At 51.3% G+C, this 113,506-nt stretch carries 112 protein-coding genes and 2 tRNA genes (2 of these 114 only partly in view); 61 read left to right on the top strand and 53 right to left on the bottom strand.

Features of this window, described 5'->3' with window-relative positions; translation table 11 throughout:
- Both QQL62_RS11720 and QQL62_RS11725 read right to left on the bottom strand, forming a co-directional pair.
- Positions 1 to 418, bottom strand: partial view of a GNAT family N-acetyltransferase gene (locus tag QQL62_RS11720; RefSeq protein ID WP_284379403.1) — the 5' portion only. The gene continues 356 nt to the left of window position 1, outside the view; only the first 418 of its 774 coding nucleotides appear in the window; it begins with the start codon at positions 416 to 418; its stop codon lies off the left edge, out of view.
- A gap of 74 nt (positions 419 to 492) precedes the next feature.
- A complete protein-coding gene (locus tag QQL62_RS11725) occupies positions 493 to 672 on the bottom strand; it encodes a DUF3553 domain-containing protein (protein ID WP_284379405.1) in 180 nt (59 codons plus the stop codon).
- 23 nt (positions 673 to 695) lie between these two features.
- Here QQL62_RS11725 and QQL62_RS11730 point away from each other — a divergent pair, with 23 nt between their 5' ends.
- A complete protein-coding gene (locus QQL62_RS11730) occupies positions 696 to 1,316 on the top strand; it encodes a histidine phosphotransferase family protein (RefSeq protein ID WP_284379408.1) in 621 nt (206 codons plus the stop codon).
- On the opposite strand, the gene QQL62_RS11735 is transcribed toward QQL62_RS11730, so the two are convergent.
- Together QQL62_RS11735 and gmk are read right to left on the bottom strand one after the other, a co-directional pair.
- Entirely contained in the window at positions 1,285 to 1,818 is a 534-nt protein-coding gene (locus QQL62_RS11735) for a gamma carbonic anhydrase family protein (protein ID WP_284379411.1), read from the bottom strand. The genes QQL62_RS11730 and QQL62_RS11735 overlap by 32 nt on opposite strands.
- Complete coding sequence (gene gmk / locus QQL62_RS11740; protein ID WP_284379414.1) at positions 1,815 to 2,459, bottom strand: guanylate kinase; 645 nt, start codon at positions 2,457 to 2,459, stop codon at positions 1,815 to 1,817. The genes QQL62_RS11735 and gmk overlap by 4 nt, the downstream gene beginning before the upstream one ends.
- A 265-nt stretch (positions 2,460 to 2,724) precedes the next feature.
- Here gmk and QQL62_RS11745 point away from each other — a divergent pair, with 265 nt between their 5' ends.
- Complete coding sequence (locus tag QQL62_RS11745; protein ID WP_284379417.1) at positions 2,725 to 3,408, top strand: PAS domain-containing protein; 684 nt, start codon at positions 2,725 to 2,727, stop codon at positions 3,406 to 3,408.
- Positions 3,409 to 3,412: 4 nt separating this feature from the next.
- Here the strand turns inward: QQL62_RS11745 and QQL62_RS11750 are convergent, their stop codons facing one another.
- Positions 3,413 to 4,783: a class II 3-deoxy-7-phosphoheptulonate synthase gene (locus QQL62_RS11750; RefSeq protein ID WP_284379419.1), complete on the bottom strand. Its 1,371-nt coding sequence runs from the start codon at positions 4,781 to 4,783 to the stop codon at positions 3,413 to 3,415.
- A gap of 179 nt (positions 4,784 to 4,962) precedes the next feature.
- On the opposite strand from QQL62_RS11750, the gene QQL62_RS11755 reads away from it, so the two are divergent.
- On the top strand, positions 4,963 to 5,928 hold the full coding sequence (locus QQL62_RS11755) for a GlxA family transcriptional regulator (protein ID WP_284379421.1): 966 nt from the start codon (positions 4,963 to 4,965) through the stop codon (positions 5,926 to 5,928).
- On the opposite strand, the gene QQL62_RS11760 is transcribed toward QQL62_RS11755, so the two are convergent.
- Positions 5,918 to 6,973 carry a PQQ-dependent sugar dehydrogenase gene (locus QQL62_RS11760; RefSeq protein WP_284379427.1) on the bottom strand — a complete coding sequence of 352 codons (1,056 nt, stop codon included), beginning with the start codon at positions 6,971 to 6,973 and terminating at the stop codon, positions 5,918 to 5,920. The genes QQL62_RS11755 and QQL62_RS11760 overlap by 11 nt on opposite strands.
- A gap of 71 nt (positions 6,974 to 7,044) precedes the next feature.
- Between QQL62_RS11760 and QQL62_RS11765 the strand changes: the two genes are divergently transcribed.
- From QQL62_RS11765 to QQL62_RS11775, 3 genes are all read left to right on the top strand, one after another.
- Entirely contained in the window at positions 7,045 to 7,827 is a 783-nt protein-coding gene (locus QQL62_RS11765) for a 3-hydroxybutyrate dehydrogenase (RefSeq protein ID WP_284379429.1), read from the top strand.
- 158 nt (positions 7,828 to 7,985) lie between these two features.
- Positions 7,986 to 9,692, top strand: coding sequence for a bifunctional sulfate adenylyltransferase/adenylylsulfate kinase (locus tag QQL62_RS11770; protein WP_284379432.1), 1,707 nt, complete (start codon positions 7,986 to 7,988; stop codon positions 9,690 to 9,692).
- Positions 9,693 to 9,716: 24 nt separating this feature from the next.
- A complete protein-coding gene (locus tag QQL62_RS11775) occupies positions 9,717 to 10,178 on the top strand; it encodes a DUF3592 domain-containing protein (protein WP_284379435.1) in 462 nt (153 codons plus the stop codon).
- A gap of 9 nt (positions 10,179 to 10,187) precedes the next feature.
- Here the strand turns inward: QQL62_RS11775 and QQL62_RS11780 are convergent, their stop codons facing one another.
- Positions 10,188 to 10,412: a DUF1150 family protein gene (locus QQL62_RS11780; protein ID WP_284379438.1), complete on the bottom strand. Its 225-nt coding sequence runs from the start codon at positions 10,410 to 10,412 to the stop codon at positions 10,188 to 10,190.
- Positions 10,413 to 10,420: 8 nt separating this feature from the next.
- The gene (locus QQL62_RS11785; RefSeq protein WP_284379441.1) at positions 10,421 to 10,834 is read right to left on the bottom strand and encodes an Hsp20 family protein; all 414 of its coding nucleotides are present in this window, start codon (positions 10,832 to 10,834) and stop codon (positions 10,421 to 10,423) included.
- 156 nt (positions 10,835 to 10,990) lie between these two features.
- On the opposite strand from QQL62_RS11785, the gene QQL62_RS11790 reads away from it, so the two are divergent.
- From QQL62_RS11790 to QQL62_RS11800, 3 genes are read left to right on the top strand one after another with little or no spacing between them, the layout of a single operon-like run.
- Positions 10,991 to 11,209, top strand: coding sequence for a YdcH family protein (locus QQL62_RS11790; protein ID WP_284379443.1), 219 nt, complete (start codon positions 10,991 to 10,993; stop codon positions 11,207 to 11,209).
- Between the two features lie 48 nt (positions 11,210 to 11,257).
- The gene (gene purE, locus QQL62_RS11795) at positions 11,258 to 11,746 is read left to right on the top strand and encodes a 5-(carboxyamino)imidazole ribonucleotide mutase (RefSeq protein ID WP_284379446.1); all 489 of its coding nucleotides are present in this window, start codon (positions 11,258 to 11,260) and stop codon (positions 11,744 to 11,746) included.
- Positions 11,739 to 12,815, top strand: a complete 1,077-nt coding sequence (locus QQL62_RS11800) for a 5-(carboxyamino)imidazole ribonucleotide synthase (RefSeq protein ID WP_284379449.1) — start codon at positions 11,739 to 11,741, stop codon at positions 12,813 to 12,815. The genes purE and QQL62_RS11800 overlap by 8 nt, the downstream gene beginning before the upstream one ends.
- Here QQL62_RS11800 and QQL62_RS11805 read toward each other — a convergent pair.
- The 5 genes from QQL62_RS11805 to QQL62_RS11825 form a co-directional block, all read right to left on the bottom strand.
- The gene (locus tag QQL62_RS11805) at positions 12,812 to 13,528 is read right to left on the bottom strand and encodes an esterase/lipase family protein (protein WP_284379452.1); all 717 of its coding nucleotides are present in this window, start codon (positions 13,526 to 13,528) and stop codon (positions 12,812 to 12,814) included. The two genes, QQL62_RS11800 and QQL62_RS11805, sit on opposite strands and share 4 nt — an antisense overlap.
- A gap of 43 nt (positions 13,529 to 13,571) precedes the next feature.
- Positions 13,572 to 14,405, bottom strand: coding sequence for a DMT family transporter (locus tag QQL62_RS11810; protein WP_284379456.1), 834 nt, complete (start codon positions 14,403 to 14,405; stop codon positions 13,572 to 13,574).
- Positions 14,406 to 14,585: 180 nt separating this feature from the next.
- A complete protein-coding gene (gene groL, locus QQL62_RS11815; protein WP_284379459.1) occupies positions 14,586 to 16,238 on the bottom strand; it encodes a chaperonin GroEL in 1,653 nt (550 codons plus the stop codon).
- A gap of 29 nt (positions 16,239 to 16,267) precedes the next feature.
- Positions 16,268 to 16,552 carry a co-chaperone GroES gene (locus tag QQL62_RS11820; protein ID WP_284379462.1) on the bottom strand — a complete coding sequence of 95 codons (285 nt, stop codon included), beginning with the start codon at positions 16,550 to 16,552 and terminating at the stop codon, positions 16,268 to 16,270.
- A gap of 135 nt (positions 16,553 to 16,687) precedes the next feature.
- The gene (locus QQL62_RS11825) at positions 16,688 to 17,563 is read right to left on the bottom strand and encodes a DMT family transporter (protein WP_284379464.1); all 876 of its coding nucleotides are present in this window, start codon (positions 17,561 to 17,563) and stop codon (positions 16,688 to 16,690) included.
- 124 nt (positions 17,564 to 17,687) lie between these two features.
- Between QQL62_RS11825 and QQL62_RS11830 the strand changes: the two genes are divergently transcribed.
- Entirely contained in the window at positions 17,688 to 18,572 is an 885-nt protein-coding gene (locus tag QQL62_RS11830; RefSeq protein WP_284379467.1) for a TIGR01459 family HAD-type hydrolase, read from the top strand.
- Positions 18,573 to 18,582: 10 nt separating this feature from the next.
- Positions 18,583 to 19,530: a bifunctional riboflavin kinase/FAD synthetase gene (locus QQL62_RS11835; protein WP_284379468.1), complete on the top strand. Its 948-nt coding sequence runs from the start codon at positions 18,583 to 18,585 to the stop codon at positions 19,528 to 19,530.
- Here the strand turns inward: QQL62_RS11835 and QQL62_RS11840 are convergent.
- Complete coding sequence (locus tag QQL62_RS11840; RefSeq protein ID WP_284379471.1) at positions 19,525 to 20,193, bottom strand: DUF2161 domain-containing phosphodiesterase; 669 nt, start codon at positions 20,191 to 20,193, stop codon at positions 19,525 to 19,527. The genes QQL62_RS11835 and QQL62_RS11840 overlap by 6 nt on opposite strands.
- 43 nt (positions 20,194 to 20,236) lie before the next feature.
- Between QQL62_RS11840 and QQL62_RS11845 the strand changes: the two genes are divergently transcribed.
- Both QQL62_RS11845 and QQL62_RS11850 read left to right on the top strand, forming a co-directional pair.
- Entirely contained in the window at positions 20,237 to 20,698 is a 462-nt protein-coding gene (locus QQL62_RS11845) for a YcgN family cysteine cluster protein (protein WP_284379473.1), read from the top strand.
- Positions 20,699 to 21,751, top strand: a complete 1,053-nt coding sequence (locus QQL62_RS11850) for a threonine aldolase family protein (RefSeq protein WP_284379475.1) — start codon at positions 20,699 to 20,701, stop codon at positions 21,749 to 21,751. It abuts the gene before it with no gap.
- A 2-nt stretch (positions 21,752 to 21,753) separates the two neighbouring features.
- Here QQL62_RS11850 and QQL62_RS11855 read toward each other — a convergent pair whose 3' ends face one another.
- Entirely contained in the window at positions 21,754 to 22,347 is a 594-nt protein-coding gene (locus QQL62_RS11855; protein WP_284379478.1) for a 2-hydroxychromene-2-carboxylate isomerase, read from the bottom strand.
- 133 nt (positions 22,348 to 22,480) lie between these two features.
- On the opposite strand from QQL62_RS11855, the gene QQL62_RS11860 reads away from it, so the two are divergent.
- Positions 22,481 to 23,488 (top strand): ribose-phosphate pyrophosphokinase, encoded by a 1,008-nt coding sequence (locus QQL62_RS11860; RefSeq protein WP_284379480.1) that lies wholly within the window; start codon positions 22,481 to 22,483, stop codon positions 23,486 to 23,488.
- A 49-nt stretch (positions 23,489 to 23,537) separates the two neighbouring features.
- Here the strand turns inward: QQL62_RS11860 and QQL62_RS11865 are convergent, their stop codons facing one another.
- The 6 genes from QQL62_RS11865 to QQL62_RS11890 all read right to left on the bottom strand — a co-directional run bounded on the left by QQL62_RS11865 (position 23,538) and on the right by QQL62_RS11890 (position 28,844).
- The gene (locus QQL62_RS11865) at positions 23,538 to 23,891 is read right to left on the bottom strand and encodes an H-type lectin domain-containing protein (RefSeq protein WP_284379483.1); all 354 of its coding nucleotides are present in this window, start codon (positions 23,889 to 23,891) and stop codon (positions 23,538 to 23,540) included.
- 92 nt (positions 23,892 to 23,983) lie between these two features.
- Positions 23,984 to 24,373, bottom strand: coding sequence for a F0F1 ATP synthase subunit epsilon (locus tag QQL62_RS11870; RefSeq protein ID WP_284379486.1), 390 nt, complete (start codon positions 24,371 to 24,373; stop codon positions 23,984 to 23,986).
- Between the two features lie 18 nt (positions 24,374 to 24,391).
- Positions 24,392 to 25,825, bottom strand: coding sequence for a F0F1 ATP synthase subunit beta (gene atpD / locus QQL62_RS11875; protein ID WP_284379489.1), 1,434 nt, complete (start codon positions 25,823 to 25,825; stop codon positions 24,392 to 24,394).
- An 18-nt stretch (positions 25,826 to 25,843) separates the two neighbouring features.
- Positions 25,844 to 26,716, bottom strand: a complete 873-nt coding sequence (locus QQL62_RS11880; protein WP_284379493.1) for a F0F1 ATP synthase subunit gamma — start codon at positions 26,714 to 26,716, stop codon at positions 25,844 to 25,846.
- A gap of 32 nt (positions 26,717 to 26,748) precedes the next feature.
- Positions 26,749 to 28,284 carry a F0F1 ATP synthase subunit alpha gene (gene atpA, locus QQL62_RS11885; RefSeq protein ID WP_284379496.1) on the bottom strand — a complete coding sequence of 512 codons (1,536 nt, stop codon included), beginning with the start codon at positions 28,282 to 28,284 and terminating at the stop codon, positions 26,749 to 26,751.
- Complete coding sequence (locus QQL62_RS11890) at positions 28,284 to 28,844, bottom strand: F0F1 ATP synthase subunit delta (protein WP_284379498.1); 561 nt, start codon at positions 28,842 to 28,844, stop codon at positions 28,284 to 28,286. The genes atpA and QQL62_RS11890 overlap by 1 nt, the downstream gene beginning before the upstream one ends.
- 456 nt (positions 28,845 to 29,300) lie before the next feature.
- Here QQL62_RS11890 and QQL62_RS11895 point away from each other — a divergent pair, with 456 nt between their 5' ends.
- Positions 29,301 to 30,581, top strand: a complete 1,281-nt coding sequence (locus QQL62_RS11895; RefSeq protein ID WP_284379502.1) for a M16 family metallopeptidase — start codon at positions 29,301 to 29,303, stop codon at positions 30,579 to 30,581.
- 1 nt (position 30,582) lies between these two features.
- Positions 30,583 to 31,923, top strand: a complete 1,341-nt coding sequence (locus QQL62_RS11900) for an insulinase family protein (RefSeq protein ID WP_284379505.1) — start codon at positions 30,583 to 30,585, stop codon at positions 31,921 to 31,923.
- Here QQL62_RS11900 and QQL62_RS11905 read toward each other — a convergent pair.
- Positions 31,908 to 32,693: a methyltransferase domain-containing protein gene (locus tag QQL62_RS11905; protein ID WP_284379508.1), complete on the bottom strand. Its 786-nt coding sequence runs from the start codon at positions 32,691 to 32,693 to the stop codon at positions 31,908 to 31,910. The two genes, QQL62_RS11900 and QQL62_RS11905, sit on opposite strands and share 16 nt — an antisense overlap.
- 63 nt (positions 32,694 to 32,756) lie before the next feature.
- Here QQL62_RS11905 and gloB point away from each other — a divergent pair, with 63 nt between their 5' ends.
- The 4 genes from gloB (at position 32,757) to QQL62_RS11925 (ending at position 38,105) form a co-directional block, all read left to right on the top strand.
- Entirely contained in the window at positions 32,757 to 33,524 is a 768-nt protein-coding gene (gloB, locus tag QQL62_RS11910; RefSeq protein ID WP_284379511.1) for a hydroxyacylglutathione hydrolase, read from the top strand.
- On the top strand, positions 33,524 to 34,303 hold the full coding sequence (locus tag QQL62_RS11915; RefSeq protein ID WP_284379514.1) for a hypothetical protein: 780 nt from the start codon (positions 33,524 to 33,526) through the stop codon (positions 34,301 to 34,303). Before gloB ends, QQL62_RS11915 begins: the two co-directional genes overlap by 1 nt.
- Before the next feature lie 135 nt (positions 34,304 to 34,438).
- Positions 34,439 to 36,757, top strand: a complete 2,319-nt coding sequence (clpA, locus tag QQL62_RS11920; RefSeq protein WP_284379517.1) for an ATP-dependent Clp protease ATP-binding subunit ClpA — start codon at positions 34,439 to 34,441, stop codon at positions 36,755 to 36,757.
- Between the two features lie 103 nt (positions 36,758 to 36,860).
- Positions 36,861 to 38,105 (top strand): adenylate/guanylate cyclase domain-containing protein, encoded by a 1,245-nt coding sequence (locus QQL62_RS11925; RefSeq protein ID WP_284379520.1) that lies wholly within the window; start codon positions 36,861 to 36,863, stop codon positions 38,103 to 38,105.
- 14 nt (positions 38,106 to 38,119) lie between these two features.
- Here QQL62_RS11925 and QQL62_RS11930 read toward each other — a convergent pair whose 3' ends face one another.
- On the bottom strand, positions 38,120 to 40,033 hold the full coding sequence (locus tag QQL62_RS11930; RefSeq protein WP_284379523.1) for a peptidoglycan -binding protein: 1,914 nt from the start codon (positions 40,031 to 40,033) through the stop codon (positions 38,120 to 38,122).
- A complete protein-coding gene (locus QQL62_RS11935) occupies positions 40,033 to 41,175 on the bottom strand; it encodes a biopolymer transporter ExbB (RefSeq protein WP_284379526.1) in 1,143 nt (380 codons plus the stop codon). The genes QQL62_RS11930 and QQL62_RS11935 overlap by 1 nt, the downstream gene beginning before the upstream one ends.
- 159 nt (positions 41,176 to 41,334) lie before the next feature.
- On the opposite strand from QQL62_RS11935, the gene QQL62_RS11940 reads away from it, so the two are divergent.
- Positions 41,335 to 42,270: an SPFH domain-containing protein gene (locus QQL62_RS11940; protein WP_284379529.1), complete on the top strand. Its 936-nt coding sequence runs from the start codon at positions 41,335 to 41,337 to the stop codon at positions 42,268 to 42,270.
- A 16-nt stretch (positions 42,271 to 42,286) separates the two neighbouring features.
- Entirely contained in the window at positions 42,287 to 42,751 is a 465-nt protein-coding gene (locus QQL62_RS11945; RefSeq protein WP_284379532.1) for an NfeD family protein, read from the top strand.
- Here the strand turns inward: QQL62_RS11945 and QQL62_RS11950 are convergent.
- Positions 42,744 to 43,286: a gamma-glutamylcyclotransferase gene (locus tag QQL62_RS11950; RefSeq protein WP_284379537.1), complete on the bottom strand. Its 543-nt coding sequence runs from the start codon at positions 43,284 to 43,286 to the stop codon at positions 42,744 to 42,746. The genes QQL62_RS11945 and QQL62_RS11950 overlap by 8 nt on opposite strands.
- 63 nt (positions 43,287 to 43,349) lie before the next feature.
- Between QQL62_RS11950 and QQL62_RS11955 the strand changes: the two genes are divergently transcribed.
- The gene (locus QQL62_RS11955) at positions 43,350 to 44,348 is read left to right on the top strand and encodes a DUF2125 domain-containing protein (RefSeq protein WP_284379540.1); all 999 of its coding nucleotides are present in this window, start codon (positions 43,350 to 43,352) and stop codon (positions 44,346 to 44,348) included.
- Here QQL62_RS11955 and QQL62_RS11960 read toward each other — a convergent pair.
- The 4 genes from QQL62_RS11960 to QQL62_RS11975 all read right to left on the bottom strand — a co-directional run bounded on the left by QQL62_RS11960 (position 44,345) and on the right by QQL62_RS11975 (position 49,288).
- Entirely contained in the window at positions 44,345 to 45,010 is a 666-nt protein-coding gene (locus QQL62_RS11960) for an extensin-like domain-containing protein (protein ID WP_284379542.1), read from the bottom strand. The genes QQL62_RS11955 and QQL62_RS11960 overlap by 4 nt on opposite strands.
- Entirely contained in the window at positions 45,007 to 45,930 is a 924-nt protein-coding gene (locus tag QQL62_RS11965) for a prephenate/arogenate dehydrogenase family protein (RefSeq protein WP_284379545.1), read from the bottom strand. The genes QQL62_RS11960 and QQL62_RS11965 overlap by 4 nt, the downstream gene beginning before the upstream one ends.
- A complete protein-coding gene (gene hisC / locus QQL62_RS11970; RefSeq protein ID WP_284379548.1) occupies positions 45,927 to 47,015 on the bottom strand; it encodes a histidinol-phosphate transaminase in 1,089 nt (362 codons plus the stop codon). The genes QQL62_RS11965 and hisC overlap by 4 nt, the downstream gene beginning before the upstream one ends.
- A gap of 74 nt (positions 47,016 to 47,089) precedes the next feature.
- Entirely contained in the window at positions 47,090 to 49,288 is a 2,199-nt protein-coding gene (locus tag QQL62_RS11975; RefSeq protein WP_284379551.1) for a primosomal protein N', read from the bottom strand.
- A 191-nt stretch (positions 49,289 to 49,479) separates the two neighbouring features.
- On the opposite strand from QQL62_RS11975, the gene QQL62_RS11980 reads away from it, so the two are divergent.
- The 3 genes from QQL62_RS11980 to QQL62_RS11990 are packed head-to-tail and all read left to right on the top strand — an operon-like array spanning position 49,480 to position 51,855.
- Complete coding sequence (locus tag QQL62_RS11980; RefSeq protein WP_284379556.1) at positions 49,480 to 50,199, top strand: DUF484 family protein; 720 nt, start codon at positions 49,480 to 49,482, stop codon at positions 50,197 to 50,199.
- Positions 50,192 to 51,112 (top strand): tyrosine recombinase XerC, encoded by a 921-nt coding sequence (locus tag QQL62_RS11985; protein WP_284379559.1) that lies wholly within the window; start codon positions 50,192 to 50,194, stop codon positions 51,110 to 51,112. Before QQL62_RS11980 ends, QQL62_RS11985 begins: the two co-directional genes overlap by 8 nt.
- Positions 51,113 to 51,150: 38 nt before the next feature.
- Positions 51,151 to 51,855 carry a CDP-alcohol phosphatidyltransferase family protein gene (locus QQL62_RS11990; RefSeq protein ID WP_284379564.1) on the top strand — a complete coding sequence of 235 codons (705 nt, stop codon included), beginning with the start codon at positions 51,151 to 51,153 and terminating at the stop codon, positions 51,853 to 51,855.
- Here the strand turns inward: QQL62_RS11990 and QQL62_RS11995 are convergent.
- The 3 genes from QQL62_RS11995 to ileS are packed head-to-tail and all read right to left on the bottom strand — an operon-like array spanning position 51,839 to position 56,027.
- Positions 51,839 to 52,678, bottom strand: coding sequence for an EamA family transporter (locus QQL62_RS11995; protein ID WP_284379566.1), 840 nt, complete (start codon positions 52,676 to 52,678; stop codon positions 51,839 to 51,841). The genes QQL62_RS11990 and QQL62_RS11995 overlap by 17 nt on opposite strands.
- Positions 52,675 to 53,127, bottom strand: a complete 453-nt coding sequence (locus tag QQL62_RS12000) for a methylated-DNA--[protein]-cysteine S-methyltransferase (RefSeq protein WP_284379569.1) — start codon at positions 53,125 to 53,127, stop codon at positions 52,675 to 52,677. Before QQL62_RS12000 ends, QQL62_RS11995 begins: the two co-directional genes overlap by 4 nt.
- Positions 53,124 to 56,027 carry an isoleucine--tRNA ligase gene (gene ileS / locus QQL62_RS12005; protein ID WP_284379571.1) on the bottom strand — a complete coding sequence of 968 codons (2,904 nt, stop codon included), beginning with the start codon at positions 56,025 to 56,027 and terminating at the stop codon, positions 53,124 to 53,126. Before ileS ends, QQL62_RS12000 begins: the two co-directional genes overlap by 4 nt.
- Positions 56,028 to 56,231: 204 nt before the next feature.
- Here ileS and QQL62_RS12010 point away from each other — a divergent pair, with 204 nt between their 5' ends.
- Entirely contained in the window at positions 56,232 to 57,416 is a 1,185-nt protein-coding gene (locus tag QQL62_RS12010) for an FAD-dependent oxidoreductase (protein WP_284379574.1), read from the top strand.
- Here the strand turns inward: QQL62_RS12010 and QQL62_RS12015 are convergent.
- Positions 57,413 to 57,841 carry an RrF2 family transcriptional regulator gene (locus QQL62_RS12015; RefSeq protein ID WP_284379576.1) on the bottom strand — a complete coding sequence of 143 codons (429 nt, stop codon included), beginning with the start codon at positions 57,839 to 57,841 and terminating at the stop codon, positions 57,413 to 57,415. The genes QQL62_RS12010 and QQL62_RS12015 overlap by 4 nt on opposite strands.
- Before the next feature lie 78 nt (positions 57,842 to 57,919).
- Between QQL62_RS12015 and QQL62_RS12020 the strand changes: the two genes are divergently transcribed.
- Positions 57,920 to 58,084, top strand: a complete 165-nt coding sequence (locus tag QQL62_RS12020; RefSeq protein WP_284379579.1) for a hypothetical protein — start codon at positions 57,920 to 57,922, stop codon at positions 58,082 to 58,084.
- Positions 58,077 to 58,487 carry a group III truncated hemoglobin gene (locus tag QQL62_RS12025; protein ID WP_284379582.1) on the top strand — a complete coding sequence of 137 codons (411 nt, stop codon included), beginning with the start codon at positions 58,077 to 58,079 and terminating at the stop codon, positions 58,485 to 58,487. The genes QQL62_RS12020 and QQL62_RS12025 overlap by 8 nt, the downstream gene beginning before the upstream one ends.
- Here the strand turns inward: QQL62_RS12025 and QQL62_RS12030 are convergent.
- Complete coding sequence (locus QQL62_RS12030; RefSeq protein ID WP_284379585.1) at positions 58,484 to 59,479, bottom strand: YcjF family protein; 996 nt, start codon at positions 59,477 to 59,479, stop codon at positions 58,484 to 58,486. The two genes, QQL62_RS12025 and QQL62_RS12030, sit on opposite strands and share 4 nt — an antisense overlap.
- Complete coding sequence (locus QQL62_RS12035; protein ID WP_284379588.1) at positions 59,476 to 60,852, bottom strand: YcjX family GTP-binding protein; 1,377 nt, start codon at positions 60,850 to 60,852, stop codon at positions 59,476 to 59,478. Before QQL62_RS12035 ends, QQL62_RS12030 begins: the two co-directional genes overlap by 4 nt.
- A gap of 98 nt (positions 60,853 to 60,950) precedes the next feature.
- Here QQL62_RS12035 and truA point away from each other — a divergent pair, with 98 nt between their 5' ends.
- From truA to QQL62_RS12060, 5 genes are all read left to right on the top strand, one after another.
- Positions 60,951 to 61,724, top strand: coding sequence for a tRNA pseudouridine(38-40) synthase TruA (gene truA / locus QQL62_RS12040; RefSeq protein ID WP_284379590.1), 774 nt, complete (start codon positions 60,951 to 60,953; stop codon positions 61,722 to 61,724).
- A 104-nt stretch (positions 61,725 to 61,828) separates the two neighbouring features.
- A complete protein-coding gene (locus QQL62_RS12045; protein WP_284379594.1) occupies positions 61,829 to 62,734 on the top strand; it encodes a metal ABC transporter substrate-binding protein in 906 nt (301 codons plus the stop codon).
- Positions 62,731 to 63,588 (top strand): manganese/iron ABC transporter ATP-binding protein, encoded by an 858-nt coding sequence (locus QQL62_RS12050; protein ID WP_284379597.1) that lies wholly within the window; start codon positions 62,731 to 62,733, stop codon positions 63,586 to 63,588. Before QQL62_RS12045 ends, QQL62_RS12050 begins: the two co-directional genes overlap by 4 nt.
- A complete protein-coding gene (locus tag QQL62_RS12055) occupies positions 63,585 to 64,442 on the top strand; it encodes a metal ABC transporter permease (RefSeq protein WP_284379602.1) in 858 nt (285 codons plus the stop codon). The genes QQL62_RS12050 and QQL62_RS12055 overlap by 4 nt, the downstream gene beginning before the upstream one ends.
- Positions 64,442 to 65,269 (top strand): metal ABC transporter permease, encoded by an 828-nt coding sequence (locus tag QQL62_RS12060; RefSeq protein ID WP_284379604.1) that lies wholly within the window; start codon positions 64,442 to 64,444, stop codon positions 65,267 to 65,269. Before QQL62_RS12055 ends, QQL62_RS12060 begins: the two co-directional genes overlap by 1 nt.
- On the opposite strand, the gene QQL62_RS12065 is transcribed toward QQL62_RS12060, so the two are convergent.
- Entirely contained in the window at positions 65,266 to 66,198 is a 933-nt protein-coding gene (locus tag QQL62_RS12065; RefSeq protein WP_284379606.1) for a GlxA family transcriptional regulator, read from the bottom strand. The two genes, QQL62_RS12060 and QQL62_RS12065, sit on opposite strands and share 4 nt — an antisense overlap.
- 105 nt (positions 66,199 to 66,303) lie before the next feature.
- Between QQL62_RS12065 and bcoG the strand changes: the two genes are divergently transcribed.
- Both bcoG and QQL62_RS12075 read left to right on the top strand, forming a co-directional pair.
- Positions 66,304 to 67,239 carry a 3-dehydrocarnitine:acetyl-CoA trimethylamine transferase BcoG gene (gene bcoG / locus QQL62_RS12070; RefSeq protein ID WP_284379608.1) on the top strand — a complete coding sequence of 312 codons (936 nt, stop codon included), beginning with the start codon at positions 66,304 to 66,306 and terminating at the stop codon, positions 67,237 to 67,239.
- Entirely contained in the window at positions 67,232 to 68,671 is a 1,440-nt protein-coding gene (locus tag QQL62_RS12075) for a carnitine 3-dehydrogenase (protein ID WP_284379610.1), read from the top strand. Before bcoG ends, QQL62_RS12075 begins: the two co-directional genes overlap by 8 nt.
- On the opposite strand, the gene QQL62_RS12080 is transcribed toward QQL62_RS12075, so the two are convergent.
- Entirely contained in the window at positions 68,668 to 69,624 is a 957-nt protein-coding gene (locus tag QQL62_RS12080; protein ID WP_284379612.1) for a GlxA family transcriptional regulator, read from the bottom strand. The genes QQL62_RS12075 and QQL62_RS12080 overlap by 4 nt on opposite strands.
- 74 nt (positions 69,625 to 69,698) lie before the next feature.
- Here QQL62_RS12080 and QQL62_RS12085 point away from each other — a divergent pair, with 74 nt between their 5' ends.
- Genes QQL62_RS12085 through QQL62_RS12095 form a run of 3 tightly spaced genes read left to right on the top strand, consistent with a single transcriptional unit; the run spans position 69,699 to position 73,661 of the window.
- The gene (locus QQL62_RS12085) at positions 69,699 to 70,859 is read left to right on the top strand and encodes an acyl-CoA dehydrogenase family protein (RefSeq protein WP_284379614.1); all 1,161 of its coding nucleotides are present in this window, start codon (positions 69,699 to 69,701) and stop codon (positions 70,857 to 70,859) included.
- 3 nt (positions 70,860 to 70,862) lie between these two features.
- On the top strand, positions 70,863 to 72,878 hold the full coding sequence (locus QQL62_RS12090; protein ID WP_284379616.1) for an acetate--CoA ligase family protein: 2,016 nt from the start codon (positions 70,863 to 70,865) through the stop codon (positions 72,876 to 72,878).
- A 3-nt stretch (positions 72,879 to 72,881) separates the two neighbouring features.
- Complete coding sequence (locus tag QQL62_RS12095; protein ID WP_284379618.1) at positions 72,882 to 73,661, top strand: carnitinyl-CoA dehydratase; 780 nt, start codon at positions 72,882 to 72,884, stop codon at positions 73,659 to 73,661.
- Positions 73,662 to 73,667: 6 nt separating this feature from the next.
- On the opposite strand, the gene QQL62_RS12100 is transcribed toward QQL62_RS12095, so the two are convergent.
- Positions 73,668 to 74,678: a LacI family DNA-binding transcriptional regulator gene (locus QQL62_RS12100; protein ID WP_284379619.1), complete on the bottom strand. Its 1,011-nt coding sequence runs from the start codon at positions 74,676 to 74,678 to the stop codon at positions 73,668 to 73,670.
- Between the two features lie 165 nt (positions 74,679 to 74,843).
- On the opposite strand from QQL62_RS12100, the gene QQL62_RS12105 reads away from it, so the two are divergent.
- The 3 genes from QQL62_RS12105 to QQL62_RS12115 all read left to right on the top strand — a co-directional run bounded on the left by QQL62_RS12105 (position 74,844) and on the right by QQL62_RS12115 (position 80,751).
- Positions 74,844 to 77,150 carry a DUF1989 domain-containing protein gene (locus QQL62_RS12105; RefSeq protein ID WP_284379620.1) on the top strand — a complete coding sequence of 769 codons (2,307 nt, stop codon included), beginning with the start codon at positions 74,844 to 74,846 and terminating at the stop codon, positions 77,148 to 77,150.
- A 217-nt stretch (positions 77,151 to 77,367) separates the two neighbouring features.
- Entirely contained in the window at positions 77,368 to 80,160 is a 2,793-nt protein-coding gene (locus tag QQL62_RS12110) for a bifunctional aconitate hydratase 2/2-methylisocitrate dehydratase (RefSeq protein ID WP_284379621.1), read from the top strand.
- A gap of 408 nt (positions 80,161 to 80,568) precedes the next feature.
- Complete coding sequence (locus QQL62_RS12115) at positions 80,569 to 80,751, top strand: hypothetical protein (RefSeq protein ID WP_284379623.1); 183 nt, start codon at positions 80,569 to 80,571, stop codon at positions 80,749 to 80,751.
- A 399-nt stretch (positions 80,752 to 81,150) separates the two neighbouring features.
- Here QQL62_RS12115 and QQL62_RS12120 read toward each other — a convergent pair whose 3' ends face one another.
- Entirely contained in the window at positions 81,151 to 82,416 is a 1,266-nt protein-coding gene (locus tag QQL62_RS12120; protein WP_284379625.1) for a glycerate kinase type-2 family protein, read from the bottom strand.
- A gap of 604 nt (positions 82,417 to 83,020) precedes the next feature.
- Here QQL62_RS12120 and QQL62_RS12125 point away from each other — a divergent pair.
- Entirely contained in the window at positions 83,021 to 83,533 is a 513-nt protein-coding gene (locus tag QQL62_RS12125) for a winged helix DNA-binding protein (protein ID WP_284379627.1), read from the top strand.
- Here QQL62_RS12125 and QQL62_RS12130 read toward each other — a convergent pair.
- Genes QQL62_RS12130 through QQL62_RS12145 form a run of 4 tightly spaced genes read right to left on the bottom strand, consistent with a single transcriptional unit; the run spans position 83,530 to position 87,413 of the window.
- The gene (locus QQL62_RS12130) at positions 83,530 to 84,534 is read right to left on the bottom strand and encodes a TRAP transporter substrate-binding protein (protein ID WP_284379629.1); all 1,005 of its coding nucleotides are present in this window, start codon (positions 84,532 to 84,534) and stop codon (positions 83,530 to 83,532) included. The two genes, QQL62_RS12125 and QQL62_RS12130, sit on opposite strands and share 4 nt — an antisense overlap.
- 20 nt (positions 84,535 to 84,554) lie before the next feature.
- Positions 84,555 to 85,859, bottom strand: coding sequence for a TRAP transporter large permease (locus tag QQL62_RS12135; RefSeq protein WP_284379631.1), 1,305 nt, complete (start codon positions 85,857 to 85,859; stop codon positions 84,555 to 84,557).
- A 3-nt stretch (positions 85,860 to 85,862) separates the two neighbouring features.
- The gene (locus tag QQL62_RS12140; protein ID WP_284379633.1) at positions 85,863 to 86,387 is read right to left on the bottom strand and encodes a TRAP transporter small permease; all 525 of its coding nucleotides are present in this window, start codon (positions 86,385 to 86,387) and stop codon (positions 85,863 to 85,865) included.
- Between the two features lie 60 nt (positions 86,388 to 86,447).
- Entirely contained in the window at positions 86,448 to 87,413 is a 966-nt protein-coding gene (locus tag QQL62_RS12145) for a TRAP transporter substrate-binding protein (protein WP_284379634.1), read from the bottom strand.
- Between the two features lie 114 nt (positions 87,414 to 87,527).
- Between QQL62_RS12145 and QQL62_RS12150 the strand changes: the two genes are divergently transcribed.
- Positions 87,528 to 91,142, top strand: coding sequence for a hydantoinase B/oxoprolinase family protein (locus QQL62_RS12150; protein WP_284379636.1), 3,615 nt, complete (start codon positions 87,528 to 87,530; stop codon positions 91,140 to 91,142).
- Between the two features lie 390 nt (positions 91,143 to 91,532).
- On the opposite strand, the gene QQL62_RS12155 is transcribed toward QQL62_RS12150, so the two are convergent.
- Positions 91,533 to 92,387 carry a hypothetical protein gene (locus tag QQL62_RS12155; protein ID WP_284379639.1) on the bottom strand — a complete coding sequence of 285 codons (855 nt, stop codon included), beginning with the start codon at positions 92,385 to 92,387 and terminating at the stop codon, positions 91,533 to 91,535.
- Between the two features lie 481 nt (positions 92,388 to 92,868).
- A tRNA-Thr gene (locus tag QQL62_RS12160) sits at positions 92,869 to 92,943 on the bottom strand.
- Positions 92,944 to 93,026: 83 nt separating this feature from the next.
- Here QQL62_RS12160 and QQL62_RS12165 point away from each other — a divergent pair.
- From QQL62_RS12165 to QQL62_RS12190, 6 genes are read left to right on the top strand one after another with little or no spacing between them, the layout of a single operon-like run.
- Complete coding sequence (locus QQL62_RS12165) at positions 93,027 to 93,173, top strand: hypothetical protein (RefSeq protein ID WP_284379641.1); 147 nt, start codon at positions 93,027 to 93,029, stop codon at positions 93,171 to 93,173.
- A 15-nt stretch (positions 93,174 to 93,188) separates the two neighbouring features.
- Entirely contained in the window at positions 93,189 to 94,454 is a 1,266-nt protein-coding gene (gene murA, locus QQL62_RS12170; protein WP_284379643.1) for a UDP-N-acetylglucosamine 1-carboxyvinyltransferase, read from the top strand.
- Positions 94,451 to 94,915, top strand: coding sequence for a DUF2948 family protein (locus tag QQL62_RS12175; RefSeq protein ID WP_284379646.1), 465 nt, complete (start codon positions 94,451 to 94,453; stop codon positions 94,913 to 94,915). Before murA ends, QQL62_RS12175 begins: the two co-directional genes overlap by 4 nt.
- Positions 94,916 to 94,923: 8 nt before the next feature.
- Entirely contained in the window at positions 94,924 to 96,237 is a 1,314-nt protein-coding gene (gene hisD, locus QQL62_RS12180) for a histidinol dehydrogenase (protein ID WP_284379648.1), read from the top strand.
- Positions 96,238 to 96,240: 3 nt separating this feature from the next.
- Complete coding sequence (locus QQL62_RS12185) at positions 96,241 to 96,711, top strand: UPF0262 family protein (protein WP_284379649.1); 471 nt, start codon at positions 96,241 to 96,243, stop codon at positions 96,709 to 96,711.
- Between the two features lie 2 nt (positions 96,712 to 96,713).
- Positions 96,714 to 97,157, top strand: a complete 444-nt coding sequence (locus QQL62_RS12190) for an arsenate-mycothiol transferase ArsC (protein ID WP_284379651.1) — start codon at positions 96,714 to 96,716, stop codon at positions 97,155 to 97,157.
- A gap of 2 nt (positions 97,158 to 97,159) precedes the next feature.
- Here QQL62_RS12190 and upp read toward each other — a convergent pair whose 3' ends face one another.
- Complete coding sequence (gene upp, locus QQL62_RS12195) at positions 97,160 to 97,792, bottom strand: uracil phosphoribosyltransferase (protein WP_284380060.1); 633 nt, start codon at positions 97,790 to 97,792, stop codon at positions 97,160 to 97,162.
- A 202-nt stretch (positions 97,793 to 97,994) separates the two neighbouring features.
- Between upp and infA the strand changes: the two genes are divergently transcribed.
- Genes infA through QQL62_RS12215 form a run of 4 tightly spaced genes read left to right on the top strand, consistent with a single transcriptional unit; the run spans position 97,995 to position 100,018 of the window.
- Positions 97,995 to 98,213, top strand: a complete 219-nt coding sequence (gene infA, locus QQL62_RS12200) for a translation initiation factor IF-1 (protein WP_008034741.1) — start codon at positions 97,995 to 97,997, stop codon at positions 98,211 to 98,213.
- A 4-nt stretch (positions 98,214 to 98,217) separates the two neighbouring features.
- Positions 98,218 to 98,802, top strand: coding sequence for a Maf family protein (locus QQL62_RS12205; protein WP_284380063.1), 585 nt, complete (start codon positions 98,218 to 98,220; stop codon positions 98,800 to 98,802).
- A complete protein-coding gene (locus QQL62_RS12210; protein WP_284379657.1) occupies positions 98,799 to 99,845 on the top strand; it encodes a ribonuclease E/G in 1,047 nt (348 codons plus the stop codon). The genes QQL62_RS12205 and QQL62_RS12210 overlap by 4 nt, the downstream gene beginning before the upstream one ends.
- Positions 99,842 to 100,018 carry a DNA gyrase inhibitor YacG gene (locus QQL62_RS12215; RefSeq protein WP_284379662.1) on the top strand — a complete coding sequence of 59 codons (177 nt, stop codon included), beginning with the start codon at positions 99,842 to 99,844 and terminating at the stop codon, positions 100,016 to 100,018. Before QQL62_RS12210 ends, QQL62_RS12215 begins: the two co-directional genes overlap by 4 nt.
- A gap of 80 nt (positions 100,019 to 100,098) precedes the next feature.
- On the opposite strand, the gene QQL62_RS12220 is transcribed toward QQL62_RS12215, so the two are convergent.
- A complete protein-coding gene (locus tag QQL62_RS12220) occupies positions 100,099 to 101,598 on the bottom strand; it encodes a CoA-acylating methylmalonate-semialdehyde dehydrogenase (protein WP_284379664.1) in 1,500 nt (499 codons plus the stop codon).
- Between the two features lie 98 nt (positions 101,599 to 101,696).
- On the opposite strand from QQL62_RS12220, the gene QQL62_RS12225 reads away from it, so the two are divergent.
- Positions 101,697 to 102,611, top strand: a complete 915-nt coding sequence (locus tag QQL62_RS12225) for a LysR family transcriptional regulator (protein ID WP_284379666.1) — start codon at positions 101,697 to 101,699, stop codon at positions 102,609 to 102,611.
- Here the strand turns inward: QQL62_RS12225 and QQL62_RS12230 are convergent.
- Genes QQL62_RS12230 through QQL62_RS12240 form a run of 3 tightly spaced genes read right to left on the bottom strand, consistent with a single transcriptional unit; the run spans position 102,601 to position 105,723 of the window.
- Complete coding sequence (locus QQL62_RS12230) at positions 102,601 to 103,995, bottom strand: TRAP transporter large permease (protein ID WP_284379671.1); 1,395 nt, start codon at positions 103,993 to 103,995, stop codon at positions 102,601 to 102,603. The two genes, QQL62_RS12225 and QQL62_RS12230, sit on opposite strands and share 11 nt — an antisense overlap.
- A complete protein-coding gene (locus QQL62_RS12235) occupies positions 103,996 to 104,667 on the bottom strand; it encodes a TRAP transporter small permease (protein WP_284379673.1) in 672 nt (223 codons plus the stop codon).
- 60 nt (positions 104,668 to 104,727) lie between these two features.
- Positions 104,728 to 105,723: a DctP family TRAP transporter solute-binding subunit gene (locus QQL62_RS12240; RefSeq protein ID WP_284380066.1), complete on the bottom strand. Its 996-nt coding sequence runs from the start codon at positions 105,721 to 105,723 to the stop codon at positions 104,728 to 104,730.
- A 245-nt stretch (positions 105,724 to 105,968) separates the two neighbouring features.
- On the opposite strand from QQL62_RS12240, the gene QQL62_RS12245 reads away from it, so the two are divergent.
- Together QQL62_RS12245 and QQL62_RS12250 are read left to right on the top strand one after the other, a co-directional pair.
- A complete protein-coding gene (locus QQL62_RS12245; RefSeq protein WP_284379675.1) occupies positions 105,969 to 107,660 on the top strand; it encodes a sensor histidine kinase in 1,692 nt (563 codons plus the stop codon).
- On the top strand, positions 107,657 to 108,871 hold the full coding sequence (locus tag QQL62_RS12250; RefSeq protein ID WP_284379678.1) for a sigma-54-dependent transcriptional regulator: 1,215 nt from the start codon (positions 107,657 to 107,659) through the stop codon (positions 108,869 to 108,871). The genes QQL62_RS12245 and QQL62_RS12250 overlap by 4 nt, the downstream gene beginning before the upstream one ends.
- Here the strand turns inward: QQL62_RS12250 and QQL62_RS12255 are convergent.
- From QQL62_RS12255 to QQL62_RS12265, 3 genes are read right to left on the bottom strand one after another with little or no spacing between them, the layout of a single operon-like run.
- Positions 108,863 to 109,786 (bottom strand): precorrin-2 dehydrogenase/sirohydrochlorin ferrochelatase family protein, encoded by a 924-nt coding sequence (locus QQL62_RS12255; RefSeq protein WP_284379680.1) that lies wholly within the window; start codon positions 109,784 to 109,786, stop codon positions 108,863 to 108,865. The genes QQL62_RS12250 and QQL62_RS12255 overlap by 9 nt on opposite strands.
- Positions 109,783 to 110,763 carry a glycosyl transferase family protein gene (locus QQL62_RS12260; RefSeq protein ID WP_284379681.1) on the bottom strand — a complete coding sequence of 327 codons (981 nt, stop codon included), beginning with the start codon at positions 110,761 to 110,763 and terminating at the stop codon, positions 109,783 to 109,785. Before QQL62_RS12260 ends, QQL62_RS12255 begins: the two co-directional genes overlap by 4 nt.
- A gap of 39 nt (positions 110,764 to 110,802) precedes the next feature.
- Positions 110,803 to 111,978 carry a BaiN/RdsA family NAD(P)/FAD-dependent oxidoreductase gene (locus tag QQL62_RS12265; RefSeq protein ID WP_284379684.1) on the bottom strand — a complete coding sequence of 392 codons (1,176 nt, stop codon included), beginning with the start codon at positions 111,976 to 111,978 and terminating at the stop codon, positions 110,803 to 110,805.
- Between the two features lie 95 nt (positions 111,979 to 112,073).
- On the opposite strand from QQL62_RS12265, the gene QQL62_RS12270 reads away from it, so the two are divergent.
- The 4 genes from QQL62_RS12270 to QQL62_RS12285 form a co-directional block, all read left to right on the top strand.
- Positions 112,074 to 112,148, top strand: a tRNA-Gln gene (locus tag QQL62_RS12270).
- Positions 112,149 to 112,293: 145 nt separating this feature from the next.
- Positions 112,294 to 112,725, top strand: a complete 432-nt coding sequence (locus tag QQL62_RS12275; RefSeq protein WP_284379686.1) for a YeeE/YedE family protein — start codon at positions 112,294 to 112,296, stop codon at positions 112,723 to 112,725.
- A 2-nt stretch (positions 112,726 to 112,727) separates the two neighbouring features.
- Positions 112,728 to 113,150: a DUF6691 family protein gene (locus QQL62_RS12280; protein ID WP_284379690.1), complete on the top strand. Its 423-nt coding sequence runs from the start codon at positions 112,728 to 112,730 to the stop codon at positions 113,148 to 113,150.
- Between the two features lie 101 nt (positions 113,151 to 113,251).
- Positions 113,252 to 113,506: the 5' portion of a protein tyrosine phosphatase family protein gene (locus QQL62_RS12285; RefSeq protein ID WP_284379692.1), read on the top strand. It continues 72 nt past the right edge of the window; only the first 255 of its 327 coding nucleotides appear in the window; it begins with the start codon at positions 113,252 to 113,254; the stop codon falls past the right edge of the window.

A 113,506-nucleotide genomic window follows, 5' to 3' on the forward strand; every position in this document is an offset into this window, starting at 1 on the left:
CCATAACAAATCTGGTGAGCGCCTGCCAAATAAGGAACAGCGCAATGCCCCCGCGATGTTCGCGCGCAATACACGAGCGCCCCACCTCTAGCAACCGGCGCCCAGAACCAGTTAGTTTTTGAAGATCATACTCAGATCTTCCATAAAACCCCGCACCATTTCGCGCCTGTTGGTCGGTGATCAAACGATAGGCCCCCACCACATTCTTTCGCGGATCAGGACAGGTGGAATCGATCAATATCAGGTGCTGGTAGTATTGATCGTAGGCATCAATCTCGATCTCTGCCGCATGGGCATCTTGGCCGACCTGCGCGCCTTTCTCTGCCACAAACACACGGTATCGCAGGCGCTGTGCCGCAGATATTTCCTCGACGGATTGCGCTATTTTCACACTGTACTGGGATTGTTGTAGTTTCATATTAACCGTTTATTAAAAGTCATATCCTAGCGTTCTGCTACCTTGGATGTTCGGAAAAACAATTTGTCTTCCCGCTAGGGTTGTGTATCATTTACCAAAACCAATGAGACCTCGGCCCCGACAATGACAACCTTGCCCATTTCTTCAAAGTTCACCGTTATTTTACCTGCGATAACAGATTGCACTTGGCCCAGCCCCCAGTCCTGGCGTTGAGGGTTTCGAACCAAATCGCCGGGGGTTAAAAATTCATTCACTGCTCTAGACCTTGGATTGCTTCATGACACAATCATACACTAAAAATTCTGACATTGCATCGTTAATCACCTCTCGGATTTGCCATGATTTGGTCAATCCTCTGGGCGCTATTAATAACGGTTTAGAGCTAATGGAGCTGTCTGGAACCCCTATGAGCGAAGAGTACATGTTGCTGTGCGATAGCGTCAAAAACGCCAATGCACGGGTGAACTTTTTCCGCGTGGCCTTTGGGCCTGCACATAGTCAAGCCATGAGCAGCGCCCAGGTTCACACGTTGGTAGAGGATATGTTTTTGTCTGGGCGATGCCGCGTGAAATTAAACATCACCGGCGAACACCCGCGCGAACAAATCAAGATGTTGTTTTTGATCATTCAATGCTGTGAGAATGCCCTACCGCGCGGAGGGGACATTTCAGCAGCGCACATGGATGGCAAATGGCGTGTCCGCGCTCGGGGGGCGCGTATTCAACGCGTTAACACCCTGTGGGATCATCTGGAAATGGGCGCCGATTCAGATATATCGGCGGCCGATATTCATTTTGCAATTGCCCGCGAGTACCTAGAATACACTGGCGCGCAATTGGCGGTCGAATTTCACGAAACCGAGGTTTCTATTCTCCTAACGGAGTCAATCCCTTCTTAAAGCGGCGATAATTGGCCTGATAGATCAATGCGCTTTGAGTAAGCCCGGCAATCTCCGATTCCGATAATGCGCGAGCAACCTTGCCCGGGGATCCCAAAACCAAGGATCCATCGGGGATTTCCTTGCCTTCTGTGATCATAGCACCTGCTCCAATTAGGCAATTTTTGCCGATTTTTGCACCGTTTAGAACCACAGCCCCCATGCCGATCAGAGAGTTATCCCCCACCTGAGCCCCATGCACGATCGCCCCATGCCCAACAGTACAGTTCCGTCCAAGACGCAACGGAAAACCAGGATCGGTGTGAAAGGTACAGTTTTCTTGCACATTGCTGCCAGCGCCTAGAGTAATCGGTTCGTTATCCCCGCGCAGAACGGATCCAAACCAAATCGAAACGCCTTGTTCCAGCTGTACATTCCCCAGAACCGTGGCACTGGGGGCAATCCAATAATCCTGATTTTCTGGCAACGTCGGCGCAAGCCCATCCAATGCATAAAGTGTCATTTTAAGGCCTCAAATTCGCTATCCAGTTTCTCTACATGTTGATGTAAATCATTGCGCCGCAAGCGTTTGGTGCGCTCAGCGATCAGGATCGACTTCAGTGTCTTGAATGACCGCTGTAGATCGTCATTTACAATCAGATACTCATATTCTTTCCAGTGGCTGATTTCATCTTTGGACTTTTCCATCCGATAGGCCACAACATCATTCGCATCCTGCCCACGCGCCACAAGGCGGCGTTCTAATTCCGCGATTGATGGAGGGAGGATAAAGATAGAAACCACATCCTTAGCCATGGCGGAATTCCGGATTTGCTCGCCGCCTTGCCAATCCACATCAAAAACCACATCTATCCCATGCGATACCGCCTGTTCAACCGGCTCCATCGGTGATCCATAGCTATTACCAAAAACCTGTGCGTGTTCCAGCATCCCGCCCCGATCCACTATCTCTTGGAATTCGGCCGGTGTTTTGAAATAATATTCGCGCCCCTCTATTTCGCCCGGGCGCGCGGATCGCGTGGTAGCAGATACCGAGAACCGCAAGGACGGATCCCATTCCAACAACATGCGCGACAGGGTCGATTTTCCAGCGCCCGAGGGCGAAGACAAAATGATAAGTAATCCGCGGCGACTGCTGGACATAGAGAACTCCGAGTGTAATTTGCAACTCATTTGATCGAATTACCCCGATAATTCAAGCCAAATCCCGAAAAAGCTCTGAGGCACATCGGCGGATTTCAGCTTTAACAAATTGAGAAAACTGACGAGTTTACAGATTGTTAACCAAGAACAAGTTAACCATACACTAACTCAACGGTCTCAATTTGATCTAAATTGTGGCAATAAAATGCCAGACTTCGCAATTTAGACACAACCCCGCACTTTCGAACGAGACTAGGAGTGAACAATGCAACGCCAACAGACGCGCCCCCCCCGCCCAACAGGAGATAATGTCATTTCGCTGTTCGATCAAAAACACTCTGCCCCCGAAGGGGTCTTAAATCAATTGTTCACCTATTGGGAGCAACTACGCGATGGCCGCATGGCCCCCATTAGATCCGAGATTGATCCTCGCCGCATAAAGGGAACTCTACAACATACCTTTATTCTAGAGCGCGTGACACACGGTGCACCCAAGTTTCGATTGGCGGGAATCGAGGTTTGCGATCTGTTGGGGATGGAATTACGCGGGATGCCAGGACATGCGTTGTTTGATGATATCGATAGGGCACGCTTTAACGATATCCTGGAGGGTGTTTTACAGTCCCCTCATATTGCAGAATTACGTTTGCAGGGAAAATTAGCCGCCGATCACATGGTGCGGGCCAAGATGATTTTGCTACCGCTTCAGGGCGATAAGGGCGAGTTGAATCGTGTACTAGGCGCAATCACCCTCGATCGAGAGCTAATGCGCCCGCCGGTGCGTTTTACCATCGAGCACAAAACCGTTACTCGAATTATCTCAGGCCAGAAAATTCCGGATTTCGCACGGGCAGAGCTGGCGTTCAATGAAAGTAGCACGCCCTTTAACCACCACCCTAAAAGGGCGCCCACAGCTGGTGAACGCCCGATTTTGAAACTGGTTGAATAACCGCTTAACTGGCTTTGCGTTGTGCTTCGCGGCGCGTTTCCAGTAGCTCTGCCACTAAGAATGCCAGTTCTAGAGACTGCGACGCATTCAGGCGAGGATCGCATGCAGTATGATACCGCGAGGACAGATCCTCGTCTGTTACCGCACGTACACCACCGGTACATTCGGTCACATCCTTACCAGTCATTTCAAAATGCACACCTCCAGGAACCGTTCCCTCGGCCGCATGCACAGCAAAGAACTCTTGGACTTCACGCAGGATGCTGTCGAACGGTCGCGTTTTATAGCCAGAGGCCGCCTTGATGGTATTGCCGTGCATCGCATCACAGGTCCATAGAACATTACGCCCCTCTGCCTGAACCGCCTGAACAAGTTTAGGCAGATGATCCCCTACATTACCCGCACCAAAACGCGCAATCAGGGTTAAGCGGCCCTCTTCGTTTTCCGGGTTCAGTCGATCAATCAAGCGCATCAAATCATCGGTGGAAATGCTTGGGCCACATTTCAATCCAATGGGATTTTGCACTCCACTACAGAATTCAACATGCGCACCATCAGGTTGGCGTGTGCGATCCCCAATCCAGATCATGTGACCTGATCCAGCGATTGGCACCCCTGTGGTGCTGTCAACGCGGGCCAAGGCCTCTTCGTATTCCAACAACAATGCCTCGTGAGAGGTATAGAAATCAACGGTGCGCAGGCTATCCGTGCTAGCTGAACTGATGCCAGCAGCGGTCATGAAATCCAACGCATCAGAGATACGGTTGGCCAAATCTTTGTACTTTTGAGCAGATCCTGCCGCATTGGCAAAGCCCATGTTCCATTGTTGTACATGGTGGATATCCGCATAACCACCCTGAGAGAATGCGCGCAACAAGTTCATCGATGCCGCCGATTGTGTATAGGCACGCAACATATTTGAAGGGTCTGGAATTCGAGCCTCTGGGGTGAAATCCAATTTGTTGATGATATCACCGCGGTAGCTGGGCAATTCCACGCCATCGATGGTTTCCGTTGGGGCAGAACGTGGTTTAGCAAATTGACCCGCAACGCGACCAATTTTCACCACCGGCACCTTGGCACCAAAGGTTAAAACCACAGCCATTTGTAACATTACCTTGTAGGTATCGCGCAACGTGTCCGCATCAAACTCATCAAAACTCTCGGCGCAATCGCCACCCTGTAGCAAGAACGCATCGCCACGTGCTGCAAGGGCAAGTTTGGCACGCAGAGCTCTGGCTTCGCCAGCAAAAACTAACGGTGGATAAGACGCCAGACGAGCTTCTACTGCGTTTAACGCTGCTTCGTCGGTATATTCTGGCATCTGGATCCGCTCTTTGCTGCGCCATCCTGATTTTGTCCAAGCCGTTGTCATTTTCTGACTCCATAAATTTTATAAGAACCTAAGCTGTAAAACATGATTCGTGATGAAACCAGCGCTTTTTCTAATCTATCCCCACATGAGCGTAGAACTTCGATGATTTTCTATTGAATTAGCGCCAAAGTGGCGTAAAGCTCGCCAAGTCCGATCAATAGTTCATCAAGGGTACAGCAATGTCCGAGACTAAACCTAACAAACGTTTTGTATTTTTGTTGCTCGAGGAATTTTCTCAACTGCCTTTCACCTGTGCCGTAGAGACACTGCGCCATGCAAACCGCTATACTGGGCGGCTGATTTACGATTGGATATTAGTCGGAGAGACTGGGGAAACCGCGCGTGCATCGAATACTATTTCGTTCAACCTGAACGCGGATCTTATTGAAACAAAACGCGATGATGTAATTGTGGTGTGCGGCGGGATCAACATAAAGGAGAACACCACCGCGCCCGTTATAAACTGGCTGCGCAAAGAGGCACGCAAGGGTGTTCAGATTGGCGCGATTTGCACGGCCCCTTATGTCCTGGCCAAGGCGGGATTACTGGATGGTAAGCGCTGTACCATCCACTGGGAAAACCTAGACAGCTTTCAAGAAGATTTCCCGGAGTTGGATCTGCAAAAGACCGTCTTTGCTGTGGATGGAAATCGTTTTACGGCCGCGGGCGGCGTATCTTCGATCGATCTGATGCTGTCGATCATTGGCACCGACATTAGCCAGGATGCATCGAATTGGGTTTCGGATCAGCTGATTTACAATACCGCACGCACCGAGCGCGATGGTCAGCGCCTATCGATCCCAACCCGTATTGGTGTGCGCCACCCGAAGCTTGCGAATGTTATCAAAATGATGGAAGGCAATATCGAAGAGCCGATCTCGCCTTCGATGCTGGCCCAAGAGGTTGGCATGTCGACGCGGCAATTAGAACGTCTATTTCGCCGGTACCTAGATCGCTCGCCCAAGAGATATTATATGGAATTGCGCCTGCAAAAGGCGCGCAACCTGTTGATGCAAACGGATATGACGGTGATCAATGTCGCCCTTGCCTGCGGATTTACCTCGCCTTCGCATTTTTCAAAATGCTATCGCGCGCAATATGACACCACCCCCTATCGTGAACGCGGCGGCCCGATTAGCGGCTGATCCGATAGGCCGCATTATCCCCAACGGATAAGAACCAAATAGATCCATCAGGTGCTTCGCGGATATCACGGATGCGATTGTAGTGATCCTGAAACAGGCGCTCTTTTTCTGACAACTCGTCCATCTCTAGGGCGCTGCGCGAAATCATATCAAATTTCAGCGAGCCTACAAAAATATCCCCCTGCCATTCGGGAAACATATCGCCTTGATAAATCATCATTCCCGAGGGTGCGATTGAGGGGTCCCAAAACAGCATTGGTTGCTCGTGCCCAACCTTGTGTGTGCCTTCACCCACCTTTAGACCGCTATAGTGACGCCCGTAGGAGATAACCGGCCAACCATAATCAAGACCAAACTTGGGTTGATTGATTTCATCACCTCCCTTTGGCCCATGCTCTACAATCCATATTTGCCCCAAATCATCCAGCGCCCCTCCTTGTGGATTACGGTGCCCAGATGAATGTATCTCTATGGTCCCCTCACGGGTGACGCGCATGACCTTGCCGCTATAGTGATCCATACTTTGCGCGTGTTTCGGGGTGCCGTGATCACCAATGGTTACAAACAGATCTCCGTTCTCAGCCTCTACCACGCGTGATCCGAAGTGCTTGCCCTTGGTCGATGCTCGTTTCATTCGAAACAATTCTTGCACCCTTGTCAGACTTTGGTGATCGGAGGATAGGGTCGCCACGGCCATGGCCGTTCCGGCACCTTTGCCCATAGGCGCAGCATAGGTCAGAAAAATCTCGCGGGTCTTGTCGAAATCACGTGAAATAACCACATCCAGCAACCCGCCCTGCCCCTTGGCAACCACTGTTGGTAGGCCAGAGACCTCTTTGCGCCCGTCTTTTGAAACCCATAACATTTTGCCTCCCCGCTCTGTGATCAGAACAGTGCCGTTGGGCAGGATACCAATGGCCCAAGGTTCTTTTAGACCCCCAACCATTTTCTGCACTTGAACGGTGCCTGCCATCGTGTCACGCGGCTCCGCCAAGGAAAAACCGCAACTTAACGTTAGAAAAATCAGGCATAGATATCTCAGCATAGCGTCCTCATAAAAATATCTTTCGAATTCTTGATTCATCCCTAATATACCGCTGATTGAAGGAGTTTCATATGCTTGACGGAAAAATTGCACTGATCACTGGTTCTACCAGCGGAATTGGCGCAGGTATCGCGCAACATTTGGCGCAACAAGGTGCACAGGTGATCATAAACGGGTTTGGCGAGCAATCGGTTATAGATACCCAACTGGCCGAACTATCTGAAGCATCTGGCAGAGCGGCACAATATTATGGTGCAGACATGAGCAAGCCGGCGCAAATCCGCAGGATGATTGCAGACATTCAAAATGATCATGGCCCGATAGAAATTTTGGTGAACAATGCGGGTATCCAGCACGTCGCCCCAATCGAGGATTTTCCCGATGAAAAATGGGATGCCATTATTGCCATTAATCTAAATTCTGCGTTTCACTGCACCAAAGCGGTGATCGGCCCCATGAAACAGGCCGGTTGGGGACGCATTGTAAACATCGCATCCGCCCACAGCATTTCAGCATCCCCATTTAAATCTGCCTATGTGGCCGCAAAACACGCGATTATGGGCCTAACCAAGACCGTAGCCCTAGAGGTGGCAGAGGCAGGCGTTACCGTAAATGCCGTATCGCCGGGATATGTTCTTACCCCCTTGGTCGCCGCCCAGATACCCGACACGGCCGCTGCGCGCGGCATTAGCGAAGAGGCGGTTAAGCGCGATGTTCTCTTGGCCGCGCAGCCAACGCGAGAGTTCGTAGAAATCACAGATGTCGCATGTGCGGTTGGTTTTTTATGCTCGGGCGCGGGTAAGGCGATAACCGGCACGAATATATCAATGGACGGCGGATGGACCGCAAAATAGCCAAGTACAACGCAGGGCAAATTGATCAGAATTTGGTATCTAGTTCTGAAATTACCTTGAAATACCGAAATTGGTTTTTAATTAACCCCAAATTATTGCGTTTCGCAGAACAAACTGTATGTGACGCACAGACGTGAACACTTTAATCGGAATTTATCATGACCGCAGAAAACCTCCTTCCTGTTCCTGAACTATACGCGCCATTTGATATGGCGGATCAGCTAAAGCTGGAGGCGGCCGATTTGATCTCTTGGGATTTGACCCCGCGCCAAATTTGCGATCTAGAGCTGCTGTTGAACGGCGGCTTCTACCCCCTAACCGGATTTCTGGGCGAAGAGGACTACACCAGCGTTGTTCAGGATATGCGCCTAAGCGATGGGCATCTGTGGCCAATGCCAATCACGCTTGATGTGGGCAAGGATTTTGCGCAAACGCTAAAGACCGGTCAGAAAATTGCCCTGCGCGATCAAGAAGGTGTAATTCTGGCGACCCTTGATGTAGCCGATATTTATACTCCCGATAAATCCAAAGAGGCCGAGCTGGTTTTTGGGGCTGATGATCAGGCCCATCCTGCGGTAAATTATCTGCACAACACCGCAGGCGAGGTTTACTTGGGTGGTAAGATTACTGGTATTCAACAGCCCGTTCATTATGATTTTCGCGCGCGCCGCGATGGCCCCAATGAGATGCGTTCCTATTTTCGCAAGCTGGGCTGGCGCCGCATTGTGGCTTTTCAGACCCGTAATCCCCTGCACCGCGCCCACCAAGAGCTGACCTTTCGCGCGGCCAAAGAGGCCCAGGCCAACCTGCTGATCCATCCGGTGGTCGGCATGACCAAGCCTGGCGATATCGATCATTTCACCCGCGTGCGCTGTTACGAAGCGGTGCTGGATCAGTATCCATCCTCTACCACCACGATGAGCCTGTTGAACCTTGCTATGCGCATGGCCGGCCCACGCGAAGCCGTGTGGCATGGATTAATCCGCAAGAACCACGGCTGTACCCACTTCATCGTTGGCCGCGATCACGCAGGGCCGGGCAAGAACAGCGCCGGCGAAGATTTTTATGGCCCCTATGATGCACAGGATCTGTTCCGAACACATCAAGAGGAAATGGGCATTGAAATGGTCGATTTCAAACATATGGTTTATGTTCAAGACCGCGCCCAATACGAGCCAGCGGATGAGGTAGAAGAGGGTGTGACGGTTTTGAATATTTCGGGCACCGAATTACGCCGCCGTCTTGCCGAGGGTTTGGATATCCCAGAATGGTTCTCATTCCCACAGGTGGTGAAAGAGCTGCGTAAATCGCGCCCCCCACGCGCACAGCAAGGGTTTACAGTATTCTTTACCGGGTTTTCGGGTTCTGGAAAATCCACAATTGCCAATGCGGTTATGGTCAAACTAATGGAAATGGGCGGACGCCCCGTTACCCTATTGGATGGTGATTTGGTTCGCAAAAACCTGTCTTCGGAATTAGGCTTTTCTAAGGAGCACCGAGACCTAAATATTCGCCGCATCGGCTATGTAGCGTCTGAAATCACGAAAAATGGCGGTATCGCTATCTGTGCGCCTATTGCCCCCTATGCCACTACACGGCGTGCGGTACGCGAAGATATCGAAGGTTTTGGCGCATTTGTAGAGGTGCATGTTGCAACCTCTATCGAGGAATGTGAACGCCGTGATCGCAAAGGTCTATATAAATTGGCCCGAGAAGGTAAAATCAAAGAATTTACTGGCATTTCCGACCCCTACGATGTACCCGAAAACCCAGAACTTCGTATAGAGACCGAAAACGCAGAGGTTGATAACTGTGCGCAACAAGTCATTCTAAAACTTGAAAGCATGGGGCTGATCAAGGCCTAGAAACCAAATAATTAGGGCAAGCAAATGACATTACGAAATCCGCTTTTAATTGCTGGCCCACTATTCCTAATAGTCAGCTTCGCCCTAATGGGCGTGGGATACGTCCTGTTTGGGAAAAATAACAGCTGGGAAAAACAAGGCGTTGAAGTCATCGCCTTGGTAACCAAGGTGGACACACGGCTTCAAAGCAAAAAGAAAAAGAACGGCCCTGGGCGATTAACAAAAACCCTATATAGCCCCGTTTATCGCATCCAAGATCAAGACGGCAATGTTGTTGAATACGCATCAGACGTTTGGAGCAGCGAAACAAACTTTAGCGTTGGGCAACAGGTGGATGCGCTTTACAATCCGAATTCAGGAAAGATTATTGCAAAGAGTAGCCAAGGCACTAATAGCCTGATCTCTTATGCATTAATGGCAGCAGGGGCTCTGTTTTTCGTAATCTCACTGCTGATCATTCGAGCCAGCCTGCGCCGGCGTTCTTAAAACGCCAAACTAGTGTACGGATTGCAGATTGAATTCGTGCTCTTTGGCCAATGCGAAGGCCACGTTTTGATCCTCGACCAAGGCGATCTGCGTGCCATCTTCTGAGAAAACCGCAAACAATGGCGTGTTATCGCCCAGCTCCATCTGAATATCCCGCGGCAGGTCCGCTAGCGTAATCGGACGAATGTAAACGATATTGCTGGGTAGGCCCATTTGTTCAAATACTGGTGTCATGTCTTGCTTCAATTCTTTTTAATTTCGATCGTCTGTACGATTGTGTCAGGCACTGTTCTGCTGAGGTCTACATGCAACAGTCCGTTTTCTAGATTAGCGCCTGCGACCTCGACACCGTCTGCTAAAACAAAGCTACGCTGGAATTGGCGCGCGGCGATTCCACGATGCAGGAAGACCCGCCCCTCAGAATCGTCAACTTGACGCCCCCGAATAACCAGCTGGCTATCCTCTAGGGTTATTGCCAAATCTTCGTCACGAAATCCAGCCACAGCTAAGGTGATGCGATAGCTGCTCTCGGAGCTTTGCTCAATATTATATGGGGGATAACCTTCGTTACCTGATTTTGCAGTACGTTCCACCAAGCGATCCAACTGTTCAAAACCCAGCAAAAACGGGTGGGAGGCAAAAGATATCTTTGTCATGTTTTAGCCCTTTATAAAGCGACTGTCTGTGGCCCCAATCGGCGGCCTGAAATATAATATGGTTATTAATCAAAGGATTCTCAAGCGAATTTGAGTGAAATATTCAAACATTCCCGTTATAAGCTCGATAAGAGAAGAGCAGAGCATAACTAAACCATGACAGAATCACCCAAAATGAACCGCCAAGAAGTGCTGCGCATTGAATTAGCGCAAAAACGATTGGCCCATAGGGATCTAAACGATTCTATTGATGCGCTTCATCTATCCGTAAATCCAGATTTGCTAACGTTACAGCGGCTAAAGCGCAACAAACTGGCGATAAAAGACGAAATCAAGCGGTTAGAAGACGCAATCACGCCGGACATCATTGCCTAAGGCAAGGCATCGGTTTATATCCGCCTTTTGTTGGCTTTGGGAACGCATATGGCACAGATAACAGTTGGAATCATCATGGGGTCGCAATCAGACTGGACCACCATGAAGGAAGCTGCGGATATTTTAGACACACTGAGTATCCCCTACGAGAAAAAAATCGTATCTGCCCATCGCACGCCAGATCGGCTGTGGGATTATGGAAAAACGGCCGTAGATCGCGGGCTAAAAGTGATTATCGCTGGCGCCGGCGGTGCGGCGCATTTGCCCGGTATGATGGCCAGTAAGACCCGTGTACCTGTCTTAGGTGTACCGGTTCAGACCCGCGCACTTAGTGGCGTTGACAGCCTCTATTCCATCGTTCAAATGCCCAAGGGCTTCCCTGTGGGTACCATGGCAATTGGGGCAGCGGGGGCAGCGAATGCCGGGCTAATGGCGGCCGCGATTTTGGCGAATAATGATCCCGATTTAGCCGCGCGATTGGATAAATGGCGCACTGATCTATCCGCATCGATTGCAGATGAGCCTGTCGATGAGTAATCCCCTAAAACAAGGCGCTGTAATTGGTATACTCGGCGGTGGCCAACTGGGCCGTATGCTGTCTATGGCCGCGGCGCGGCTGGGATTCAAAACCCATGTTTTTGAACCCGGCGCCAATCCACCTGCACAGGATGTATGCCACCAAGTAACCACCGCCCCCTATACGGATGTGGCGGCCTTGGAAAAATTCGCGAAATCTGTGGATCTGATAACGTTTGAATTTGAAAACGTGCCTGCGGATGCCTTGGATTTGCTGGAAACCTTGCGCCCCGTTTTACCCCAGCGCCGTGCACTGGCCACTAGCCAAGACCGCATCGTCGAAAAGGAATTTCTCTCTGACCTTGGCATTGATGTTGCTCCCTTTGCCAATGTAGAGAACAGCGACGATCTGGCGCGTGCCGTAGAACGCGTGGGCGCTCCATCCATCTTGAAAACCCGCCGCTTTGGGTATGATGGTAAGGGCCAATATCGGTTAAAATCCCGCGATCAGGCACAGCAAGCATGGTCAGAACTGGGCCAGGAACCCTGTGTACTAGAAGGTTTCGTTGATTTTTCTCACGAGGTTTCTGTCATTGGCGCGCGCAGCCAATCAGGCGAGGTAGTTTGTTACGATCCTGGTCAGAATGTACACAAGAATGGGATTTTAGACACCACGACCGCACCGGCAAAAATGGTTGGATCTCAACGCATGGATGCAGTTTTGCTAACTGGTAAGATATTGAATGCATTAGATTATGTGGGCGTAATGGGCGTAGAGCTGTTTGTAACACCCAAGGGGTTGATCGTTAATGAAATCGCACCGCGCGTACACAATTCCGGTCATTGGACTCAAGATGGCTGTGCGATTGACCAGTTCGAACAACACATTCGCGCCGTTGCCGGATGGCCCTTGGGCGACGGATCACGCCACTCTAATGTTTTGATGACCAATCTGATTGGAGAGGATATTTTCGCGCTCGAAGACGCGGCCCAAGATCCCGATGTTTGTATTCATCTATATGGCAAGGCCGAAGCAAAGGCCGGACGAAAAATGGGTCATACCAATAAGATTTCACCCCGCACGAACTAGTCGGCTGGGTGGTCAAATCGGCCATTGGCCAGAAATGCCAAAATTTGCGCAAAAACTGCGCGGTCATTCATCATGAATGTATGGGTGACCGGCAGAACAATGTGATCATCCATGCCTTCGATGATGGTGCTGCTTACAGATACTTTGCCATCATCTTCGCCGTCAATCAGACCAGAGAAGTAGGGCGAGACCGATTGATCCCCTGCGATAACACCCAGTTCAAACTCAACAGGCCCTAACTGATTAGGCAGGCTGTTGGGATCAGTTCCCAATCGCAATCCCACCTCGCCATTCAACAGCTCAAACCCAACCCAATCTCCAGTTTCATCTACGATTTCGGACCCATTGTTAGGCGGGCCTAACATCACAGTGCGCGCCCAGTTTTCAGGAATATCGCCGTTCAAACTCTCGTGATATTTCCTCAGCAAAATCCCACCCAAAGAATGGGTAATGAAATGCATCCTTTTGGCATCTTTGCACATCTCAACCCCCTTCGCAGGGCCCACTTCAATCAGATGTTCAAAGCTCTCTCTGCGGCTGGGGTAGTCGATATTCTCTACCTGATATCCCAGACGTTCTAGACGCCATTCAAGGATTGTCATCGACAAGGCACTGCGCGCCAACCCATGCAATAGCACCACACAATCCTTTGCATGCACGGGTTGCCCCAATTGGAAAACAGCAAGAGCGGTGAAGATTATGCAGCGTATCATCAGTATCTATCAAAAGGCTATCTATTGCCTTCAACCCTAAGACCTAGCTGTGCTTTCGTCCATAGAGAGAAAATATAATACCACCAATCACCACCGTACTGGCGATCAATACACGTGCCTCAATAGGTTCAAATAACAGCAGTGCGCCAGCCACTATTGCAATGATCGGCACCGACAGCTGAAAGATCGCGGCCCGCGTTGTACTTATTTTGGGCAAAACCGTATACCACACCAAATATCCCAGACCTGATGTTCCTGCACCAGATAAAGCCGCCAACAAAGCACCCCTTGCGCTAAGTGTTTCGGATGGCGCAACGAGCCATATACCCAAAACCACCGGCAGGATCATTGCAAAGCTCAGCGTTGTTGCCTGTAGCGGTTCGCGCGCGCCCTGCCCTGCGATAGAAAACAAGGCCCAGCCGATGCCAGCAGCGATCATTACAACAATCGCGCGCCCGCCACCGACTTGTAAATCAGGATACAACAGATAGACCAAACCAACGAAAGCAACCATCGCCCCAAGGTATTCAAAGACATGTGGGCGTTGCCCGCGTAGGATCGCCCCGATAAACATCGATATTTGCACAGATCCGAACAGCAACAACGCACCAAAGCCAGCATTCAGTGCCACATAGGCCAGTGAGAAGGCCACCATGTAGATCAATAGACCAACCGGCCCCATCACGCCGATATCGCGCTTGGGTAGTCTGCGATGTTTGGCCAGAAATACCAACAACAGCATCCCTGCCCCAGACAGCACGCGAATAGCGGCGAATCCAATTGGCCCGATAGCACCAGAAGACAGCGCATACCGATTTAACAGGGAGTTGCCAGCAAAAGCCGCAAGGGCTGTGAGAATAAGGATGTAAAGACGCATATGCTGTGTCTTGCAGGTGCTGAGCGCACTGTCAAATCCGGATCAGTCATTGGCAGGCATATCACGCAGACGTTAGAATTGAAAAAGGCCGCCCCTAGGGCGACCTTTCAGTATTTAGCAAATCGGCAATGCCGCATGCGTATAAATCGTATCAATGGCCAAGGCCATAGAAACCGATTATTACATCATGCCGCCCATGCCACCCATGCCGCCCATATCAGGCATGCCGCCACCAGCGGCGCCACCAGCAGGTGCAGGGATTTCGCCAACCATTGCTTCTGTTGTGATCAACAGACCAGCGATGGATGCCGCATCTTCCAATGCAGTACGCGTAACTTTTGCAGGATCGATAACACCGTAGCCGAACATGTCGCCATATTCTTCTGTTTGGGCGTTAAATCCGAAGGCTTTGTCGTCGCTGTCACGAACTTTGCCAGCAACCACAGCGCCATCAACACCAGCGTTTTCTGCGATTTGACGCAAAGGTGCCTCTAGTGCGCGGCGAACAATGCCGATACCCGCATCTTGGTCAGAATTGTCGCCTGCCAGATCAGCCAAAGATTTGGCGGCCTGAACCAATGCAACACCACCACCCACAACAACACCTTCTTGTACGGCCGCACGGGTCGCATTTAGGGCATCATCAACGCGGTCTTTGCGCTCTTTAACTTCTACTTCGGTTGCACCGCCAACGCGGATAACAGCAACACCACCAGCCAATTTAGCCAGACGCTCTTGCAGTTTTTCACGGTCGTAGTCAGAAGTTGTCTCTTCGATTTGTTGCTTGATTTGCGCAACACGTGCTTCGATTTCAGCCTTAGAGCCGTTACCGTCGATCACTGTTGTCTCGTCTTTGGTAATCGCAACACGCTTGGCGGTGCCCAGCATATCCATAGTTACTGATTCCAACTTCATGCCCAGATCTTCAGAGATCACCTGGCCACCAGTTAGAATTGCGATATCTTGCAACATAGCTTTACGACGATCGCCGAAACCAGGTGCCTTAACAGCAGCGATTTTCAGACCACCACGCAATTTATTCACAACCAATGTGGCCAATGCTTCGCCTTCAACATCTTCTGCGATGATTAGGAAAGGTTTGCCAGATTGAATAACAGCTTCCAACAATGGAACCATTGGTGCGAGGTTTGTTAGCTTTTTCTCGTGCAACAAGATCAAGCAATCTTCTAGCTCGGTTGTCATTTTGTCTGGGTTTGTCACGAAATATGGTGACAGGTAACCGCGGTCAAACTGCATGCCTTCAACAACGTCTGTTTCTGTTTCCAGACCTTTGTTTTCTTCAACAGTGATAACGCCTTCGTTGCCAACCTTTTGCATCGCATCTGCGATTTGCTCGCCAATTGCAGATTCGCCATTCGCAGAAATTGTACCAACCTGAGCAACTTCGCCGGTATCCTTAACTTCGCGAGACATAGACTTGATAGAATCAACAACTGTTGCAACCGCAGAATCGATACCGCGCTTTAGATCCATTGGATTCATTCCAGCCGCAACTGATTTCAAACCTTCGCGAACGATCGCTTGGGCCAAAACAGTAGCAGTGGTTGTGCCGTCACCGGCGGTGTCATTGGTTTTGGAAGCAACTTCCTTAACCATTTGCGCACCCATGTTTTGGAATTTGTTTTCCAATTCGATTTCTTTAGCAACAGAAACACCATCTTTGGTGATGCGTGGTGCGCCGAATGCTTTGTCCAAAATAACATTGCGACCCTTTGGGCCCAAAGTTACCTTAACAGCATCGGCCAGAACGTTCACGCCTTCTAGCATTTGGTTGCGGGCATCGGTGCCGAATTTTACGTCTTTTGCTGGCATAATACTATGCTCCTAAACTCGTGGGTTAATTAAAGCAGACCTAGAATGTCTGATTCTTTCATGATCAACAGCTCTTCGCCGTCAAGTGTCACTTCTGTGCCGGACCATTTTCCAAACAGAACTTTGTCGCCAGCTTTTACAGACATTGGGATCAATTCTCCGCTGTCTTTGCGAGCGCCTTCGCCTGCAGAAATGATTTCGCCTTCGGCTGGTTTCTCTTTTGCTGATTCTGGAATGATCAGGCCGCCTGCGGTTTTCTCTTCGCCTTCTATGCGACGAACCAGTACACGGTCGTGTAGAGGTGTAAATGCCATTGGATTGCTCCGTGTAAGTTATAACTGGAGGAAAGGGAATTATTAGCACTCTCCTCCATTGAGTGCCAACGCAGAATTTGTAGGCACTGTATTTATCCCTGTCAAGCGCTAAACCCTATGCTTTTGGGCCCAAAATCAGCGCCCGCGTTTCAGGATGAACAGCCCAGATAGAACAACGATAATGCTGCCAATAATCATGGTCGTATCCAGCGTTTCATCAAAGAATAAAACCCCGCAACCCAACCCAAAGACTAGCCGTGTATAGCGAAACGGCGTGACAGCCCCTACATCCCCCGTGCGCATGGCATTCATCAGAAACGTATAGGCCAACACGCCAAACAGCACCGATACAAGTAATGCGCGCACCCACCCCCAACTTAATACTGGCATCGGTTGCCCTTGCCACAGGGCAAACCCTGCCCCAACCACCGCCATGGTCAAAAACCCATACAAGCCCAACAGCGTGGTGTGAATGGTGCGCGGCGCGGCGCGGCTGGCCAAATCTCGCCCCGCAAAACCAATCATCCCCATCACCGCAAAGAGCGAGTAAATGGTAAAACTATCCGAGCTAGGCTGAATAATCACCATCACCCCAATAAACCCCAAGAAAATCGCCATCCAACGGCGCGGGCCGATATGCTCGCCAAAGAATAGGGCCGCCCCAGCGACCACCACAACCGGTGTTGCCTGTAGAATCGCAGTGGCCGATGACAAAGGCGCCAGTGCCAAAGCCAGCGTGTAGAACAAACGCCCCGTAGACTCAAACAGCATTCTGGTGCGCATCGGCGGCGAAAGCACCTCTGGGATATATAACCGGCGGCCCTGCGCGCGCGCGCAACATGCGAATATTATTGCCCCACAAACCCCAAACAGAGCCATCGCATATCCAATAGAAATGCCCTGCATCGCACGCTTTAAGAATACATCCTCTAATGCAAAACAGGCCATAGCGGCAATCATCCATGCGGCACCGATCAGGTTGCTATTGGCGAGTTTGGGGGGCGTATTCATAATTAAACACAGGTCTCATAAGTATCTTTGCCGTTTAGATATGGTGGCGGCGGAAATAACAAGAGGTCTGTGGCGCCCAAGGTTTCATATTTCCATTTATTCGATAACCTGCTAGGCCCAATTTATGACAACTATTATTAAGAACCTTGCCGAAGTTTCCGCCACCTATGACGCCGTATTCTGCGACCTGTGGGGATGTTTACACAATGGGGTTACGCCCTTCCAAGCCGCAGTTGATGCCCTGTATGAATACCAAAAGACCGGCGGCATTGTACACCTGCTGACCAATTCGCCCCGCCCCGCATCGGCTGTGTACCCACAGCTGGATCAAATCGGCGTACCGCGCGATTTGTACCACGGGATCACCGCCAGTGGTGATGCATCACGTGCGGCCCTTGCATCTGGCGCCTTTGGACAGCGTGTCTATCACATTGGCCCTGATCGCGACGAGGCGTTTTTCCAGGGGGTCGATACCGAAGATTTCTATCAAGGGTTGGATGTGGAGCGCGTTCCCCTTGATCTGGCCGAGGGCGTGGTGTGCACTGGATTGTTCGATGACAATACCGAAACGCCCGAGGACTACCGCGAGGTGTTGCTGAATATAAAAAACCGCGGGCTGAAAATGCTCTGTGCCAATCCAGATATCATGGTGGACCGCGGCGATCAGCGGATATATTGCGCTGGTGCAATTGCCGCGACCTACAACCAGATGGGTGGCGAAGCGCATAATTTTGGCAAGCCACATGCACCAATCTATGATCTGGCGCGCAACAGAGTAACGGCACAGGCTGGTCGCGTGATAGATGATGCAAAAATCCTATGCATTGGGGATGGCATAAATACCGATATTCGCGGTGCGCTAGGGGAAAACATGGATTGCCTCTTTATCACGGGTGGGCTTGCGGCCCAAGAAACCGGAACAGAGACCCAACCCAACGAGCAAAAACTTCAAGCCTTCTTAGATGCGGCACAGATGAACCCAACATATTCCATTGGATTCCTAAGATAAGAGACCAGCCATGCGGATCATAAGAGATTATCAATTCATCGCCCCCGAAGATCGCGGCGCGGCTGTTGCCATCGGAAATTTTGATGGGGTGCATCTCGGGCATCAGGCCGTATTTGATCTGGTGCGCAAGGTGGCGGGGGATGCCCCCTTGGGGATTCTAACCTTCGAGCCCCACCCCCGCGAGTATTTCGCACCCGATGCCCCTGCTTTTCGATTGATGAGCGCTAATGCCAAGGCTCATCGCCTAGAGAAGCTGGGTATTCAACATCTGTATCAGCTGAACTTCAATGCCGCGCTTTCTGCCCTTACAGCCGAGGAGTTTGCACGTGATGTGATCGCAGATGCACTTGGCCTGTGCCATGTGGTGGTGGGGTCTGATTTCAAATTCGGTAAGAACCGTGAAGGCAGCGCCGAAGATTTGATACGTTTTGGCGCGAAATACGGGTTTCAGGTGACGACATCAGATTTGCTTTGTGAAAATGGCGAGGTTTTTTCATCCACTGCTATCCGTCGCGCATTAAGCGAGGGTCGCCCGGAGGATGCTGCGCGCATGCTGGGCCATTGGCACCGTATCGAGGGGCGCGTTATTCATGGCGATCAACGCGGTCGCGAGCTTGGTTTTCCTACCGCCAACCTGTCAATTGATGGGCTACATCCGCCCAAATACGGGGTCTATGCAGTGACAGTCGATATCCTAGATGGTCCATCCAAGGGGCGCTATTTTGGGGCGGCCTCAATCGGCGAACGCCCGACCTTTGGTGTATACAAACCCAACCTAGAGGTATTTTTATTTGATTTTTCGGCCGATATTTACGGTGCCAGTATCTCCGTGGCCTTGGTCGATTATCAGCGCCCAGAGCTGAAATTCGATGATCTGGGTGCCTTGGTGGAAACCATGAATGCCGATTGTGAACAGGCGCGAGAGACCTTGGATAATATGTATACAACCGCGCTATAGTCTCTCGATCTGTGCTGCGTAATCCTTCGCGGCCTGTGCGCCGACTGTGCTCAAATCATAGAGCCCACGCTCTACACGATAAAACCAACCATAATAATCACGCGACAGCATTGTGGGGGCCTTGGTAATCCCCTGCGCCACAAAATCCTTGGGACGGGCTGGGCCATTTTTTGACATGTGTTTGACGATGCGCAGAACATCCTGACGATAGGCGGTCATCACGCTGCGCCTTGTCTGGCCACCGGTATTTGGATCGCCAACTCTCTTGTCAAATTCGCCCAGCAATGCCGCCCGGCGTCTCTTGTTTTTGCGCGGTTGATAGGGCGCGGGATCACAATGAACGATGACTGACCCATCAGAAACGCGCACTGATAGGATACCTACACCTAGGCGCCGGCACAATTTGCACGCGCCTTTTATCTGGGTTTGAAACCTTTTACCCTTACCGCGCGGGATGGCGATGTACACAGTATCACTTAGGCTTTGTCGATCTACGGCCTGTATTAGCAAATCCACTGATAAACTTGTTTTTAGCTCGACTATCAACGGCGGTAAATCTGCTTGTACTGCTACAACATCACATTCCAAAATTTCGGATTTCACATCAAAGCCCCGCGCCTGTAGGAAAGCCTTGATCGGAGGATATAATTCTGTTTCAAGCAAATCTGGGGTTTTCTTTTTCTGTTCTGCGTGTTCAGTAGACCTGATGACGGATAAAAACACAACGCTACGTGCCAAATTTTGGGAAAAATATGACCTCGCCGATCTAACCCGCCCCGAGTGGGAAGCGCTATGTGATGGCTGTGGAAAATGTTGCCTACTTAAGCTGGAAGATGAAGACACTGGCGACATAGCCTACACCAGTGTCGCCTGTCGTCTGTTTGATGACAGCACCTGTCACTGCAAAAATTACGCCCTGCGTAAACAACTGGTGGCGGGCTGTGTCGTTCTTACCCCTGAGAATATTTCACGCATTGCATATTGGATGCCAGAAACTTGTGCCTATCGGTTGCGCTATGATGATGCGCCATTGCCTACATGGCATCCGCTGATTTCTGGTGACAAAAACACGCCTCACACATCTGGCAATTCGGCCAAAGACCGTACAATTCCTGAATTCGAGGTCGCAGAAGACGACCTCGAAGACCATATCATTGGAGATTTTTAGATGTTTTTTGCCTCAGACAACGGTGCCCCAGTTCACCCCAGCGTCTTGAACGCCCTATCCGAAGCCAATACGGGATATGCAGGCGGGTATGGCGCTGATGCGCTGTCACTTGAGGTAGAAGAGCGCATTCGCACCCTGTTCGAGGCACCTGAGGCACAGGTGTTTCTGTTGCCCACAGGCACGGCGGCAAATGCGCTGGCTCTGGCCACTATATGCCAACCTTGGCAGACGATATATTGCCATCGCAACGCCCATATCGAAGAGGACGAAGCCGGCGCGCCCGAGTTTTACACCAATGGTGCCAAAATCACTTTGGTAGAGGGAGAACATGGCCTGATCGATCCGGCTCTGTTATCCGCTGTGATTACCAACGCCGCCGCCTCTGGCGTGCATAACGTACAACGCGGATGTCTTTCGATAACCACCGCAACAGAATGCGGCACTGTGTATTCCCTTGACCAGTTAAAAACGCTGACATCGATCGCGGCCAAGTTTGATATGCCCTGCCATTTGGACGGGGCGCGTTTTGCCAATGCGCTGATAAAGCTAGGCTGTAGTCCCGCAGAAATGACGTGGAAGGCTGGGATTGATATCCTGTCTTTTGGCGGTACAAAAAACGGCCTGATGGGGGTGGAAGCCGTAGTGATTTTTGATCCCAAAACCACATGGGAATTCGAACTACGCCGTAAGCGCGGCGGGCACTTGTTTTCCAAACACCGCTATCTGGCGGCACAATTCAAGGCATACCTAGACAATGACCTTTGGCTGACGCTTGCACGCCAAGCAAATGCCAGCGCGCAGACCTTGTTATCAGAACTTGCGAGCGTTGATAACTTTTCCTGCCTGCATCCGGTGGACGCCAATCTACTATTCGTGGAATTTCCACGCGCGCTGCACCGCAACCTTGCCAAAGCCAAGGCGCAATATTATTTCTGGCCCTTCAACCAAACATTGGAAGGGCCAGATCACGAAATGATCTCTGCGCGGCTGGTTTGTAGCTGGTCAACGACGCAGGATGATATCCGCAAATTTATTGGTGCAATACACGCTTAAAGTCACAACTCCGCAAGATAGTCATCTAGGTAGCCGAGCCGGTCTTGGCCCCAAAACACCTGCCCGTTGATCACATAGCTGGGGGCCCCAAATACGTTGTTCTTGACCGCATCTTCGGTATTTTGGGTAAACTCTTGGGCACTGGTCAACATATCGCTGTCTGCCAGAGCGGGATCAAACCCGTTGGCGCTTAGAGCCTCGCGGATTACATCGTCTTGCGAGATGTCTTTGTCTTCTACCCAGCAAGCCCGCAGGAAAGACTGGCAAAGCCCACCCAGATCTCCCCCACCTGCCCTCTGTGCCGCAATCACGGCATAGCAGCTGGGCACCGCATTTGTGGGCCAAAAGGCTGGCGTCTCGGAAATGGGCATATTGGTAGCTTTGGCCACGCGCGCCAATTCCTGGGCGCGGTAGGATTTGCGCGAGATATGGCGCTGAGCCGGTGGTGTGCCACCAGTTTGGGCGAACACTTCCATCAAGGCCATGGGTTTATAGGTGATTGTTGCGCCGTGTTTTTGCGCGATTTCTTCCAGCCTATTCCCTGCTAAATATGCAAAGGGTGAGAGCGGGAAAAAATAGTAATCAATATGTGCCATTGGGTTTCCTTTATTGCTTCAGAACGACGCTATCAGGGTCGATCACACTAGGCAAAAGCCAATTGGAATGCTAAGGGGTGCGCAGGGGAGAATCCCGTCACAACTCTGTTACATCAGGCATCTGGAGCCCAGAATGAACACTTTGATCGAGCCCAAAATTATCACCGGAAATTCTAACCCGCCATTGGCCAAAGCGATCTCTTCGCGCATGTCAATGTTGCGTGGCAAGCCCGTTTCGTTGATTGATGCACGGGTAGAGCGCTTTAACGATGGCGAGATATTCGTCGAGGTTTACGAAAACGTACGCGGGGAGGATATGTTTATTTTACAATCCACCTCGAACCCCGCAAATGACAACCTGATGGAGCTGTTAATTATGGCCGATGCGCTGCGCCGCAGCTCTGCCGATCGTATTACCGCCGTGATCCCCTATTTTGGTTATGCACGCCAAGATCGCCGTACCAAGGCCCGCACACCGATTTCTGCGAAATTGGTAGCCAACCTGCTAACCCAAGCCGGTGTCGAACGAATTTTGACAGTTGATCTACACGCCGCACAAATTCAAGGTTTCTTTGATATCCCTGTGGATAACTTGTATGCCGCGCCTGTTTTTGCGCTGGATGTTATGCATCATTTCAAAGACATGAGCGATGTCACCGTGATCTCGCCAGATGTGGGCGGGGTTGCCCGAGCGCGTGAGCTGGCCAAACGTATTGGCGCAGACCTGGCGATTGTGGACAAGCGCCGCAACAACCCCGGTGAGATAGCCGAGATGACCGTTATTGGGGATGTAACGGATCGACGTTGTATTATCGTAGACGATATCTGCGATACGGCGGGAACCCTGTGCAAGGCGGCGGAAACCTTGATAGAGCAAGGCGCTAAAGAAGTGCACTCTTATATCACTCATGGTGTTTTATCGGGCCCTGCGATTGAGCGGATAGAGAAATCAGTTATGAAGCAATTGGTGATTACGGATTCTATTCAAATCAGCCCAGAAGCGGCGGCATGTTCAAAAATCAGAACCGTGCCCTTGGCGCCTATGCTGGCGCAAGCAACCTTGAACATTGCCAATGGCACCTCTGTATCATCCTTGTTTGATGAGGACACTTTGGGCCCATTGTACCAAGGCACCTATTAACGCGTTGATGCCCCATGCCATGTGATATGGGGCACGACCCGCACAGGTATCAATCGATATCAACCCAATCGTCATCGTTGAACGTAGGGCCAATGGCCAACCAGTGCATAGAGGCACGGGCGATTTTAGTGTCGCCCCATGTTTTAAAGATAGCAGTGAACCCCTGTTCGCTGACTTCTTCTACCAAGAGATCGAAGCGCTGATTTGAGTTTTGCGCCATATCCATCATTTTCAACGAAACATGAACGCTTGGCTCTTCTCTAAAAGCTGTTGGGAAATCCACCCTAACACGACGCGCGCGTTGGCCCTTGCCGGTCCACATTGATCCGCCAGAATCAAAATCAGAGAAAATCAAGACATCGCCTTGATCCACCCCGATCACACTTGAAAATATCTTTTTCATTCAAACCCTCTGTCCAGATAAAATCAGAATTTTAGACAGAAAAAAAGCCCCAATTCATGGAGCTTTTCTAAATCACGATTATTTCGAAGGTGTTAAACCAGCTCGAGCAAGGCCTTTGTATCTGCGATACGCTTGTGTGCCGCGTCTTTTTCTGATGGATCAGCAGTCTCTGCAGCGGTTGTTGCCGCCTCGACCAAGCCATCAACCAATTCGCGGGTTACATCCGCCACTGGTAGGGCCTGTTCCGCCAGAACCGATGCATTGGTCGCAGACAGCTCGACAAAGCCACCGGTAACCAAATACTCGCTGGTTTCGTTACCGGCCACCACCCGCAATACGCCTGGGCGCAATGTGGTAAGAACCGGCGCGTGATCAGCCATTGCAGTAAAGTCGCCATCGGCACCCGGAATTTGAATTTCGGATGCCTCGATAGAGGCCAGCTTACGCTCTGGTGACACTAGGTCAAATTGGATCGTAGCCATGTTTTTGGCCCCTTTCGATTAGGCGGCTTCTGCCGCCATTTTTTCAGCCTTAGCGATAACATCTGCAATGCCACCAACCATGTAGAAGGCTGCCTCTGGCAGGTGATCATATTCGCCTGCAACAACAGCCTTGAATGATGCGATAGTGTCTTCCAGAGGCACCTGAACACCGTCAGAGCCGGTGAATACCTTGGCCACATCGAATGGCTGAGACAAGAAGCGCTCGATCTTACGTGCACGTGTCACGGTCATTTTGTCGTCTTCCGACAATTCGTCCATGCCCAAAATCGCGATGATATCTTGCAATGACTTGTAGCGCTGTAGGATTTGCTGAACGTCTGATGCAACTTGATAGTGCTCCTCACCAAGTAGCAATGGATCTAGCAAGCGAGATGTTGAACCAAGTGGGTCAACCGCAGGATAGATACCTTTTTCAGAGATCGCACGATCAAGAACCGTTGTCGCATCCAAGTGCGCAAACGATGTCGCTGGTGCCGGGTCAGTAAGGTCATCCGCAGGTACGTAAACCGCTTGTACAGATGTAATTGAACCCGCTTTAGTTGACGCAATACGTTCCTGCATCGCACCCATGTCTGTTGCCAATGTTGGCTGGTAACCCACCGCAGATGGAATACGACCCAATAGCGCTGACACCTCAGCACCCGCTTGTGTAAAGCGGAAGATGTTATCAACAAAGAATAGAACGTCTGAACCAGATTCGTCTCGGAACTGTTCCGCAAGAGTTAGACCCGTAAGAGCAATACGCATACGTGCTCCTGGAGGTTCGTTCATTTGGCCGTAAACCAGCGCAATTTTTGACTCTTCCATGTTGTCAGGCACGATAACACCAGATTCGATCATCTCGTGGTAAAGGTCATTACCTTCACGTGTACGCTCGCCCACACCCGCAAATACGGACAGACCAGAGTGCACTTTGGCGATGTTGTTGATCAATTCCATGATCAAAACGGTTTTACCAACACCCGCACCACCGAACAGACCAATTTTACCACCCTTTGTGTAAGGTGCCAAAAGATCCACAACCTTGATACCTGTTACCAGGATCTCAGATTCTGTGGCTTGGTCTTCGAATGCAGGGGCCTCGCCGTGAATCGGGCGTGATGTTTTGGTTTTAACAGGGCCCAGCTCGTCAACAGGTTCGCCTGTCACGTTCATAATACGACCCAATGTCGCGGTACCTGTTGGCACAGTGATCTGGCCTGCGGTATCTGTTACCTCTTGGCCGCGCACCAATCCTTCGGTCGCATCCATCGCAATTGCACGAACAGTGTTTTCGCCTAGGTGTTGTGCAACCTCTAGGACCAATTTTTGGCCATTGTTATCTGTTTCAAGAGCGTTCAGAATTTCTGGAAGTGCGTCTTGAAACTGTACGTCAACAACAGCGCCAATAACTTGGACGATCTTGCCGACGTTTGCTTTTGCTTTCGCCATAATAGTTTCTCCGGTTTCTTAAAGCGCTTCCGCGCCCGAGATAATCTCGATCAATTCGTTTGTAATCGCGGCTTGACGTGAACGGTTAAATTCAATCGTCAGTTTGTCGATCATGTCGCCAGCATTGCGGGTTGCGTTATCCATCGCGGACATACGCGCACCCTGCTCTGATGCACCGTTTTCCAGCAAAGCTGTGAAAACCTGGGTGGATAGGGCACGAGGCAGCAAGTCTGCCAAGATTTCTTCCTCACCTGGTTCGTAATCATACAAAGGAGCATCTGCACCTTCTTCTGTTTCAAACGATGCAGGGATCAGTTGCAGTGCTGTTGGAATTTGGCTCATCACTGATTGGAACTTGTTGTAGAAAATCGTCGCTACATCAAATTCACCAGCGTTGAAGCGGGCAATGACATCAGTTGCGATATCAGAAGCATTAGCATAGCCAACTTTTTTCACTTCTGAAAGATCGATGTGATCTATCATTAAATCGCCCAAGTCACGTTGCAATTGCTCGCGACCTTTTTTCCCGACGGTTAGGATTTTCACGGTTTTTCCAGCTGCTTGCAACTCTTCCGCTTTGGCGCGAGCCAATTTAGCGATTGAAGAGTTAAAGCCACCACACAAGCCACGTTCAGCGGTCGCAACCACCAACAAGTGAACTTGATCATCACCAGAGCCAGCCAGCAACTTTGGCGCGCTATCAGAACCAGCTGAAGCGCCTGCCAAATTTGCCATCACCGCATTCATGCGGTCAGCATAGGGGCGGCCTGCTTCGGCCGCCTCTTGCGCACGGCGCAGCTTTGCAGCTGCAACCATTTGCATCGCCTTGGTGATCTTGCGCGTTGACTTAACGCTGTCGATCCGTGTTTTTAGGTCCTTGAGGTTTGGCATCTATCCAAACTCCTTGTTCCAAAAGGCTTCAGTTACGCGAAATCTTTGGCAAAAGATTCAACAACGGCTTTTACGCGATCTTCGGCTTCGCCCTTAAGTTTCGGATCATCAGTTTTGATCCACTCAAGAACATCAGCGTGGTTTGTGCGTGCAAAATTCAGCAATCCGTCTTCGAAGGCGCGTACTTGGCTAACCTCGATTTTATCCAAGTAACCTTTGGTACCTGCGTAGATTACCAAAACCTGCTCGGCGGTTGTAAGAGGCGAATACTGAGGTTGCTTCAACAACTCAGTCAAACGCGCACCACGTGCCAGCAATTGCTGTGTAGAGGCATCAAGGTCTGAACCGAACTGCGCAAATGCAGCCATTTCGCGGTACTGAGCCAATTCCAATTTAATAGAACCCGCAACGGATTTCATTGCATTGGTTTGCGCAGATGAGCCCACACGAGAAACAGATAGACCAGTGTTAACCGCAGGGCGGATACCTTGGTAGAACAATTCAGTTTCCAAGAAGATCTGACCATCTGTAATCGAAATAACGTTTGTTGGAATAAACGCAGAAACGTCACCGCCTTGTGTTTCAATCACTGGCAACGCAGTCAATGAACCGTTACCTGACGCATCACCCAATTTCGCAGAACGTTCCAGCAAACGGGAGTGAAGATAGAAAACGTCACCTGGGTACGCTTCACGCCCTGGTGGACGACGCAGTAGCAATGACATTTGACGGTAAGCAACAGCTTGTTTCGTCAAATCATCATAAATCATCAAGCCGTGCATGCCGTTGTCACGGAAGTGCTCGCCCATTGATGTCGCGGCGTATGGCGCCAAGAACTGCATCGGAGCAGGATCAGAAGCGGTGGCCGCAACAACGATTGTATATTCCAATGCGCCTGTTTCTTCCAACTTCTTAACAAGCTGTGCAACAGTTGAACGCTTTTGACCAACAGCAACGTAGATACAGAACAATTTTTCTGAATCGTCTTTGGCCGCATCGTTGTATGCTTTTTGGTTCAGGATTGTATCCAGCGCCACAGCAGTTTTACCTGTTTGGCGGTCACCAATGATCAACTCACGCTGGCCACGGCCGATTGGGATCAATGCATCAACAGACTTCAGACCAGTCGCCATCGGCTCGTGAACTGATTTCCGTGGGATAATACCAGGGGCCTTCACGTCAGCGGTTGAACGATTTTTCGTTTTGATTGGGCCCTTGCCGTCGATTGGGTTACCCAAACCGTCAACAACACGACCTAGCAATTCTGGGCCTACAGGCACGTCAACAATCGCGTTGGTACGCTTAACTGTGTCGCCTTCTTTGATTGATTGGTCAGACCCGAAGATAACAACACCAACGTTGTCTGATTCTAGGTTCAACGCCATTCCGCGGATACCACCGGGGAATTCAACCATCTCACCAGCTTGAACATTGTCCAACCCATGCACACGCGCAATACCGTCACCTACCGACAATACGCGGCCTACTTCGGCAACTTCAGCCTCTTGACCAAAATTCTTAATCTGGTCCTTGAGGATCGCAGAAATTTCTGCAGCTTGGATAGCCATTATCCGACCTCTTTCATTACATTTTGAAGATTTGAGAGTTTCGATTTGATCGAGCTATCGATCATCTTGGAACCCACTTTTACGATCAATCCACCGATAAGAGTTTCATCGATGGAGCTGTTTATGATTACATCTTTGCCCACGGTCTTTTTCAAGGTCGCGGCCAATTTCTTTTCCTGAGCGGCCGTTAGCTTCTTAGCGGCAACAACATCTGCAGTAACCTCGCCATTTTCCTCGGAGATCATATCCTTTACGGCTGTGATCAATGCAGGCACCACAAACAGACGGCGCTTTTGCGCCATCAACCCAAGGGTGCTGCCCAACAATGGTGAGAGTTTCATTTTCTTGGCCAAGGCAGCAACCGCGCCTGCGGCCTCTTCTCGGCTATAAACTGGTGATTTAATCAAATCCTGTAAAGCAGGGTTATCAGCAAGTGCTGCACCCAATGCATCAAGATCCTTTTCAACCGCTGGTAATTTCTTGGCGTCTTTCGCCAGATCAAACAGTGCCGTTGCATAACGCGCGGCGACGCCTGATGATATCGAAGCTGTGTCGGACACGTGCATCCTTCCGATATAAGTGGGCCTAGGCCCGTTCCCAAATTAAACTAGATGGCTTGCACCTAAGTTTACCCTAATCTCGGCGCGTGATATCAAAGCTAGGTCCACTGTGCAACTGTGATAAATAGGCCCGTTACATGGCCCAACCCAATGTTTTCAACGACTTAGCAGATTGCCGCGACAATCTGCGCAAAATCCATGTGCAAAATGACCATAAATTGGCAAATCATTCCCGCGAAAATTGCCGAATCTTAACAAATATTAATGCGATCTCTGATTTTCTCTTTAAATCTCTATAGATCTCGACAACTATAATTGAATCACAAAACAGTTCCCGGCCCCAGTCAGATTATGTAATTTTGCGCCAAAATCGTGGGTTTATCATTCTAAAATTGACCTTAGTAGAAATTGTCGACACTCTGGCATCATAATTGACCATGATTGGAACACGATATTATGAAATTTACCGCGCTCTTTGCTTTTCTTGGGATGATCAGCCATCCCGCTTTGTCTCAAGAGGTGATCGAACTCGAGGATATCGCTGGACTTCATTCCGCCTATGTGATCCCCATTCACGAGCGCAACCGTGTGGATGTTCAGGTTATCATTCTATCAGGCACCTATGACGAGGGCGAGGTTTCTGGGATTGCGCATTACACCGAGCATCTGGCCGCACTTTCGGCGGATAAGGCGGTGCTACAGCAACCCCGCCAACGCGATCTGAATGCCTCTACCTCGCCGATTTCCATTGTTCATACCAATTCGGGCACCCCAGACGAGATCGACAAGATTATGTCTTTGTCGCGCGCAGTGCTGGATACACCAGAGCTTACGGTACCCTTTCAGCTCAGCGAGATTGATATCGTAAAGCGTGAAGTGTTTTACAAAGAGCGGGTTGCCCCGATCCGTTGGCTGCGCCGGCGCTCATTGCAAAACCTCTATGGGGCTACATCTGGGCGCGCCGAAGACCCGATTGGCGATATCGAACAGATCACCATCGAGGGCGCCCTAGATTTCCACGCCCAGCATTACACAGCATCGAACACCATGATCATTATATCTGGCGATATCGATCCCAGTCTTGCACAGCAAAAGCTGTCAGAATATTTTGGCGATACCGAAACCACCCGTCAGGTTCCTGATACATGGCTTGATCTGCACCCAACACCCGGTCTGCATCATGTTGAAAAAATCACCTCGGATCGATTGCTAGACGACAGTATCTCATTCTCGAAATTTTTCGAATTCCCAAACCCCGAGGATGTGCTGTCGATGCAGGCCTCGTTTTTCATCGCATCAGATATCTATAACTCGCATCTTAATCGCGCACTTTATCTAGAAGGGTTTATCGCTCAGAACTTTTCGCAAGGGTCATATTTGGCTGTGGATGGTGATTTGGAATACAATGCATTTTTGGTACCCTTCGAGGGCGTTAGCCTAGAGGAGGCCTTGGCTGGGTTGGAAACCGCCATTGCGAACCTCCAAGATGCCACCATCACCAGTGACGAAATCGCCATCGCCCGCGCCAAAAACGTGGCCTATACCAAGTCCTTAGAAAACAGCCCTCGCGCTTATCTGGATTTTTTCCAGAACCTAGGCTCGGATGGATTGCCCCCCGTTTCCCCATCGCAATTTTCCCAGATGATAAAAGACGCCCCCGACAGCGAGGTGTTACGCTTCATCGAGGCCTTTGCATCTAACAGCCCAACAGCCGCCGTTTTAGCAAAGGCAAATTAACATGAAACTCTCACTTTTAACCGTTTTGTCCGTTGTTGTATCCCTTATCCTTGGCACCACACATAGCGCGACTGCGCAACAATCCTCTTATCCGATCACCATCCTAAGCGGGCTAGACCGCGGCCAAGCCAGTGTCAGCCTGGTCTGGAATATCAATTTTGAAAACGCCGCCCAAGAGCGCGCCCTGCATGTCCTGTTGTTAACCAAATTAAATGCAGGCTCCCCGGCACTGGATGCCAGCGAATCCCAAGACTTTCGTACAATCAACAGCGCGGAATTCCTGATCGGCGGATCGCCAAACCATTTGGTTTTAACTCTTTTAGCTCCGCACGAGACCTTTGATCAGGTGGTTGATCACGCCGCCGAGAAGCTGGCAAATAAGGAAATTGACCCCAAGTGGTTAAAACGAATTGCGCGCAATTTTCGCCCAATCCCATCTAGCAAGGTGCGTCGCCCAGAAAACGTAGAGGCCGAACTTACAAACTATATTCTATTTGGCGGTGATGGCGGCGCTACCCCCCCACTGACGGATGTCCATCAAATCATTTTGCAAGCACCAGATCAGATCATCTTAAATTCCCAAGAGTACAGCTTCGGGGATGTGCCCACGCGACTGAAGGATGCCTTTGGTCCGCCAACTACCGAAAACCAGGCCCTGCAACCGCATCAACCTAACCCCCTGCCCGCGGGGCTGATTTATGTATCAGACCCAGAAGCCTCGGAAACATTGGTATTTTTGGCCAACAGCCAAGAATTTAGCACCGATACCAACCAAGCCGCGGCAGATGTTCTGTACAAGTATATGGGCTATGGCCCAGGGTCAGAGATGTTTCGAATTGTGCGCCAAGAACAGCGGGCCTCTTATGATCCGCGCTCGCATTTTACACAGCTGGGCAACCGGCTGGTTCTCTCGGGGCTCAGCGCCACAACCGAGGCAGAAATCTGGCAGGACACCCACCAAGTGATTGAACAAATTTACCGCGATGCCCGCAACGGGAAAAGCACGGCCGAGGGCTTGGAAAATTCCAAGAATTCGATGCTTAATGCGTTGATCGGCAATTTACGTCGTGAACCCAACTGGCTGGCGGCGCGCTATCTAGAGCAGTACCCAGAACGTCCCCCAGAGGGCGCAATTCAATTAGGCCTATTGGGAGCCAGCTTTGACCTAGAGGTTGAGCAGCTAAACCAATTAGCGCCAGAGGCGTTGAAACCTATCGATCAGATGCTCACGATTGTTATGGGCGGAGGTACAGAGCCACCCGCGGAATTGCGCAACGGAAATTTTTGCCAGTTGGAGATCGGCCAGCCCCTATCGGTCTGTCTGGATCAGCTATCTGATTGATCAAGGGTTTGCGGTTTATAGCCGCGCACCGGTTGATTGGGCGGGGCCGCAATACCACCCAGTACCTTTAGCGGTCGCTTTACCGCCTGTCCCAACCCGACCTTGGGGCGGGCATAAACTCGTTTGGTGGCTTCGATCATCACCACACCAGCCGCCAAGGGCACAACGCCGCGCAGACCAAAGCCCTCCCAATATTTCGCAAATCGTAACCAAAATGGCCGGTGGCTGGGCGGAAAGAACAGCGCCGATACATGCCTCTCTACCAAAAAATTATGACTGCGCAATTGGGATTCCAGCTGACCCAAGCTGTAGGGGCGGCCAAATCCAAAGGGGGTTTTATCACTGCGCGCCCATAGGCCTGAACGATTGGGTACAATAAACAAAACCGACCCCCCAGGGCCAAGAACACGCCAGATTTCATTCAATAGCTCACTTTGATTATCGCAGGTTTCTAGCCCGTGCAGCACAACCAATTTATCAATGAATCCATTTGCAACGGGCCAAGATGTTTCTGGGGTCAGGACTGAATGATTTTCTTGCCCCTCGGGCCAAGGCATCACCCCTTGTTGTCCAGGCATCAGGCATAGAACACGCCGCGCGGGTTTTAAAAACGGACGCAACATCGGTGCTGCGAAACCAAATCCAGCAACAGTTTGACCCTTACTATCCCCCCAGATTTTTTCGACCTGTTCACGCAATGCACGCTGTGCGATGCGCCCAAGTTTGGTGCGATAATAAAACTTGCGTAGATCTATTACATCCAAGTGCATTGCGGTGCTCGTGCCTATCTGGTTTAGTCTGCCTATCTGTAACTGAATTGCGATCGAATATCTATGACCTTAGACATTACCATAATCCCCTGTTTGTCCGACAACTATGCCTATCTGCTTCGCTGTTGCGATACAAATGAGGTGGCGGTGGTGGATGTGCCCGCGGCGGGCCCGATTTTAGCAGAGTTAAGGCGCCAAAAACTGACACTGAGACAGATATTCATAACCCATCACCACGCTGACCACATTGATGGTGTGGCCGAAGTGGTTGCAAAAACAGGGGCCCGTGTGATTGGGGCGATGGCCGATGCCCATCGCCTGCCGCCATTGGATCATGCACTAAAGGATGGCGATACCCTTATGCTTGGGACCTGCAAGGCGGAGGTATTTGATGTTTATGGGCATACCATCGGGCATATTGCATTTCATTTTCCAACCGAGCGCGCAGTTTTCAGCGCCGACAGCCTAATGGCACTGGGCTGTGGGCGGGTAAATGAGGGCACCCATGATCAAATGTGGCAGACACTGTTGAAATTTAAGGCACTGCCTACGGATACATTGGTTTATTCGGGGCATGAATATACCGCCAGTAACGCAAAATTTGCGCTGAGTGTTGATCCACAAAACTCCGATCTGATTGCGCGCGCGGCAGAAATAACGGCCACCCGGGCAAGGGGTGAATTTTGTGTCCCCTCATCCATGGCACTAGAGTTGGCCACAAATCCGTTTTTGCGCGCCGATACCCCCACACTAAAGGCGGCAATCGGTATGGCAGAGCAAAGCGATGCCGCCTGTTTCAGCGCATTGCGCACCGCCAAGGATAACTTCTGATGGGTCTTTCAAATTGGTTTCCCCAATCCCCCGCCGCCGAGGTCCAATCTGGCACTCTTCAGGTTGGCTGGATGTTAACCGAAACCAAGGCAGGCATTGTCTATTACCCGCCAGAGCGGGTTCGCTCGGCCAGTATGAATAAGGGACATGCGAAATCTGCCTCTAGATGCCCTGCCATTATTGATATGGAAAGCCGCCATTTTGTTGTTCGTGTGCCCTTTGATTTACACCTGCGCTTTAGCCGCGATAAATCGGGCAAACCAGGGTTGCGGAATATTCTGGGCGATAAATCCCCAGTACGACCATCCATTTTAAACAAGGTCTTGCACGTGACCAAAGAAAGTGAGTGGCGATACGCAGACAAGCCGTCAATTCAGGTCAGCCTACCCTATCTGTTTATTGCAGACGAACCCACCTATATGACACAGCTTGATGCCTTTATGCATTATCGCAAAACGCCCCTACCAGGGACAATATTTGGTGGCCGCTTTCCGATCGATGTCTGGCCGCGCCCCTTGATGTGGGCCTTTGAGTGGCACGACATACAAGAGGATCTCATTTTGAAGCGCGGCGATCCGTGGTTTTATTTGAAATTTGAAACCACCCCCCAAAACCGGCCCGTTTCGCTGGTCGAGGCCACATCAACACCAGAACTTGAGGCCTATCTCAGGCATCTTTCGTCGGCAGTAAACTATGTTAACCAATCGTTTTCATTGTTTAAAGAGGCGAAAAAAGTGCGCCCCGCGCAACTGTTAGTCCCTAAAAAACACACAAAATAGAGATTTTTCATCACTCAAGCGTGAATTTTTAAATTTTCCGCTTGAAGCTTAGGGAAATTGAGAGAAATCTAGGGTTAGGTATTTCGGATAACTTGGACCATCGTCCACAGAAATACATTGAAAGGTACGGTAAAGATGCCCTCATTTTCGAGCAGTTTAGAAAACGCAATTCACATGTCACTTGGCTATGCCGCAGAACGCAAGCACGAGCTGGCCACCTTGGAACATCTTTTACTGGCTTTGTTAGAAGAGCCCGACGCCGCACGCGTTATGCGCGCTTGTGGCGTATCGATCTCCAACCTGCGCGCAAAATTGCTAAACTTTCTCGATACCGAATTGGACAGCTTGGTCACAGATGTTGATGGGTTGGAATCCTCGCCCACCACCGCCTTTCAGCGGGTTATTCAACGCGCTGCAATTCATGTTCAAAGCTCTGGTCGCCAAGAGGTGACCGGTGCCAACGTCTTGGTGGCTATTTTTGCCGAACGAGAAAGCCATGCGGCCTATTTCTTGCAGGAACAAGATATGACCCGCTATGATGCCGTTAACTTCATTGCTCATGGGCTGGCCAAGGATGCATCTCTAAATGAGGCACGCGAGGTCGCAGGTGCCGACGATATCGAGAATGTCGAAACCGATAACGCCGTTGAAGAGGCCGAAACTGCATTGGCGAAATATTGTGTCAATCTTAACGCCAGAGCCGTAGAAGGCCAGATTGATCCGTTGATCGGGCGTAGCCATGAAATAGAACGCTGTATCCAAGTGTTGTGTCGCCGCCGGAAAAACAACCCCATTTTGGTCGGTGACCCCGGCGTAGGTAAAACCGCCATCGCAGAGGGGCTGGCCGTGCAGATCGTGAATGGCGAAACCCCTGAAATACTGGAAGAGACAACAATCTATTCACTGGATATGGGGGCGCTATTGGCAGGCACGCGCTACCGCGGTGATTTCGAAGAACGCCTAAAGGCGGTAATGACAGAGCTGGAAGACCATCCAGATGCGGTGCTGTTCATCGATGAAATCCATACAGTTATTGGTGCGGGTGCCACGTCAGGGGGCGCGATGGATGCCTCGAACTTGCTGAAACCTGCGCTTCAAGGCGGCAAGCTGCGCTGTATGGGATCAACCACCTATAAAGAGTATCGTCAACATTTCGAAAAAGATCGCGCATTGGCCCGTCGTTTCCAAAAAATCGATGTGAACGAGCCAACGGTTGAGGATGCCATCAAAATTCTACGCGGGCTAAAACCACATTTCGAAGAGCATCACGATGTGAAGTATTCCTTGGATGCGCTGAAAACCGCGGTTGAATTATCGGCTCGCTACATTCACGACCGTAAATTGCCCGACAAGGCCATCGATGTGATCGACGAAGCAGGCGCGCGCCAGCGGGTGTTGCCGATCAAGAAACGGCGCAAATCCCTTGGCGTGAAAGAAATCGAGGATGTGGTTGCAAAAATCGCCCGCATTCCGGCCAAAAACGTGTCGCGTGATGATGCAGAGTTATTAAAGGATTTAGAAAGTTCGCTGAAGCGTGTGGTCTTTGGCCAAGACAATGCCATCGAGGCGCTATCCTCGGCGATCAAACTGGCCCGTGCGGGGCTGCGTGAGCCCGAAAAACCCATCGGCAACTACCTGTTCGCAGGGCCAACGGGTGTCGGGAAAACAGAAGTCGCAAAACAGCTGGCCGATACGCTCGGCGTCGAATTGATCCGCTTTGACATGTCAGAGTACATGGAAAAACATGCAATCAGCCGCTTGATCGGTGCTCCTCCTGGCTATGTCGGCTTTGACCAAGGTGGGTTGTTGACAGACGGGGTAGATCAAAATCCGCATTGTGTGTTGCTGTTGGATGAGATCGAAAAGGCCCATCCAGATGTGTTTAACATTTTGCTACAGGTGATGGATCACGGCAAACTTACAGACCATAATGGCCGCACCACCGATTTTAGGAATGTCGTTTTGATCATGACATCCAATGCCGGTGCATCCGAACAGGCCAAAGAGGCCATCGGGTTCGGCCGTGACCGCCGCGAAGGCGAAGATACCGCAGCAATCGAACGCACGTTTAGCCCGGAATTCCGCAACCGATTGGATGCCATCATCAGCTTTGCTGCCCTAAGCAAAGATGTGATCATCAAGGTGGTCGACAAATTCGTGCTACAGCTAGAGGCTCAGCTGATGGATCGCAATGTGACGTTCGAGCTAACGCCAGAGGCAGCTGGTTGGCTGGCGGATAAGGGCTACGATTCTAAAATGGGTGCCCGCCCTCTATCGCGGGTGATCCAAGAGCATTTAAAGAAACCGCTGGCCGAGGAGCTGTTGTTTGGCAAGCTGTCCAAGGGGGGGCTGGTTGTGGTGCGCCTGCGCGATGGCAAACTGGATTTAAAACTGGTACCACCAGAAAATCCAAAAATATCGAAGAAAAAGCCCCCACTTTTAACCGCAGATTAACCAACCTGCGCCGCGTAACTGCGGCGCAACGCCCTAAGTGTGTGTATTTTCACTTGCAGTTTATTTTTTTCCCCCTAGCGTGATGCATGGGGAAACGAAATTTATGACTTTGAAGCAAACATTTTTACAGCAGCTCTTCCTGTGGCTGGAAACTGGTACGCAGGATTTTACCGGCCATACACGGCGGCGTTTGATTGTGATCAATGCCCTAATGACGGTTATCCCATCGCTGGCATTCATTTACGTTGTTGTCCTGTCGATAATTGATTTCTCAGGGTTCCGTATGCCCATTCTGTTTATTACATTGGGTGCACCGCTGTTCTTAATTACCCCGTTTTTATGGCAAATCAGCGTCCGTACTGGCACCATTTTCAACCTATGCTATTGGTTGGTGTTCAATCTGATCTTATCCATGCTATTGGGGCGCGAAAGCGGCATCCACCTATTGTTTTTGGCCGGCACAACTATGTCGATATTGATTTTTGGGGTGCGCTTTAATTTGATGTCTTTGATATCACTCTCTTCTGGGGTGGTTTGTTACTCTGCCGCACAGAAGCTTTTCATCGACCACTCAGCAGAGTTTGTAACGGCCAGCCCCGAGTCAATCGGTTTAGTCTTTTATCTTAGTACCTTCATCTACGTGATGGTCAATTTTTGCATTATCTCTTATGCCTTTGCACAGGCCCATCGCGCCGAGCGGCTATTGGAAACAGAATATGCCTATTCCGAGGGGTTGTTGAATTCAATGATGCCCCGCGCAATTGCAGATCAGCTGAAAACCGATCGTCAAAAAGTGATTGCGGAATCCTACGACGAGGCCAGCATTCTCTTTGCTGATCTAGCAGGCTTTACCGATCGTGCATCCCGCTCTACCCCAACCGAGGTGGTTAATTTTCTAAATCTGTTGTTCACACGCTTTGACCAACTGGCGGTAATCCATGGGGTCGAAAAAATTAAAACCCTAGGCGACAGCTATATGGCGGCGGGTGGTCTACCACGACGCCAAGCGGATCACGCAGAAAGAATTGCCAACTTTGCCCTAGATGTGATCCAAGCCGCAGAGACCCTATCTGAAAGTATCGATGAAAAGTTTCAGCTGCGTGTAGGGTTCCATTCTGGCCCAGTGGTTGCAGGGGTTATCGGTGCCGAGAAACCGTTCTATGATGTATGGGGCGATACCGTGAATACCGCAGAGCGGTTGGAAAATTTGGCCGAGGTCGGCAGAGTGCAGGTAACCTATGCCACCAAGGTGAAATTGGAGCACAAATTCAATTTTGAAAAGCGTGGAAACATGATGATGAAGGGCAAAGGCGAGCAAGAGGTTTGGTACCTACTCGGCCCCAAATAACGCCGATCATAAATCTATTTCTCTGTGAACTTCAGCTCGATGCGACGATTGATGGCATAGGCCTCTGGTGTTTCAGCATCACTTAGAGGCTGGAACTCTCCAAACCCGTTCGCTGCCAAACGATCCGCGGGAATTCCCTGTTCATTGATTAAATACCGCACCACAGATAATGCGCGTGCTTGGCTTAATTCCCAATTGTCATTAAACGCCCCGCCTGCGGATAAGGGTGTGCTATCGGTGTGGCCGTCCACGCGCAAAATCCAATCTATTTCGCGCGGGATCTGATCGGCAACTTGATGAATAATGCTGGCCACATTTCGAATTTCCGCCTGTCCCCCGGCCCCCAGATTTGCTGATCCTGGCGCGAATAGTACTTCGGATGAGAAAACAAACCTGTCCCCGACAATTCGAACGCCTTCGCGCCCTTCCATAATTTCGCGTAGCCGGCCAAAAAACTCTGATCTGAATTTGCGCAGATCATTAGCCTCGGCCGCAAGGCGCTCTTTTTCACGCTCTTCTAGTTTTGCGCGTTTCTTCTGTTCTGCGGCCACCCTTGCAAGGGCGGCATTCAGGTTCTTGCCAAGGTTTTGCAATTGAACCTGCGATTGTTGATCCGCCACCGCAGAGGCATCCAGCAAACCCTGTAGATCATCCAATTGCTTTTGTAGCTCCTCGGTTTGGGCATTTAACAGCGCCACTTTGCGCAGGCTATCTGCGGAAACCGCCTGTTCTTGTGCCAGCATATCATTTGCAATGGCCAACAATGTTGCGTTTTTCTGGGCCTCGGTTTGGTCAATCTGCTCGGCAATTATCTTCTCATTGGCCAGCTCTGCCGCGGCTAATAACGTTAGCGTTTCTTCGGCCTCGCGACGCTGGGCCTCTAGCGCCAATGTCATCGCAGATAATTCCGTATCCGCCGCAAGCAAACGTTGGCGCAGGGCCTCGGCGGCGGCACTTTCTAGCAGTTGTTCTTTTTGCGCATCACTTAGGGCTTGCTCAACATCCCGCAACTGGTCGCTTTGCAATTTATCACGTGATTGCAGATCCGCAATCAGCGCCTCTAGCGCTTGACGCTTGGCCAGATCCAGTGCCGCGGATTGTGCGTTGGCATCCAGCTTGGCCGTTAGATCCGCCATTTCCGCTTCTGTCGTCTGTTTCGCCGCCTCTGCGGCCAATAACAATGCCATGGTTTCCTCGGCCTGCTTTCGCTGAGCCTCCATCGCAAGGGTCATGGCCGATAAGGCCGCACCGGAATCCGATAACCGTTGTTGCAACGCTTGCGCCGCTGCTTGTTCCAACACTCTGGCTTGCTCCAATTCGCTAAGCTCTTGGCGTGTGGCAGCAAGCTGTTGTTCGCTAAATGCCCCCGAGGCCTCTAGATCTGCGATCAAGGATTCCATTGCCTCGCGCTTGGCCGCCGCTAAACGGGCCTGCTCTGCCTGTAAATCAATTTCATCACGCGCAGATGCCAGTGCCAGTTCAACTGCTTCTTTTTCGCTCAGTACGGCTTGGTTTTCCTGTTCTAGCGTCTCTTTGGTCACCAGCAGGGCCGCGATCTGCGTTTCAAACTCGCTTAATCTTTCGGCCTGTGTGTTTGACTTGTCGGTCAGCGCTAGAATTGTGGACAGTTGCGATGCCACCTGCGCCTGGGCCGCATCTAACGCATTTTGAGAACTGGACAAAGAAGCCTGTAGCGAGCTGACCCTTTGTTGTTCTAAACCTAGCGCTTCTGCCAATCCGGACAGCTCGATCGTTAGATCATCCAATGCGTTGCTTTGGTCAGAAATGGTTTCGCGTAGGGTAAATTGCACGATCATAAAAATCGACAGCACGAAGAACAATATCAACAGCAACGCGGTCATTGCATCCACAAATCCCGGCCAGATGCTGGCCTCGAACCGGTTTCCTGCGCGACGCCGAATTGCCATTACTTACCCTTTGCCACGGCCGTTATCGCCTGTGTCAACGCAGAGATATCAGTTCGTAGATCATTGGTTGAGCTGGCGCGCCCATCTGACATCTCTTCTAGGATACGCAGCAATTGGGTGTCGATATTCCGCATGCGCATGCGGGTTTCCGCATCCAAAATACCGTCGCCTTCGCTTTGCATACGGGCTAGTGCATCAACAATTTGGTTTTGCCCCGATGCCAAATCTTGTAGCGAACGGGTGTTTTCCTCGTAAAGCGCAGAGGTGTGTTGAATGTGGCGTTCGACTGTGACCGCCAGCTGATCCATCCGACCCGCGGATTGGGCCAGAATTTCCTGCATGTTTTCCATATTCAAACTGGCGTTTTGGAACATATGCGAGCCAGCCAGATCACCACTCCCCTCGCCGCCACCAGACGTGATTTTGGTAATCGAGGACAACCAATCCTCTAGTTCAAGGTAAAATCTATTTTGCCCACGCCCCGCAAACAAATCCAACAGGCCTACAACCAAAGACCCCGCCAAACCTAACAGAGATGACCCAAAGGCTGTCCCCATGCCCCCCAACTGTGCCTCAAGCCCATGCATCAGGTTTTCAAAAACATTGGCACCAGATTGCCCATCTTGCGGGGCAAGGGATCGAATAGTGTCGACCACCGCAGGTACAGTGGTCGCCAACCCATAAAATGTTCCCAATAGTCCAAGGAAAATCAACAGGTTGATGATGTAGCGAGTGATTTCGCGCCCCTCATCAAGGCGCGTGGCTGCACTATCCAGAATGGATTGCATCGAGGTAGAGGTCAGCGCATGACGCGCGCCCGCCTCGGACAGCAAAGCCGCCAAAGAGGCCAGCAATTTGGGCGGTTGTACCAAATTATGCCCAACCCGATCCAGCGCAAACCCTTCGGCCCATGTAACACATTTCACCAGTGCAAAGACCTGTGTAAAGCAGGAAATCAACCCACCTACGAACACCAGAACTATAAAGCCGTTTAAATAGGGTGAAGATAGGAAAATACCAGCAAGTGCTGGATAGGCCAGCACTGCCCCAACCCCAACCACGATAACGATCAAAAACATCGTCAGAATTTGATTAACTGGTTGTGTGAATTGATATCTCAGCGAGGCTTCGGTATTTACCATAATCTTGCTCTGAATTGTCCTGTTTCCACTAGTAGTAAACTGTTGCCTCTGGTTTTCCAAACATTATGTTTTATGGGTTGAAATAACACATAGAGGTTGAAAACTGGCCATGTAATCCCCATATTTACCTCAATTCTATTCAATTCTGGAGATATATAGATGGACACGATTATCGGATTCGGAGCCACCTCACTGGTGCTGCTTTTCTTTGCTCTTATTTTGGTTTTCATGGCCGTGCGCTCTGTTCCCCAAGGCGAAAATTGGACGCTAGAGCGCTTTGGCCGCTATACTCGCACCTTGATGCCGGGTTTAAATTTTATCGTACCATTTATTGATAAGGTCGGCGCCAAGATCAACATGATGGAAACCGTATTAGATATCGACAGCCAAGAGGTGATCACCAAGGATAACGCCATGGTTATGACCGATGCGGTGACATTTTTTCAGGTCATCAATGCCTCTAGTGCCGCATATGAGGTACGTGATCTATACCGCGCATTGTCCAATCTAACCCAGACCAACATTCGTGCTGTGGTGGGTAACATGGATTTGGATGAAAGCTTGTCCAACCGCGATGTCATCAATTCAAAACTGCTAAGCGTGATCGACGAGGCCGCGTCACCGTGGGGCGTAAAGGTTACACGTGTTGAAATCAAAGACCTGTCCCCACCCGAGGATATTAACGAGGCGATGGCACGCCAGATGAAGGCAGAGCGCGGGAAACGTGCAGAAATTCTAACCGCCGAGGGTCACAAGCAATCTGCGATTTTGCAGGCCGAGGGTGAGAAGGAAAGCCAAGTTCGCGAGGCCGAGGGCCGCCGCGCAGCGGCATTCCTAGATGCCGAGGCCCGCGAGCGCGCCGCCGAGGCCGAGGCCCTTGCCACCACCATGGTTTCCGAGGCGATTGCCAAGGGCGATGTACAGGCGATCAACTACTTTGTTGCGCAGAAATACACCGATGCTCTGCGCGATGTAGCCGCCAGCCCAAGCGCCAAAACCGTGATGATCCCACTAGAGGCGTCTAGCCTGATCGGATCAATTGGCGGCATCGCCGATATCGCCAAGGCCGTAACAGACGCCAAAGATGGTAAATAGAGGAGCGCTACAGTAGATGCTTGATTTTTTAAACGGTATATCACCTTGGTGGTGGCTGGCATTGGCGCTCGCATTGGGGGCGCTGGAGATGGCTACATTTTCGCTGTTCCTGATTTGGCCTGCGGTCTCTGCGCTGATCATGGCGGTCTTGCTGGCCTTGGTGCCTGATATGTCGCCTGCTTCGCAGATTTCGATATTTGCAACGGTTGCCATTCTTTCGACAATTGTTGGGCGTTTTCTCTTTCTGCGTTACGGCGACGGGGGCGGGACAGATAACCAAGACCTGAACAATCGCGGTGCGCGTTTCATTGGCCGTGATGCCAAGGTTTTAGAATTTTCCAACGGCCACGGTGTGGTGGAAATCGAGGGCATGCGTTGGCGGGCCCAATGGAACCCCAATGAAGTATCAGCGGTAGATGAGCAGGTGCGCATCACCCATGCAAATGGGTTGCTATTATCGGTGGAACCGATCGCTAGCTAGCTCGAATTTCTTGTACACGATTAGACAGCCACTCAAGCTCTGGGTCCTCAAGATCCAGAGCTTTTAAATTTTGGGCTACATTGATCAGATATTCAGAATTAGGGCCCCGATTACCGGTGGCATGAGCGATAACTTGGGCTTGGTGTTCCAATTTCAATACCCCAGTGTACTGTTCGTGATCGGGATCTACCACATAGAAATAGGCCTGAACACATTCACCGCTTTGCAACTCGACCTCGCGGATCACCTCTATATAGGCCGAAGAGACCAGCTCGCGCTCACGCAGGTACGCCAGGGTTTGTGCCGCATCTTGCGCAGATACCCGAAAGGCCACGCCATCACAGCGCGCGCCTTTCTGGTAATCCAGCGCAAGAACCAGCCCCATATTTTCAGGGGTTCCACGATGATGAATAGACCACATGCAAAAACTGCGTTGATAATCCCGCAAAGAAGCGATCTTTTTATCTGTGAAAACAAACCCCGGCTGCCAGACCAATGAGCCATAGCCAAACACCCAAATATCGTTGTTATTCATTTCTTGGCCCTTTTTACATCGCTTGCTATAGAGCATTTTATATCTCCCTTAGAAAGGTTCAATATGCGCTGGTTGGTTCTAAGTATTTTCTCTGCGGCCCTTGCATGGTCTGCCTTTTGGTTCGTCGGCAAAACCATGCGCCACGCGGCACTAGAAGAATGGTTCGCAGATCGCAACACCGCTGGGTGGGTGGCCCATAGCGATATTCAACTGCGCGGCTATCCCAATAGATTTGATGCGGTTCTTGGCGACATTGATCTAGCAAACCCCAAAAACGGATGGGCATGGGCTGCGCCACATTTCCAAATTCTACAACTTAGCTATCAACCAAATCACATCATCGCCCTGTGGCCAGAGACACAGACCCTATCCACCCCGAAGGAACAAATCACGATCAACAGCAGTGATATGCGCGCCAGTGCGGTTTTCGATGATCCCAAAACACTCGTCATAAATCGTGCCACCCTAACGGCAGAGAAACTTCGCCTTGTAAGCAATCAGAATTGGACAACAACAGCGGATAATATTCAGCTGTCATTGCGTCAGTCACCAAACGCAGAAGCACGATATGACCTTGCACTAACCACGGATGCCCTACAGCCGAAGTCACTACAGAAGATCAACTTGGGGAACGGGGCTATTTTGCCAAACAGCTTTGATACCTTTAATCTGCGTGCAGTACTTGAATTTAGCGCCCCGCTTTCGAAACAAAGTTTTGAATCTGGGACAAGTTATTTGAAGCGTATTACGCTGGAAGATGTTGATTTCAAATGGGGTGATTTAGAATTGCGCGCCGCGGGGACCCTTGCGCTAGATACCCATGGCTATCCGACCGGCACCCTAACAATTCGGGCCGTGAATTGGGAAAAGATGGTGGAATTGGCCGGTGCCCATGGTGCAATCAGCACCGAGATGACCGATGCATTGAATTCCGCGCTCTCATTGCTATCTACATTTTCTGGGCGATTGAACACTTTGGATATTCCGCTAAATTTTTCACGCCAGAAAATCCGCATCGGGCCTGTAGCAATCGGCAAAGCCCCAAAAATTCGTTTCCCCTAGCGGCAATAACTTCCGTTGCGATGACGTGCGGTATCGAAATGAAAATGGTCTTGGTGATAAGCATCTGCATTTGGCCCCAGTACCGTCCCAAAGGTGCCACAGGCCTTTTTGTGCATCTTCTTCATAACGCTGGAATTTTTGCCGCGCCAATCTTTTAGCACCGTTAAGGTTTCCCCTGACTTTAGCGTAAAGCTGGAAATATCCACACCATTGCCCTTGGCGTGTTCTGACAATTTTGCACCCTTGCGAGAATTGCGCGTTCGGCACGAATAGCTGGCCGCAACCCGCACCGACACCAAACCACCCCCCTTGCGTTTCAAGGCAGGAACAGCAGCCGTGTCCATCCATTTTTGCAAGGCCTGCGCCGTGGCACAATTCAGCGTAGCGCCATTTTGCAATGCTACGCCAGCAACACTGGTAATGCGCACGGGGTTCTTGATGCCACAGGGGCCATTGCTGATTGGGGCCACCGGCTTGCCGATGATTTGGCGGTCACCACAGACAGAATTCCCCCTTTGGCGCACCTTTTTATTGCGCTTGCCAAAGAGACCCGCCATTTGAATTGGCGCATTGCGTGACTCTAGTATCTGCACATCTTGTACCACTGGCGCCGCCCAACCAGTACAGGGCAGGATAAAGATTAGGGGTATTAAAAATTTCATGCCCCATCCCCGTCGCCACGGCCAAAATTAGGCACATCAGTATCTTGGCCGGCCTCGATAATTCCGCGCCGGATCGCGCGGGTACGCGAGAAATAATCGAACAGTTGCTGGCCGTCGCCACGGCGAATGGCCCGTTGCAGATCAAACAGTTCTTCGGTGAAGCGCCCAAGGATTTCCAGCGTAGCCTCTTTGTTATTCAGAAAGACATCGCGCCACATGGTGGGATCGCTGGCGGCAATGCGGGTGAAATCCCGAAACCCAGCGGCGGAATAATTGACCACCTCGTTGTCGGTGACGCGGCTTAGATCATCCGCGACCCCCACCATCGTATAGGCAATCAGGTGCGGCGCATGGCTGGTAACGGCCAACACCAGATCGTGGTGGTCTGGGTCCATTTCTTCCACATTGGCACCCATACCTTCCCATAGATTTTTCAGGCCGTCCAAGGCGGCGGCATCCGTATTGGCAAGGGGTGTTAGAATGCACCAGCGGTTTTTAAACAAATCAGCAAATCCAGATCGTGGCCCCGAATTCTCGGTACCCGCAAGTGGGTGCCCGGGGATAAAATGAATGTCCTCAGTGATATGTGGTGAAACCAGTTCAATAATGGAACGTTTGACAGACCCTACATCCGTTAGGGTCGCACCGGCTTTCAGAACCGGCCCGATCTCTTTGGCCACCGCTGACATGGCGCCTACGGGCACACAAAGCACCACCAAATCAGCATCTCGCACAGCCTCGGCCGCGCTACTTTCTACACGGTCCACGAATTCAAGCTCTAGCGCTATTGCGCGGGTCTCTTCTGATTTTGCAAAGCCGATGATTTCACTGGCCAACCCATCACGCTTCATTGCCTTGGCCATCGAAGATGCAATCAATCCCAGACCAATCAATGCAACTTTTTTATATACCTTGCTCATGCCCTAGCTTCCTGAAATTGGCGCAACACTGAAATTATCCGCTGGCAGTCGACGCCTTTGCCCACAGTTATCCTTAGGCACTGTGGTAGATTATAACTGCCAACCTTGCGAATGATCAGGCCGTTTTCAGCCAAGGCGCGTTCGGCTGCATTTGCCTCCTCTTCGGATGCGAAACGGGCAAGGACAAAATTCGCAAATGTTGGATCACATTGTATCCCCAGCGCATTTAGCTCTGTCACCAGATAATTCGACCATTTTTTGTTCTCAATTAGGCATTTATCTAGATATTCGCGGTCAGAAATCGCGGCCTCTGCCGCCGCAAGGGCCGCAACATTCACGTTAAATGGCCCGCGCATCCGCGCCAATACATCAATAACCGCTTGGGGTGCATAGGCCCAGCCAACACGCAGCCCGCCTAGGCCGTAGACCTTGGAAAAGGTACGCGTCATGACCACGTTGTCAAATGCGGTGACCAAGGATGCCCCGCCATCATAGCCCTCGACATATTCCGCATAGGCAGAGTCTAGAACCAGCAGGCACTGTTGTGGAATTGCCGCCGCCAGCCGTGCTAACTCGCTGCTGTCAACAAATGTGCCCGTGGGGTTATTGGGGTTCGCGACGAAAATAATTTTCGTGTTCTCTGTGATCCCTGCGATCAGCGCATCAACATCGGTGACGCGATTATTTTCAGGAACCTCTACAGGTGTGGCCCCAGCAATTTGGGCACAAATGCGATACATCGCAAACCCGTGTTCGGTGAACAACACCTCGTCCCCAATACCGGCATAGGCATTACATAAGAAGCTGATAATTTCATCCGACCCGTTACCACAGATTATGTTTTCTGCTGGTATATCATGCACATCGGCAATGGCCGCACGCAATGCCCCATGATCCGAGCTGGGATAAACCGCCAAGAAATCTGCCTGAGCACGATACGCCTCGCGCGCCGCCTTGCTGGGGCCATGGGGGTTTTCGTTAGAGCTCAGCTTTACACTATTGGCAACACCCTGCGCAGGGGCCTTGCCCCCGACATAAAGCTCGATGTCCAGTATCCCAGGTTGCGGGGTGATCTTAGTCGTCATAGATTTGCTCACTTAATTTCGGCTCTTTTTAGACCTAGCCTGCTGGGATTGCACGTATAAATCATCGGTGGGTCTTAATAGAAGCTTTGCGGGTCAATATCGATACTTACGCGCACATTATTTGGTATGCGTGCCTGATCGCGCCACCTTGCCAATGCCCCCTGTAGGGGCACATCTTTCGCGGCCTTCATCAGCATGCGCACCCTATGTTTGCCGCGTACACGGGCAATGGGCGCAGGGGCTGGCCCGTAAATCTCTATACCCAAGGCCCGAAGCGCATCGGCGTTTTGGGCCATCATTTGCGCCACATTAAATACCGCCTGCGCGTCTGAGCCAGTGAAGATAATCCCTGCCATCCGCCCAAATGGCGGCACGCCCGCTTGTTTGCGTGCAATAGCCTCGGCTCGCCAAAAACCCTCCTCATCCCCCCCGACAATGGCCTTGATCACCGGATGATCGGGCTGATGGGTTTGCAGATAGGCGCGCCCCTTCTTCTTGGCACGCCCAGCGCGCCCCGCAACCTGCCGCATTAATTGAAAGGTGCGCTCGGCGGCGCGCAGATCCCCGCCCTGTAGCCCCAGATCAGCATCAATAACCCCAACACAGGTCAGCAGAGGGAAATTATGCCCCTTGGCGACCAGCTGTGTACCCACGATGATATCTGTGGCCCCGCTGGCGATCTCGGTAATCCTTTGTTTTAGGGCGCGTGCAGACATCGACATATCAGAAGACAAAACCGATATGCGCGCATCAGGGAAGCGCTCTTTGGCCTCGTCAGCCAATCGCTCGACACCCGGCCCAACTGCGGCCAATTTTCCCTCTTCATTGCATGAGGGGCATTGCGTGGGCATAGGCTTGGTATCTCCGCACTGATGGCACATCAGATGGCCATGAAAGCGATGCTCGACCATTCGGGCATCACAGAAGTCACAACCAATCTGCTCGCCACACGCACGACAAACAGTGATAGGCGCATATCCCCGCCTGTTCAGGAACAGCAGGGATTGCTCGCCACGTTCTAGGCCTTGGGTGACTTCGCCGGCAAGTGCTGGGGATATCCAACTATTCGATCCCATCTCTTGTTCGCGCAGATCGATGGTATCCATATCCGGCATAACCGCAGCCCCGAAGCGTCGCGATAGATCAACGCGGTTATATTTTCCCGTTTTACCATTCACCCAAGTTTCAAGCGAGGGTGTAGCCGAAGCCAAAATCACCGACGCCTTGCACCCAGATGCGCGCAGCACCGCCATATCACGCGCTGAGTAAAAAACACCCTCTTCCTGCTTGTAAGAGGTATCATGTTCCTCATCCACCACCACAAGGCCAAGGTTCTGATAGGGTAAAAACAGTGCGGAGCGCGCGCCCACAACCACCTGAGCTTTGCCCGCCCCCACCATACGCCAACAGCGCCGCCTTTCGGTCATGGTGACGCCAGAGTGCCATTCGGCGGGCTTGTGGCCAAAACGCTTCTCGATCCGATCGATAAATTCCACCGTTAGGGCGATCTCAGGAATGAGAACCAGCGCTTGACGTCCCTGTTTCAGGCATTCAGCGACCGCCTCTAGATAGACCTCGGTTTTCCCTGATCCTGTCACACCTTTTAACAATGTGGTTTGATATGTTTGGGTTGCCACAAATGCGCAGAGCGCCGCCGCGGCGGTTTTTTGATCATCTGTTAGGTCTTTGGGGGGCAGATCTGGGTTCAAGTTTGGATAGGCCACATCTCGGGGCGTTTCCAGCTCTATAACCACCCCTTGTTTAGCCAAGCCCTTTATCACAGATGGCGTGACGCCAGCAATATCCGACAATTCTTTGCTGGTAAAACGCATACCATCATTGGCCGTTAGGGTATCGATTACGCGCTGGCGCGCATCTGTTATGCGATCTGGCGCCCCCTCGCCCAGGGCGAACACCCGTTGCATGCTGGGCGGGTTAGCAAGCCCAGGTGCGCGGGTTGCTAGGCGCAGCATCGCATTCATTGGGGTGAGCGTGTAGCGCCCAACGCGTTCTAGGAAATCCCGCATTTCAAGGCGCATGGGGGTAACATCCAGAACACTGCGGATTGTACGAATTTTCGAGGCATCGAACTTGCCCTCGCCCGCCCCCCAAACCACGCCAATAACCTTGCGTGGCCCAAGCGGAACCTCGACAAAGGCCCCCATAAAAACCCCGCCCTCAGGGGCCTTGTAATCTAGAAACCTGTTCAGAGGCTCTGCGGTTAGCACCGCCACCAAACGGTTTGCGGCAAAATGGGTCGGTTCTTCAATCATAGATATATTCGTTTTATCGCCACCCAATTTAAACGTTTCCTACAGCCCCATAGACCATGTGTATGCTATTAGGTCACAATGCACCATATACTGAACACGCCAAGGTACGAAATTCTTTGCTAGGGCCGGGATAAATGTTAACCAATGCGTGGTGCGGTAATCTGTAGCCAGAAAAGACGATAGAGGCTCTAGTGGAAAACAACGATCAATTAAGCGAAATCAGAACACGTATTTTAGCAGACCCAGATGCTCTGTTAAATGATCAAGAGGTCATGCGCGCCTTGGTCAGCGCGTCCGATCCCAGCGCCAATAACAACGTAATCGACCTGAAATCGGTGGTTTTGCGTCGACTAGAGGAACGTCTTGATGAAATGGAAGGGCAGAAAAGCACCATCCTATCGGCGGCCTATGAAAATATCTCGACCACAAATCAGGTGCATCGTGCAATCCTAGAGGTTCTTGGCCCCAATACTTTCACTGGTTTTTTAGAATTCCTGCGCGGCCCTTGGGCCGAAAGTCTTCAGGTTAGCGTGGCGCGTTTGTGCCTAGAGGCTCCAGCTGTGCCCCTAACCGATATGCCTCCTCTTCAGCGCGAGTTTGGTCCCGGTGTTGTTTTTCTTCAGCGCGGCGAAATTGATTATTACATCACCCTAGGGCGCGATACCGCAGCGCGTCCAATCACCCTACGCCAAGTGAAAAAGGGTGTGCCAAAAATCCACGGGGTTCATGCCGAAAACATCCGATCAGAGGCCTTGCTTAAAATTGACCTAGGGCCCGGGAATCGCCCTGGGATGATCATGCTGGGCAGTGACAACCCCGATCAGTTTGTGCCAAATATGGGCACGGATTTACTGGTGTTTTATGGTTCGGTATTCGAGCGTCTGGTACAATCCTGGCTGGCGCATGAGTGACACCCTAGAGGCGCATCAGCTGATGGATGAGTGGCTCTTGCATCTTAGGGGCATCAATGGTGCGGCCGAGAAAACAATATCGGCCTACCGCCAAGACGTGGCAGCATTTCTAGGGTTTATCACCACGCACAAGGGCATGGGCTGTTCAAAGGCCGCATTGGCCTCTATAGATATTAAGGATATGCGCGCATGGATGGCTGCCTCTCGCCGCGCTGGGTTGGGGGCGCGGTCACTGGCGCGGGCGCTTTCCTCGGTGAAATCCTTCTATCGGTGGCTGGGCGAACAATTTAACCTGCCGATCACTTCGGTTCTGGCTACGCGAGCGCCAAAATTTGAGAAGCCGCTTCCCCGCCCCGTAGAGGCAAATGCCGCCAAAGCCTTGATTGACTGTGTAGAGATACAGGCCAAGCAAGGCTGGGTGGGCGCGCGCGATGTAGCTGTGATGACGTTGCTCTATGGGTGTGGCATGCGGATATCCGAAGCGCTGGGTCTAAACGGAGATGCGGCCCCCCTGCCCGACAGTCTGAAAATTATGGGCAAGGGCGGAAAACAGCGGCTGATACCAGTGCTGCCGATCGCCAAACAGGCGGTTCAGACCTATCTGCGCCTATGCCCGCACCCCCAAGAGGCCGATCAACCCTTATTTCGCGGGGTGCGTGGCGGGCGTCTTAATCCGCGCGCAATCCAAAAGGTGATGGAACAGTCGCGCATGCAACTGGGACTGCCAGCATCCGCAACCCCCCATGCTATGCGCCACAGCTTTGCCACCCATCTGCTTGAGGCGGGTGGGGATCTGCGCAGTATTCAGGAATTGCTAGGCCATGCGTCACTTACCAGTACTCAGGCCTATACAGCAATCAACCAAGCCCATTTGATGGAAGTCTATCGCAAAACCCATCCCTCCGGGTCTTAGCCCTTGAAAAGCCGTATATATTTGGTAGGTGTTTGCCTATGACACTTCGTATCAAGGCGCTTGGCGTACATTACCTAACGGCCACTGGGGCCGTTTTTGCCATGCTGGCACTGCTGGCCGCGGTTGATCTGATGTGGGATATGATGTTCCTGTGGTTGGTGGTTGCGTTTTTCGTAGATGGCATCGATGGGCCATTGGCGCGCAGATACAACGTAAAAGAGAATGCCCGCGAATACGATGGGGTATTGCTTGATTTGATTATCGACTATCTGACATATGTGTTCATCCCAGCATTTGCCTTGTTTAAATCGGGCCTGTTCAATGGATGGACCGGATGGGCGGCGATTATCATAATCACATTTGCCTCCGCCCTTTACTTCGCCGATACCCGTATGAAAACCAGAGACAATAGCTTTGCAGGTTTTCCTGGGTGTTGGAATATGTTTGCCGTGGTGATTTTTGCCACCAAACCCAATTTCTGGATTATTTTTGCACTGGTGGTTGTCCTGTCTCTATCCATGGGAACGCGGCTAAAATTCATCCATCCCGTGCGTACAAAACGCTGGCGCACCATCAGCCTTCCCATCGCCCTGTTGTGGACAGTATTGGCGGGCATCTGTGCATGGACCAATTTTCAAGCAGGGCCAATAGTGACAGTGCTGTTATCCGCCAGCTCGCTCTACCTTTTGTTTGTTGGGATGGTTCAGCAACTGATCCCCGCAAGGGCTAAAAAGCCCGCATAATCACAATGCCAGCCAAAATCACACAAGCCGCCAGTATCTTGGTGCGATCTGCAGTTTCCCCAAGGAAAACCACCCCGATCAAAACCGCGAACAACACAGACGTTTCGCGCAGTGCTGTGACGATCGCAATCGGCGCCTTGGTCATCGCCCAGACAGCTATCCAATAGGCCCCAACCGAGGCCATGCCGGCGAATAACCCAAGGGTCAATACGCGCCAATTTCTGGGCAACAGCCCGCGACCCCGCCGCGCAATACCCCACCCCGTAAACAAACAGGCATCCAAGAAGAACAGCCACCCCACATACCCAGAGACAGAGCCAGACAAGCGCGCACCCATGCCATCGGATATGGAATACCCCGCCGTACCCAGCGCCGCCATCAGGGCAAATGGCACCAACGTCGCCGCCTCTCGGTTGGCAAAAACACCCCGCGCCATCATAAAAATCCCCAGACCAACCGCAACGATCCCACAGGCCTCAATCAGGCGCAAGGTATCAGATAAAAGCAGAGCAGAAATACCCAGCACCACCAATGGCGCAGTGCCGCGCGCAATTGGGTAAACCCGACTAAGATCACCGCGATGGTACGCCCCCGTTAGAAACGCCTTGTACCACAGATGAAACCCAACCGATGCCGCCAACCAGCCCAGAGCCGCGGGGCTGGGCGCAGGAAACACCATGATCATACCCGCCCCGATCACCCCATGGGCAACAGACAACAGGACCATACCCTGAAACTTGTCTTCGCCAAATTTTATGATGGCGTTCCAGCCCGCATGTAACAGGGCCGCAAAAATGACCGCCGCGAATACCCCAGAGGTCATATCAACAATCCCGCGCCCTCGAATTTCAGAAACCAGACCTTGGTTTCCACCCCCCCTGCCCCAGAATACCCCCCCAGCGTATCCGCGCCCAGCACACGGTGGCAGGGAATGATCAACGGTATTGGATTGGCGCCACAGGCATTTCCCACCGCCTGAGCAGCACCACCTACCTCATCCGCTATCTGGCCATAGGTGCGGGTATGACCAAATTTTATCCCATTGATTTGATCCAAAACCTGGGCTTGGAATTCCGTTACATCTGGGGCCAAGGGCAGGTCAAAATTCTCAAGGCGGCGATCAAAAAAAGCGCTGACCTGTGCCAACGCTTCTTTTAATACATCTGATCGCGTTCCCGCATTTTGGCCACGCCAATTTAGATGCGTAATCGCACCGCCCTGTTCCGTTATCGCCAACTGGCCAAGCGGGGTTAGGACGGTGCCAATATTCATCCCAGCGCGTCGCTACAGCGCTTGCAGCAGCCAACGTGGGCATGTTGACCAACGTCTGGCAAAACTTTCCAACAGCGCTGGCATTTTTCGCCCTCGGCCTTGGCAAATTGCACAGAAACGCCCTCGGTGCCATCTAGGGTAAATCCGTTCGAAACTGCGCCCAGTTCAACCCCAGATGTGATGCAGATATCATCAAACTCGATTGAGCCAACCAAATCCTTCACGCTGCTATCATCGATTTGAACCACCGGAGCGGCCTCTAGGGACGAACCGATAGTTTTCTCGCGGCGCTCGATTTCCAAGGCCCCAGTAACAACGCGGCGCACAGAGCGTATCGCATCCCATTTAGCCGCCAATTCGGCATCTTTCCAAGAGGCAGGTGTTTTGGGGAAATCTGTTAGATGGATAGAGGACTCATCTGCGCCGTAGCGTTCCAACCATGCCTCTTCCATCGTAAACACCAAAATGGGTGCCAACCATGCGGTCATGCGGTGGAACAAGATATCCAGTACCGTACGCGCGGAGCGGCGGCGATTTGTATCGCCATCACAGTACAAAACATCTTTGCGGATATCGAAGTAGAATGCCGATAGATCCAATGTGGCAAAATTAAACACTGCCTGCCAAACCGCATTGAAATCAAAGGCGCGATAGCTGGTCTGAATCTGCTCGTCCAATTCAGCCAAGCGGTGCAGTACCCAGCGTTCCAGCTCGGGCATATCGGCCGGGTCTGTGCGGTCTGCCTCGGTGAAATCACCCAAAGAGCCTAGCATATAGCGCATGGTATTGCGCAGGCGACGATAGCTATCCGCTACCCCTTTTAGGATTTCTGGGCCAATACGCTGGTCGGCGGTGTAATCTGTTTGGGCCACCCACAGGCGTGCGATATCTGCACCGTATTGTTTCACGATTTGATCTGGTGAAATGGTATTGCCGATGGATTTGGACATTTTCATGCCCTTTTCATCCAGCGTAAACCCATGTGTTACCACGTTTTTATAGGGCGCGCGCCCCTTGGTACCACAGGCCTGTAGTAGCGATGAATGGAACCAGCCGCGGTGCTGATCGGTGCCTTCCATATAGACATCTGCGATTCCATCTTCGGTGCCATCTTCGCGATCACGCAGAACAAATGCATGGGTCGAGCCACTGTCAAACCACACATCCAAAACATCAAACACCTGATCGTAATCGGCTGGATCAGCGATGCCACCAAGAACCTTTTCCTTGAACCCCTCTTCAAACCACACATCAGCGCCATGCTCTTCAAACTCGGCCTTAATACGGGCATTCAGTTCTGCATTGCGCAACAGGTAATCTGCATCCGTTGGCAATGCCCCCACCTTGGTGAAACAAGTTAGCGGCACACCCCATGCACGTTGGCGAGATAATACCCAATCTGGGCGATCAGAGATCATCGCATGCAAGCGGTTGCGACCCTTTTGCGGGGTCCATTGAACCAGCTCGTCGATAGAGCGCAGGGCGCGTTCGCGGATCGTGTCGCCGTAATCGCCCATACCGTCATCCATTTTGCGGTCTACAGATGCAAACCACTGTGGGGTATTGCGATAGATGATCGGGGCCTTAGAACGCCACGAATGCGGATAAGAGTGCTTGATCTTGCCACGGGCCAACAGGCCACCAACCTCGACCAATTTGTCGATCACGGCCTTGTTCGCATCACCCTCACCGCCCTTGCGGTTCAGGATGTATTTACCACCGAAAAACGGTAAATCGGCGCGAAAACCACCATCATCCATAACGTTGTAGGTGATAACCTTCTCTAGCATGCCCAGATCGCGGTATAATTCGAATTCCTCCATACCGTGAGAGGGTGCGCAATGCACAAAACCCGTACCCTCGGTATCGGTTACAAAATCTGCGGCGCGAAAATCGCGCGGCTGATCCCATTCACCACCTGAACCATCAGTGCCAGCAAGTGGGTGAGAGAGTTCAATGTTGGTCAGTTCATCAGCGCCGACACTACGCAGACGCGTATACTGGCCCTCTTCTAAACGCGCCTTTTTAAAGACATCATCGGCCAAATTATCCGCCAAAAGGTATTTATCACCTACAGACAACCAGCATTCATCCGGCGTGCCGGTAACCTCGTAGAGACCATAATCAATGCCAGCCCCAAAAACCACCGCCTTGTTGGACGGGATTGTCCACGGCGTTGTTGTCCAGATCACCACAAAGGCATCGTTCAAGTCAGCGTTGCCGCTCACCTTAAACTTCACCCAGATCGTGTGACTCTCTTTGTCATGGTACTCGACCTCGGCCTCGGCCAATGCGGTTTTCTCGACCGGCGACCACATAACAGGCTTAGAACCTTGGTACAGGGTGCCATTCATCAGGAATTTCATGAACTCATCCGCGATCACCGCTTCGGCGTGATAATCCATCGTCAGATAGGGGTTTTCCCAGTTACCCGTAATGCCCAAGCGCTTGAACTCTTTGCGCTGTACGCCAACCCATTCTTCGGCAAAGGCACGACATTCACGGCGGAAATCCACCACATTTACGTCGTCTTTATTCTTGCCCTTCTTGCGGTATTTCTCTTCGATCTTCCACTCGATCGGCAGGCCATGACAATCCCAGCCAGGAACATAGCGCGCATCATGTCCCATCATTTGATGGCTACGCACGATGATATCCTTGATTGTTTTGTTTAGCGCGTGCCCGATATGCAGATGCCCGTTGGCATAGGGGGGGCCATCGTGCAGCACAAACGGCGTGCGGTTATCTGATTTGCCTTTTTCGCGCAGGCGATCGTAAACACCGATCTTTTCCCATCGCGCCAGCCACGTTGGTTCGCGTTTGGGTAGGCCCGCGCGCATAGGGAAATCTGTTTTAGGCAGGTTGATTGTTTCTTTGTATTCGGGAGTGTCAGCACACATTTGAAAGTCCAGTCAGTGAGGATATTGGGTTTGAAGCGGCGCGAAAATCAACACCTTTTCCCGACAGTTCTGGAAGATCAGAACGTCGGGCTGATAATTCGAATAGCGATTGCGAATATATGTCCCATGGGCGCTTTATACTGTGTCATTTTGGGGGCGTCTAGCCTAGAACGATATCTAGCAATTTCGGTTTTAGGGGCAGAGATGAAGATCGCGATACTTGGCTGTGGTATTGGGGGGCTGGCGGCGGCGATTTTCGCCCAAAGGGCTGGGTTCAACGTATCCTTGTTTGACCAATTTGATCAGCCCCAACCGGTGGGGTCTGGGTTGGTTATTCAACCGATTGGACAGCACGTACTAGATCGGATCGGGGTCTTAGATGATGCAATTGCCCGTGGAGCCAAGGGCTATCATATGCTTGGACACGATGCCCGATCAAAGATCAAGGTTTTGGATGTATCCTATGGGCCGATGGGGCGCGATATGTTTGGGCTGGGCATACATCGCGCCGCCCTTTTTGATATCCTGCTTGGCGCGCTAAAAAGCTCAGGCGCCGAAGTGATCAACAACCACAGGGTGGCGTCCAGCACGCTGGTCGAGGATGCGCGGTATCTACACTTTCACAACGGTGCAGAAATCGGGCCATTTGATCTGGTGATCGATGCCACGGGGGCAGGTTCTCCAATCAGCCCACTGCGCGCAAAACCGCTAAAATACAGCGCCATCTGGGGTACGGTTGATTGGCCCGATAGCACCTGCCTGAACCAGAATATGTTACAACAACGCTATCGCCGCGCCTCAAAGATGATTGGCATTCTGCCAATTGGCCTAATCCCCAATGACCCAACCCCAAAAGCCGCGCTTTTCTATTCCATGCCAAGGGCAGGCTATGGCGCATGGCGCGATGCACCTTTGCGCGATTGGCAATCTGAGGCGCGCGCCCTGTGGCCCGCACTCGACCCGTTTATCAGTCAGATCACATCCCACGATCAAATGACCTTTGCACAATACAGCCACGGCACATTGCGCCGCCCCTTTGCAACGCGACTGGTGCATATTGGCGATGCCGCGCATCGCGCCAGCCCACAGCTAGGCCAAGGGGCCAATATGGCGCTGGTGGATGCAGATACCTTGATCACATGTTTGCAAAACCATTCACCACCACACGCCTTGGCGGCCTATGCCCGCGCTCGCCGCTGGCATATCGAAACCTACCAAGCGCTAAGTTGGCTGTTTACCCCAATGTATCAATCCGATAGCCGCCTGTTGCCGTTGCTGCGCGATCGCATACTAGCCCCGCTAAGCACCCGACAGCCGGCGCGCGGTTTGTTGACACGCCTTGTCACTGGCACATTGATCGCGCCGACCTTCGGCCTTAGGAGCCGCTAGGCCAGTAAGGCGGCCATCAGTTTTTGATCCTTGACCACTTGTTTCAGGGTATAGTTATCCAGCACCTCGTAGAATGCCTGTTGAGCGCGCTGTAACGGCCCACGCAGCCCGCATTGAGCAAAGGCTGCGCAATCTGCCCCATCCTTTGCGAAACATTCAGCAACGGGCACATCCCCGGTTAGGTGGCGTACCACCGCCCCAATGTTAATATGATCGGCAGGCGTTGCGAGCACCAATCCCCCTGTGCGCCCTCGCCCCGAAATTACAAATCCGCCTTTGACCAAGGCGGATGCCACCTTGGCCACATGGTGTTCTGAGATGTCAAAACTTGCTGCAATCTGAGTGACCGAAACCCGTAGGGGATGGCATGCGGCTAGGTGCATCAGCACTCGTAACCCATAATCTGTAAACTTGCTTAACTGCATACAATATATTTAGCATTTACATTGCGGAATTAAAAGCGTATTTATTACGCATAATAAATACGCAATTAAAGGCAAGCCATGACTTTTGCAAATAAAATAGGGGATCTGGTGTTGTTGCCCGGCACTGTGATGTGTCGATATTTCAAGATCAACCCAGAGGATGAGATGGGCTTGATGCGCTCTTTCTTTAATTTTCTGTTCTGGTTACCATTGGGAATTCTGGCAATCTATCTATATGTCTAGCGCTCTTACCCCCCCAAATCCGATAACGCGTTCGGATATTTCCCGTGTTGTTAAGTCATTTTATTCCAAGGTAAGAACAGACCCCCAACTAAGCGCGGTATTTGCTCAGTCCATTCCTGCAGATCATTGGCCTGCGCATGAAGATAAAATCACAGATTTTTGGGCCAACGCGATCCTGCAAGAACGCAGATATTCCGGCAACCCTTTACAGGTCCACAGGGCTCAAGGGCATATCCAGCCAGAACATTTCGCGATATGGCTTGACCTGTTCGATCAAACCTTGGCTGAAATCCTACCCAGCCAACATGCTGCGGCATTTTCAAAATTGGCCCATCGCATTGGCGCCAGCCTGCGCATGGGAATGGAACCACCGAAGGCGCAGGGAATTCCTAGCCTAGGTTAACCGCCCCTCGGGAATAACCCTGTCAATGCACTGGAAATTACGGCCGTAACGCGCGGTTTTTGTTCTGGACTAAAGGCCATCGGGCGGCAAACCTCCATGGTGGCAATGCCGACCCGCACGGTTAATGCGCCATTGATCACGCCCTCGCCGAATCTTCTGGAAATTTTGGATAACACTCCACCACCTGCAAGGCTGGTAATCATATCATCCCCAATCGCCACCGCACCCGTCGCCAGTAAATGCGTAAAGACCATACGAAACAGCCGCCAAGATCCCAAAACCCCCGCCCGTGCTCCATAGATCTCTGAAATGCGGCGAATCATGCGCATATTGGTGGTTAGGGCAGCCAAAACATCCAACAATGCTAGCGGCACTATGATAGTGGCCCCAGCCACCGTTTTGGCCGCCGCTTCAATCTCGCCAAGTGCCGCGCGATCCAACGGGGCCACCAACTCCGTCTCGATATGCAAAAGCGCCGCTGATGCATCTAAATGCTCGTCTTTTCGCTCTTTATACTTGGCAATATGCCACTCCATTTCACCGCGGTGACGCATCGATTTTACAAGCAACGCCCCAAATTTCTGTGCCCCATCGCGGCTTTCGTTCTGGTGGGCATGCCTGGCCTTATCGCGCAAATCATCTACATGCCTCAATCGAAGATACCCGCGTAATTCTCCCCAGAAAAACAGCAACGCGCAGGCCACTAAAACACCCAACAGCACCACTCCAAACCGGCCAAGCCAAATATTACGCGCCATCAACCCCGCAACGAAATCCCAAAATGCTAAAGATAGGGCAAACCCGATAAATATCCCCAACACCCAAAGAAACACGCGCATCGCCAAGGATCTCCGAGCAGAAACCACATGGCTGGCGCGGATCATCGCGGGGGCATCGGCTATGCGGTCCTCGATTACGGGAGCATCTGCGGGTGACAATTCGGTCTCATCCGCTGAAAGGATTACTGGGCGTTTTTGTGACACTTCACTCATTGCAATTTGTCCCCGATCAGGAATTCAATGGCGCGATCCAAGCGTATATGCGGTGGGCCATCACCCGCGCGTAAATTGTTTTTGGCTGGCAGAAAACGCGTTGCTTGATACTCTGCGTTCAGCCATGCGGCCTGGTCTGGATCAGCTAGCAATACTTGTTTGGGATCTTCGGGTAATTCCCCTGCATAGATCACCGCCTGTTTTCCCGTTTCCATCACACGGCCGCGCACGGCATCTAGTGTCTGCCCTTGATGCTGAATGCGTTGTTCCACGGTGGTGCGCAGCGCGGCCAAGGCGAGGCTTTGGGTTTGAGCGCCGCTGAATTCTGCGCGATCCGATGCATCCGTCAACAATGCGTCGGTGATGCGCGACATGGCGCCATGTTGGGAATGATGCAAATGATCCGCCTTGGTGGCTGCAAACAATATTCGATCAACCGAGCGACCAAACAAAAAAGAAAACATCCCGTTTTTCCCCACCTTAAAACACGTTAGTACATCCACCATGGTTTGGCGCAGATCATGCACCGCCGCAGGCCCCGAGGCCATGGCACCCAAAACATCCATCAACACAACTTGGCGATCAATTCCCGCTAGATGATCTCTGAAAAATGGCTTGATCACACGCGATTTATAGCTCTCGAACCTGCGCTCGAATGCATGATACAATGATCCCTTTTTCCCGCCACCTAACAGCGGCGCAAAGGTCAACACGGGCGAGCCCTCTAGCTCGGCAGGTAACAAAAAGCGTCCCGGGCTACAGGACGCTAGCCCTGCATCATGACTATGCCGCAGATAATCGGTGTAGGCGCCGGCGACTGTCTGGGCCATAGTTTCGTCCAAGGGGGCGTCTGGATCAATTTCCAACTGGCGCCATGCTTGGCTGAATTTCGCGCGGCGCGTTGATTTGGCCTGCTCAATCGCCTGTTGAGACCATTGCTGGTAGCTTTGTTTCAGCATCGGTAAATCCAGCAGCCATTCGCCAGGATAGTCGACAATATCCAAATGTACTAAATGTGTGCGGCGCATCCCTGAGAAAAACCCCTGAGGGTGGATTTTGAAGGTCAGGCGTAACTGGCTGATGGCGCGGGTGGATTGCGGCCATTTGGGGGCCTCATTGGTGCCCAATATATCGCCAAGATGCTGTTCGTAGGCAAATCTCGGCAGGGTATCATTCGGTTGTGGACGCAGGTAAACACCCGCTAGAGAACCACGTGCAATAGCAGGCACCTGTGTCAGGCGACCCCGTTCCAGAAGATTGGCAATCAGGCTGGTGATAAATACGGTTTTGCCCGCCCGCGATAGGCCCGTGACACCCAGCCGTATCGTGGTTTCAAACATGCGCTCTTGCGCGTTCTCCAATATATTCTGCACGCAACTTCCTTACTGGTGTTCGAGGCTAACCTAATCATTCCCCTTGCCTATGCCTAGTACCCCTTGGCAAATCCATATTTTGGGTCTATCGCAGGGCCATGCCAAATTATGCGATAAAAATAGAATATGATGGCCGCCCCTATCACGGATGGCAACGCCAGCGCGATGTGCCATCTGTTCAGGGCACAATCGAGGACGCCCTGTCTAAAATATGCCCAACACCCGTAGAAATTCAGGGCGCGGGGCGTACCGACAAGGGGGTGCATGCCTTGGGCCAAGTTGCCCATGTGCATCTGGACAAAGAGTGGCAACCCTTTCGCCTGAATGAGGCGTTGAATTTCCACCTGCGCCCAGCGCCCATTTCCATTACCGCCTGTGCGCAGGTAGATAATGATTTCCATGCCCGTTTTGGTGCAATAGAGCGGCGCTATGTGTTTCGTCTGGTCTCGCGGCGCGCGCCCGTTGTTGTAGATGCGGGTTGGGTATGGCAGGTGGCCTATGGCCTGGATATCGACAAAATGCGTGCAGGTGCTGCCCATCTAATCGGGAAGCATGATTTCACCACGTTTCGGTCTAGTATTTGTCAAGCGCAAAGCCCTGTGAAGTCCTTGGATGAGTTGAGTATCGAGGAAATACCATCGCGCACGGGGATCGAATACCGCTTTACCATCCGCGCACGCAGTTTTCTGCATAACCAAGTGCGCAGTTTTGTTGGCACATTAGAGCGCGTGGGCGCAGGCGCATGGCACCCAGATCAGGTGCGTGAGGCGCTAGACGCCAAAGAACGTGCGGCATGTGGGCCGGTCTGCCCTGGGCATGGGCTGTACCTAGACGAGGTCATTTACCAAACTGACCCCTTTGCAGGCCCTTAGGATTAACTGATCACGACCTCTTGTTGCGAATGATTATCATTCCTATTTACAGCTAAGACTAATTCTCATATGCAAGTGTCAAATCAGACCGAATAGGATAAAATATGCCCAAAACAGCACAGCGCCTTCTGAAAACCGCCCTTGGTGCATTCTGCGCGGGCCTTCTGGCAACAGGCGCCATTGCAGATGGTGATAAATTCAAGGCCGTTACCACCTTTACTGTGATTGCCGATATGGCGCGCAATGTGGCCGGCGATGCCGCCATCGTCGAAAGCATAACCAAGGCAGGTGCAGAAATTCACGGGTACCAACCAACCCCTCGCGACATTATCCGCGCCCAAGATGCGGATCTGATCCTGTGGAATGGATTGAATTTAGAGCTGTGGTACCAACAGTTTTTTGCCAATCTATCGGATGTGCCCAGTGCCACATTGACTGCTGGAATTGCTCCAATGAGCATTGCGGAGGGTGAATATCAAGACAAACCCAATCCCCATGCATGGATGAGCCTATCTGGTGCATTGATTTATGTGGATAACATCCGCGATGCATTTGTGGCTCATGATCCAGATAATGCAGAGATTTATAACGCCAATGCCGCGGCCTACAAAACCCAAATAACCGAGGCCATTGCCCCGCTGAAACGCGACATATTGGCCATACCCGCGGATCAGCGCTGGCTGGTGTCCTGTGAAGGCGCCTTTAGCTATCTAGCACGGGATTTTGAAATGCAGGAATTGTATTTATGGCCCATCAACGCGGATGCACAAGGAACCCCACAACAGGTACGCAAGGTCATTGATGGGGTGCGCACCAATGGTATTCCAGCTGTTTTCTGTGAAAGCACGGTTTCCCAAGCACCTGCCAAGCAGGTCGCACGCGAAACTGGTGCTAAATACGGTGGTGTTCTGTATGTAGATAGCCTAACCGAGGCAGATGGCCCCGTTCCGACATATCTAGACCTGCTGCGCGTTACATCTCAGACCTTGCTGCAGGGTCTTTCTAAATGAGCACCCCGCACGCAGGATCGGGCATCTCGGCACGCGACGTGACCGTTACCTATCGCAATGGCAATACGGCCCTGCGTGATGCGACATTCGAGGTGCCCAGCGGCACCATTACCGCATTGGTTGGTGTGAATGGCGCGGGAAAATCCACACTCTTTAAGGCCATCATGGGCTTTGTTCCCGCTGCCAAGGGCCAGATTTCAGTACTCGGCATGCCAGTTAAACAGGCCCTTAGCCAGAACTTGGTTGCCTATGTTCCGCAAGCAGAGGAAGTCGATTGGACCTTCCCTGTTTTGGTCGAGGATGTGGTGATGATGGGTCGCTATGGCCATATGGGTTTTTTGCGCCGCCCGAAGGCCGATGATCATACAGCCGTAACGCAATCCCTTGCCCGTGTGGGCATGACCGAATTTCGCCATCGTCAAATCGGCGAGTTATCCGGTGGTCAACGTAAACGCGTCTTCTTAGCGCGGGCATTGGCCCAAGAGGGGCAGGTGATCCTGTTGGACGAGCCCTTTACCGGTGTGGATGTCCAGACAGAGGACGCCATCGTCAAGCTGCTACGCGAAATGCGCGACGAGGGACGTGTGATGTTGGTGTCGACCCATAATCTGGGCTCAGTACCCGAATTTTGCGACCGAACAGTATTGGTAAAAGAAACAGTTCTTGCCTATGGCCCCACTGAAGAAACTTTTACCCGTGATAACCTAGAAATCGCCTTCGGCGGGGTCTTGCGCCATTTCGTTCTTGGGGGGGCAGATTTGCACGATGATGATGATGCACGCAAAGTACATGTAATCACCGATGACGAGCGCCCATTTGTGATCTACGACGACCAAAAGCAGAGCAAAAAATGATAGAGACCCTGCTTCTGCCCTTTAGCTATGGGTATATGTTTAACGCTATGTGGGTATCGGCGCTGGTGGGCGGTGTCTGTGCGTTTTTATCAGCATATTTGATGCTAAAGGGCTGGTCGCTGATTGGCGATGCCCTTAGCCATTCTATCGTTCCTGGTGTTGCGGGGGCTTATATGCTGGGCCTTCCCTTTGCCCTAGGGGCCTTTGCGGCTGGGGGATTGGCCGCGGGTACCATGTTGTTTTTAAACGCCCGCTCTGGGCTAAAAGAGGATACGATCATTGGCCTGATCTTTACCTCATTTTTCGGGCTGGGGCTGTTCATGGTATCACTTTCCCCCACATCGGTTAGCATCCAAACCATTACCATGGGCAATATCCTGGCCATTACCCCCAGTGATACGCTGCAATTGGCCCTTATTGGCCTTGTGACCTTGGCCATACTAACGGCCAAATGGAAAGATCTGATGGTTACGTTTTTTGATGAAAGCCATGCGCGATCAATCGGCATCAACACGTGGTATTTGAAGGGGGTGTTTTTCACTTTGCTCTCAGCCTCTTGTGTGGCCGCACTACAGACCGTAGGGGCGTTTTTGGTTATTGCGATGGTTGTTACGCCCGGCGCGACGGCCTATTTGCTAACGGATCGGTTTCCGCGCCTGCTGGTGCTAAGCGTTGCGATCGGTGCGGGCACCAGCTTTCTTGGTGCATATTTCAGCTTCTTCCTTGATGGGGCAACGGGGGGGTTAATTGTATCCCTGCAAACCTTGATCTTTGTTTTGGCTTTTTTCTTGGCGCCTAAGCACGGGTATTTATCCGCACGCCGCCGCGCCGCTGCCGCAGTGGAGCCCCGATAATGGAGATACTCCTACAGCCCTTTCAATTCGCCTTTATGAACAATGCGTTTTTGATGCTGGCGATCATCTCTCTGCCCACCAGTCTGCTGTCGTGCTATTTGGTGCTAAAGGGCTGGTCATTGATGGGCGATGCCATCAGTCACGCGGTTCTTCCGGGGGTCGTCTTGGCCTATCTGTTGCACATCCCCTTGATTATCGGGGCCTTTTTTGCCGGTATGGTCTGTGCGGTGGCCACTGGGTTTCTGGCCGAGAACAGCCGCGTAAAAAAAGATACCGTGATGGGAATTGTTTTCTCGGGTATGTTTGGTTTTGGGATCGTGCTCTATACGAAAATCACCAGTGACGTGCATTTGGATCACATCCTGTTTGGCAATATGCTGGGCGTCAGCGCGGGCGATCTGATGACATCGGCGCTGATCTCAGCGGCCGTAGCCTTTGTGGTAATTGCCAAGCGACGCGATTTCTTGTTGCATGCCTTTGACCCGATACAAGCACAGGCGGTTGGCCTTCGGGTTGCTTGGCTGCACTATGGTCTCTTAACCCTAATTTCGCTCACCATTGTGGCCACGCTTAGTTCTGTTGGCATCATTCTGTCCATTGGTCTGCTGATAGCCCCTGGTGCGATTGCCTTTCTGCTGACTAAGAGGTTTGAGCATATGCTACCCCTAGCGGTTCTGGTCACGATGATCTCTGGGTTTCTGGGTGTCTATGCCAGCTTCTATCTCGACAGCGCGCCTGCCCCGACCATCATATTGGTTTTGACCGTGATTTTCATTGCGGCCTTTGTGCGTACAAATATACGTATGCGACGCCTTCAGTCCACCTAAGCTGGTGCACGTAGATCACGCAGCGAAACCGCGAACTCAGCGCGAAAAGCCCGCGCAAGCGAAGCCCCCGATGCATAGCCACAACGCAGGGCAATCTGTTCCTGCGACAAGCCCGTGCCCAGCACCAGATCTCGCGCTTTTTGCAAACGGAACAGGCGATAATACTTCCCCACAGATAGTCCCAACTCGCGCTGGAAGGCGCGATTTAGCCCACACTCTGAAACCCCAACCTGTGCCGCCAGTTCAAAGGTGCTGAGCGGGTCTTCGATATGTTCGGCCATGACATTCAGTGCATTCAATACCTTTGGGGGCCCAGTTCGGCGCAGCACCTGTGCACCGCGCCCAAATTCATTTTGCCGCGCTGGATCATACAAAAACATATTCGATGCATCAAAGGCCGCCGCCGTGCCAAATCGCTCTTTGATCAACTCTAGGATCATCTCCAAGGCGGTACTAGCCCCACCACAACAAATGAATTGCCCCGCACGGGTAAAGCGTGCCGTGGAGACCTTGACCGCGGGAAACGCCTCTTGAAAATCTGCGAACTCTTGCCAATGGATCGTAGCGGCCTTGCCATCCAGCAACCCCGCCGATGCCAGCATCCAAGCCGCCCCATCCATGGCGATAATCGGGTCATTATGGCGCGCGACTTGGCGCAGTTTCTTTTCTAAATCGACGGTAATCTGGTCTCGAAAAAAATAACCCGATAGTAAAATCAAGGTGCGCCCTGATTGCGCGGCGTCAAATTTAGTGTCGGGCGCAATTCGTAGCCCGCTAGAGCTGCGAAGCTCTTGACCATCCAACGTGCTCACCACCCAATTCAATTTCGCCCCTTGGGCACGCATTTTCACATCACGCAATGGTTCCAGCGCACTGGCCAAAACCATGTTTGAAAAACCGTCAAACACCAGAAACTCAAAAGTATGCATAGATTTATCCGACATTTGTAAGATTTATGCCGAATTTTGATTACATATCAAGCCCGCGTCCCCGCTAGCCTCGATAATGCAATACCCCAGCAAAGAAGGACAGAGATGCCCCTAGAAATGAACAACGCGGTTTTCATCACCTGTGCCGTAACCGGATCCGGTGCTACCCAAGATCGCAGCCCCCATGTACCCCGATCGCCCAAACAAATCGCGGACTCGGCGATAGAGGCCGCCAAGGCGGGCGCGGCCGTGGTGCATTGCCATGTGCGCGATCCAGAAACAGGCGCCCCAGCGCGGCGCTTGGATCTATACCGCGAGGTCACAGACCGCATTCGAGATGCAGAGGTTGATGTGGTGTTAAATTTAACTGCCGGCATGGGCGGGGATATGGTGTTTGGCCCCAGCGAATGCCCCCTACCCTTGGATGATACCGAGACTGATATGGCCAGCGCCAGCCAGCGCATGGCCCATATCGCCGAATGCCTGCCGGAAATTTGCACTTTGGATTGTGGCACGATGAATTTTGCCGAAGCTGATTATGTGATGACAAACACCCCAGGGATGTTACGCGCTATGGGGCAGATGATGACCGATCTTGGCGTTAAACCAGAGATCGAGGCGTTCGACACCGGCCATTTGTGGTTTGCCAAACAATTGGTCAAAGAAGGTATTCTTGAGAGCCCAGCCCTTGTTCAGCTGTGTATGGGGGTGCCTTGGGGCGCACCAAATGACTTGAGTACCTTTCTGGCTATGGTCAATAATGTGCCGCCAGATTGGCACTGGTCGGCCTTTAGCCTTGGCCGCGCACAAATGCCCTATGTGGCGCAATCAATTTTGGCCGGTGGCAATGTTCGTGTGGGACTAGAGGATAATCTGTGGCTGGACAAAGGCGTTTTGGCCACCAATGCACAGTTGGTTGAGCGTGCAGTCGGTATCATCGAAGGATTGGGCGCACAGGTCATCGGCCCCGAGCAAGTGCGTACGCGCCTTGGCCTGATAAAACGCGCGCCAAGTGCGCAAGGGGTGATGCGCAATGAGTAGTGCTCCGAAAAGTGCTGCGATTATTGGCGGCGGGGTTATTGGCGGCGGATGGGCAGCGCGGTTTTTGCTAAATGGGTGGAATGTGCGTGTTTTTGACCCAGATCCAGAGGCCAGCCGCAAAATCAGCACTGTTCTAGACAATGCCCGCAGATCCCTGCCCGCGCTCTATGATCGCCTACTCCCCCCCGAGGGTAGGATCAGCTATCACGAGGCCCTATCTGATGCGCTGGACGGCGTGGACTGGATCCAAGAAAGCGTGCCAGAGAGGCTGGACATAAAACATGAAATTCACGCCAATATCAACACCCATGCCCCAGAGGTCGCAATCATCGCATCCTCTACATCAGGTTTTAAACCTTCAGAGTTAAACACCAACGGCCAACGTATCATTGTGGCCCATCCCTTTAACCCAGTCTATCTATTGCCGTTGGTCGAGTTGGTCGGAGATCCGGATCATTGTGCCAGAGCCAGCATGGTTCTGAACGCGCTTGGAATGTATCCCCTGATGGTGCGCAAAGAGATCGATGCCCATATCGCAGATCGCTTGCTCGAGGCTGTCTGGCGCGAAGGGCTTTGGTTGATCAAGGATGGGATTTGCACCACCAAAGAGCTAGACGATGCCATCTGCATGGGGTTTGGTCTACGCTGGGCGCAAATGGGGTTATTTGAAACATACCGCATTGCTGGAGGCGAAGCTGGCATGAGACATTTTCTGGCCCAGTTTGGCCCAGCGTTGAAGTGGCCTTGGACAAAGCTGATGGATGTGCCGGAATTTACCGAGAGCTTGGTTGATCTGATCTCTGACCAATCGGATGCCCAATCAGGCCATCTATCAATTCGACAACTAGAGCACCTGCGCGATGATAATCTGGTGGGAATGATGCGCTCACTGAAAAAATCTCAATCAGGGGCTGGAGCGACGCTATCTACCCATGAGCAAACGCTGAAGTTACCAAAATCACATGACCTGCCCATCACCGTTTCGCGCGCCATCCCCCAAAGCTGGACTGACTATAACGGTCATATGAACGAAGCACATTTCCTAGAGGCCGCATCTCTTGCCACCGATCAATTCATGGAAATGATCGGAGCCGGGCCCGACTATGTTGCCGCAGGCTACAGCTATTTCACCGTCGAAAACCATATCCGATACCTAACGGAACTGCACAGTGGAGATCGCATATTTATCACGACACAAGTGCTACAGGGTAAGGGGCGAAAATTGCATCTGTTTCACAGTATTATCGGGCCAAACGGGGATATTGCGGCTACGGTTGAAACCCTATTGGTGCATATGAATTTAACGACGCGCAAATCCGCTTTGCCCAGCGCAGAAATTGAGGAAAAGCTCAAATCCATTGCCAACGCCCATGCGGCCTATCCTATGCCAGATGGGGCCGGTCGGCATGTTGGCCAAGCGCGCACAGCTTAATATGCTTTATTTCTGCGGCGCAGATTTTGGGGGGGATACCCAAACTGAGTCTTAAAGGCACGCGTCATCGCCGTGGCATTTTCATAGCCACAACGCACAGTTATTTCGGCCACCGATTTATTGGTCTCTGCGATCAACTTATGTGCCAAATTCAACCGCAAGCGGCGGTAAACGGCGCTTGGGGTTTCGTTTACCGCCGCGCGCATCCGCGTTTCCAACAGTTTTTGACTGGTGCCGACACGATGTGCCAAAATAGAAATGGGCAGTGGCTTCTCAATATTTTGCTGCATAAGATGAAGCGCGCGATCTACAATTCCGGAATGTTTAGAAATGCGGCGATCAATACCGGTATTTTGATCTGCATGCATGAACATCTGCGCAACATCAAACGCCAGCAATGCGCCATGGTCACGCGCGATCAGCTGTATGGTTAGATCAAAAGCGGCCATGGCACCAGAACAGGTGATGCGATTCCCTGCAATTACAAACCGCTCTCGTACGACCTCTACCTCGGGAAACGCTTCTGCAAACGCCGCAAGCTCTTCCCAGTGTATGGTAGCGGGTACTCCATCCAACAAGCTCGCTTGCGCCATCAACCAGCTGCCTGTATCAAACCCCGCCGTAACTAAATAACGTCGCGCTGCGCTATGTATCGCGGCGCGCATATCTGCGCTGTTCAATGCGCGAAATTCGTAGGACGGCATAATCGCTAATAGGTCCCCCTGCCCCTGTTTCAAAGGTAGATGTGGCATAATTTGTAGCCCGCTAGAGCTGTCTACACTGTGCCCGCCGATAGTTAAAAATCGCCATTGATAGAGATTCTCGCGCGACAGGGTATTTGCTGCGCGCAGAGGTTCGACAATATTTGCCAAACAGTGATTAGAAAAATGATCGAACAACAATAGATCGATTTTTTGTGTCCGCGTTGGCGCTGATTTTTTCGATTTTTGCATGATATTACTCTATTACGGCACGAACAAAATCCGCAAGCTGCGATCTAATCTCTGAAAAGAAATAGGAGCCGCCGATGGATTTTGAGCTGAGCAACGAACAGCAGATGATCGTATCTACAGTGCGCAATTTTGTCGAAAAGGAAATATACCCCCATGAGGCAGAGGTTGAGCGCACAGGAACCGTGCCATACGAGTTGGGGCAAGAGATCAAGCAAAAATGCATCGACCTTGGGTTTTACGCTTGTAATTTTCCTGAAACCGTTGGTGGCGCAGGTCTAAGCCATCTGGATTTCACATTGGTAGAGCGCGAGCTGGGGCGTGGGTCAATGGCGCTTACGCATTTTTTCGGCCGCCCGCAGAACATATTGATGGCCTGTAACGAAGAACAACGCGCACGGTATTTATACCCAGCCGTGCGCGGCGAACGTTCTGATGCTCTTGCTATGACAGAGCCTGATGCGGGTTCTGATGTGCGCGGCATGAAATGTCGGGCTTTGCGTGATGGCGATGATTGGGTGATCGACGGAACCAAGCATTTTATCTCGGGTGCAGAGCATGCGGATTTCTTTATCGTTTTTGTGGCAACTGGTGTTGATGAAACCCCAAGGGGCCCGAAAAAACGCATCACTACATTTTTGGTTGATCGCGATACCCCTGGGTTTGAGGTGCGTGCAGGATACACCTCTGTATCGCATCGCGGTTACAAAAACTATGTGCTCTATTTCAACAATTGTCGCCTGCCGAATGCACAGGTTTTGGGACAGGTTGATGGCGGATTTTCGGTTATGAACGATTGGCTATATGCCACGCGTCTAACCGTTGCCGCATTTTGTGTCGGGCGCGCTCGGCGTTGTTTTGATCATGCCTTAACCTATGCAGCAGAACGCCATCAGTTCGGGCAACCCATCGGGAAATTCCAAGGTATTGGGTTTCAGATTGCGGATATGATCACCGAAATAGATGCGGCAGAATTTTTAACCCTATCTGCTGCATGGCGCCTTGATCGGGGCAAACCTGCCAACCGAGAGATTGCCTCGGCCAAACTATATGCATCTGAAATGCTGGCACGGGTCACAGATATGACATTGCAAATTTTCGGGGGAATGGGATTGATGGATGATTTTCCAATCGAGCGGTTTTGGCGTGATGCGCGCGTAGAGCGCATCTGGGATGGAACCTCGGAAATTCAACGTCACATTATATCGCGAGACCTTCTGCGCCCATTGAGGGCATAGGTTATGACCCATAGATTATCGCGATTACTATACCCCTCATCCATCGCCGTTATTGGTGGCGGCGCATGGTGCGATCAGGTCATTCAACAATCGCGGAACATGGGCTTTGGTGGTGAGATTTGGCCGGTACACCCACGTAAATCCACAATCTCCGATTTGGCAACCTATGGATCAATATCTGCACTGCCTGATGCACCTGATGCGGTTTTCATCGGGGTTAATAGACACGTTACTATCGACTTGGTTCGAGAACTTGCCTTGATCAATGCCGGCGGGGCGGTTTGCTTTGCAAACGGGTTTTCTGAGGCAAGCCAAGAAGATCCAAGCGGCGCGGCCCTACAAGATGCCCTGCTACAGGCCGCAGGTAAGATGCCCATACTAGGGCCGAATTGTTATGGTTTTATCAATGCATTAGATGGGGCCTTGCTCTGGCCGGATCAGCACGGTGCACAGGGCATTCCTAATGGGGTTGCCATCCTTACCCAAAGCTCAAACATCGCCATCAACCTAACCATGCAACTGCGTGCTGTGCCGATAGCATTTGTAGTGACTTGCGGAAACATGGCCCAGACGTCACAAGCAGAGATCGCGACAGCGCTACTAGATGACCCGCGTATTACCGCCATTGGTTTGCATGTAGAAGGGTTTTCAGATTTACGCGCATGGGAAAAACTGGCCCAAATAGCCCATAAGAAGGGTGTGCCCCTTGTTGTATTAAAGGTCGGCGCCTCTGTTTTGGCGCAATCAGCAACCCTGTCTCATACAGCTTCATTGGCCGGTAGTGATGCGGGCGCTCAGGCCTTTCTAGATCGCCTTGGCATTGCACGTGTTTCCTCATTGCCCAGCCTGCTAGAAACGCTGAAACTGTTGCATATTCACGGGCCACTAAAGGCGCCAAAAATCGCTTCTATAAGCTGTTCTGGTGGCGAGGCCAGCCTCGTTGCAGATGCTGCTTTGCGTTATGCATTGGAATTCCCACCACTTAGCCATAAGCAAGAACAGGATTTGCGCGGCGTTGTAGGGCCCATGATCGCTTTGCAAAATCCATTGGACTACAACACCTATATTTGGCGTGATACGGCGGCAATGGGGGCTGCGTGGGCTGCAATGACTGGGGGCGAATTTAATCTCACCCTATCAATAGTGGACTACCCCACCACTGATGCAGTGGATTGGGATTGCGCAACAGAGGCGGCAATATTCGCCCATACTTCGACCGGATCTCCCTTTGGCCTTGTGGCGACTTTACCAGAACTCTTGCCTTTGAGCACCGCTCAACGATTGATGAAAAACGGTGTGGTTCCCTTTTATGGGTTGGATGAAACCTTGGCCGCAATCAGCGCCTGCGCGCATCTTGCACCGCCGCATGACGTGCCAATATTGCTGCCGCGTAATGTTTCTAACCCGGAAACAATTTTCGAGGCAGAAGCAAAACAGATACTGGCAAATCAAGGTCTCGACATCCCAAAATCGATGCAAGTACAAAATCCCCGCGACCTGACCGAATTTACCACCCATGTTAACGGCCCTTTTGCCCTAAAGCGTATTGGGCTTGCCCATAAATCCGAGGCAGGCGCCGTGCGCCTTAACATTGCCGCCGATCAGGTGCAACGCACAGCCAAGGATATGGGTGGCGGTGATATCTTGATCGAGGAAATGATCTCAGAATGCGTAGTAGAGTTGTTGGTTGGGGTGACGCACGATCAAGCGCATGGGTATGTATTGACCCTTGGTGCCGGGGGCATTCATACCGAAATTCTGCGCGACACAGTTTCTCTGCTTTTACCCTGCACCCGGTCTGACGTAATGTGCGCGATGGAGAAACTACGCTGTTCACCATTGCTTGAAGGATACCGCGCTGCCCCCCCGATCAATCGAGATGCGCTCTGGCGTGCGATTGATACGCTTCAGTCATACGTGTTTGAAAATGCAGATACGATCAGCGAGATCGAGGTTAACCCGTTGATTTGCACGGCCCAACGCGCCGTTGCCGTAGATGCTCTAATAAGGAAAGGATAGATTATGTCTCCGTTGAAGATCCGCCAAGAAGATAACATCCTAGAGGTCGTTCTTGACCGACCAAAAGCGAATGCAATTGATTTAGCCACTAGCCGAGAAATGGGCAGAGCTTTTGCTCAATTTCGCGATGACCCAGATTTGCGCGTCGCGATTATAACCGGATCGGGCACAAAATTCTTCTGCCCCGGATGGGATCTGAAGGCCGCCGCCGGGGGCGATGCGGTGGATGGGGATTATGGTGTTGGTGGATTTGGCGGGTTGCAGGAATTGCGCGACTTGAACAAGCCGGTAATCGCTGCGGTAAACGGCATCGCCTGTGGTGGCGGGTTGGAATTGGCGCTATCAGCCGATATGATTTTGGCCGCAAACCATGCAACCTTTGCATTGCCTGAAATACGCTCTGGTACCGTTGCCGATGCCGCCAGCATAAAGCTACCGAAACGCATTCCCTATCATATCGCTATGGAGTTGTTGCTGACGGGGCGCTGGTTTGACGCAGCCGAGGCAAGAAGTTGGGGTTTGATAAACGAGGTATTGCCGGCCGGGCAATTGATGGATCGCGCATGGGAATTAGCGCGCCTCATAGCCTCTGGCCCGCCATTGGTTTATGCTGCTATCAAAGAGGTGGTGCGCGATGCAGAAAACAGCAAATTCCAAGACACGATGAACAGAATTACTCAGCGCCAGTTGAAAAGTGTGGATATTCTATATGGCAGCGAAGATCAGCGCGAAGGTGCGCGCGCCTTTGCCGAGAAACGAGATCCTGTTTGGAAGGGACGGTAATTGGCGCTAGGGCCTGTGACGCACAGGCCCAACTGATCCGCGACGCATGATTTTCGCGGGCAAGTCTAGGCTAGACATGGGGTGGTCTTCCTCTAGTCGCCTCATAATCTGTAGCGCCGCTTCAGCGCCCATTTGAGAGGCAGGTAAATCTATGGTGGTGAGGCTTGGATAAGATTGGCGCGACCAATCCAGATTATCAAAGCCCATAACAGAAATATCCAGAGGGATGCGGATGCCTTGGCTCTGTAAGAGGAACATAACACCCAAGGCCAATACATCAGAGAAGCACAGAATAGCACTGGGGCGTTTATCCGTATTCAGGATTTCCATTGCCGCCCTGCGCCCGCCCTCGACACTTAGGTCGACCTCGAAAAAAAGTGTGTTGTCGGCAGAACCCAGAGCCATGCGCGCACCCTTTAGCCGCGTAACAGTTCTGTCATTCTCGGCTAAGCTCCCGTATACCACCGCAATATCGCGGTGCCCATGCTCCTGTAGATGGGCTATCGCGGCTTTTGCCAAGGCCTGATTGTCATATCCAATTGTGGGAATAGCGCTTTGATCATCGAAAACCGATGTAAACACCAGCGGCTTTGCACAACGATCCAATAGGTCAATCAGCGCGGCACTATGCTTTGCACCTGTTAGAATAAAGGCTTCGGCCCCCATGGCGATCAATTTTTCTGCTGCGTCACATTCCATTTGCGCATCGGCATTGGAAATCGCCAAAACCAATGTGTAACCTCTCGCACTTAGGGTTTTTTCCACGGCGGTAATGTATTTTGCATAGACCGAATGATCGATGGTCGGAATAATCGCCGCAACGGTTTTGGATCGATTTGTGCTCAGGGCGCGCGCCGCAGGGTTGGGGACGTAATTCAATTTCTTCGCCGCGGCTAAAACAGTGGCCCGCATTTCAGGGTTAACCTTGGGATTACCATTCATCACACGTGAAACTGTTGCTGTCGACAAACCTGTTTCGCGGGCAACATCCCTGATTTTTCCGATTTTTGGGGGCACTTGGGTATTCTTTCGTATTCGACTGGTATTTTTCCTTGACACAGAAAACGAACAAATAGTTAACTGAGATATCCCGAATAGAATACCCCAATCCCGCCCCAAGGGCAAACGAGCAAAATTAACCACCCCACCAAGTAACCGGTTACACAGAAATGGTATATCACGATGCAACAGCTAATCCCCCCTCGCATACGAGGCCTGAAGACATCCGATATCTACGTAAAAGAAGCCCAATGCGGCGAGGCTCAACGCCTTGATCTATTGGCGGGTTCCATCCTATCGATCACAAATGTCGAGGGGGGTTCCGCGGCCTATATCACCGCCCTATCGGCGGGGGATGTGAACTTTAGCCCAGATGTCTTTCATGCCGATGGGGTCCCCCTGCCACGGCACAGCCTTGGTTCTTTTGATGAACGTGAAATGATTGCCCTTACATCCGCACGCGGCGGGCAAATATCTGATGCGAGCTTTGCGCCACTTTTTGATGCCACATCAGAAGTCGGCGCACTACATGTCACCTCGCTACCATGCAATTGTACAGTCTTTGTTATTGCACCAGTTGCACGGGATTATCTGTCACAGGGGGGGGGCGGGCGGTTTTCCATCCACATCCAACCACCTGCAGGGCATAGGCTGGATCAGGATTTACCCCCGCCATTGGGTCATGTGCGCGATGAGTGGCGCGTAAAGCGCGCAACAGCCCTATCCTATGAATTGACCAAGGGGCAATTTGTGCAAATCATCGATGTAGAAGGTCAGCAATGTTCAGATTTCATGGCAATGCGCAGCTCTGCGTTGGATGCTGGTGTTGAACGCTATATCGATTCAACCGTATCGCGTACAATGGCCCGCGCGGCTTACCCCCTGCCCGGTCTTCATGACAAATTTTACGACCAAGACATGCGTGCGCTATTATCTGTACGCCAAGATACAGTAGGACGCCACGATACATTTGCCCTGGCCTGTACTGCACGCGGCTACGAGGATCGAGGCTTTCCAGGGCACATAAATTGCTCGGATAATATTTCAGAGGCCTTTGAACCCTATGGAATAAAGCGGCGAGCAGCTTGGCCTGCCATCAACTTTTTCTTTAACTCTTGGATGGATCCCGATCATGGCCATCTGGCCTCTGATGAGGCATGGTCGCGTCCAGGAGATTATGTAGCACTAGAAGCCAAGACCGATTTGGTCTGTGTATCTACGGCCTGCCCAGATGATGTAGATCCCATCAACGGCTGGAATCCCACAGATATTCATATCCGCATTTACGAGGAGGATAGTTCAATTACCCATTCAGTAGCTTGGCGCGCTAACCCAGAGGATAGCGCAAAAATGACACGCCATTCAGCCTTTCACCCCCGCACATCTCAGCTCACCAGCTCCTTTACAGTCGCTCGTGATTTGTGGACGCCAACACATTTTGATACCACCGGTGCTATTGAGGAGTATTGGGCCTGTAAGAACGCCGCGACCCTGCAAGATATGTCGGGCTTGCGAAAATTCGATATCATCGGCCCTGATGCCGCGCGCCTGTTGCAACACTGCCTAACCCGAAACGTAGACAAGCTGGCACAGCACCGTGGGTTTTATGCGTTGATGTGCGACGAACGCGGTAGCGTCTTGGATGATGGCACATTGTTTTGTATCGAACCCACCACCTATCGCTGGTGCTGTGGGTCTGATAACTCAGCACTCCATCTGCGTGAAATGGCCCAGGAGTTGGGGCTGAACGTTCATATACGTGCCCTAGGGCATCGGATGGTGAATCTGGCCATTCAAGGGCCGAAATCACGAGATATTCTACGCAAGCTAACCTATAGCAACCCTGCGCGTCCTGCCTTGGACAATATAAAATGGTTTGGCTTCACGATTGCGCGCCTTGGGGATGTAGATGGCCCCTCCTTTATGCTCTGTCGCACGGGATTTACTGGCGAACTGGGATATGAAATCTTCTGTGACCGCAATGATGCAACGGCTATTTGGGATGCCGTAATTGATGCGGGCCAGCCGGAAGGGCTGGTTCCAATGGGCGGTGAGGCCCTAGAGATGCTGCGCCTAGAGGCGGGATTGATGATTTCGGGAGCCGAATTTGGCCCAGATATAGATGCGCTGGAATCCGGCCTTGGGTTTGCTGTTGATTTCGCCAAAGAGGCATTTGTTGGGCGCGCGGCACTCATGCGCAATGCCGCAGGTGTTCGTCGCAAATTGGTCGGGATTAAATTAACGGGAGCCGAAGCCCCCGCCCATGGCGATCCAGTCTATCTTGGGCGCGAACAGGTGGGGATGGTCACCAGCGCCAGCTATTCCCCGCAATTGGGGCATGCAATCGCTATGGCCCGCGTGGCGATAGAGCAATCCGAAGAAAATCAAGAACTAGAAATCGGGCGTCTTGATGGACATATGAAGCGGCATCTCGGTACGGTCTGTGCATTACCGTTCCTTGACCCCACCCGAAAAAAGGCACGCGCTTAGCAGGTGGCCATCGATATGCCCCCCGCCCTTAAACCTGCCTTATAGGCTTGGACTTGTTGTATTAATCAACTACAATTGCCCCATGCTGGTGCAGATGGAGGCTTGCATGTCAAGCCCATTTGGTATACCTCGGCATACAACAAGCTTATCTCGGATTCGCCAGTTACACTGATACCCGTTGAGCAGCTTAATCTAACGCAAACAGACTGGGATAATCATGAGCTTGTACACAGACTATTTAACCGAAATCGAAACTCGCAAAAAACAGGGCCTGAACCCCAAGCCAATCGATACGGCGGATTTGACAGATGAAATCATCGCCCAGATCAGAGATGCAAATCACCAGCATCGTGCGCAATCTTTGGATTTTTTCATCTACAATACCCTACCCGGCACAACCAGCGCCGCAGGATCAAAGGCGCAATTCCTGAAAGAAATCATTCTGGGAACAGCCGAAGTAGCGGAGATCACCCCAGAGTTCGCATTCGAGTTGCTGATGCATATGAAGGGCGGACCTTCTGTTGATGTCTTGCTTGATTTGGCGTTAGGCGATGACGCGGATATAGCCAAGCAAGCAGCCGAGGTTCTAAAGACCCAAGTATTCCTATACGAAGCCGATACGGATCGCCTGAAGGCCGCATATGACGCGGGAAATAAAATTGCGCTAGATATCCTTGAGAGCTATTCCAAAGGTGAGTTTTTCACCAAGCTTCCCGAAATCGACGAAGAAATTGAAATCGTTACCTATATTGCCGCAGAGGGCGATATCTCTACCGATCTATTGTCTCCAGGTAATCAAGCGCACTCGCGCTCGGATCGTGAGCTGCACGGTAAATGTCTGATCTCAGAAGACGCGCAGAAAGAAATCCAGGCACTTAAAATTCAGCACCCCACCAAACAAGTGATGCTGATCGCTGAAAAAGGTACCATGGGTGTTGGCTCTTCGCGGATGTCTGGCGTAAACAACGTAGCCCTTTGGACTGGTAAACAAGCAAGCCCCTATGTGCCCTTTGTAAACTTTGCACCAATTGTTGCAGGCACCAATGGTATCTCGCCAATTTTCCTAACAACCGTTGGCGTAACTGGGGGGATTGGTATCGATCTGAAAAACTGGGTCAAGAAATTGGATTCAGAAGGCAAGCCAATCCTGAACAACGACGACAACCCAATTCTGGAACAGCTATACTCGGTTGAAACAGGCACAGTTCTGAAAATCAACACCAAGAAAAAGAAGCTATACAGCGCCGATGGTGGCGAAGAATTGACCGACATTTCTGCCTCTTTCACACCGCAAAAACTAGAGTTCATGAAAGCAGGAGGCTCTTATGCGATTGTATTCGGCAAAAAATTGCAAACAGTCGCAGCCGAAATATTGGGTGTTGAACTAAAATCAGTATTCGCCCCCTCAAAAGAAGTGTCCCACGAGGGCCAAGGCATGACCGCCGTTGAAAAAATCTTCAACGCAAATGCGCGCGGTGCAACACCGGGCAAAACACTACACGCTGGGTCTGATGCAAGGGTCAAAGTGAACATCGTTGGGTCACAAGACACCACTGGCCTGATGACCTGCCAAGAACTGGAAGCGATGGCGGCAACTATCTTGTCACCCTCTGTAGATGGTGCCTATCAATCTGGGTGTCACACAGCTTCTGTTTGGGATTTCAAGGCCCAAGAGAACACGCCTAAATTGATGGCATTTATGAACAAATTTGGATTGGTGACCGGTCGAGATCCCAAAGGCGTTTATCATTCAATGACAGACGTAATCCACAAGGTTTTGAATGATATCACTGTGGATGACTGGGCAATTATTATCGGCGGCGACAGCCACACCCGCATGTCAAAGGGCGTGGCCTTTGGTGCGGATTCTGGGACCGTTGCACTGGCGCTGGCGACAGGCGAGGCTACCATGCCGATCCCTGAATCAGTTAAGGTGACATTCAAGGGTCAAATGGCTGATCACATGGATTTCCGCGATGTAGTGCACGCGACACAGTCACAGATGCTGAAACAATTCGGCGACAACGTGTTCCAAGGCCGCATCATCGAGGTGCATATCGGCACATTGCTGGCCGATCAGGCCTTTACCTTCACGGATTGGACTGCGGAAATGAAGGCCAAAGCCTCGATTTGTATCTCTGAAGATGCAACATTGATCGAGTCATTGGAAATCGCCAAATCCCGTATTCAGATCATGATAGAAAAAGGCATGGAGCATGAAAATGGCATGCTACAACGCCTGATAGATATCGCCAGCAACCGTATCGAAGAGATCAAATCCGGTACCAAACCCGCGCTGGCTCCAGATGCTAATGCAAACTACTTTGCCGAGGTTGTTATTGATCTGGATGAAATCATAGAACCAATGATTGCCGATCCTGATGTGAACAATGTGGATGTATCCAAGCGCTATACCCATGACACCATTCGCCCGATATCCTACTATAAGGCCGAGAAGACGGTCGACCTTGGGTTTGTTGGTTCTTGTATGGTGCACAAGGGCGATATCAAAATCGTGGCCCAAATGTTGCGCAACCTAGAAAAAACCCAAGGTAGCGTATCCTTCAAGGCGCCACTGGTGCTAGCGGCCCCGACCTACAACATCATTGATGAACTGAAGGCCGAGGGTGACTGGGAAATCCTGCAAAAATACTCAGGCTTCGAGTTTGATGATAGTGCCCCTAAAAGCGATGCGCGTACTGAGTATGAGAATATTCTCTACCTAGAACGCCCTGGGTGTAACCTGTGTATGGGCAACCAAGAAAAGGCCGCCAAGGGCGATACCGTTTTGGCCACCTCAACCCGCCTGTTCCAAGGTCGTGTTGTGGAAGATAGCGCCGAAAAGCGGGGTGAATCCCTGTTGGCGTCAACGCCGGTTGTCGTTCTATCGGCGATCTTGGGTCGCACACCAACAATCGAGGAATACATAGCTGCCGTAGAGGGCATTGATCTTACAAAGTTTTCCCCACCCATCGCAAAGCCAGGAACAACACGTTCCGCGCATTTCTAAACCGCGAGTCAGATCACTATTTTTTACCACAGCGCCGAATAATCTTCGGCGCTGTTTTTCATTGAGTCAGCGATGCCTGCATTTGTCGAACCAAGAGCACAGCGCATCTGTCTACCTCTAGATATCCGCGCCCCTTAACCTATGCTTTTATTACATTCAGATGACCTGTTTGGGATCTGGCGATCTGGTTCTGGATGCTTTAGCGCTCCCAATCGACATCCCCATCAAGCAATGCACAAGACGCAAAGCGACTATGCATTCTATGACATTGTTATACATGCCCATCAGCCCTAGATTTAGCTCAAGGGAGGGAATTAAACGTTGAACTTAACAATGAGGTTTCCAATGCCACAAGTCCTACCAAAAAGCCAATTCGTAGAATACAAAACTGCTCCGCTAGCTATCCTTATGACTGCACTAAAAAAGTCAGGAAATGCTGCCCTAGACTTTCTTACTCAGGTTTCTATTGCACAGTCGCGCACCGCTCAAATCGAGCAGATGAACCTGTTATCAGATCATGAATTGGCCGAGCGTTTCCAAATCAACCGCGACCAAATCGTGACATATGTTTTCCGCGACAAGATGTATTAAGGCATTTTCTCATACACATGTTGTGAACTGATGCAGGGGTTGTGGTAATCCCTGCCTATGAATTCATAGCAATCCTGATCAGCTCTAATTTGATACTAAAAGCCCCCGCCAACTGGATCGCGCCAACCAAAGGCCCCGGTGTATAAACCAAGATTAGCTTGGGTATCGCCATCACAGGCCCTACCGCTTCTCACCTTGAAGAAGTTTCACAGCAACTACCATATTGACGCCAGATTCTTGGCCTGGGCATGCGCGATTGCCCCGATAAACGCCGTCGCAGATATGCAATGCCCGCACCTAGATCGCACCAATATATCCCGTATTGCCTAGGGGGTGCGATGGTCGGCAGGTTCGCTACGTCAAATCCGGCCATTAACCAGATCCTCGTATCCGATCCCATTAGCCCGAATTTGGATACACAAGAATTGCGCGAAAATCATTTACGTTTGTCAGGGTTGGACCCGGTATTATCTGATCCTTCAGAGTTGAGAAAAATGTATGCGCATCATTTTCATGCAATGCGCGTGCTGGTGATATCCCGTGTTCGCGCGCGCGCCGCAAGCTATCTGGGCCGACATATGCGCCCGCCACCTCGGCCGCGCCATCAACCCCATCTGTGTCAGCCGCTACCAAATGTATTCCGGCTCGCCCCTCCAAGGCAATCGCCGCAGCCAGAGCATATTCAGCATTTGGCCCCCCGATCCCGTTCCCGCGGCGGGTCACCGTACACTCCCCCCCCGATAGCATTAAAATCGGCCTATCACCTACGCTTAGATTTTGCTGCATTTCTATTGCCTGATGAACATGCGAGCGAGCCAAATCTCGGGCCTCACCTTCGATCGCGTCCCCTAGAATTTTCGCATTTAGGCCAGAATTTTGTGCCATCTTCGCCGCCGCATCTAACGATTGCAGAGGTGCGGCCACAATGATGTTTTCTACATTGTCAAAAATGGGGGCGTCAGGGGGCAATGTTTCGCCGGAATTCTGAATTGCTTCTCGCACCGCCCTTGAAATTGCAATCTGGCGATCCGCTAGTATCTGCAAGACTTCAGTAGTGGTGCTGCTGTCCCCCACCGTGGGACCAGAGGCGATCATCGCTATATCGTCACCGGGCACATCCGAGATCATCAAGCAGGTTACCTTGGCGGGAAAACAGGCCGCAGCCAGTTTACCACCCTTTACGCGACTTAAACGCTTTCGAATTACATTCATTTCTGAAATCGGCGCACCAGATGCCAGCAATGCCGCATTCACCTGGATTTTATCTGCCAAGCTGACCCCATGGATCGGAGCACATAACAATGCCGAGCCACCACCAGAAATCAACACAAGAACATGGTCCTCTTCCGTTAACCCAGAAACCAAATCCATGATCTTTCTTGTCGCCTCTTGCCCCGCGGCATCGGGAATGGGGTGGGAGGCTTGGTGTATTTCAATCCCTTGGCAGCGTCGCGCATAACCATACCGCGTAACTACAATACCTTCACAAGGGCCAATGGCAGTCTCTACTGCCTCAGCCATGCGGGCACTCGCCTTGCCTGCGCCAATAACGATTAGCCGCCCCTTGGGCCGATCTGGTAAAAACTTTGAGATCACCCGCATTGGATCTGCGGTTGCAACCGCACAGTCGAACAGCGCGGTCAAAAACTGCTTTGGATGGATCACGCTAGGCCCCTTTATTTTTGTTTGTCGACACATCGTCCCGCACTCGTGATGAAAGGCTCTTCGCCACATTCGTTTTTCAAAACGCCAAGACACTGACCCTCTGATGCTTGCAAAACCGTTTCGCCACCGGTCTCGAGATATCCAACAAGATGCCGTGGCATACCGATTTTTGGCGCCATGGGCGGTATTTTGTATCAAACTTCGCCCCATACCTATATCGTTTATTTCTTTCTCGATCTACTAACGTGACTACCATTCCACCTTAAGAATTAGAGCTCGAGGTTCCGCCGATCAAACCGCCTTATTTCATTTGCATTACGAAGGAGAAACTGCGGATATTGCCCTGTGCGCGATTGATCTGCAATTTCGCCTTTTTCACAAGGACAAATTGGCGAATGGTGACCGAGCAACGAAAAATATCTCAGGACATCACCTATCGCAAATGCCGCGCCGCAGCAGTCAATATAAAGAACATCGCTGTTAACCGAGAGAGAAGTGCAACGGCAAGCCCATTTTAGCAGAATAGAAAATTGGTTTCCCTTCCCGCTAAATTGACTATAATTTGTCAGTGTAATGACGTCAAAATGTAAAAGGAATAGTTGAAATGTCAGAAGAAAAGCGACGAATAGTTTCCTCACGCCATTTGGCAGACGGCGAGAATTGGGAAGCATCCGAAGTCGAGTACGGGATGATTATTGCCTATAATGCGTTTTCCCGTTGGATGACACGTTGTATGTCTGCAGCTGGGAATACAGATCTAACACCTCTTGAAATCTTGGTATTACATAACACTAATCACCGTGGTCGCGACAAACGCTTAACTGATATTTGTTTTCTTTTAAATATAGAAGACACACATACAGTGAATTATGCATTGCGGAAGTTACTTAAAATGGAGCTGATCACTTCTGACAAGCGCGGCAAGGAAGTCTTCTATCGCACCTCATCAAGCGGTGAAGTGCTGTGCGAAGGATACAGAGAAGTGCGTGACCGGTGTTTTCTGGATGGCTTAACCAAACTTGATATCTCTGGCCACGAAATGAGAGAGATCGCCAGCAATCTTCGTGCCCTGTCTGGGCAATACGACCAAGCAAGTCGTGCTGCATCTTCGTTTTAGTTGTCGCCATCATTTTTAACAGGCAAGTTCTTTTGCAGCCAACTTCGGGAACTTTTCCGCCAATCGTCAAACATTGTCGCACCTGCATCATTTAGATCCGCCAAGAGTGCCTCTGTCGGTTCAAGAACCGTCATCCCCATTTCCTGTAGAATGCTCTCTTTTTCGGCTGTTTCTTTTTTGCTTAGCGTCCAACCTCTTTGTTCATATTCTTGAGCAATTTCCAAAAGCTTTTGTTGTTGATCGGATTCAAGATCATCAAAGAGGCGCTTGTTAATCAAAACAATGTTTTTGGGAATCCAACCGCCAACCTTAGTATATTTGGTTGTATGTTTCCACAAACGAGCAGACACCCCCGTGGAAGGCGACGTCACAACAATATCGACCTGCTTAGCCGCCAGTGCAGCGTCTAAATCCTTTGCTTCTACCAAAACTGGTTCAGCGCCAAGCAAGGTTGCCATACTGGAGATTGTTGCGCTATAGGATCGCAACTTCTTTCCACTAAATTTTTCCCCTGCCGACAATTCGATATTTGAATAGAAATTTTGGGCAGGCCACGGAACCGCGTATAACGCCATCACCCCATGATCGGCCAAAACCTCGTTTACAAGATTTTTTTGTGATGCCCACAACGCAGCCGCATCCTCATAATTTGTTGCCAAAAACGGTATCGAGTCCGCAGTAAAAATTGGATGCAACTCATTTAAGCGCGACATGAAAACTTCAGCGATTTGTATTTCATTGGTTCTAACAGCTTCAAGGCTGTCCGCATGGGGCACCCGGCTTGCGCTGGGATACAAAGACAGGTCGTTGTTTGGCCACACCTCTTTTTGCAAAGCATTTATAAAATTTTGGAGATTTACGACATGAAACGTTTCTTTTGAATAGGGTGAGGAGACAATCATTGGATTGGCATGCACCGCAACAGAATGGCCCCCTAGTGAATTTAGGAGGCCAAAACAGAAAGACACTATGCCCAAGAAACGTCCATTGAAACCATACATATTAATATAAGCCCATTACCCTACGATCGCGCCATCAAGTTTGGCAGGTATGTTACAATTTGAGGGAAAGCGCAAATCAAAACGACCCCTAGAAGCAACAACAAGAAAAAAGGGAATGCCGCCTTCGCTATGCGTAAGATATCAATCCCTGTGAGGCCTTGAATTACAAATAGGTTGAATCCCACCGGTGGTGTAATTTGGCTCATTTCCACAACAATTACAAGATAGATTCCGAACCACAAAGGGTCAATTCCAACCGCAGAAACCATCGGCATTATGATAGAAGTCGTTAAAACAATGACCGAAATACCGTCTAAAAAGCATCCCAACACGATAAAGAATATAGTTAGCGCGACCAACAATGCAGGCACGGACAAATTCATATCTGAAATCCAAGCTGCTAGATTGCGAGGCAATCCAGTAAAGCCCATTGAAATAGACAGAAAAGCAGCCCCTAGCAATATCAAGGCAATCATACAAGATGTACGTGTAGCCGACATAACCGCAGCACCAAATAGCGCCCAACTAAAAGATCCCGACGCCCATGCCAAAATGGTTGCAAGTACAACCCCTAGCGCAGCTGCATCCGTTGGAGATGCCAGACCACCATAGATAGACCCAATCACGCCACCGATAAGTAATGCCACGGGGAGCAATCGGCGCGAAGCCATTAATTTTTCCTTGAAGGAAAACTTCTGCTCGATTGCTGGGATAAGGTTGGGATTCAGCCACGCACGAACAGCAACATAACCAGCGAATAATCCAATCAACATGATACCTGGCAACACACCCGCCACGAACAAACGCGCAATGGATTGCTCGGTTGCCACACCGTAAACGATCAGGATAATTGATGGAGGTATTAATAGCCCCAGTGTGGCAGACCCTGCCAAAGTGCCTAAAATCAAACTTTCTGGATAGCCGCGTTTCGTCAACTCAGGGACTGACATCCGCCCTATAGTTGCAGCTGTTGCGGCAGAAGAACCAGACACAGCAGCAAACACTGCACAACCAAAGATATTGACGTGCAACAGACGACCGGGTGCCCGTCCAAGCCATGGCGCTAGGCCTGTGAACATGTCGTCACTCATCCGCGATCTAAGAAGTATTTCACCCATCAGAATAAACAAAGGGAGCGCGGTCAATGCCCAACTGTGTGAATGCCCCCAAAAGGTCGTTGCAACAATAAGACCCGCTGGAGCATTGGAAAACGCAACCAAACCGACGAGCCCCACAAGGGATAATGAAATCGCAACCCATAGCCCAGAAGCGAGGAGAGCAATCAAAACTACTAAAAGTGTTAAGGCTATAAAAGGATCAGACATGAACTATACCTCGTCTGGAGTTTTTAGTATCGGCTTCCCTGCGCGTAGCAAGTCAACCAATGTATGCAAGATCGCAACACATAGAAGACCTAAACCAAAGGTTGCGATGCTTTGTGGGATCCATAACTCTATTGGTACAATGCCATTGGAAACATCGCCGTAGTGCAAACTTTCTTGAACCAGCCCAGCCATGAACCAAGTTATAAATGCGACCAAACCAGCGGAAACAGTTAAAATCAATGCCTCGAAATAAAATTGAATTCGCAAAGGCAACATATTCGTCACAAGGTTTACACGTATGTGTCCACCAGCACGCAATGTATGCGCCATTGCAAGGAACGTAGCGCCAGCAAGCATAAAGCCAGAAAAATCTGCATATGACGGGATTGTTGATGGCAGAATTCCTGGGGCCAAACGCCCGAAAGCATTCAGAATTATTTGGGCGGTTATCAATAGACAAATTGCCAAGATTAACCCTCCAGCGATCTTTCCTGATAGATCATAAAGCCGTTCGAAAAACTTGCTCATTGTCCCCCCCTTTGGAGATATCGGGATAGCAGAACCATCCACCATCCCGATAAATGCAATTTATTTTTGATAAGTGCTCAAGATTGACTTCGCTTTATCTGAAGCTTTGGCGTTCCAATTATCAAGCATGGTACCACCGATTGCCTTAAGATCAGAAACCAATTCTGGGCTTGGCGTATAAACGGTGATCCCGTTTTCGGCCAAGGCAGTTGTCTTCGCTTCGGCTTCCGCAGCGGACATTTCCCAGCCGCGTATTTCCGCTGCTTCAGCGGCAGCAAGGACAGCAGCTTGTGTTTCGGCATCTAGACCATCAAACATTCTCTTGTTCACAACGACGATATTTTTTGGAACCCATGCATTGATTGGCGTGTAATGCGTAACAAAATCCCAAGCTGTAGAATTCACACCCGTTGAAGGTGAGGTAATCATCGCCGCAACCTGACCGGTCGCGAATGCTTGAGGGATATTTGAAGCTTCGATTTGTACAGGAGCAGCGCCTGCCAATGTTGCAAACTCTTCTAGCGCAGCATTATAAGCACGGAAGCGTAGACCATTTAGGTCGGCAACTGTCTTGATTTCACCATTAGTATATAGGCCCTGCGCTGGCCATGGAACCGAAAACAAGGGTAACAAGCCTTGCTCAGCCAACAGCTCTGTAATCACTGGTCGTTGCGCGGCCCATAGTGCCTTTGCATCTTCGTAGCTCGTCGCAACAAAAGGTTGACTGTCTACACCATAGGCCAAATCTTCGTTTGACAAACGTGATAGAAAAAATTCACCAATTGCAACTTGGCGATTTCGAACCGCGCCCTTGATTTCTGCATGCGGAAAAAGAGATCCAGCCGAGTGTACAGTAATATCAAGTGAACCATTGGTTGCAGCGCGCAGATCGTCTGCAAACTGTGAAATGTTTTGTGTGTGGAAGGTCGTATCACCATATGGCGTTGGCATATCCCAATTTTCGGCGGCCGCACTTGTTGCTAGGGCGACAGCCGCAGCGGCTGCTATTTTAAGTGTCATTTTCATTGTACTCTCCTGTTTTTAAATTCAGAACATCCGAATCTTTTCCTTGTCATTACGTTGACAATTTGTCAGCGTTATACCAATAAAGCAAGAACATTTTGATTCGAGGAGAATGATTTGGATAAGGTAACAGCGGACAAGTGGCAATTCTGGGTCGACCGGGGTGGTACCTTTACGGATATCGTCGCGCGTAAGCCTGACGGAAGCCTCTTAACCCACAAACTCCTGTCGGAAAATCCTGAAATGTATCCAGATGCGGCAGTGCACGGGATCAAAACGCTACTTGACGTCAAGGGAGCCAACATTCCAAGCGGGAAAATTTCTGCCGTAAAAATGGGCACCACGGTCGCGACCAACGCCCTTCTTGAGCGAAAAGGTGAGCAAACCCTGTTACTTATAACCAAAGGGTTTGGTGATCTGTTACGAATTGGGTATCAAAATCGCCCCGATCTTTTTGATTTGGACATTCAACTCCCGGAACTTCTTTATGACGATGTTATTGAAATAGAAGAACGCATCGATGCAGATGGCTCTATCGTTACCGAATTAAACTTGGATGCGACGCGCACAGAGCTCCTAAAGGCCTTCGATAATGGCTTTCGTTCAGTCGCTATCGCATTGATGCATTCTTATCGACACACAGAACACGAAAAAACAATCGGTAGAATTGCGAAGCAAATTGGGTTTCAACAGATTACACTTAGCCACGAAGCAAGCCCGCTTATAAAGCTGGTATCGCGTGGGGACACCGCTGTTGTTGATGCCTATTTATCGCCAATCTTACGTCGCTATGTTCACCAAGTTACCACCGCTCTTAATGCTGCGGAAGGTGGCTGTGACAGTTTGATGTTCATGCAATCTAATGGTGGATTGACCGATGCCAAATTATTTCAGGGTAAAGATGCAATTCTATCTGGCCCCGCTGGCGGCGTTGTTGGCATGGTGCGTACAGCCGCCGATTTAAAATTGGATCGCTTGATCGGATTCGATATGGGCGGTACGTCAACCGACGTTTGCCACTATGCGGGGGATTTTGAGCGCTCTTTTGAAACTGAAGTCGCAGGTGTCAGAATGCGCGCGCCTATGATGTCAATTCATACGGTAGCTGCTGGTGGCGGTTCAATATTGTCGTACAGAGATGGACGTATGCAAGTTGGCCCCGAAAGTGCAGGCGCAAACCCAGGCCCAGCCGCCTATCGTCGAGGCGGCCCATTAACAGTTACCGATTGCAACGTTTTACTTGGAAAATTACAGCCATCACAATTTCCCTCCGTATTCGGGCCCAACGGCGATCAACCACTAGACGCAACAATTGTTCGAACCAAATTTGAACAGCTGGCATCGAAAATTGACAACGGGAAATCTGTTGAAGAAATTGCCGAAGGTTTCCTGAGGATTGCCGTTGAAAACATGGCCAATGCAATCAAAAAGATCAGCGTCCAACGCGGCTATGATGTAACAAAATATACCATGAATTGCTTTGGCGGTGCGGGTGGTCAGCATGCCTGTTTGGTCGCTGATACACTTGGTATGGAAAGCGTCTTCATTCACCCTTTCGCCGGTGTTCTTTCTGCATTCGGAATGGGTTTAGCGGATGTGCGCGCTATTCACGAACATCAGCTATCCAGCTCAATCAATAATGTAAATCAAGCGAAATCGGTTTTGGAGCGTCTAACCCTTGCCGCCGTATCAGAGGTATCCGATCAAGGCGTACACGAGCAGGACATTCACGTGGTTTCGACAGCGCATATTAGAACTGATGGATCACATCAAACTTTGGAGGTCCCCTTTGGAACACCAGAAGATATGGCGGATGCATTCGCGACGGTTCACAAGCAACGATTTGGTTTCGTACCAAAATATGCGGACTTAATCATAGATCTTCTAACAGCTGAGGCAATTGGATCCACAGGTGAGACCGTTACCCTACCTGACACCTTGGTTGAAAAATCGGGGGCGCAAACTGCGCGAATGTTCAGCAATGGCAAGTTTCGCGATGTTCCCTTGGTTGATCGCACGACACTGTCAACCGGAGAGAAGGTGGCAGGCCCTGCGATTTTAACCGAGCCTACCGGCACAAACATCATTGAGAACGGTTGGGAGGCAGAATGTGTTGCTGGTGGAAACCTGATACTCAGGCGAATTGTTCCACTTCAACGTTCAGAGGCGATCGGAACAACAGTTGATCCGGTAATGCTTGAAGTATTCAACAACCTATTCATGTCCATTGCAGACCAAATGGGCGCAACACTTGCAAACACGGCCTACTCTGTGAACATCAAAGAGAGATTGGATTTCTCTTGTGCGATTTTCGACGCTCAAGGCGATTTGGTCGCGAATGCACCACATGTGCCCGTGCACCTGGGCTCCATGTCAGAAAGCGTTCGCTCAATCCTAGAACAAAATAGAGGTAAGATTCGTCAAGGCGACGTCTTTATGATGAACAACCCCTACAATGGCGGCACACATTTGCCTGATGTTACGGTTATCACGCCAATTTTTGACCAATCCGGCTCGAATATAATTTACACAGTTGCATCGCGCGGCCACCATGCAGACATCGGCGGAACCACTCCCGGTTCTGCTCCACCTGATAGCTCGCATATTGCGCATGAGGGAGTCTTGATCGATAATTTCTTATTGGTGAAGCAAGGCGTATTACAGGAAGATGAAACCCGCAAATTACTTTCGTCAGGTGAATACCCTTGCCGCAATATAGATCAAAACATGGCTGATCTAGCAGCACAAGTCGCTGCGAATGCGACAGGCGAACGTGAATTAATGAAAATCACACGACAATTCGGATCTGATGTTGTTCACGCCTACATGGGGCACGTACAAGACAACGCAGAGGAAAGCGTGCGCCGCGTCTTGGATGTTTTGCACGATTGCCAATTTACCTACCCGTTAGACAGCGGAGCACAGATAAAAGTATCGATCAAAGTGGATAAAGCCACACGCGAAGCTCATCTGGATTTCACCGGAACATCACCACAAGATAAAATGAATTATAATGCGCCGCTATCGATTTGCCGTGCGGTAGTTTTATATGTATTCCGAACCCTTGTTGGGTCAAATATTCCAATGAACGAAGGATGCCTAAAACCCCTTAGCCTAACCGTACCGACCGGAACAATGATCAATCCGGTTTCACCCGCGGCCGTTATTTCAGGGAATACCGAGGTTAGCCAAGCCATTGCTGATACTTTGTATGGCGCATTGGGTGTCATCGCTGGAAGCCAGGGAACGATGAATAACTTCGTTTATGGTAACGAGCAGATGCAAAACTACGAAACCATTTGCGGGGGAACAGGTGCTGGTGACGGTTTTCACGGCGCTGATGCTGTTCACAGCCATATGACCAATACACGTATGACTGACCCCGAAGTTTTAGAAACTCGTTTTCCGGTACAGGTTGATGAATTTTCAATACGACGTGGATCGGGAGGTGCTGGTGCATTTAATGGTGGGAATGGCATCATTAGGAAGTTGCGCTTCAAAGAGCCAATGACGGTGACCGTTCTAACGTCTCATAGAAAAATTCCACCACACGGCGCTGCAGGTGGCGCGCCAGGTGCAACGGGCGAGAATTCTGTGCTGCGCGCCAACGGGCAAACCGAAATACTAAATGGAAATGACGTGGCGATCATGAACCAAAACGATGTCTTCATCTTAAAATCCCCAGGTGGCGGCGGCTATGGAACTGAGGTTAGTGACGATATGGATCGCTAGTGTTACTCACACTTGCAAGCCGAGTATTACTTAAACCAGAACTTGAGCAACAAACCAATCGGCAGAGGCAACCCTTAAGACGCGTCAAGGCAAGGGGCCGCAGAGTTCAATTTGCGCCCCCTTGCCTTTGTTCAACATACTTAGGGACAGATTAATCGGCTAGAATAATTGCTGACCGGTCTGATCAGGCCGCAGTAATTGATCTATGATTAATGCTCGTACAAGACAGGCCCTTGGCTTGGTATGACGCTTTCTAGCGTCATTGGTTGGTACCCCAATGCGCATTGTATGCCGCAGCGCAGGTTCAATTGCCATCAAGGGCGACTGGATGGAGACAGACCCGCAATCGGGGCAGGTTTGCTTTCCCCTGCCCCTTAATTGTTCGCTAACTTACTTTGCGCGAGGGCGAAACGGTTCCAACACCTCTACATCGACCGTCAGAATACGCGCGAAACGTTCTGCTACATCGTTGGTCACAGTCCAGTTGTGGCGGGTTTTAGCGACCAGTTCATTCCCATCTGGCAGAATGCCGGCCCAATCAAAAACAGCAGTCATTGCATAGGTGCCATCAGCGTTTTCGAATACGGAAAACCCGCTGATGACATGTGTACTTGCCTCGATCTGCGATCCAGGCCCCGCCAACCAAGCCTTGAACCCGTCAAAATCTGTGATTGCGCCCGAAGAGAAGTTTAAAGAGAACCCATCTGCCAGAATTTCACGCACCGGTTCGGGGTTGCGCGACGGATCTTCGATAAGGGCCAACCAATAGTGTACAAGGCTGCGCACACGATTGTCAGCATAGGCATCAACAAACGCATCGGCCGTGCCATCCGAATTTTGCGAAATGGTTATTTCGGTAAATTTGGGCAGTACACCATCGGTAGCGGTCATTGCCATGGTATATGTCAGTTCCGCGGATCGAATGCTGCCACTCTCTAACATGCCTGCGTTAAGATAGGTGATATCGGCATTCAAAGCCAATGTGCCGTCATCATTGATGCTGACCTGCACATCGCGCACATCATGCGCGTTCTGCCAATGCCCAGGCAATTGCGCGACGCGCGCGGCATAATCATCCAGGCCCTTCGCTGTTCCCAGACCCGATACTACAACCACATCCTCGGCCAAAATATCCAGCGCATTCTCTATACCGCCATCAGGGCGTTCATAAAGCTGATACCAGCGATAATACTGGGCCAAGGCACCATGCACCAAATAGCCGTTGCGGATATCTGTCTCGTTCATTTCATCTGCCATCGCTGTTGTCCCTGTCGACAGGGCGAGCGTTGCCGCGAGCGCAAATTTGTAAAGCATTGTTTTCAATTTTAGTTTCCTTATTCTTGGGAGGAGTGAGGGCGCGTTCGAAATTTCTGATCGGCCCCCAAGGGTTGGTCCAAATTCATTGTTAATGCATGACGTGTCTTTGGTCTAGCGCGATGCGATGTAGGGCCAGCGGTCCAATTACAACCCCACCCAATCATGCATTATCAGATGTAACTGAACATTTCCGAGTTTGATGCACGTCGGCCAAATCGATCAGATCTGATTGAGGATGCAATATTGATATCAACGTCGATCAAATTCATTTTCCAGTTCAGAAAGAAAATCATTTCTCAATCATCAACACTGTCCACATAACTATACCCATAATGTAAAAAACCATCTCAATCGCAAATCACACACCAAAGTGGCAAACAATCCGCGATATTCACAAAATTTTGAAAAATGGTGCTGCAAGGGAGAATTGAACTCCCGACCTCGTCATTACCAATGACGCGCTCTACCACTGAGCTACTGCAGCACTGTGAGGCGGGTTTTAGCAAAATCGTTTTTAAACGCAAGTGCAAACTAGACCAAAGATGCGCCTTACTTTAAAAGCACCCCATGACTAACGATATAGACAAGACAAACAAGCCGAAATCGACCGCCAAAATCAAAGCAGAGGCGCGCGAAGCTCGGCTAAAACAGCAATTACGCCAGAATTTGCACCGACGCAAAGCCCAAGCGCGTGCAAAAAATGACACCGAGTAAGGGGATTCTCTGAATATGGATTCGATCATCGTACAAGGCGGGGGTGCCCTCTCCGGGGAAATCCCGATCGCTGGCGCCAAAAATGCCGCCCTCACATTGATGCCGGCGGCCCTGCTTACGGATCAGCCCGTAACCCTGACCAATGTGCCTCGGCTGTCCGATATCTCTACCACCAATGAATTGCTGGCCTCACTGGGCACCGAAATCGCCGTGCTTTCTGATGGGCAGGTCATAGCCCTGCACACCAAAGAAATCACCAATCACACGGCGCACTATGACATTGTACGTAAAATGCGTGCATCAATCTTGGTTCTGGGGCCAATGTTGGCCCGCGATGGTCAGGCCGCCGTTTCTCTACCGGGGGGATGTGCCATTGGCGCGCGCCCCGTAGACATTCACCTAAAAGGCCTAGAAGCCATGGGCGCAGAAATCGATCTGCGGGATGGCTATGTACATGCAAAGGCCTCAGGTGGCCTTAGTGGTACGGTATACGAGATGCCCTTCGCCTCGGTTGGGGCCACAGAAAACCTGCTGATGGCAGCAACACTGGCCAAGGGTACAACCGTTCTTAAAAATGTGGCACGAGAGCCTGAAATTGTTGATTTAGCTGATCTTTTACGCGCAATGGGCGCAAACATCAGCGGCGATGGTACCAGCACAATCACCGTTGAGGGTGTTGAAAAGCTAGGTGGTGCCACCCACTCTGTGGTCACCGACCGCATCGAATTAGGCACCTATATGCTGGCCCCAATAATCGCGGGCGGCGAGGTGGAATTGCTGGGTGGCAAACGCGCATTACTGGAATCCTTTTGCCAAAAACTGGAAGAGGCCGGCGTTGTCATTACAGAAACCCAGCGCGGTCTAAAGGTCGCGCGCGCTAATGGCCGTATCCATGCGGTAGATATCACAACAGAGCCCTTCCCCGGGTTCCCGACCGACCTACAGGCCCAGATGATGGCTCTGCTATGTACCGCCAACGGAAAATCTGTGCTCAGCGAGACTATATTCGAAAACCGTTTTATGCACGCGCCCGAATTGGTGCGTATGGGCGCAAACATCGATGTACAGGGCGGCACCGCCACAGTGACCGGTGTCGACCAACTGAAGGGTGCGCCCGTGATGGCCACGGATCTGCGGGCCTCTGTATCGCTGATCCTTGCAGGGCTGGCCGCACAGGGCGAAACCCGTGTTGCACGGGTTTACCACCTTGATCGTGGCTATGAAAAAGTCGTATCAAAATTCCGCGGGATTGGTGCCAACATCGAACGGATCAAAGAATGACACAAGATGCAAGATTTGAGGATGGATCAGAAAAACCAATCCGCCTAAAGGCCCAAGACGCGGATGATATCGCGGTGATCTCATCCTTAGTCCAAGACGCAATCCTGCCCGCATCAGAAATCGCATGGCTACCAGCAGAGAACCGCTTTGGGCTTCTGTTGAATAGATTTCGCTGGGAAAACAAGAACCAAGACGCCGAACGGGTGCAAACCGTTTTGGTATTTGATTCCATTACCAAGGCAAAAACCGATGGCGTTGATCCCGCCAATAAAGAACAAATTCTATCTATCCTGTCGCTAAGCTTCACCCCCACCGAAGACGGCTCTGGCTGGTTAACCCTAACCCTTGCAGGTGACGGCGAGATCGCCCTGTTTGCGGAATGCATCGACATCACCTTGAAGGATGCAACCAAACCCTATATCGCACCCTCAAAACGTAGACCAACCCATAAACTCGACTAGGGGGGCGCATGCCCGTTATCCTCAATTCCCAAAACCCCAATTTCGATGCGGATTTCACCGCCCTGTTGCACACCAAACGCGAGGCCGATCAGGATGTGGACCATGTGGTGGCTGGGATCATCGCACAGGTGCAATCCCGCGGCGATGAGGCCCTTATTGAATACACCGAAAAATTCGATCACCTATCTCTAACGCCCGAAACACTTGCCTTCAGCCCTGCGGAAATAGATGCGGCAATTGCCACCGTCCCAAATGCGGAACGTTCAGCCCTAGAATTGGCCGCGACCCGCATCCGTGCCTATCACGAACGCCAAATCCCCAACAATGAATGGTGGACAGGGGATCACGGCGAGGGCCTTGGCTGGCGCTGGTCGGCGGTAGAGCGCGCAGGGCTTTATGTGCCCGGTGGGCTGGCCTCCTATCCCTCATCGGTCTTGATGAATGCAATCCCGGCACAGGTGGCCGGCGTGGAAAACCTTGCTATTTGCGCCCCTACCCCCAATGGTAAATTCAACCCGCTGGTGCTGCTGGCCGCGCGCCTGTCTGGGGTGGAAACCATCTACCGCATTGGCGGCGCACAGGCCATTGCCGCCATGGCCTTTGGGACAGAAACCATCCCCAAGGTTGATACGATTACCGGCCCAGGGAACGCCTTCGTGGCCGCGGCTAAACGGCGCGTTTACGGCCATGTTGGCATCGATATGATCGCGGGGCCGTCTGAGATTTTGATCATCGCTGATCGAGACAATAACCCTGATTGGATTGCCCTTGATCTCTTGTCGCAGGCCGAACATGACGCCTCGGCGCAATCAATCCTGATTACCGATGATGCTGATTTTGCGCATGGGGTGATCCGTGCCGTGGAAAAGCGTCTTGAAACGCTAGAACGGCGCGATATCGCGCGCCAATCTTGGCGTGATTTCGGCGCAGTAATTGTCTGCCAAGACCTAGAACAGGCCGCCACCCTATCAGACCGTCTTGCCCCCGAGCACCTAGAGCTCTGCGTTCAAGACGCTGAGAGTTACGCCCAAAAAATCCGGCACGCTGGGGCTATTTTCATCGGCGCTTATACTCCCGAGGCCATTGGCGATTATATTGGTGGCCCAAACCACGTATTGCCCACCGCACGCTCCGCGCGCTTCTCATCTGGCCTATCAGTTCTAGATTTCATGAAACGCACCACCCTATCGCGCATGACACCAGCCGCCCTTGCTGCCATAGGCCCCTCTGCAGAGACCTTAGCAAAATCAGAAAGCCTAGAGGCCCATGGGCTATCTGTACGCGCACGCCTTGACCAATTGAACAAAGATACGCAAAGTTAATTCATGTCATTTCTCACTGATCTTACCCTTGATGATCGCGGGCTCCCCGAGCCAACGCCAGAAATCGCCCAAGAGCGACGCATCGCCATTTTTGACCTGCTCGAGGAAAACAGCTTCGAGATCATCAAAGAGGGCGCACCCGATGGGCCGTATAAATTGACCCTTGGGATCAATGACCGCCGCTTGGTGTTTGATATCTCGGCTACCAACGATGCACCTGTTGCGCAGTTTCTGATTTCCCTATCGCCCCTACGTCAGGTGATCAAAGATTACTTTCAGATCGTAGAGAGCTATTTTAAGGCCGTATCTACCCTGCCTCCGGCCCAAATCGAGGCAATAGATATGGGCCGGCGTGGCATCCATAACGAAGGTGCCGAACAACTGCGCGAGCGCCTTTCGGGTAAAATCGAGATCGACGAACAAACCGCGCGCCGCCTCTTCACGCTTATCTGCGCCCTACATTTCAGAGGATAGTCATGAATAACCTTCCCTCTTCTGTTCTGTTTTGCTGTGATCATAATTCGATCCGCTCTCCTATGGCCGAAGGCCTGATGAAAAAACATGTGGGTACCAAAAGTTTCGTGCAATCGGCAGGGGTTAAAAACATCAAAGACATCGATGGGTTTAGCATTACCGTCTGTGCCGAAGTCGGCGTAGAACTGGAAAAACATCAGGTACGTTCTTTCGAAGACCTTGCGGATTTTGGCGATGATCTGGAAAGCTATGATTTGATCATAGCGCTATCGCCGGCCTCAGCCAGCATGGTACGCGACTTAACCAAGGATGCCGCCGTAGGCGTAGAGTTTTGGGACATCGCCGATCCGACCGGAGCCGGCGATAGCCGCGAGGCAAACTTAATTTCCTATCGTGCAGTGCGCGATGATATCATCAATCGCATTGCCAAACGTTTCCCCCAATAGCGCTATTTGGTGCCAAACATGCGATCGCCAGCATCACCAAGCCCAGGAATAATATACCCCTGATCGTTCAACTTCTCATCTACCGAGGCCGTTACAATCGGCACATCAGGATGCGCGACCTTCATCGCCGCCACACCCTCGGGCGATGCCAGCAAGCACAAAAACCGAATGTTGCGTGCGCCTGCCTCTTTCAGCATGTCAATGGCGGCAATCGATGAATTCCCCGTGGCCAGCATCGGGTCCACGGCAATGACCAGTCGCTGATCCAGCTGTGCAGGTACCTTAAAATAATATTTCACCGGTTTTAATGTCTCTTCATCACGGTACAGCCCCACAAAGCCCACCCGCGCCGAGGGCACCAAATCCAGAACCCCATCCAACAGCCCATTTCCGGCGCGCAAAATAGAAACCAGCGCCATTTTTTTACCCGCCATCACCGGTGCGGGCATTTCACACATGGGGGTTTGAATGGTCTTGGCGCTCATTTCCAAGTTGCGTGTGATCTCATAGGCCAATAACTGGCTAATCTCGCGCAACAACTGTCTGAAATGATTGGTGGGGGTGGTTTGATCGCGCATATGGGTCAATTTGTGCTGAACCAATGGATGGTCAACGATGGTTAAATGGTTTTGCATATCCGCACCTCTGATGTTTTCCATAGGGTGCGCTAGGCTTAGGGGTAATTCAAGCGCTATCCAACGCAATTGCGTGTTCAATCCACGCCACATTGGACGAAAATTTATCATATTTTCCTTTTCTCTTGATATTTTGCCCCTAGGGGCGCATATGCCCTGCATCGGTGTAAAATATACACCAATCGTAACTAACGGAGACCACATGGCTAAAGAAGAACTTCTCGAATTCGATGGTGTCGTTGTAGAGCTTCTGCCCAATGCCACATTTCGGGTAGAGCTGGAAAACGGCCATGAAATTATCGCTCATACCGCTGGTAAAATGCGCAAAAACCGCATTCGTGTACTGGCTGGTGACAAGGTTCAGGTGGAAATGACCCCCTATGACCTGTCCAAAGGGCGCATTAATTTCCGCTACAAATAATCCCTTGAAACTGATCCTTGGATCCGCCTCGCCCCGCCGGCGGGATCTGTTGGCGCAAATCGGCGTGCACCCCGATGAAATTCGCCCTGCGGATATAGACGAAACGCCCGAACAGGGCGAACGCCCCCTTGCCTATGTGCAACGTATGGCCGCCGAGAAGGCGCGGGCAATTGCGGCTGATGACGCGGCTCTAATCCTGACCGCAGATACAATCGTGGCCTGCGGGTTGCGCATCTTGGGCAAACCTACAGATGCGGCCCAAGCGGCAGATTACCTAAAACTGTTGGGCGGGCGACGCCACCGTGTCACCACTGCCATGACCTTGCGCCGCGGCGCAAAAATCACCACCCGCAGCGTGACCACCAGTGTAAAGATGAAGCGCCTATCCGACCAAGAGCTCTCGCAGTATATCCAATCAAAGGAATGGCAGGGCAAGGCGGGCGGTTATGCGATCCAAGGTATCGCCAGTGCCTTCATCCCCTTTATTTCCGGCAGCTATACAAATGTTGTTGGCCTGCCACTGGCCGAAGCAGCCACCCTACTCGCATCGGCCCAGTACCCAGTATCATTCGATGGAACTTGCTCATGAAAAAAGGCCTGATTGCCGCGCTTGATCACATTGATGGTCGCCCTGCAGCCGCATTGTTGCGCGATGGAAAGCTGATCGATCTGTTGATTGACCCGCCCGCAGGCGCTGTGCAACCCGAGGCCATCTACCGCGCTAGAACAGGCCAGCAGATGAAGGGCCAAAACGGGCTAATCCTTGATATGGGCAAGGGTGCCAAGGGCTTCCTTAAGGGGGCCAAGGGCATCGCGCAGGGCACGGTTTTGTTGGTTCAGGCCGCAACCCATGCAGAGCCCCACAAGGCGACACCGGTGGTTCCCAAGATCATCTTCAAGAGCCGTTATTGCATCATCACCCCGACCGCCCCGGGCATCAATATTGCCCGCCGGATCAAGGATGATGACCTGCGCGAAGAGCTTTTGGAAATCGTGCACGAGACGCTTCAAGGCGATGCAGCTGATTTCGGTGTAATCATACGGTCTGCGGCCATGGGCGCACCTGCAGAGGATATCGGCGAAGATATCGCTGAAACCACCGCCACGGCAATGGCCGTTATGGCCCAGCAAAGCGGCACCCCAGAATTGCTACTACCCGCACCCAATGCCCATGCCCGCGCATGGCGCGATTGGATTGATCCTGAACCCAGCGACATAGAAACAGATGCCGGCTGTTTTGAATATCTAGGCATCCTAGATCAAATCGACATGCTGCAAACCCCGCATGTGCGCCTGCCTAACGGCGCATCCATGGAAATCGAGCCGACCTCGGCCTTGGTGGCGATTGATGTGAACACAGGTGCGGATTTCTCGCTTGGCGCAGGGCTAAAGGCCAACCTAGCGGCGGCGAAAGAACTACCAAAACAGCTGTCTTTGCGCGGCCTTGGTGGGCAGATTGTCATTGATTTTGCACCCTCGCCCAAAAAAGATCGCCGCCAGATCGAAACCGCCCTACAATCAGCCCTGCGCCGCGATGGGGTGGATACCATTCTGGTGGGGTGGACTAACCTTGGGAATTTTGAGTTGCAACGCAAACGCGAACGCCTACCCCTCAGCGAGCTGTTATCATGAGTTGCCCTATTTGCTCCAAATCAACGGATGAAAAATACCGCCCTTTTTGCTCGAAACGTTGTGCGGATATCGATCTGGGGAAATGGCTAACCGGCGGGTATGTAATTGAAACGGATGACATTTCCGAAGACGACAGCCTGCCTGAACAACCACAGGGCACAGGCCCTCACTAGCCCTACAAGCGCCAAGTTTCACCGTTGCGCGGACAAAAAAACAGCCCCGAAGGGCTGCTTTCATTCTTTGCGCTGTTTTCTTAGTCCATCGTTGGGATGCTAAATTCCCCGCCATCCTTCAGGCCAGATGGCCAACGCGATGTCACAGTCTTGGTGCGAGTATAGAACTTGAACGAATCTGTACCGTGCTGGTTTAGATCACCAAAGGCAGATTTCTTCCAGCCACCAAAGCTGTGATAGGCCAATGGCACAGGAATTGGCACATTCACGCCCACCATGCCGATATTGATCCGGTTGGCAAAGTCACGCGCCGTGTCACCATCGCGGGTGAAAATCGCGGTGCCGTTGCCGTATTCATGATCCATGGCATAGCCGATGGCCTCTTCATAGGTTTTAGCACGCACAGTACACAGAACCGGCCCGAAAATCTCTTTGGTATAGATATCCATATCCGGGGTTACGTGATCAAACAAATGCGGCCCGACAAAGAACCCATCTTCGTAGCCTTGCAGATTGAAATTACGGCCATCGACCACCAATTTCGCACCGGCATCTACGCCAGACTGAACCAAAGACAGGATATTGTCTTTTGCCGCATTAGTGACCACAGGGCCATAATCCACATCCGCACCGCTGGTATAGGGACCAACCTTCAAGGCCTCGACCTTGGGTGCCAATTTTTCGATCAAACGATCCGCAGTATCTTCGCCCACAGGTACCGCCACAGAAATCGCCATGCACCGCTCGCCCGCAGCACCGTAACCAGCACCCAACAGCGCATCCGCCGCCTGATTCATATCGGCATCAGGCATAATGATCATGTGGTTTTTAGCACCACCAAAGCATTGAACCCGCTTGCCGTTCGCACAACCAGTTGCGTAGATATATTCGGCGATTGGTGTCGATCCTACAAAGCCAATGGATTGAATGGTGTCGTTGTGCAATAGGGCATCCACTGCCTCTTTGTCACCATTAACCACCTGCAAAACCCCATCGGGCAATCCAGCTTCGCTCATCAATTCGGCCAGCATCAAGGGCACCGTCGGCGCACGCTCGGATGGTTTCAGAACAAAGGCGTTGCCACAGGCAATTGCCGGAGCAAACATCCACATCGGGATCATCGCGGGGAAGTTAAAGGGTGTAATGCCTGCAGAAACGCCCAGTGGCTGTTTCATAGAATACATATCGATGCCCGTTCCCGCGCTATCGGTAAATTCGCCCTTCAACAAGTGCGGTGCGCCAATACAAAATTCAGCAACCTCTAGCCCACGCTGAACATCACCCTTGGCATCAGGCAGGGTTTTGCCGTGTTCGCGGCTTAGGGCTTCGGCCAGCTTATCCATATTCTGATTTAGCAGATCAACGAATTTCATGAAAACCCGTGCGCGACGCTGGGGATTCATTGCTGCCCATTTTGGCTGTGCCTCAGCGGCCTTGGCGATAATATCATCAACCTCGGCGGTTGTGGCCAAGGGGCATTGCGCCTGCACTTCACCAGTCGCGGGGTTAAACACATCCGAGAAGCGGGTTGCCGCGCTCTTCGTCATTTGGCCATTTACGAAATTGGATATTTCTTGCATTTTTTCCTCCAGTAAATTTCCCCCTGTATTACACTGCAATTTTACAATATAAAGAGGCAATATACCAAATCAATCATGCAAAAACGCAAAGAGGCTCCATGGCAAATTGGGATGACTACCGCGTATTCCTAGAGGTCGCGCGCCGCGGCTCTCTCTCTGGTGCGGCCCCTGCATTGAAAATGGATCCAGCAACAGTGGGGCGGCGCATTCAACGCCTAGAAACCGCACTAAAGGCCACATTATTTGTGAAACTGCAACGCGGCTATGTTCTAACCGAGGCTGGGCAGAAATTACAAGATCAAGTCGAACAGATGGAGAGCACCGAGAAATCCCTACAGGGGACGATTTTCGAACAAGCCAATAGCCTAAGCGGATCCATTCGCATCGGTGCACCCGATGGTATCGCGAACTTTATTCTACCGAAAATCTGTGCCGAGTTTTGCAGCCTGCACCCCAATCTGGATTTGCAAATCTTATCGTTGCCGCGGGTTTTTAGCCTATCTAAACGCGAAGCAGATATCGCATTGATGGTCACGCCGCCGACCTCTGGCCGCCTGATGGTACGCAAGGTTTCGAACTATCACCTGCATCTTGCCGCGCACCGTGATTATCTGGCCCAACACCCCGTCCCCACCACCAAACAGGCGCTGAAAAGCCACAGGATCATCGGCTATATCCCCGATTTAATATTCGATAGCTCTTTGGATTATAGCGCCGAGATCACCCCAAATCAGGGGCCAAACCTGTCCTCTAACTCGGTATCGGTTCAGATGCAGTTGGCCCAAAACAAGGGTGGAATTTGTCTGGCGCATGATTTTGCATTACCCCATTTTCAGGGTCTACAGATGCTGTTACAGGATCAGGTATCCGTTCAGCGCTCTTTCTATCTAGTGCGCCATAAGGATGATGTACAAAACCACAAAATTTCTGCAGTTTCCAAATTCTTGACCCAAGGCGTAAAATCCGAAATCTCACGCCTTGAATCCTTGGTTAAATCCGCACCTAGTGGGTAACGATCTCTGGGCCCATCACCGCATTTGGCAATATGGTAGAAATCGCTGGAATGTATGTGATCATGATCAAGAACACGAACATGATCGCCAGAAACGGTAGTGCCGCGCGCACAACACCCATCATCGACATATTAGCAACCCCAGCGGTTACAAACAGGTTCAGCCCAACCGGCGGTGTGATCATGCCAATTTCCATGTTCACCACCATGATGATGCCCAAATGGATGGGATCAATCCCCAGCTCGATGGCGATCGGGAATACCAAAGGCGCCACAATAACCAACAGACCAGAGGGTTCCATAAACTGTCCGCCAATCAACAGGATGATATTGACAATAATCAAGAACATCACCGGCCCAAATCCATAGGATATCATCGCCTCGGTGATCTTTTGGGGTAGTTGCTCGTCCGTAATCACATGTTTCAGCAACAACGCATTGGCAATCACAAACATCAGGGTGATGACCAATTTACCCGCCTCGAACAATGTGCGCCGCGTATCCTCGTGCCACAACGCCGTTACCAAGGCCTGTGGTCGTTGCAAGAGAGAGGATTTCACACCATCTTCCCCTGCGGCCAGCGGCCCCATGTCACGATAGATAAAAGACGCCACAATAAAGGCATAGATCGATGCCACCGCCGCCGCCTCGGTTGGTGTGAAGATCGCGCCAGTAATGCCGGGGATGCCATAGATCCCAATCATAATAATCGCAATCAACAACAGGCCCCATACAGCATCAGAGAAGCTTTGATAAACCTCGCGCCAGCCCTTCCACTCGCCAGACGGCATGTTCTTTACACGCGCCATCACATAGATCCCAATCATCAGCATGGTACCGGCCAACAGCCCAGGAATAACCCCGGCCAAGAACATACGCCCTACCGAGACCTCTACCGCTGCCGCATAGACAACCATCACAATCGAGGGCGGAATAAGAATGCCCAAGGTTCCCGCATTACAGATAACCCCAGCGGCAAACTCCTTGGTATAGCCAACCTGACGCATGGCCGCGATCACAATTGATCCAATCGCCACCACAGTGGCAGGAGAAGACCCCGATAGGGCGGCAAAAATCATACAGGCCAGAACACCGGCAATGGCCAACCCCCCGCGAAAATGACCCACCAATGCAATCGAGAATCGAATGATCCGCTTGGCCACTCCACCCGTAGACATAAACGAGGATGCCAAAATAAAGAATGGGATCGCCAGTAACGTTGAATGCCCCTCAAAGGCCTCGAACAGGGTTTGCGCAACAGAGGCCAAAGAGCTGTCTGAAAACACCAGCAAAAAAAGGATAGACGATAGGCCCAAGGACACGGCAATCGGAACGCCGATCAGCATTAGTCCGATCACCATCGTGAATAATAGTAACAGTTCCATTTATTTACCCTCTTCTTCGGCCAGTGCTTTGCCAGCCTCGGCCACATCATCTTCTGCTTCGTGGCTGACAATCATCATATCGATCTCGCCGCGCCACACACGCGCACCTGCCTGAACAAACCGAAATAACAACAGCGCCATAGACAATGGCATCACCAAGTAGGGCACAACCTTGGGCAATTTTTCATACTCGGCCCCCCCGTTGAATACATCCTCTAGCCAGCGCAGAAAAAACGGCACAGGAATATCTTGGGTTTCATACCAGCCATTGCCGCGGAATTTCTCGACGAATCCCATGGGAAACCAGCGCCCCTCGGTCGGGGGCAGGTTGGCATAGGGCGCCCAGTAATCCCAAGCCCCCTTCATCAGCAAGGCGGCATAAAGGATACAGCACCCCGTCACCACCAGCGCCAAGGTACGCCTGCGTTCTGGGCTTGCCATATTCACCAAGGCATCAACCCCAAGATGTGCGGTTTTCTTCACCGCATAAGAGGCCCCCAGCAATACCAACCAAGCGAACAAAAACACCGTCAATTCTAGCGCCCAAAAAATATTAGAAACAAAAACATAGCGCGCAACAACATTGGCGAATGTCAGCACTGTCATGATCCCCAACAACAATGCGATTATGTTTTCTTCTAGATGATCAATTCTAGATCCTGAATTTGTCATTTCAGCTCCCCAAATGAAAACGCGGCCAAACTGGCCGCGTCTCACTGTTCTTTTACGTTTCTACATAGACGCCTTATTGGCTTTTTGTGCCGCGGCAATATTTGCCTTGCCTACATCGCCTTCAAACTTGGCCCAAACAGGCTTCATCGCGTCTACCCATGCGGCGCGTTGCTCGGCTGTTAGTTGGCGCACAACGCCACCAGCATCAATTACCGCCTGCTTCGCTGCGGCGTTAACAGCGGTGGATTCCTTGTTGCGTGTCTCAGTTACCTCAGAAACAATCGTTAGGAATTGATCACGCACATCTGCATCCAAGCCATTTAACCAATCCACATTGGTGACCAAAAGGTAATCCAGAATACCGTGATCTGTTTCGGTGGTTCCGTCTTGAACCTCGAAGAACTTCTTGCCGAAAATATTCGACCACGTATTTTCCTGACCGTCTACAACCCCCTGCTGCAAGCCGCCATAAACCTCAGAGAAGGCCATCTTCTGCGGGCTGGCACCCATGGCTTCCATTTGGGCAACCAACACATCCGATGACTGTACGCGGAATTTCAAACCATTGGCGTCACTTGGAACCAAAAGAGGCTTGTTTGCAGACATTTGCTTCATGCCATTGTGCCAATAGGCCAGTCCCTGTAGCCCGCGGTTCTGCATGCTATCCAGCATGGCTTGACCAGCATCGGATGCCTGAAACGCCTCTACAGCATTGATATTGTTAAACATAAACGGCAAGTCGAAGATGCGGAATTGCTTGGTGAATTTTTCAAATTTTGACAAAGAGGGTGCGGCCAATTGCACATCACCCTGCAACATGGCCTCTAACACCTTATTATCATTATACAGCGTCGAGTTCGGAAAAACCTCCATACAGGCCTTGCCGTTCATCTCGTCATTTACCCGTTGCTCCAGCAGGCTAGCGGCAATTCCCTTAGGGTGCTTGTCCGTGTTGGTTACGTGGCTAAATTTAATAACCACCTCGCCGGAATCACAAGCGGCGCTGGCGATGGATGGCACTAAGGCAACTGCGGCAACACAGGCCGCTTTTAACATAATTTTCATTGTTCTCTCCCAATTGATTACACGTGTTCTAATCGTGCTAGCATTATAAAGCTGTCATAAATTCTTTAGGCAAATCCAATATGCCCCCCGAAAATAAAGATTATTTTACAAACAGTTATCAATACGCAATCTCATGGATGTTCTGTTTGTGTGGTAATCCACACATTTTTCTTGCGCCTCTGTCCTTGGATGATCATGCTGAAAATCGATCCTAAACAGGCCGATTCGATCCTTAAATGACCCTGCTTCAACGCCCCCTTATCATTGCGCTTTACACGGTTTTTGCTTTGCTGTGTGGATTTGCAACTTATCAGTTGGCCTATAAGGCCGGCTTGGATCGGCTGGCAAAAACAGGGCTAGTACGTATAGCACAGGCCAACGATCGATTGTTGGGACAGCTATCAAAAATCAAAATAATTCCAGTCCTGCTTTCGGAAAGCCCGATTATCATCGAGGCCATTTCAAAACCGCAAGAAATCAACGCATTTCTTCTAGATAAAGCGCTGGTATCCGGTGTTGATCGCATTTATGTCGCGCATACAAACGGCAATGTTCTGGCCTCGTCTGATGTAAATACCCCCGCCTCTCATCTGGGGAAAAATGTTTCTAATCACCCTGATTTCATCGCCGCTAAAAATGGCCGCCTAGGGTTTAGTCATCACCTGAACCCAGACAGCAACGCACGCGAATTCCATTATACCAGTGGTATTTTTTCAGACACAGGGCCAACCATTGGCGTGGTTGGTGTGCATATCAATATCTCTGAATTAGAATTTGAATGGGCCATTGACGAAGTGCCTATTGCCTATTTTGATGCCACAAACACCATTTTTGTGTCAAATCGCCCTCAACTGGCCTTGCGCAGCTTTCACCACGGGCCCAATGCTCTCATCCCCCAAAGTGACCGCTTTTGGGGTCATCAGATAGTGCGGTTCAAAAATAACAGCACTTTGGCGGATAACAATCTGATACTCTCGCGTTTTATCCCACAATTGGGCATGACAGCCGTGGCCTTTCTGGATACCAGCGCGATTAAAGATACCGCCCAAATGCAATCAATGCTGGCCATTACCTTGCTTACAGCACTTGGTCTTGGCCTGACTATATTGGCCCAGCGCCGCCAAAGCCTATCCGATCAACTGGCCCTAGAAGAAGAAGCAAATTCGAAACTAGAGGCCCGCGTCGAGGCCCGCACCAAACAATTGCGCAGCGCCCAAAACCAATTGGTTCAGGCAGGCAAGCTTTCGGCGTTGGGCCAAATGGCAGCAAACCTAAGCCACGAGCTGAATCAACCCCTTGCCGCCATGCAAAACTTTTCGGAAAATGGCACCAAGTTGCTGGCTAAGGGCCGCGCAGGCGAGGCACAAGTCAATTTTTCCATGATCCAAACCCAAGTAGATCGCATGACTCGCATCATCCGAAATCTGCGCGCTTTTAGCCGGAAAGAGAACGAAGAAATTGAAACGGTGAACCTACAGGATGTGATCAAGGACGCGCTGACCCTAGCCGAGACACGATTGCAAAGGGAGGAAACTGTACTGATCCGCCATGGGAATACCGAACCGCTGTGGGTAAAGGGCGGGCAAATCCGCCTGCAACAGGTGCTGATCAATCTGCTAAACAATGCCATGGACGCAATGGCGCACCAAGAAACCCGTTGTATCACGCTGTTTACTGAATGCACGGCCGAAACCGCCTCGGTGCGCCTGCGCGACACTGGCACCGGGCTAGAAAATCCCAACCGTGTCTTTGAGCCGTTCTATTCCACCAAGGATCGCGGCGCCAGCAAGGGGTTGGGGCTGGGGCTATCAATTTCCTATGGAATTATCGGCAGTTTTGGCGGTCATCTAACCTGCAAAAATTTGCCTGAGGGTGGCGCAGAATTCCAATTAGATCTCAACAGAATAGACCAAAGAGATAGGCCTTGAAAAACCAAGTTTTATTAATCGAAGATGACGATGCAATGCGCTATTCCTTGGCGCAAACACTGGATTTAGACGGGTTCAGCGTACTGCAGGCCAATGGCCTGTCACAGGCCAAGCGCAGCATTCGCGCCAATTTCAATGGCGTGATCCTCTCAGATATTCGCATGCCCCAGAACGATGGGTTTGATGTGTTGAATTACACCCAGTCCATTGATCCAGATCTACCGTTGGTGATGCTGACAGGCCAGGCAGACGTGCCGATGGCCCTGCGCGCTATGAAGGCCGGCGCCTATGATTTCTTAGAAAAGCCCTGCTCAACCAGCGATCTTTTGGCCGTGCTTCACCGCGCATTGGAAATGCGAAAGCTCACGCTATCCAATCGACAGATGGAACAAAAACTGCGCCGTCAAGATGCTGCGAGTCTACATTTTCCGGGTGCATCCGCACCCAGTGCTGCATTGCGCGCGGATTTGCGTCGCGCTGCCGTCGGGGATGTGAATATTCACCTTACAGGCCCCGTTGGAGTAGGTAAAAAGCTCTGTGCCTATACCATTCACATGCTCAGCCAACTACGCGTTGAAAACCTGTCGCTTAACTACGAACTGAACCCACAGTTGGATATCCGCAAGCTTGCAGTCCCCGATGTGCTCTGCGATCTCTCCCTAAAAAACCTGCACGTTACTACGGATCAGCAACAGCTAGATCTGATCGCATTTGCCAACCAACACGCCAACCTGCGCATCATTTCCTCTAGCCCCGCCCCGCTGGAAACCTTTGCCTCCGTTTCCCTGATCGATGCTTTAAATCCCGCCCTTGTCCATGTGCCATCTTTGGAGGATCGGCGGGCAGATATCATTACAATATTTGAAACCTTTGTGCGACTGATCGCGCGCGGGCAAAATATTGATGTGCCCAGCCTAACACCAGAAATCCGCGATGACGTTGCCGCCCGCGACTGGCCTGGTAATCTGCCACAACTGCGCAGCTATGCCAATTCGGTGGTTCTGGGCCTAAGTGCACGGGGCAGTCATGCCAGCGACCTGAGCTTGGCAGATCAAATGGATGCCTATGAGAAACTGGTGCTAAGCGAGACATTAAAGCGCTATAATGGTCAGGCTAGCGCCACTGCCGCCGCGTTGGGCCTACCACGCAAAACCTTTTACGACCGCCTAACGCGTCACGCGCTGCGACCCAAAGATTTTAAATCAGGATAGATCCGCAGGGTCTGCACGGGTAATAAACACCACCTCATGCCCATAAGAAACCATCTTGCGTGCCTCTGATAGCGCGGTTTCACCCTGCCCTTCTCCCCCCCCATAGGCCGCGCGCGCCGCATCTCTGCGGGCCAGCTCTAGGATCTCTTCGTGGAAGCCACGCTCATAGAACACATGATCTGCCTCTTGCAGGGCCTTAACATCACGCAGGGTGCGCAGATCGCTGTTAGGCTCTGATGCATGCACAAAAACCAAGCGGCTCTCGTTTACAATCTCAGCGCCCTTGACCGCAATTTGATCCTCGACCAAACCATATGCGCGCTCTCTTGCGCCAATCTGAAAGGCCTTGCGCGGGGCATCGGCAAACACCCAACGCCAAAAATTACGCCGTTGATTTTCAGGCACCATCTGTGCAACCCGCTGGCGCATCCGCCCCGCAAAGGCCGCAAACTGCCCCAAATCAGGTTCTAACATCACCTCGATCGCGGTCTTAATCTGGCGCCCCAACACAGGTGCATCCCCCTCGGTGCCGATTGCCACAACCAGTGGCGCACGATCCACAATAGAGGGTGTCATCGCCTCGCAGAACTCGGGCATATCCACCACGTTAATCAGGGTGTTGCTCTCTTTTGCCATCTCAGCATGGGTCGCACCCTCGGCAACATCACCGGTCGCAGAAAACACCAGTTGTGCATTGCGCATCATTTCCACAGTTAAGGGGGGGGTAATGTGGTGAATGCGCCCCTCGGCCAAATACCTCGCCAGCTCAGGCTCTAATTCCTGCGCTACGACGCTTATCTGGGCGTTGGTTTTCAGCATCAGGCGGGCTTTTTGCGTGGCCTGTTCGCCCCCCCCGATGATTAAAACCTGCCGATCCACCATGCGTAGGAACATCGGGAAATTATTCATGCTCATAGCTGAGTCTCCATTTGCGCATCCCATAAATCCTGCGCGCGTGTTAGCGCGGCTTGAAACGCGATGTTCTCTCGCTGTTGTAACACCACCGCGGCGGTAGTCTGTACAATTGATCGAGCAAAGGCATTCTCCTCTTTGCCTTGCCAGACCCGTAGAAGCGTATCCGCATCATCGCTGGCATCGGCTAGGCGCGTTGCCTTCATATCCTGTGCTGCGATCGTATAGGTAGTGTCGCTGCGATCCTTTAGGCAATATACCTCGGTGGCCTTACTGGGGTTGCATTCAAATTCCCCCCCGCCACCTTTGATCACCGCCATAGCGCGCTGACCCAGCAATTGGCTGGCCGATACCTGTAGGGCACGATAGCTGGGATGGAATACCCCAAGTACGCTTAGATCGGCACATGTGGGGTTAAATGCACGGCAAGCGGTGTTGACCGGACTGCGTAGCCCCAGAACATCGCGCAGTTGTAACAACTCTAGCGTTGGCGCACTGATTGTAGCCAAAGGCGTATAGGCAAAACCATCGCGTGCCAAGGATGCGCTGGCCTGTTCCACGGTTCCACAAACAGGCAGGCCCAGCGCTTGAACCGCCTGCATGACCCCCGCGCGGGATTTTTGATGTGAGTTCCAGCCATGCATGAATACACGGTGCCCCGCGCGCGCCACCAACAGGGCCGATAGCAAGAACCAAGGCACACCGCGCGTGCGCCCCGCGGCATAGCTTGGCCAATCAATATCCGCCGGTAGGCCTGCCCACTCTGGCGCTTGTTGGCGCATCGCCTGTACAAATCCTGCGATTTCAGCCCCAGTTTCTCCGCAATAGCGCATTAACATAAACAATGCCCCCACTGCATGAGGGGATGCGGTGCCAGATAAAATCTGTTCCATTGCATCGCGGGCTTCATCTTGGGAGAGATTGCGCCCCTTGGAAGGGCCACGACCCATGGCATGTACGTATTTGGATAGATCACTCATGCTCATGGTCTATCTCTGATGTATAGACAGAGTCCAGCACTAGACCACCTGTCCCGCAGCCCAACCAGAAGACCACGCCCATTGGAAATTATACCCCCCCAACCATCCGGTCACATCAACCACCTCACCAATAAAATAGAGGCCCGGGTTCTTGCGCGATTCCATGGTTTTGGCGTCCAGCTCGTCGGTATTCACCCCACCCAGCGTAACCTCAGCGGTGCGATACCCCTCTGAGCCCACAGGCTTTATCCGCCAGTCATTCAACGCATCTGCAATAAGGCGTAGGGATTTATCAGATTGATCTGCGAGGTTTCGATCCAAACTCAATCCCTCTGCAATAAACCCCGCCAAAGATTTCGGCACGATATCCTGCAAGGCCGTCTTGGGGGCAATACGCCCGTTTTCGGCGCGTTTCGCACGCAATACCCCAAACCCATCAACCTTGGGGGCAAGGTTTATCGAGACCTCGTCGCCCTCGCGCCAATAGGACGATATCTGTAGTATCGACGGCCCTGATATGCCACGGTGGGTAAACAGAAAACCCTCGTCAAAACGTTGGCCATTGCAGCCCACAGATGCAAAAACAGATGTACCCGCCAAAGGTTTGATGCGCGCCAAATCACTGGGCGCAAAGGTCAGAGGCACCAATGCTGGCCGTGTTTCCACCACAGATAGACCAAATTTCTCGGCAATCTGATAACCAAACCCCGTGGCGCCGATTTTGGGAATCGATTTCCCCCCACAGGCCACCACCACGGCCCTAGAGACCATCATTCCGGAAGACAGGCTTACCTGATATTCATCCGTACGATCGATAGATTTAACCGAGGTATTCAGTGCTACTTCCACACCTGCCGCCTGCATTTCGCGCTGTAACATCGCGATAATTTCCTTGGCCGAACCATCACAGAACAATTGCCCCAAGGTTTTCTCGTGATAGGCAATCCCGTGGCGGCTGATCAAATCGATAAAATCCCACTGGGTGAACCGCGACAATGCCGAGACAGCAAAATAAGGGTTTTGCGAGATGAAATTTTCACGATTGATATCTAGGTTGGTGAAATTACAGCGCCCGCCACCAGATATTCTGATCTTTTCGCCAATAGATTTGGAATGATCCACCACTAGAACAGAGCGCCCGCGCTTACCTGCCTCGATAGCACACATCATTCCCGCAGCACCTGCGCCGATAACTATTACATCATACTTCTTCATAAAACCGCGCTTACGGTGCCTGATCAAATTAAACAAGAAAAAGGTGCATTTTTGGTCTTGCGGACTCAGAATAAGCGGCGTAAACAGCGCGCAGTTGGGTCGTAGCATAATGGTAATGCACCGCTTTTTGGTAGCGTAGAGTGTAGGTTCGAGTCCTACCGACCCAGCCAATCTCCTCAGATCGCTCATTTCTTATATCTGTTGCGCTGCACGGGTCTGCCCGTGACAACGGGTCTGAAATTGCATCAAGATACCTGCCATGGTACATAGGCCACTCTATCGCCAAAACTTGTAAATACAGTTTCAGAGGATGCTATGGAAACAGAATTCACCCCTCTTCTCTCTGCTATCGGAGGATGTTTAATCGGCCTGTCAGCGGTTGCATTGATGTATTTCCATGGCCGTATTTTTGGGGCGACAGGTATATTGGCGGGTCTGTTAGCCCCCAGCTCTGCTCAGGATTTCTCTTGGCGGGTGGCGGTGGTCGCGGGCATGATATCTGGGCCGATTGCGGTGGCCCTGGTCACGGGTTCCTTGCCCGATGTTGATATCCCCGTATCCAGCAATATGTTGGTGCTTGGGGGATTGATTGTGGGCATCGGGGTAACCCTTGGGTCGGGCTGTACTTCTGGCCACGGCATTTGCGGGCTGGCACGGTTTTCGCCCCGCTCGCTACATGCCACGATTACGTTTATGATCTTCACCTTCATCAGCGTCTATAGTGTACGCCATATTCTGGGGCTATGATTATGCGTCTTTTGTCTCTTTATCTTATTGGGCTGATGTTTGGTATCGGCATCTCTATTTCTGGAATGGCAAACCCTGCTAAGGTTCTGAACTTTTTCGATATCATGGGGGCTTGGGATCCATCGCTGATTTTTGTGATGGGTGCGGGCCTATTGGTCACTGTGATCGGCTATCGGCTGGTTTTGGCACAGGATGCCCCGCGCTATGGCGATAGGTTTCGCCTACCAACCAAGCGAGACATTGATCCCCGCTTGATCGCTGGCTCGGCCTTGTTTGGGATCGGCTGGGGCATCGCGGGATTTTGCCCGGGCGGCGCAGTGCCGGCCCTTGGCACGGGGCGTGCGGGCGTATTTATATTCATCGTCTCGCTGATTTGCGGTATTTTCATCACCAAACGTATTCTGCACAACCAAACCGCCCCCTAGTATTATCAGTGCCCCCCCATGGGATAACCGCATGCAAATCTGATTGCACCCAACCCTGATCGTGGGCTATGCATCCAATACCCCATAACCCCGAGGCCCAGATGAAGTTAACACAAATAGAAGAATCAGTTTTCGTCAGTGGGCAAATCACCATCGGAGATCTACAAGACATTGTAGAACAGGGGATCAAAACGATCCTGTGTAATAGGCCTGATGGCGAAGAGGTAGATCAGCCAAGCTATGCCGAGATCAACGATGCCGCCGCGGCATTAGGCCTGAAATCCGCCTATATCCCAGTTTCTCCCCGCGGTCTTACCCAAGAAAACATCGATGCCTTTGCCGATGCTTTGGGCAAT

It is taken from the genome of Amylibacter marinus, assembly GCF_030160015.1.
Taxonomy (GTDB): Bacteria; Pseudomonadota; Alphaproteobacteria; order Rhodobacterales; family Rhodobacteraceae; genus Amylibacter; species Amylibacter marinus.

What these genes read in the sequence shown, in the direction of transcription:
- QQL62_RS12220 (WP_284379664.1), bottom strand. Translation starts at nt 101,598, where the DNA reads ATGCAAGAAATATCCAATTTCGTAAATGGCCAAATGACGAAGAGCGCG.
- QQL62_RS12185 (WP_284379649.1), top strand. Translation starts at nt 96,241, where the DNA reads ATGTCATTTCTCACTGATCTTACCCTTGATGATCGCGGGCTCCCCGAG.
- QQL62_RS12080 (WP_284379612.1), bottom strand. Translation starts at nt 69,624, where the DNA reads ATGCAAAAATCGAAAAAATCAGCGCCAACGCGGACACAAAAAATCGAT.
- QQL62_RS12125 (WP_284379627.1), top strand. Translation starts at nt 83,021, where the DNA reads ATGTCAGAAGAAAAGCGACGAATAGTTTCCTCACGCCATTTGGCAGAC.
- QQL62_RS12260 (WP_284379681.1), bottom strand. Translation starts at nt 110,763, where the DNA reads ATGAGTGATCTATCCAAATACGTACATGCCATGGGTCGTGGCCCTTCC.
- QQL62_RS12165 (WP_284379641.1), top strand. Translation starts at nt 93,027, where the DNA reads ATGACTAACGATATAGACAAGACAAACAAGCCGAAATCGACCGCCAAA.
- QQL62_RS11825 (WP_284379464.1), bottom strand. Translation starts at nt 17,563, where the DNA reads ATGAATACGCCCCCCAAACTCGCCAATAGCAACCTGATCGGTGCCGCA.
- upp (WP_284380060.1), bottom strand. Translation starts at nt 97,792, where the DNA reads ATGCAAAACCATTTAACCATCGTTGACCATCCATTGGTTCAGCACAAA.
- gmk (WP_284379414.1), bottom strand. Translation starts at nt 2,459, where the DNA reads ATGTCCAGCAGTCGCCGCGGATTACTTATCATTTTGTCTTCGCCCTCG.
- infA (WP_008034741.1), top strand. Translation starts at nt 97,995, where the DNA reads ATGGCTAAAGAAGAACTTCTCGAATTCGATGGTGTCGTTGTAGAGCTT.
- QQL62_RS12130 (WP_284379629.1), bottom strand. Translation starts at nt 84,534, where the DNA reads ATGTATGGTTTCAATGGACGTTTCTTGGGCATAGTGTCTTTCTGTTTT.
- QQL62_RS12175 (WP_284379646.1), top strand. Translation starts at nt 94,451, where the DNA reads ATGACACAAGATGCAAGATTTGAGGATGGATCAGAAAAACCAATCCGC.
- QQL62_RS11805 (WP_284379452.1), bottom strand. Translation starts at nt 13,528, where the DNA reads ATGATACGCTGCATAATCTTCACCGCTCTTGCTGTTTTCCAATTGGGG.
- QQL62_RS11945 (WP_284379532.1), top strand. Translation starts at nt 42,287, where the DNA reads ATGCTTGATTTTTTAAACGGTATATCACCTTGGTGGTGGCTGGCATTG.
- QQL62_RS11860 (WP_284379480.1), top strand. Translation starts at nt 22,481, where the DNA reads ATGAACACTTTGATCGAGCCCAAAATTATCACCGGAAATTCTAACCCG.
- groL (WP_284379459.1), bottom strand. Translation starts at nt 16,238, where the DNA reads ATGCCAGCAAAAGACGTAAAATTCGGCACCGATGCCCGCAACCAAATG.
- QQL62_RS12085 (WP_284379614.1), top strand. Translation starts at nt 69,699, where the DNA reads ATGGATTTTGAGCTGAGCAACGAACAGCAGATGATCGTATCTACAGTG.
- QQL62_RS12215 (WP_284379662.1), top strand. Translation starts at nt 99,842, where the DNA reads ATGAGTTGCCCTATTTGCTCCAAATCAACGGATGAAAAATACCGCCCT.
- ileS (WP_284379571.1), bottom strand. Translation starts at nt 56,027, where the DNA reads ATGTGTGCTGACACTCCCGAATACAAAGAAACAATCAACCTGCCTAAA.
- QQL62_RS11850 (WP_284379475.1), top strand. Translation starts at nt 20,699, where the DNA reads ATGTTTTTTGCCTCAGACAACGGTGCCCCAGTTCACCCCAGCGTCTTG.
- QQL62_RS12155 (WP_284379639.1), bottom strand. Translation starts at nt 92,387, where the DNA reads ATGAACGAGACAGATATCCGCAACGGCTATTTGGTGCATGGTGCCTTG.
- QQL62_RS11735 (WP_284379411.1), bottom strand. Translation starts at nt 1,818, where the DNA reads ATGACACTTTATGCATTGGATGGGCTTGCGCCGACGTTGCCAGAAAAT.
- QQL62_RS12190 (WP_284379651.1), top strand. Translation starts at nt 96,714, where the DNA reads ATGAATAACCTTCCCTCTTCTGTTCTGTTTTGCTGTGATCATAATTCG.
- atpD (WP_284379489.1), bottom strand. Translation starts at nt 25,825, where the DNA reads ATGGCGAAAGCAAAAGCAAACGTCGGCAAGATCGTCCAAGTTATTGGC.
- QQL62_RS11930 (WP_284379523.1), bottom strand. Translation starts at nt 40,033, where the DNA reads ATGGCAATTCGGCGTCGCGCAGGAAACCGGTTCGAGGCCAGCATCTGG.
- QQL62_RS11975 (WP_284379551.1), bottom strand. Translation starts at nt 49,288, where the DNA reads ATGATTGAAGAACCGACCCATTTTGCCGCAAACCGTTTGGTGGCGGTG.
- clpA (WP_284379517.1), top strand. Translation starts at nt 34,439, where the DNA reads ATGCCCTCATTTTCGAGCAGTTTAGAAAACGCAATTCACATGTCACTT.
- QQL62_RS12275 (WP_284379686.1), top strand. Translation starts at nt 112,294, where the DNA reads ATGGAAACAGAATTCACCCCTCTTCTCTCTGCTATCGGAGGATGTTTA.
- QQL62_RS11760 (WP_284379427.1), bottom strand. Translation starts at nt 6,973, where the DNA reads ATGCTGAGATATCTATGCCTGATTTTTCTAACGTTAAGTTGCGGTTTT.
- QQL62_RS12240 (WP_284380066.1), bottom strand. Translation starts at nt 105,723, where the DNA reads ATGTTAAAAGCGGCCTGTGTTGCCGCAGTTGCCTTAGTGCCATCCATC.
- QQL62_RS12055 (WP_284379602.1), top strand. Translation starts at nt 63,585, where the DNA reads ATGATAGAGACCCTGCTTCTGCCCTTTAGCTATGGGTATATGTTTAAC.
- QQL62_RS11855 (WP_284379478.1), bottom strand. Translation starts at nt 22,347, where the DNA reads ATGGCACATATTGATTACTATTTTTTCCCGCTCTCACCCTTTGCATAT.
- QQL62_RS12060 (WP_284379604.1), top strand. Translation starts at nt 64,442, where the DNA reads ATGGAGATACTCCTACAGCCCTTTCAATTCGCCTTTATGAACAATGCG.
- QQL62_RS12045 (WP_284379594.1), top strand. Translation starts at nt 61,829, where the DNA reads ATGCCCAAAACAGCACAGCGCCTTCTGAAAACCGCCCTTGGTGCATTC.
- QQL62_RS12145 (WP_284379634.1), bottom strand. Translation starts at nt 87,413, where the DNA reads ATGAAAATGACACTTAAAATAGCAGCCGCTGCGGCTGTCGCCCTAGCA.
- QQL62_RS11955 (WP_284379540.1), top strand. Translation starts at nt 43,350, where the DNA reads ATGCGCTGGTTGGTTCTAAGTATTTTCTCTGCGGCCCTTGCATGGTCT.
- QQL62_RS11775 (WP_284379435.1), top strand. Translation starts at nt 9,717, where the DNA reads ATGACATTACGAAATCCGCTTTTAATTGCTGGCCCACTATTCCTAATA.
- QQL62_RS11835 (WP_284379468.1), top strand. Translation starts at nt 18,583, where the DNA reads ATGCGGATCATAAGAGATTATCAATTCATCGCCCCCGAAGATCGCGGC.
- QQL62_RS11900 (WP_284379505.1), top strand. Translation starts at nt 30,583, where the DNA reads ATGAAACTCTCACTTTTAACCGTTTTGTCCGTTGTTGTATCCCTTATC.
- QQL62_RS12010 (WP_284379574.1), top strand. Translation starts at nt 56,232, where the DNA reads ATGAAGATCGCGATACTTGGCTGTGGTATTGGGGGGCTGGCGGCGGCG.
- QQL62_RS11770 (WP_284379432.1), top strand. Translation starts at nt 7,986, where the DNA reads ATGACCGCAGAAAACCTCCTTCCTGTTCCTGAACTATACGCGCCATTT.
- QQL62_RS11990 (WP_284379564.1), top strand. Translation starts at nt 51,151, where the DNA reads ATGACACTTCGTATCAAGGCGCTTGGCGTACATTACCTAACGGCCACT.
- QQL62_RS11780 (WP_284379438.1), bottom strand. Translation starts at nt 10,412, where the DNA reads ATGACACCAGTATTTGAACAAATGGGCCTACCCAGCAATATCGTTTAC.
- QQL62_RS12255 (WP_284379680.1), bottom strand. Translation starts at nt 109,786, where the DNA reads ATGAGCATGAATAATTTCCCGATGTTCCTACGCATGGTGGATCGGCAG.
- QQL62_RS11800 (WP_284379449.1), top strand. Translation starts at nt 11,739, where the DNA reads ATGAGTAATCCCCTAAAACAAGGCGCTGTAATTGGTATACTCGGCGGT.
- QQL62_RS11985 (WP_284379559.1), top strand. Translation starts at nt 50,192, where the DNA reads ATGAGTGACACCCTAGAGGCGCATCAGCTGATGGATGAGTGGCTCTTG.
- murA (WP_284379643.1), top strand. Translation starts at nt 93,189, where the DNA reads ATGGATTCGATCATCGTACAAGGCGGGGGTGCCCTCTCCGGGGAAATC.
- QQL62_RS11965 (WP_284379545.1), bottom strand. Translation starts at nt 45,930, where the DNA reads ATGAGCAAGGTATATAAAAAAGTTGCATTGATTGGTCTGGGATTGATT.
- QQL62_RS11935 (WP_284379526.1), bottom strand. Translation starts at nt 41,175, where the DNA reads ATGGTAAATACCGAAGCCTCGCTGAGATATCAATTCACACAACCAGTT.
- hisD (WP_284379648.1), top strand. Translation starts at nt 94,924, where the DNA reads ATGCCCGTTATCCTCAATTCCCAAAACCCCAATTTCGATGCGGATTTC.
- QQL62_RS11765 (WP_284379429.1), top strand. Translation starts at nt 7,045, where the DNA reads ATGCTTGACGGAAAAATTGCACTGATCACTGGTTCTACCAGCGGAATT.
- QQL62_RS11810 (WP_284379456.1), bottom strand. Translation starts at nt 14,405, where the DNA reads ATGCGTCTTTACATCCTTATTCTCACAGCCCTTGCGGCTTTTGCTGGC.
- QQL62_RS12245 (WP_284379675.1), top strand. Translation starts at nt 105,969, where the DNA reads ATGACCCTGCTTCAACGCCCCCTTATCATTGCGCTTTACACGGTTTTT.
- QQL62_RS12105 (WP_284379620.1), top strand. Translation starts at nt 74,844, where the DNA reads ATGCAACAGCTAATCCCCCCTCGCATACGAGGCCTGAAGACATCCGAT.
- QQL62_RS12090 (WP_284379616.1), top strand. Translation starts at nt 70,863, where the DNA reads ATGACCCATAGATTATCGCGATTACTATACCCCTCATCCATCGCCGTT.
- QQL62_RS11730 (WP_284379408.1), top strand. Translation starts at nt 696, where the DNA reads ATGACACAATCATACACTAAAAATTCTGACATTGCATCGTTAATCACC.
- QQL62_RS11785 (WP_284379441.1), bottom strand. Translation starts at nt 10,834, where the DNA reads ATGACAAAGATATCTTTTGCCTCCCACCCGTTTTTGCTGGGTTTTGAA.
- QQL62_RS12230 (WP_284379671.1), bottom strand. Translation starts at nt 103,995, where the DNA reads ATGGAACTGTTACTATTATTCACGATGGTGATCGGACTAATGCTGATC.
- QQL62_RS12020 (WP_284379579.1), top strand. Translation starts at nt 57,920, where the DNA reads ATGACTTTTGCAAATAAAATAGGGGATCTGGTGTTGTTGCCCGGCACT.
- bcoG (WP_284379608.1), top strand. Translation starts at nt 66,304, where the DNA reads ATGCCCCTAGAAATGAACAACGCGGTTTTCATCACCTGTGCCGTAACC.
- QQL62_RS11880 (WP_284379493.1), bottom strand. Translation starts at nt 26,716, where the DNA reads ATGCCAAACCTCAAGGACCTAAAAACACGGATCGACAGCGTTAAGTCA.
- QQL62_RS11790 (WP_284379443.1), top strand. Translation starts at nt 10,991, where the DNA reads ATGACAGAATCACCCAAAATGAACCGCCAAGAAGTGCTGCGCATTGAA.
- purE (WP_284379446.1), top strand. Translation starts at nt 11,258, where the DNA reads ATGGCACAGATAACAGTTGGAATCATCATGGGGTCGCAATCAGACTGG.
- QQL62_RS12000 (WP_284379569.1), bottom strand. Translation starts at nt 53,127, where the DNA reads ATGAATATTGGCACCGTCCTAACCCCGCTTGGCCAGTTGGCGATAACG.
- QQL62_RS12135 (WP_284379631.1), bottom strand. Translation starts at nt 85,859, where the DNA reads ATGTCTGATCCTTTTATAGCCTTAACACTTTTAGTAGTTTTGATTGCT.
- QQL62_RS11905 (WP_284379508.1), bottom strand. Translation starts at nt 32,693, where the DNA reads ATGCACTTGGATGTAATAGATCTACGCAAGTTTTATTATCGCACCAAA.
- hisC (WP_284379548.1), bottom strand. Translation starts at nt 47,015, where the DNA reads ATGACGACTAAGATCACCCCGCAACCTGGGATACTGGACATCGAGCTT.
- QQL62_RS12050 (WP_284379597.1), top strand. Translation starts at nt 62,731, where the DNA reads ATGAGCACCCCGCACGCAGGATCGGGCATCTCGGCACGCGACGTGACC.
- QQL62_RS12030 (WP_284379585.1), bottom strand. Translation starts at nt 59,479, where the DNA reads ATGAGTGAAGTGTCACAAAAACGCCCAGTAATCCTTTCAGCGGATGAG.
- QQL62_RS11755 (WP_284379421.1), top strand. Translation starts at nt 4,963, where the DNA reads ATGTCCGAGACTAAACCTAACAAACGTTTTGTATTTTTGTTGCTCGAG.
- QQL62_RS11960 (WP_284379542.1), bottom strand. Translation starts at nt 45,010, where the DNA reads ATGAAATTTTTAATACCCCTAATCTTTATCCTGCCCTGTACTGGTTGG.
- QQL62_RS12265 (WP_284379684.1), bottom strand. Translation starts at nt 111,978, where the DNA reads ATGAAGAAGTATGATGTAATAGTTATCGGCGCAGGTGCTGCGGGAATG.
- QQL62_RS11895 (WP_284379502.1), top strand. Translation starts at nt 29,301, where the DNA reads ATGAAATTTACCGCGCTCTTTGCTTTTCTTGGGATGATCAGCCATCCC.
- QQL62_RS11845 (WP_284379473.1), top strand. Translation starts at nt 20,237, where the DNA reads ATGACGGATAAAAACACAACGCTACGTGCCAAATTTTGGGAAAAATAT.
- QQL62_RS11750 (WP_284379419.1), bottom strand. Translation starts at nt 4,783, where the DNA reads ATGACAACGGCTTGGACAAAATCAGGATGGCGCAGCAAAGAGCGGATC.
- QQL62_RS11950 (WP_284379537.1), bottom strand. Translation starts at nt 43,286, where the DNA reads ATGAATAACAACGATATTTGGGTGTTTGGCTATGGCTCATTGGTCTGG.
- QQL62_RS12225 (WP_284379666.1), top strand. Translation starts at nt 101,697, where the DNA reads ATGGCAAATTGGGATGACTACCGCGTATTCCTAGAGGTCGCGCGCCGC.
- gloB (WP_284379511.1), top strand. Translation starts at nt 32,757, where the DNA reads ATGACCTTAGACATTACCATAATCCCCTGTTTGTCCGACAACTATGCC.
- QQL62_RS12110 (WP_284379621.1), top strand. Translation starts at nt 77,368, where the DNA reads ATGAGCTTGTACACAGACTATTTAACCGAAATCGAAACTCGCAAAAAA.
- QQL62_RS12115 (WP_284379623.1), top strand. Translation starts at nt 80,569, where the DNA reads ATGACTGCACTAAAAAAGTCAGGAAATGCTGCCCTAGACTTTCTTACT.
- QQL62_RS11870 (WP_284379486.1), bottom strand. Translation starts at nt 24,373, where the DNA reads ATGGCTACGATCCAATTTGACCTAGTGTCACCAGAGCGTAAGCTGGCC.
- QQL62_RS11925 (WP_284379520.1), top strand. Translation starts at nt 36,861, where the DNA reads ATGACTTTGAAGCAAACATTTTTACAGCAGCTCTTCCTGTGGCTGGAA.
- QQL62_RS11820 (WP_284379462.1), bottom strand. Translation starts at nt 16,552, where the DNA reads ATGGCATTTACACCTCTACACGACCGTGTACTGGTTCGTCGCATAGAA.
- atpA (WP_284379496.1), bottom strand. Translation starts at nt 28,284, where the DNA reads ATGGCTATCCAAGCTGCAGAAATTTCTGCGATCCTCAAGGACCAGATT.
- QQL62_RS11940 (WP_284379529.1), top strand. Translation starts at nt 41,335, where the DNA reads ATGGACACGATTATCGGATTCGGAGCCACCTCACTGGTGCTGCTTTTC.
- QQL62_RS12075 (WP_284379610.1), top strand. Translation starts at nt 67,232, where the DNA reads ATGAGTAGTGCTCCGAAAAGTGCTGCGATTATTGGCGGCGGGGTTATT.
- QQL62_RS12210 (WP_284379657.1), top strand. Translation starts at nt 98,799, where the DNA reads ATGAAAAAAGGCCTGATTGCCGCGCTTGATCACATTGATGGTCGCCCT.
- QQL62_RS12025 (WP_284379582.1), top strand. Translation starts at nt 58,077, where the DNA reads ATGTCTAGCGCTCTTACCCCCCCAAATCCGATAACGCGTTCGGATATT.
- QQL62_RS11830 (WP_284379467.1), top strand. Translation starts at nt 17,688, where the DNA reads ATGACAACTATTATTAAGAACCTTGCCGAAGTTTCCGCCACCTATGAC.
- QQL62_RS11995 (WP_284379566.1), bottom strand. Translation starts at nt 52,678, where the DNA reads ATGACCTCTGGGGTATTCGCGGCGGTCATTTTTGCGGCCCTGTTACAT.
- QQL62_RS12095 (WP_284379618.1), top strand. Translation starts at nt 72,882, where the DNA reads ATGTCTCCGTTGAAGATCCGCCAAGAAGATAACATCCTAGAGGTCGTT.
- QQL62_RS12015 (WP_284379576.1), bottom strand. Translation starts at nt 57,841, where the DNA reads ATGCAGTTAAGCAAGTTTACAGATTATGGGTTACGAGTGCTGATGCAC.
- QQL62_RS11865 (WP_284379483.1), bottom strand. Translation starts at nt 23,891, where the DNA reads ATGAAAAAGATATTTTCAAGTGTGATCGGGGTGGATCAAGGCGATGTC.
- QQL62_RS12065 (WP_284379606.1), bottom strand. Translation starts at nt 66,198, where the DNA reads ATGCATACTTTTGAGTTTCTGGTGTTTGACGGTTTTTCAAACATGGTT.
- QQL62_RS12280 (WP_284379690.1), top strand. Translation starts at nt 112,728, where the DNA reads ATGCGTCTTTTGTCTCTTTATCTTATTGGGCTGATGTTTGGTATCGGC.
- QQL62_RS12140 (WP_284379633.1), bottom strand. Translation starts at nt 86,387, where the DNA reads ATGAGCAAGTTTTTCGAACGGCTTTATGATCTATCAGGAAAGATCGCT.
- QQL62_RS11745 (WP_284379417.1), top strand. Translation starts at nt 2,725, where the DNA reads ATGCAACGCCAACAGACGCGCCCCCCCCGCCCAACAGGAGATAATGTC.
- QQL62_RS12235 (WP_284379673.1), bottom strand. Translation starts at nt 104,667, where the DNA reads ATGACAAATTCAGGATCTAGAATTGATCATCTAGAAGAAAACATAATC.
- truA (WP_284379590.1), top strand. Translation starts at nt 60,951, where the DNA reads ATGCCAAATTATGCGATAAAAATAGAATATGATGGCCGCCCCTATCAC.
- QQL62_RS11915 (WP_284379514.1), top strand. Translation starts at nt 33,524, where the DNA reads ATGGGTCTTTCAAATTGGTTTCCCCAATCCCCCGCCGCCGAGGTCCAA.